We start from the raw sequence: 115343 nt of genomic DNA on the forward strand, positions 1-115343 counted from the left end.
AGCCGTTGAGAACCCCGTGCACGTGCACGACCTGCACGCGACCATTCTGCGGCTCATGGGTTTCGACCATACCAAATTGACTTACCGGTACGCGGGCCGCGATTTCCGGTTGACCGATGTCTACGGTTCGGTGGTTCAGGGGCTTATGGCCTGACCGCTGCAGCCGGTCACAGGCTCATCCTACATGTCCAGCTGCCCACTGTGCGACCAGTTGGCCACGCCTGATCCGGCCTTTCACGTGGCGCAGTTCGCCTCATCCACGCTGCTGGTTGGCGAGCACCAGTTCTATCCCGGCTATTGCGTTCTCGTGTTGAACCGACACGTTCGAGACATGGTCGATCTGGAACCCGCCGAACAGGCGCTGGTCATGGCAGATTTGATGAAGGCCGCGGAAGCGGTTCAGGCCGCCTATGAACCGTTCAAGCTCAACTATGCCTGTTTCGGAAATCAGGTGCCGCATGTTCACTGGCATATCTTTCCGCGGTTTGCCGGCGAGCACAACCTGTGTGACCAGCCGTTCTCCGCGTCCAGCCACTTCTCCGAATTTCGCACCACGCCTCAGCAGGCGGCCGAGGTAGCGAAGAAGCTCCGGCGCGCGCTATAGCGGCGTCTCGAGCGGCCGATGGTAGCGGAAGGACCCTGGCCGGCAGTCCGGATAGCCGCCGTCCAACTGAGGCCGGCTACGGTACGGATGCTGGCTAAAGACTGACGGCGGTGACTCTGCGTAGGCAGCTTACGCCTGAATGCGCGGGTTCAAGGCGCGCCAATAGTAGCGCAGCCCATCGTCCGGCCAGCCGTCGTACACCTCTTCCCAGCTCGCAACGCCAAGATGCGGCTCCAGGCTGGAAGGGTGGATAGCGTCTGCAGCCCGCTGATAGCGGTAATCCACCGACAGACGGAGTCGATCGGGCGACATATTCGGCAGCGCCTTGTGAATCGTATGGCTGTGGAAGAGTAACACGTCGCCAGTGTCGTAGTCTGCGGTGGCCCATCGCCAAGGCAGTGTGCCTGTCTCCACCGCGGCGCCACCGGCGCCGTCAGCTGCGTGGGTTGCCAGTAGTGGTTCGGCGTGCGAGCCCGGCATAACCGCCAGTCCCCCACGCTCCCGTGGGCAGGCGCCAAGCGGTATCCAGGCCGTCCAGGTATCCGCGCAGCCCCGGACATGGTAGAAGTCCTGATGCGCTGGGGTCGTGAACCGCGTGCAGGCCGGAAAGCTTACTCGCGCAATGTTGCGCGGATGGGCAAGCACTGGGCGTCCTACAATAGCCTCCACTGCGGCTAGCAACGCCGGATGCAACGCCAGCGCGTGGAACCTGCGCAGGCGTTGTATTTCGCGATAGAGCGGCCGGTACTCCGGCGATTGCTCGGTATAAGCCGTTCCAGGCGCCGCCACGCCTTCGCGCGGATCGGTACGCGGATGCAGCCAACCCGCCATTGCGCAGAGGCGCAGAACTTCCAGCCGCAAGGCTGCGATATCGTGTGCCGGCGCGAGCCCGCGCAGTAACAGAACACCTTCTGCAGCGGCGCGCTCGCGTAGAGCTGCCGGTCGGGCCAGCAACGCGGATGCGTCGCCAAGTTCGTCCATAGTCACAGTCTACCGCGTGTTGCCATCTGTCCGGCCATAGCCCGGCTAACGATCTCGCGGTAAAACGGACTTTGCTGCACGCCGTGTGGTACTATGGTTCATGTAATAGTTAACCACGGTTATTATGATGCATAAACCAGAGCTAACCGGGCAATCGCGGGCAACGCGCTCCGTCGAGGACTACATCAAGGCCATCTACCATCTGTCGGCCGAATCGACGGATGCCACCACCCGGAACCTCGCCGGCCGCCTGGCCGTCTCAGGCCCGGCCGTCAGCAAAATGCTGCGGCGTCTCACCGCAATGGGTCTTATCGAGCACGAGCGCGGCCGGCCGGTTCGGCTCAGTTCTACCGGCCGGCTCATGGCGTTGGAGATGGTGCGCCACCACCGGCTTCTGGAGCTCTACCTGGTTGAAGCTCTCGGCTATGGCTGGGATACCGTCCACGATGAGGCCGAGCGACTCGAACACCATATCAGCGAGGAGTTTGAGAATCGGATCGATGCACTGCTCGGTCACCCCACGTTTTGTCCTCATGGCGATCCAATACCCGACTCGAACCTGAGCATTGCGGCCGCTGCCGGCAGAGCGCTCAGCCAGGTGCGGCCGCCGGCGGAGCTGACGGTGATTCGTGTCAGCGACAAGAGCGCGGCGCTGCTCAAATACGTTGCCGGTTTAGGTCTGGTACCAGGCGCGGCGCTTCGTCTTGTGGAGCAGGAGCCATTCGGCGGCTCGTTTGTGGTTGAAGTTGGCGGCAAGGTCGCGCGCCTTGCGCCTTCGGTTGCCGACGCGATTACGGTATCTGCGCGATGAGCGGGGTCGATCCCTGGCGTTTTGTCCGGCCCGTACGCCACAGCCTGGAAGAGGTGTACGCCACCATTCCGATACCGGTTGGCGCTTGGTGGCGCAGGATGCTCGCCTTTGCCGGACCCGGCTTCCTGGTGGCTGTGGGCTATATGGATCCCGGTAACTGGGCAACCGATATCGCCGGCGGCGCGGCCTTTAACTACGCGTTGCTGTCGGTAATCCTTGTCGCGAACTTTGTCGCCGTGTTCCTGCAGGCAATGGCTGCGCGCCTCGGGCTGGTCACCGGTCGCGACCTGGCACAGGCCTGCAGGGAAACCTATTCCCGCCCTGTGGCTATCTTCCTGTGGCTCTGGGCCGAGGTCGGCATTGTGGCATGTGACGTGGCGGAGGTGCTTGGCGCCGCAATCGCGCTCCTACTGCTGTTCCATATTCCTCTGCTGACCGGCGTGGTACTTACCGGTCTGGACGTTTTGATCGTGCTTGCCCTGCAAAACCGGGGATTCAGAGTTATTGAAGCTATTGTAATAACCCTTATAGCCATTATTGTTGTTTTGTTTGGCGTGGAGCTGTTCTTTGCACGGCCGGAATGGGCGGCCGTTTGGCGCGGTTTCTTACCGCACCAGCAGCTTGTCACCAATCCTACTATGCTTTACATTGGGCTGGGCATCGTGGGCGCCACCGTGATGCCGCACAACCTGTTTCTGCACTCCTCTATCGTTCAGACCCGCAAGATTGGGCGCACAGACGCCGACTTGCGCTCCGCGATTCGCTTCGCGCTAGCCGACTCAGCCATTGCCCTCACGATTGCATTGTGCGTGAACGCCGCTATCCTCATCGTGGCGGCCGCGGCGTTTTTCCGCAGCGGCCACCACGAAATCGCCGACATTCAGGGCGCATATCGCATGATATCGCCGGTACTTGGCGTGGCGCTTGCCGCGCCAATCTTTGGCGTTGCGCTCCTTGCCTCAGGACAGGACTCAACCCTCACCGGAACGCTGGCCGGACAGGTGGTGTTGGAAGGCTTCATGCAACTGCGGATTCCGCCGTGGCAGCGCCGGCTGATCTCGCGCGGACTCGCGATTGTACCGGCTGTGCTCGTCATTGCATGGGCCGGACCGAATGCTACCGGCGGCCTTATGATTTTCAGTCAGGTAGTTCTCTCGGCGGCGCTCATCTTCGCCGTAGTTCCACTCGTCACTATTACGGGCGACCGGAAGCGCATGGGCAACTTTGTCAACACCCGCGCAAACACGATTGCCGGTTGGCTCATGGCCGCGGCGCTCGCCGTTACCAACGTCTGGCTGGCCGTGACCACGCTGCTGCCGATGCTGCGCCACTGAGGCTCCGTGCCGCGAGACACTGCCGTTGTTTGACTAGCTCGCCCAGCGCAACGTATAATTGCAGTTTGCGACTAACGGACTCAGGAGATGCGGGTGCGCCAGATAGAGGTAAAGCGCGATGGGTGGGACGTGGCACTTGCGGCGCTGCAGCGTCCGGCTATGCAGGCCGATACCGGCCTTGAAGATACGGTGCGTGGCATCATCCGCGACGTCCGTTTACGCGGCGATGTCGCTCTCCTCGAGTTGGGCCGCAAGTTTGACGCGCCGGACCTGAACGCACTTGTTGTTGAGCCCGAGGATCTGGATCGCGCCGAGGCCGCCGTCGATCCGGCGCTCGCCGACGCCATACGCGTGGCAGCCGCCAATATACGGGCGTTTCACGCGCGGCAGCGGGAGAACAGTTGGTCGTTCAGCAGCGGAGGCGTTACCACCGGGCAGCTGATCCGCCCGCTTCAGCGCGTTGGCGTCTATGTCCCAGGCGGCACGGCGCTCTATCCCAGCACGGTGCTTATGACGGTGATACCGGCTCGCGAAGCCGGGGTGGAAGAGGTCGTTCTATGCACGCCGGCCCAGAAGGATGGCAGTGTCTCACCCGCCGTCCTGTATGCAGCGAGTATTGCGGGCGCCAGGCTCATCATCCGTGCCGGAGGCGCGCAGGCCCTTGCCGCAATGGCGTTCGGCACAGAGAGCGTTCCGCGTGTTGACAAGGTAGTAGGACCGGGAAACCTCTACGTCAATATAGCAAAGCGCCTGTTGTACGGTCATGTGGATGTCGATATGCTGGCCGGGCCCAGCGAAGTGTGCGTTTTGGCCGATGGTAGCGCCTCTGCACGCTTCGTCGCCGCAGATATGCTGACCCAGGCCGAACACGATGGCGACGCTGCTGCTTTCCTGATTACGCCATCTGCAGCCCTGGCTTCAGCCGTGCAAGCTGCCATTGAACGGGCACTTGTTGGTCAGCCACGCCGAGCCATTCTCGAACGCGCACTCCTGGAGCATGGAGCGCTTATTGTGGGAGAGACGATGGCGCAGTGCATTGATCTGGCAAACCGCTGCGCACCCGAGCATCTGGCGCTGATGGTTGAGGACCCATGGCGTTTGCTTCCTTCGATCCGTTCGGCCGGGGCGATCCTGATGGGTCGGTACACGCCGCAGGCCCTGGGCGACTACATCGCCGGGCCGAGCCACTGCCTGCCAACCGCAGGGACGGCGCGGTTTAGCTCACCGCTCAGCGTAGAGAGCTTTCTGAAGCGGACTTCGGTGGTCGATTGCAGCATTGAGGCGCTCCGTGAACTCGCTGGCCACATCACCGCATTTGCGCGTGGCGAGGGATTCGAGGCGCACGCACAGGGCGTTGAAGTGCGCCTGGAGGAGCCGGAGACGTGAGCCGTACCGCCGAAATTGCCCGCAAAACAGCTGAAACCGACGTAACCGTCTCTCTCGACCTGGATGGCGACGGCAGCTGTGATGCATCAACAGGAATCGGCTTCTTCGACCATATGCTGACCCTCGTGGCGCACCACGGCCTCGTTGGGTTGAAAGTACGAGCGCACGGCGACGTCCATGTGGATGATCACCACACGGTGGAAGATGTTGGGATTGCCATTGGGGCCGCGCTACGCAAGGCACTCGGTAATTGCTCCGGCATCGTACGTATGGGCCATGCCTTTGCTCCGATGGACGAGGCACTGGTACTGTGCGCGATCGACGTGAGCGGACGTGGCATACTGGTCTGCGAGTTGGAGCTGCCCACGCCCCGGTTGGGAGACTACACCACCGAACTGACGCCGGAGTTCTTCCGGGCCGTAGCGCACAACGCAGGCTGGACAGTCCACCTGAAGCAGATATCCGGCTCCAACACGCACCATTTGGTGGAGGCGGCGTTCAAGGCATTCGCGCGCGCGGCTCGAATGGCCGTCGCGGTGGACCCGCGCGTGATCGGCGTGCCCAGTACCAAGGGTGTGTTGGGCGAATGATAGCGATTGTAGATTATGGAATGGCAAATCTGCGAAGCGTCGAGCGCGCTTTGCGGTACCTTGGTGCGGAGGCGTGTATCACAGCGCAGCCGGACGAGGTGGATGCCGCTGCCGCCGTGGTACTGCCGGGAGTAGGCGCATTTGCGGCCGCCATGAATAACCTGAGGGAGTCGGGATTGCAGGAGGCCGTTGCCCGAGCAGCTCGGTCGGGGAAACCGTTTCTGGGTATCTGCCTGGGTCTGCAGATGCTGTTTGATAGCAGTACTGAAATGTGCGGTTCCGAGGGCCTGGGGTTATTCCGTGGCACGGTAGTGCGCCTTGGCGATGACCCGCCCACGGAATGGCCGCTCATCAAAGTGCCGCACATTGGGTGGAACCAACTCTGCAAACCGCGTCCATCACGCCTACTGGATGGAATCTGCAGCGGGGAGGAGGTCTACTTCGTTCACTCGTACTACCCCGTTCCGACGCAGCCCGCCCTGGTGGTGGCGACTGCGGAGCACGGCCGGCCATTTTGCGCCGCCGTCGAGAGCGGCAACGTGGCCGCTACACAGTTCCACCCGGAGAAGAGCGGCGACGCAGGGCTTCGCATTTTGCGAAACTTCATCAGCTGGAACTAGGTAGTGATACTCGTGCACCCGCTTGTGCTGCAGACCGTATGATGGAGGTCTTCCCCGCCATCGATATTCAGGATGGCGTCTGCGTCCGGCTTCAGCAGGGTCGGTTCGACTCAGCTTCCACATACTCCAGCGATCCGCTTGAGATAGCGGTCCGCTGGAAGGATGCCGGCGCAACCTGGCTGCATGTGGTTGATCTGGATGGCGCTCGCCGCGGCATGCCGACGCCGGCCCTCTCGTCGGTACTCGACCGGCTGGTAGCGGTCGGCGGATTGCGAATTCAGTGGGGCGGCGGAATCCGAACGGCCGACCATATAACGCGAATCCTGAATGCCGGGGCGACACGGGTGGTTCTAGGCACCGCGGTGACGCAGGAACGTACGAGGGCGGCCAAACTGCTCGGCGAGTTTGGTGAAGCCGCCGCGGTCGCGGTCGACGCGCGCGACGGACTGGTGGCGATCAACGGCTGGCAGACCGACACCGATCACAGCGTAGCGGAGTTCACGTGCGAGATGAAGTCATTGGGAGCCGTTCGGTTTATCGCGACCGATATAGCCACCGACGGCATGCTGTCGGGTGTGAATACGGTGGCGCTCGCCGGAGTAGCGGAAGCTGCATCGCCGATGCCCGTCATCGCATCTGGGGGCGTTGCCGGGCCTGACGACATCCGGCGGCTCATGCAGTTGCAGCAAGAATCGCACAATCTGGAGGGTGTTATCGTGGGCAAGGCGCTGTATACAGGCAGCTTGCAACTCGGCGAGGCATTGGCGTTAGCGCAGGGAGGTCAGGATGGATAACGGCACTCTGGCAATCATGCTCTCGCTTGGCATCCCGCTGGCGGCCATAATCACCAATCACTTTTACAAGCTGGCCAGGCTGCGTGCGCAAAGCCGAACCGGCCTCGACTCCGGTACACGCGCGGCGATCGAGTCGCTTCGGCAGGAGGTGGCAACCTTGCGCGACACGACCATGCAGTACGACCTCAGCTTCGATACGGCGCTTCAGCGCATCGATTCCCGGGTTACTGGTTTGGAGCGGCGCCTCTCGGCTGCCGACCCGGCGCCAGTCTCGGCCCGTATCGGCGATTAGTACACGAAGGAGGCGCAGCCATGGGCTTTTGGATGGCCGTCGTACTGGGTATGATCGTGGCGGCAGTTTCGGTAATCGCCATCCCGATCGCCGGCATCTGGACGTACCACCGTCGTAAGCTATATGCTATGGAACTCGAGGCGCGGGGCCGCGAGGCTGACCAGGTGACCGCCCAGATCGAGGAGTTGCGCGATGAGCTGCGGGCGCTCCGAGACACGACGATGCAGTACGATCTGAGTTTCGACACCTCACTACAACGGCTTGAAAGCCGGATGCAGCACCTGGAAACTCGCAACCGGGTTGGCGCCGCGGTCGAGGAGCAGGCGCCACTCTCATCGCGACTCGGTAACTGAAATGGGGCGCCCGGTTTGCCTGTACAAGTGCGCAAGCCGCGGCCGACCAGATGGGTCGATCTACCGCGGCTTTTGAGGTCGGTTCAAGGGCCCTCGGGCCGGATTCAGTCCGCTGCGATCTCGACCTGCGCTGTTTCGGCCGGGTACACGCTCACTCGACGGCGATCCTTGCAGCCTTCAAACTTCACGATACCGTCGATGAGCGCAAACAACGTGTGGTCACGACCCAAGCCCACATTGGCGCCCGGATGCAGTGGCGTGCCGCGTTGGCGCACCAGCACGTATCCGGCTCGTACGGTTTCGCCACCGTACTCCTTCACGCCAAGCATCTTCGGCTTGCTGTCGCGGCCATTGCGCGAGCTGCCCATACCTTTTTTGTGTGCCATGGTTTTGTACTCTGCAAGCCGCGTTCAGCCGGCGATTTGATCGATCCGTAGACGGGTCAACTCCTGACGGTGCCCGTAGCGGCGTGAGCTATGTTTCTTCGGCTTGTAGGTGAAACCGTTGATCTTCTTGCCTCGCTCGTGGGCCAGAATCGTGGCGACCACTGTAGCCCCTTCAACAGTTGGAGCGCCGACGCGAAGGCCGTCATCGTTCGCGACCAGGAGAACCTCCTCCAGCACTACCGTGCTTTCGGCATCGCCCACCAGGCGCTCGACCAACAACTCCCCACCGGGCGAGACGCGATACTGCTTACCACCCGTTTTTACGATTGCGTACATGCGTAGCTCCAAGCGGCTGCGGACCAAATACTGTGTTCCGACGCGAGCCCAATAATCTGCGGCCGATTGCGCCGGCGAAGTATTGTACCGGCCTCACTGCCTTTCTGTCAACAGCACGCATTGCCCGTAATCCTCCAGCTACGCTGTCGGCTGTCGCGACACGCGCGTCATTGGTCGCCGTTTTCTCGGATTGGCTTCCGCGGCCGGTTTCAGGTGCCGTCTAGCGGGCGAAATATCGTGGGTTAGGGTCCGGTGTTGGCTATTGTCCCGTCCATCTGGCGCTAGATGGCGCTGTTTGCGTTGCGACTGTATACGCCTTACGTGAAAATGCGCTCCGAATCTCGCGTCGAGTTCAGTTGTCGGCTACTCTGAGGCGCGCCGGCGTCTTGTGTGGTTGCTAGGTCATGTACTGCGCAACCGCCCTTTCTCTGATGACTGCGACCAGCTGCGCAACACGGATCCCAATGTCGGAATCGCTACACGCAGCCTCTACGGTACCCAGATCCTCACCGGGTTAGCATTTTCCGTCGTGGCGGGGTCGCCCGGCATAAAGGCAGGGCCACCCAGGCTATTCTTCCCAAAGACCGATCCAAACAGAGCAATATCTGGGTACGTGACCACCGTGTACATTCCGGTGGCGAGGTCCGGGCTGTATTCGGTGACACTCTGCGACGTGCCGGGCGCGACGTCAACGCCGGACCCACCCTGGCCAGAGGTCCCCAAAGAGGGCGGGTCGATGGCCGTAACCTGGCCGTCTGCGCTAGTTGCCGTCCCTATGAAAAGCGGATCCCCGTCCCAACGCACGCTGCCTGTTGTGCCGTTGGCCACCGTGAATGTTATCGACAGCCAACTGGTCCCAGATTTCGTAGTTCTAGTGACGACCTGGCTGAACGTGATGCCGTCGACCGTCCGGGGACGTGACGTGCGAGTGACTGCGGCCGGGCCGGCTCCGCCGCCGCATCCCGAGCCGACCAGGGTGGCTGCAAAGATCGCAGCCGCAAGATAGGCGCTCTTCATGGCTTGCTTTCCTTCTGGGGGATGAATGGGGGCGTGTCAGTACCCGAAATAGAACGGATAGTTGATGGCCGGCGCGAACTGGTGTGGTTCCGGGCAACGCCGTACACGCATTCCCGCCATTATGACGACGCTGGAACTTGGCGCCGAGCGGAAATGCGGGATTCCGAACAGCAGCACGCACAGGAGGGTCAACGCAAGCTGATTAAACGGCCAAGTCGGACGGGCCGCGTTGCGTTGCGTTGCGCGGCTGCCTGAAGTGTTCCGGTTCATCGGCCCTGCTCCGCTCAATCCCAATTTCGAGTCGTCGATACCGGTCTACCACAAATATCGCCGGTTGGCATACCCAGAGCATTCCACAGATCAAGGTATGGCATAATCCCGGCAAATGCCGCCGTCATGCACCGCGTAGGGTCAACCTTAAGCTTGATCGGAATACGACGGTATTCAGGCTTCATTTACTCACCCTTTCAGTGAGTAAATTCAACGCGCGAATCGCTGGTTCCGCGTTCACAGACGGTCCCAAACTATTTCTGGTGGAGGATCACGGACGTCTCACCGAAAACCTGGGCGAAACCCCAAAAATCCTGGGGCTGTTCGGAGGATTACGTGCGCCGCCGGCGACCGGCTGCGCCGTACCAACGACTAATTGCGGCGGTTGTGCTCTCGAAAGAGTACCGTGCGGCCGTGGAGAAGATGCTCATCATGCCCAACCCGGCCGATATACAGCGACAGATACTGGCTCCAAAAGGGCGTACCGAAAGTCACGTTCCTGTCTGAGGCAAAGAACGAACGGGAGCCGCATTCCTACGTTAGGCAACACGGACCGTCGGATCCTGTTAAAGTCAGATACCAGCTCGAGGTAACGAGAGCGTCTGGTCCTCAATGGGCGCTGCAGCGTGCCCGAAGCGCCTGCTCACGCAATTTACGGTATCATCGCTCCATTGAGATTACGCAGCGTCTTGCAGACCTTGCCGCTCCCAGGACTGAGATACCCATGAACCGAACTTTGTGGCATACCGCCGCACTTGCATTACTGATTGTGTTTTTGCCGCTGAATACGGTCGCCAATGCGATAACCGTGCCACCGGCTGGCCGGCAGCGCATCCGACTCGATGCCGGCTGGCGGTTCCACTTGACGCAGCAGGGCCAACTGGCACACGGCGTTGCCATCCGTGCCTGGCGCTGGAAGGAGGACGATGCGCCACATCAGGATGTTGCCTCAATGACGGCAGCAGACCTGGATGTAACAGGCTCCGACTGGCATCCCGCCTCCACCGGGGAGGACGTTTTTCACGGGCGTGTCGGGTTTGTGTGGATGCGTACCGCGCTGCCGGCCGTTCATGGTACGCATCGAGTGCTGCGATTTGCCGGCGTGGATGACAATGCCACCGTCTACCTGAACGGGCGGAAGCTGGTCCATCATGAAGGCTGGAACGATCCGTTCGACGTGCTGCTCGACGCGGCATGGAACCCCGCTGGCCCGAATGTGCTGGCTGTACTGGTCGAAAACACGGCCGGCATGGGCGGCATCATCGGGGCGGTAACCCTGGGCGTGCCGCTGCCGGATCGGCTTGGCGAACCGCAGCTTGCCGGCTATAACGACCGGTCATGGCGCGTCGTGCATCTGCCGAACGATTACGTAGTTCAGGGCAAGTTCAGCCCGCTTGCCGATACCGGCCACGGATCGCTGCCGGTTCAGCCGGCCTGGTACCGCAAGACGTTCCAATTGCCGAGCCGTGACATAGGCAAGAGCGTCTGGATCTACTTTGAAGGCGTTTACCGCGATGCAAGGGTGTGGCTCAACGGACGGTTCCTGGGCGAGCATCCGAGTGGCTACACCGGTTTTCGCTTCGATATCAGCCATGCCGTGCACTTTGGTACGCCAAATGAGCTTGCCGTCTCGGTCGATCCTCGCCATTTCGAAGGCTGGTGGTATGAGGGCGGCGGAATCTACCGGCATGTGTGGCTCACGGTGGCCAACCCCGTTCACGTAGAGCCGTGGGGAACGTTCGTATCGACCAGCCTGCCGGAGCCAACCCTTTCCGATCCGGATCCGAACACGCGGATCATGATCCATACGGCTATTCGAAACGCGTCGCATGCCTCCGCCAGTATCCAACTGGTGAGTCGCATCGTGGATGACCGCGGCGTCGAGGTGGCTTCCATCAGCAGCGGCCAAACGGCGGTCCGTGGCCTCATCCGTGCCTCGCAACAGATACGCATCGCGCACCCCAGACTGTGGTCGCTTTCGCACCCGCGAATGTATCGCTTGATTACCGCCCTTGTCGAGAGAGGTCGGACCATCGACCAGGTGACCACACCGTTCGGCATCCGCACCATCCGATTCTCTGCGGACGATGGTTTCTTCCTGAACGGCAAGCGGGTCGAAATACAGGGCGTCTGCAACCATCAGGACTACGCCGGCGTGGGTATCGCGGTACCCGACAACCTGGAAGCGTGGCGCGTCGAACGGTTGAAATCCATCGGATGCAACGCTTGGCGAATGTCGCACAATCCGCCGAATCCCGAACTCCTGGATGCTTGTGACCGGCTTGGAATGCTGGTGATGGATGAGAACCGGCACCTTGGCGACACGTTCGAGGCAAAAACGCCATACGGCACGCCATACAGCGATATGAGCGAGCTGGATAGCATGGTGCGGCGAGACCGAAACCACCCGAGCATCATCATGTGGTCGATGTGCAACGAGGAGGGCTTGCAGACCACCCAGTTTGGCGCCCGCATCTTTGCCGCGATGCGTGCCGAGACGCTGCGGCTTGACCCAACACGCCCAGTGACGTGTGCAATGAATACCGGCGCTGCCCGGGGCATTGCACTCATCGAGGACATCCGCGGGTTCAACTATGGCCCGGGCGTGTACACCAGCTATCATGCCCGATTCCCAAACACACCGCTCTATGGCAGCGAGATCGGCAGCACCACCACCACACGAGGCATCTACAAAGACGATCGGGCAAAAGGGTACGTGAATGCGTACGACGCCTATCCACCCTGGGCGACCTCGGCGGAGGATACCTGGGCGCCAATCGGCAGCCAGCCGTTTATGGCAGGCGGGTACGTATGGACCGGCTTCGACTACAAAGGTGAACCGACCCCGTATGGTTGGCCCTGCATCAACTCACACTTTGGCCTGCTTGACATGTGCGGCTTCCGTAAGGACGATGCGTTCTACTATGAGTCGGTTTGGCAGCAGAAACCAATGGTGCACATCTTTCCGCACTGGAACTGGCAGGGCGAGAACGGGCGCCCGATTGAGGTGTGGGCATACAGCGATGCCGACTCAGTGGAACTGTTCCTTAACGGTAAGAGCCTCGGCCGCAAGAGTTATCCGCGATTTCACCACGTTCAGTGGTCCGTTCCGTACGAGCCAGGTACATTGCTGGCAAAGGCGTACACCAATGGCGTGCTGGTGGCGCAGGATCGTGTAGAAACCACGGGCCCGCCGGCGGCGCTGGTCCTCAAGACCACCCAGCCAAAGATCGCGGCGGATTCTGAAGAGGTGAGCGTGGTGTTGGTCTACGTGGTTGACAGCCGCGGCCGCGTGGTGCCAACCGCCGCCAATCGCATCACATTTCACGTTACCGGCGAAGGTCGCGTGGTGGGCGTAGGAAACGGAGATCCCAGCGATCACGAACCGGACCAGGCTGCAACCAGGCTCGCGTTTAACGGCAAGTGCATGGTGCTCGCCGGACGGGCAAGCCATGCTGGGCGCATGATCGTCACGGCGCAGTCGCCTGGCCTGAAATCGGCGCGACTGGCTCTGACCGCCGCGCCGTAGCCTCGATAGGAAGGTCGGTGACGGTATGAGGCGCCTTGTGAACCTGCTGGTGGCGATCTTTGCCGCCGCCACGATCCAGACACCGGCTGCCGCTCCGGCCGGACTGCTGGCCTCACAGCCGGAAACGCTTCGCGGGCTGCCCGGCTTACGGGTCGTTATTGAGGGACTGCAGCCCGATATCGTGAAGGATGGGCTGAACCAAAAGTCGATTCGCCGAGCGGTGTTGGCGGAGCTGGAACGCGCGCATATTCCGGTTCTCAAGCCGACCCAGGCTCATCAGTTCAAGCCCGCACCGCCGCTGCTGTACATTGCGATCTCCAGCGTTCGATCTGCTGTTCAGCCCGTATACGCCGCGTCGGTGGATGTAGCCGTCACTCAGCCCGCGAAGCTCGACTATCAGCCGGGTGCTACCGTGCTGGATGCCGTCACATGGCGGCAGCGCGCCGTTGAGATCGTAGGCGCGGCACAAGTGAAAACGCTGACGCAGCTCGTTACGATGCTGGTGGCGAAACTCGCTGCGGATTGGGGTCGGGCGCATGCGTCACAGCCGGCTGGGTAGCGCGGGGCTCCGACACAATTAGTCAGTCATCGCCGGCGATATCGAGTAGAAGCTCTACGCTCACCACGTCGCGCCTTGCGCCATCCAGCTTCCCATGCCTGTGATAGATGCCGACCTCGCGGAATCCAGGCGATTTAGGCAGCGCGCGGCCGACACCTGTTTCCGCGAACACACGCGAGACCAGCTTTCAGAACCCGGCTCACGCGGCCCGGCGTATTAGCTCCACCGAGGCCAGTGAGCCTGCGCCGGCTCGTCGTTAGATACGCCGAGACTGAGCCACTCGGGCGTAGCGCTCCGTCGTTCGATAGGTACTGATCGCGGCAAACGCCGTCACTTCGCCGCGATCTTCCACTGCGTCGAGCGGATAGCCGCCGGCATACCAGGTTTCGATATCAGCGGCGCTGCGCGATCGTGGTTCAAGCGTGGCAAGACGCACTACGATGCCCGCGTTGTAGATCGCGGCGACTCGCTCTGAATCCAGTGGTCCAGCCGGTCCCACGTTCAGAGTCGCCCTCCCTATGCAGGCGCGGGAGCGCTGGCTCATTACCGTGCGGCTAGAATCAGGAGTTTTGTGCTCCGCCGGCGAATCGTACCGCATGATTACTTTTCTCCAGTTGCATCAATGAACGTCACACCAGCTCTGGCAGTAATGATGCTCGCCGCCTGCGCCTGCTCTATGGCCGGCGCCGTACCGCCTCCCGCGCCATACGGCGCCATCCCCTCCAAACGCCAGCTGGCGCGCGAGAGGATGGATCTCACGGCTTTCCTGCACTTCAACATGAACACCTTTACGGACAAGGAGTGGGGATATGGCGACGAGAACCCAATCCTGTTCCATCCCACCGCGTTCAATCCCGACCAGATTGTCTCTACGCTGAAGCGAGCCGGGTTCAAGGGGGTTATTCTGACCTGCAAGCACCACGATGGCTTCTGCCTGTGGCCCACGAAAGCGACCGATCACAGCGTAACGCACAGCAGCTGGATGAATGGCAAAGGCAATGTTGTGAAAGCAATCAGCGATGCGTGCCACCGCTTTCACATGAAGTTCGGTGTCTACCTCTCCCCGTGGGACCGGAACAACGCTGCATATGGCACGCCGGCGTATCTGCCGATCTATCGTGAACAGTTGCGAGAACTACTTACCGAGTTCGGGCCGATTTTCGAGGTCTGGTTTGACGGAGCCAACGGCGGCGACGGATACTACGGTGGCGCGCGTGAAACGCGCCAGATCGACCGTACAACGTACTACCACTGGCCCGGAACGTGGCAGATGGTACGCAGACTGCAGCCGGGTGCGGCGATATTCAGTGATGTTGGCCCCGACCTTCGATGGGTCGGTAACGAGTCGGGCTACGCAGCCACCACCTGCTGGCAGACGTATGACCCGGTAGGACCAAATGGCGGACCCGCAGCACCGGGTGACTCGCAGTACCAGACAGCCGGTGTCGGCACGGAGAACGGCGAGCACTGGATGCCCGCCGAGTGCGATGTCTCCATCCGTCCGGGCTGGTTCTACCACGCCGACCAGGACGGTTCCGTCAAATCACCGCAGGACCTCATGAATCTCTATTTTGAGTCGGTCGGTCGAGGCGCGCTGCTCTTGCTCAATGTGCCGCCCGATCGGCAGGGTCAACTCGCGGCGCCTGATGTGATGGCGGTCACGCAGTTCGGCAAAAACCTGCGGAAGTTGTTCAAGGTCAACCTGGCGGCGTCCGCACGGTTACATGCGAGTAACGTCCGTGGAGGCGATTCTGCCGCGTATGGTCCTGATAATCTGGTGGCGCGCCAAGGCCGTAGCTATTGGGCGACCGATGACGGCATCGCTCAAGCCTCACTGACGGTCGATTTCGGGCGCAGCGTTGCGGTGGATGTGATTCGGCTTCGTGAGGCGATTTCTCTGGGGCAGCGAATTCGGGGCTTTGCTATAGACGTATGGGAGAACAGTGCGTGGCATGAGGTCGCCACCGGCGCCAGCATAGGCAACTGCCGTTTGGTACGGCTCGGCACGCCGACGGTCACGTCGCGGCTACGGCTGCGGATTACCAAATCCGACGCTTGCATCGCCCTCGCGCAATTCGGCGTGTATGCCGGCGCTGGTCTTGGGACTGGAGTGAAACCATGAAGGCTTGGTGCTTCCCCGCGGCTGTCGCGGTCGTGGCGGCCCTTGGATCGATGCTTCCTTCCGCGTGTCGTGCGGATATACGCCTGCCGGCCCTTCTTTCCGACAATATGGTGCTGCAGCGCAACACCAGAGTCACGTTGTGGGGTACCGCCAGTCCCGGCGAGCCGGTCGCTGTTTCCGCTTCGTGGGGGCCGACGGCGCATGCAGTCGCCGGCTCGGACGGAGGCTGGCTGGTCCGCATTCCAACAACGCGCGCCGGCGGCCCGTACACCATCACCTTCCGCGGAGATAACACGGTAACGCTGCACAACGTGATGCTCGGCGAGGTGTGGGTCTGTTCCGGCCAATCCAACATGGAATTCACGGTTCGTCCCAGTGCACCGTTCGCGCTGCAGGACGCGTCGCATGAAATCGCCGCGGCCAACTGGCCACTGATCCGAATGTTCAACGTGGTCAAGAACACATCGTCGGTGCCGATTCACGACTGTCGTGGCTCGTGGCAGGTCTGCTCGCCACAGACGGTAGGCGACTTCTCTGCCGTCGGCTACTTCTTCGCCCGGTCACTCTACCAGCGGCTGCTCGGCGCTGCAAAGCAGCACGTTCCGATTGGCATGATCCACTCGAGTTGGGGTGGTACGGAAATCGAGCTATGGATGAGTGAACCGGCGCTGCAGGCTGTGCCAGGCTTCGCCGCACGTATCCAACATTACCAGCAGGCTCAGGAGGAAGCAAAAAATGCTCGCGCCACAAAGCGGCGAGCGCCGTTTTTCCGGATCCACTCCACACTCTTTAACGCCATGATCGCGCCGCTGCTCCGTTACCGAATTCGAGGTGTCATCTGGTATCAAGGCGAGTCGAATGTGGGACGTGGCGCTCAGTATGCGGAGCTTTTCCCCGCCATGATTGCCGATTGGCGCTCGCAATGGGGCGAGGGCGCCTTTCCGTTTTACTACGTACAAATCGCGCCGTGGATCTACTCCGGCAACGCGGCAAACCCCTCCAGCCCGAGCGTGCGCGAAGCGCAACTCAAGACCCTCTCAGTACCGCACACCGGCATGGCGGTAACGTGGGATATATCCCCGGACTATAAAAACATCCACCCGGCCGACAAGCAGGACGTGGGTTGGCGGCTGGCGCTTTGGGCGTTTGCCGATACCTACCACTTGAAGGGCATTGTCCCGTCCGGCCCGCTCTTTCGATCGATGAAACGCGACGGCGATCGCCTGCTGTTGTCGTTTGATCATCCAAACGGCGGGCTGCACGTGGATGGCCCATCCCTGCAGGGCATTCAGATCGCCGGCGCCGACCGGGTTTTTCATCGGGCAGATGCCCGGGTCGACAACTGGCAGCTTCTGGTCTGGTCGCATGCCGTACCCGAGCCTGTGGCCGTACGGTATGGATGGTGCGATTACGGACCACTGAACCTGTTCAATGGCTCCGGACTTCCTGCGTCTCCGTTCCGCACAGACAGTTGGCCGGACCCAGCCGCAAACGGCAAGTGGTGAACCGCGTCGCTCCGTGATTTGGCACGGCGAAGTTCAAAATTATCGTCATAAAGGCTATAGGTGTTATCTGTCTGACCCCCGGCAGCGCCGTCCGGTTGTAGCGGGGCGCAAGCATGCTCATAGGGCGAGTGAGACATACGGGACATGCGAGTCGTACTGAGGTTGCGACCATATGTCAGGTAGAAGCCCGTTCTCGCGCCGGTGCAGGTGTGTAGAATCCGTTGTTCCCTACATCCGCAATTGTCACCGGCAGCGAAGAAACTGTGCGGCATATCGGGTTGCTCTCGCATCTCCCTTCGTGTGTCTCGAACCGCAGTATACTGTTACGGTTCTCCGACCCAAAATCTGGGTCTGGATTGCGAATGCCTTAGCGGATAGGTTCGCGGGGCTGCGCGTTTCGACAACCGGCCTGAATCGCCGGGAGCGGGTGGAGCGGGCATGGTTGGCCGGTTACCCGGCAGCACTTTGGGCTGGGTACGCCGGTACCGCGTCGTATCGTTCACCGTGCGCAATGGCCACGAGATTTTGCAAATAGCGAGGGGGCAGAAAATGGAGCTGCGAGAGGCGCTCAAGGAGCAGTACCACGCCGGGTTGGCGATGCTCGCGGAGTGCGTGGAGAAGTGTCCGCCGGGGTTGTGGATCGAGGGGCAGTACCCGCGCCGGTACTGGCGGATCGCCTTCCATGCTGCCTTCTTCACGCACCTCTACCTCGGCCAGAAAGAAGAAGCGTTTGAACCATGGCCCGCCAGAAAGGAGGGCGTCGACCACGGCCTCTGGCAGCAGCCACCGGACGTGGAACCGTACGAACTGCCCGAAGAAGCGCTGGTCTACACGCGTGTCGAAATCCTGGACTACATCCGGTTTGTGGATGCACTCATTGACCCCACCGTCGATCGACTCAACCTGGAAGCAGACGAGACGGGCTTTCATTGGTATCCGAATATGAGCAAGCTGTCTCACGAGCTCATGAACATCCGCCATCTGCAGGGCCATGTTGGGCAGCTGTCGGAACTCTTGATGGCGGCACAGGTCGATACCCGTTGGGTTGCCAGGTCAAGCGGCTTGTCGAACTGACGACTGATCTGGGCGCCGTTCGGGCAAGCTGCCCTGCGTACGCGTCGCCTTCGCTGCACAGCTGCAGAATTCGTGCTCGAGCGTGTTCACTTCGGTACCACTGCCTTCCCGGGCGCGGTAGACTTGCCCATGAATCTTGCGGATGACGTCAGGCTGCTGCGTCGGCGCCGACGGCAATGCCTCATCATGCTTATTGGGGGGCAGGCGGTAATCGGCTCCAGCGCGCTCATGGTCCGGGTTGGTCTGAGTGCGCACATCGATCCGGTCACGCTCTCTGCGTGGCGGCTCACACTCGCCGGACTCGCAGCACTGGCCCTGCTGCCACTATCGCCTTATCCTGAGAGCTTGCGGTTGGCGCCTGGTGAGTGGATGCGTCTTCTACTCGCCGGCGGGGCGTTGGCCGCACATTTTGCCCTGTGGATCGCCTCACTGCAGTACATCTCGGTAGCGAACAGCACGCTTCTGGTTTGTACCACACCGATTTGGGCCGGCCTGCTGTCATGGGTGGTCGGGAAGAGGCCGCCGGAGCGTTCTTTCTGGTTTGGTATGGTAGGCGCCGCTGCCGGAGCAATTCTGGTGACGCGCAGTGGCGCCGTGCACGTTTCCAACCAGCCGGCGCGTGGTGCGACGTTAGCCCTGGGCGGCGCTCTGCTCTTCGCTCTCTACCTGCTCCTGGCAGCCGGCCTGCAGCCCCGACTCGGTGTTGCGCGGCTCATCGCGGGCACATACTCGTCTGCAGCCTGTTGGCTATGGATTGTACTGCTCGCTCATCACGCTGCGCCCCTTGTACCGTATAGTGAAAGCGGCTGGGCAGCGATCATCGGAATGGCGGCGCTCCCGCAGATGGTGGGTCACACCAGTATGAACTGGAGCCTTAAGCAGCTGCCGGCCCATGGCGTTGCCGCAGCAACGCTGCTTGAACCGGTGTTTGCCTCGGTGCTGGCATGGTTGCTCCTCGGTGAGCCGCTGGTTGTGTTTCAGGTGCTGGGCGGTGTCGTGCTGCTCGTGTCGATCTGGTCCACGCTCTCAACGCCGCTAGCCGTCGTCGAACCTGACCTTTAATAGGCAAAGCAACCGGTAATCTCGCCACGTGCGGCACAACCAGCGCCGACTGGACGAGAAGTGCAAGAGGCGTTAACCTCTTGCAGTCTGTATGGCTCCGATCAGATAATGCAGACTCGCGGCAGATCCACGATCCCGCCTATCTGTGGCCCATTACCAGCTGCCCGGTCGCAGTTGGTCTGCGCTCGCCCCATTGGCGAGGCATTCTGGTCGGCGACCCGGTATCGCGAGCGGAACCGGAGGCAGGCCAGGGCGCCGGCCACGGAACCACGGCATCAGTCAGCCCCGCGACGGCTCGGACATCCGTTCGCGGGCTTCGCGCGCCAGCGCCGGTAGGTGGTCGGAGTTCGCCAAAACCTGCTCCAGATGCCGCCTCCGCGTCGGCCCGGCCGTGCGCAGCATCTCATCGCCAAACGGGCAATCCACCCAGAACCGGGCAAAAGAGGCGACGTAGTTTCGCAACTCCGGTAGAAGCGCATCCGGATAGTGTTGCGAAAGGTTGATCGTGAACATTCGCCGGCTGGTGCTGCCGCCAAAGCTCGAGTGTTTGGTATTGTGATGGAAGCACACAACATCGCCGGGTCGCGTTTCCAGCGCCACGGCCGGCAGTTCCGACCCGGCAATGCCCAATAACTCCTGCGACCTTCCAATATCTCGATGTAGGGCGTCGGCATATCGGTCGCCCTTGATGTGACTGCCGGGAATTACCCGCAGGCAGCCGGTCTCGCGCGTCAGGTCGTCCAGGTAGAACGCGATCTTGAGGTACCTCATTTCGGAGTACCAGCCGTCCGAATGCCAGGACGTATCGCCCGTGTAGTAGTTACCGTCGCTGCCCATATAGTTGAAGTCGGCGCCGAGCAGCGAGTTGCAGATTGCCAGGATGCGATGATCATCCAGAAGGGCACAGAGCCGCTCGTGTTGATCGAGGAACGGGACGATACAGGATCGGGCTGCTCCACTATGCGCGCTGCCGTTATGGCCGCCGCCGCGTTGCGACCAGATTTCCTCAAAGGCTTCCTCGATCTCGTTGATACAGTCCGCCATCAGGCCGGGTAGGCCGATGTAACCGAACGTGTCAAAGAAGCGCGTATTCGTCTCGGGAAGCATCGGCGCCTCCTCGGGATTTGTCGGAGGATAGGGCGGTTGCATTGCATTCTCCTGTCAGAACATCTGTGGATAGTGCCTATCGCTGAGTAGTCGATTGCCGCAAGGTTCGGACCGATGGCAGTTCGGCGCGGATCCCGTTGCTCCACGGGCAGGGGCGCCTACTGTGGCACAACCAGTGGCGGCGTTACTTTGGTACCGGCGTCGGTGACCGCCTGCGTCAGTTGGTCCTGCGATATTCCCGTGACCCCGGTGCTGGTTGAGAGCAGATTCGCCTCGCGAAGGTCGGCGCCAGCCATATTCGCTATAGAAAACGAGGCGCCCCGGCAATCCGCGCCAAGCAATCGCGCACGGTTGAGGTTCGCGTTGAGAAAGCTTGCGCCTCGCAGGTCGGCGCCTGTCAGATCCGCGCCGGTAAGGTTGGCGTCTGTCAGGTCGGCGTTTCTCAGGTTGATGCCGCGCATGTCGGCTTCGCGCAGATCTGCTCCTCTCAGCCGCGCGTAGCGCAGATCGGCGTCCGTCAGAATCGCTCTGCGCAGGTGCGCCCACCGCATGTTAGCCCTTACCAGAAACGCGATCCCCATATTCGCGCCACGGAGGTCCACAGACTGCAGCTGAGCTCCACGCACCAGTGCAAAGTCCGCCGGGCTTGTTCCACGCCAATCCGACGGATGCCGCGAAAGCTCGGTGTCGGCCATCTGGGCGAATGGCGCGAGCGGCCCGCGGAGTATCAGCGGTACGACGCGCTCCAGCAGGCTCCCCGAACCGGTACCCTCGGTTTGTGCTCGAATTGGTACGCCATTGATGCCTCCATAACTAGCTGCGGCTGTGATCAACGCGACTGCAACCATGGTAACTGCAGCGGAGGTAGATTGAAGGCCACGGCGGAGCGTTGTGGACGTGAGCGTCTGAACGCATCGGAGGTAGAAAGCAACGGCAACCCCGCTGAATAGTGATACGAGAGCAACATGGAGGCCGCTCACGATCCAGTTGTGCGCTCGAAGGCCGCGCAGCCAGAAAGCCGCAGCCGTTACTGGGGCCGCTCCCCAAACAAGCAGCACAACCAGCGCAACCTGTAACTTGAACACGGCAGGTTGAGACGACCGGAGTGTTGGTGACCAGGCGCGCACGATTGCTGTCAGCGCGCCGCCGCCTACGGTAATGTCCACCGGCAGTCCATCCGTGAACACGGCCGGTAGGAGGGCCAAACGCTCCCAAAGGCGCTGCATGGCCACCGCGAGATAGATCCACGATATTCCAACCAGGAGGGGACCCAACACCAGCAGCGTACTCCCCGAGACCTCCACCCCCGTCAACGGCATCGTTGCGCCATACTGCGGAACAAACAGCGTGGCATCGCGCATCGCGGTGAGCGCCAGCAGCACCCATGCCGCGCACGTAAGGTAGACCACCAGGGAGATGACCGCGCTCTTTACGCTGGCGCGTGTAGTAAAAATGGCGTCAAAGTGCAGGTTTGCCGGCAAGGTGGCGCTGCGCAAATCGGCGCCTGATAACTGCACCGTCGTGAGATCGGTGCTCTTTGACATATTGGCGCTCCAAAGCGTCGAGCGCTGTAATCGAGTGTCCCTCAGGACGGCTTCGTGGAACTCAGCGCCGCTCAGGAACGAACCCCTGAGGTCTGCACCGGTAAGGTCGGCGCCGGTGAAATCTGCGTTGGAGAGCTCCTGATCGGAGAGATCTACGTTCCGCAGCGAGCAGTGAGCAAAGTTGGCCGGTTGCGCGTCCTGCTCCTGTCGGACCCATCGCCGGTGTGCATCCAGGCGCGACGTAAGCTCGGCAGCAGTAATGGAGCGTAGTTTATTCGCCATAAAGTGGCTTTGGTGGGGATACGGTGCGGCAGCGCATTGCGTTATGTTTCGTTGCCATGGCGCCGCACTCCTGCCCTGGCGAACTCCTCGCCCACAGGCGCCATACCGGTCGGATGGCGCTTTGGTGTACAATTGTATACAACGTACGGCTCCGGCCTGTCACTGTCAACGTCACTTAAGCGTTAATTGGTGAGTAACGCCTTATCCGCGTTGCACAACTCGGGAACTGTGTGGAACTAGGTAGCGTGCGCCGATTGGCGCCAACAGGGAAAGGAGCAGGACTGTGAAACGCGAAACTCCGGTCCTCATGATATCGCTGCAGATTCCGGTGGAAGACGAGACCACACCGAACGATGTGCTGGAAGCCATCGCGTCGGAGGTCAGGGCGGCCTTTGACCGGCTCCGGAGGGAACAACAGGCCCGCGCCGATGGCAATGACATCGCTGAGATGCGCGTCACCGCCGAAACGCAGGAGCCGCTTAGCGAGGCGACGCAGCACAACCTGCTCAAGGAGATGGGCTACCCAGACGATTGATCAACCGCCGTGCACGGGCGCTCGGCACCTGGTCACGCTATAGTGGCTGGTCCTGGCATCAGCGGTAAAAGCTACAAAACGGGGCTGGATTGCAGAGCAGCAATCCAGCCCCGTTTCTATGTTGGATTGCTCCGCTTTAGAGGGAGTAGTTGGCGCGGAAATGCGGGTGGATGATCCGCTGCACTTCCGGAGCGTTGGTTGCGCGCAGGCGGCGGGCGTCCCACTCAATCTTCTTGGGACTGGCCCAAACTGCCAGGTTGCCCAGCACCACCGTCTTCGTAAGCGGTACCGCATAGTTGGGGAAGTTCGATACTGCCGGGATACCGCCCTGAATTGCGCGCACCCACTCGCGAAAATGACCCGGCGAATGTGGATAGTCAACCTGCCCAACGTCCACGCCGCCATCGATAACCTTGCCATGACCACCGTAATCGCCGGGAGCGTATACCGTACCGGAGCTGCCGATCATAAGTGAACCGCTGCTGGAGACCGGTTGGCCATGGAAAAGTTCGGTGGGTGGCAGCTTACCGCCGTCGTACCAGGTCATCGTGAGCGGGGGATGCAGGTTTGTGCGGTCGAACTTGTAGGTGATCAAGCTCCACGCCGGATACGAGTCGTGGTTGGTACCCGAGGTCTGCGCCTGAACGCTTAATGGGTCTCGCAGGTCCAGCGCCATGAATGGCAGATTCATGGTGTGACACGCCATATCGCCGAGGGCGCCACAGCCGAAATCCCACCAACCGCGCCACGAGAAGGGGTGATAACCCGGCGCATAGGGCCGTGCGGGCGCGGAACCCAGCCAGGCGTCCCAGTGCAGCGTTGAGGGAACCGGCGCCGGCGCCGGGCGCTCGATGCCCTGAGGCCAGATTGGCCTGTTCGTCCAGACGTGTACATCGGTCACCTTGCCAATTGCGCCCTTTTGAACCTGCGCAGCCATCTGTCGCAAACCGTCAGCCGCAGTGCCCTGGTTTCCCATTTCGGTGGCAACGTGCATCTGCTCCGCAATATCAGCAAGGCGCTGCGCTTCCCAAACGCTGTGAGCCAGCGGCTTCTGGCAGAAGCAGTGTTTGCCCATCTTCATGGCCATCCCGGCGGCTACGGCATGGTTGCAATCGGGGATGCTCACGGTTACGGCATCAATATGCTTTCCGTACTGCTCCAGCATCGTGCGGAAATCGAAGAACTGCTCCGCCTTCGGAAACCGTGCGGCGCCACGAGCCCGCGTGTTGTCGTCCACATCACAAATCGCCACCATGTTTCCGTGGCTGGCGGCATCATCGCTATCGCTTTCGCCCTTGCCGCCAACGCCGATGCTGGCAAACGAAATCTGCGAATTGGGTGACTGTTTGGCCGCGCGCGCCGCCGTGTCGCCCACCCAAACCGAAAAGCTGGTAAACGCGGCCTGCGTAATAAACTGACGCCGTGATCGCCGGTTGCTCATAGATGGAATCCTCCTGGAGCCGCGGCCCGCACCATGCAGGCTCGACGTGCATCCGTGCCTGCATTCGCGCGCCGAGTTCAAAACTCCTGCATCATACGTACGCCGTCGGCCGGTCGTGGCAGGAGGCGGGGTTGAGAGCGTCGAACCGCTTTTGAGTTACGGGCAAACTGAACCTAAACGACTCGCGCAGAGGAGCTTGATGAATACAGACACCGCGCTGAAATACCGGCGCCAGCTCACGGACGACGGCTTTTGCGTGATTGAGAACGTAGTGCCGGAATCGCTTCTCGAAGAACTGCGGGTCGAAACCGACCGGCTGCTCGATTCTGTGGAGCATCCGGAGCACTGGAAATACCAGGGATCCGACCTTCACGTCCGTGGTAGCGAAAACGACGTCATCGACCGGCTCGACAAGTTACCGGCGGCGCGCCAGGCGCTCGATGCCATGGGGCTTGTGGACTTCAAGTCGCGCGGCGGCTTTATCATCCTCAGCAAGCCGCCCGGGGGGCCGGCGCTGTACTGGCACCAGGACTGGACGCAGTGGAACGATCCGATCAGCGCCGCACCATGGCCGCAGTATCTATTTCTATCGTACTACCTGGTAGATACCAGTGTGGAGAACGGTTGCTTCCAGGCGATTCCTGGTACACATCGCCAACGCATTCCGCTCCACGACAAGCTGGCCGTGGCCCATACCGACGCCAGTTATTTCGCTCCGGAGTCGGAGCAGCATCTGTTCGGCGAGCCTGACGGCGCGGTCGATGTGCCGGTGAAGGCCGGCTCGCTGGTTATTGGTGAAGGCCGGATGCTGCACGCGGCACGTGCCAATCAGAGCCTGAACAGGCGTACGCTGCTGCTTGGATGGTACGACCGGCCGGCAACCATACCGGACTACTGGACCGGGTCGGTACCGGAAGAGATTCTAAGCCGCCGGCCGGATACAACCTGGCCGAGCACGCGCGAGCCGGGCGTCTACCTCAAGCCGCACGGCTAGGGGGTTACGGTGGCCCCAGGAGCCGCCGGTGGGCTGACGGCCGCGTCCGGCTTGCGCAGGAGACTCCCGTCGACGCGACCCATGTTAAGTCGTGATGAGATGCCAATCACCACAATCCCGAGCAGAACCAGAATGAGCATACCCACGGCACGCTTCTGCTGCAAGGGAGCAAATATCTTGACCGGGTGCAGCATTGCAACCGACAGCACCAGCATCAGCATCACGATGCCGATCTTCATGCCCACAAGCATGTGATATGTCGCGGCAACATGGGGCGACACAACATAGTAGTTGTAGAACCCGGTGACCAGCACCACTACCCAAAGACCCATCAAAGCCATACCTGCCTTGCGCCACTGCGCCTTGATGAGATCCGCCGCGGGAGATTCCGGGGCTACGGTTATCGTGCACAGTAACAGCCACATAAAGAAGCTGCCGCCCAGAACGCCAATAATGCTCATCACGTGCAGCCACTTACTGATGAAAGCCATGGGAATCCTCCGGAGCCACTACCGTGGCCGACCGACCTGTTACCTGGGCAGGAGGCCCGCAAGGTCGCTCGGCGGATACCGACGGGCCCTAACGCTGAACGGCTCACCGTAGTGGACCGGCGGCCGCTTTATGAACCCGCCTGTCGCCAGATAAAAGCGATTGCCGCTCACGCCGCCGCCATAGTCCTTGCGCTCGGTTTTACCGGTGCCATCGTGGCTGAAGCTTGCTTCGGTTAGCGGCAGCCACTTGCCATCTGTTGTATGCAGCCAGCCGCCACCAAAGCGCGCAAGCCGCGGTAAGTTGCCGTTGTCACCGCCAAAGTCCTCATCGAAAGAGTACAGACCGCGCAGCCAGTGGCCATCATGTGGCGCGCTGAATCGGGCGATCAACCGCCATTGCCCGGGATCCGGAAACCAGAACCAGGCGGTATAAATCGTGCTATCGCCCTCAACCTTTGCCGTAACCGCCAATCGGTAGGTCTTTCCGGCCAGCCACGGAAACACGAGGTGACTGTGACCGCCCGTACCTTCATTACCGAAGCTGCCGGCATACACGCCATCACCCTTTGCCAACAGTGTAACGCGGTTTGACTGTGCCACCTTGCTGCGGCTTACGGCCTCATTACCCGCATCCCACACCGAGAAGATAATGCGCCGTTCGGTTGGACTGTTCACCTGAATGCCAAAGTAGCCGCGGTCGAATCCGCAGGCCATGTAATAGGTCCATAACGGATCGGCAACCGGCGTCACCTCGTTGTAGAAAAGGTCAACGCCGGCGCCGGCCGGAGTTGGATAGAAGAGGTGAACCGAGGCGCTGTTCCGCCGCTCAGCGGTGTTGAAGTGCGCGCCATCCGAGGCGTCACCGGATATCGTCAGGCTGCCAATGCGTCCGAAAGACGGGCCGGACTTTGCGAGACCGCTCAAGACGATCGGTACATAGCCGGGCCGTGTGATCTGGAACTCGCCAAAATCGGCATTGACCGGAGCCGCGATTCCGCGACCGGTTACCGTATTCTGCGATTTGCGGTGTAAGCATTGAACCTGCAGCGTCGCGGATGAGCCTACAGCCAGGGCAACCGAAATCTGCACGTGCAGGCGGCCTGTGTTCTCAAAGTGACCGTACCACACCACATGATTCGAGCCATCGCGCCAGCCGGTGACGCCGTCGGCGGAAATCTGCAGCCCCAATGGGTTGGGAACGGAGTAGGCCGTGTAGGCCGGAATAGTCAACTCGGGCTTCTGATGAACCATACCATTCAACCACAACGCGCTAGAGCCAAGGATGAGAGCCAGGAGTTTTAATGGGGTCGTTTTCGGCATGGCGAGCTAGGTCCTGCTGATTAGTATAGCCGCCGCGGCACAACGTGCGACTGCTGCCGGGCCATCGGTCCAAGGCGGCGAATAGCAGCCGGACGCCAGCCCGCCCCGTGGCGCAGCGGTATCCGGATGCTGCCAACAAGGAATGAAGGCGGCTCCCGCAGAATATGCGCGTGTTGGGGCATGCGGCGAGCCAGCTGGTACCAGGAGCCCGCTCTGCCTTGCAGGAGCCGTTTTTGGCAGTCTCTCCGGAATCCAGCCGGCATTCTCCCCCAGTCGCCGACACTGTTACTCCTCAAGAACCGATCCGGGCACGGTGGCTCAGCCCTCGTGCCATGGCGCTTGCGTTTCTCCTTGCCCCGCTGACGGCGTACTGGACGGCCGATCAGGGCATGGATGTGATCTTCTCACTGATGGTGCCGCCTCTGGCGATGACGCTGGTGATCGCCTGCATCAACCTGGTTGTACGCAGGCTCGCCCCAAAGGCTGCGTTGCGAGAAGGCGAGCTCATCATTTTTTATGCCATGCACACGGTGGTCTGCACCATGTGCGCCGAGTGGATGAGCGTTGTCAATCCCGCAATCCAGTCATTTGCTCTGCAGCACAAGCAGAACACCGCCTTCGATACCTACATCAATCCATATACGAGCAAGTGGTTTTTTATTCCGGTAAAGGACGCGAAGCTCTATAAGGACTATGGGTACGGTGGCTACAACTTCGCCTGGTTCTGGGCGCATCTCCATCTTTGGTGGCGATACATCCTGTCGTGGACCACACTGATTGTCTGCATCTGCGGCGGCATGCTCTGCATCAATAGTCTGATGCGCGATGAGTGGACCAATCGCGAAAAGCTCAGTTTTCCTATCATCCAAGTTCCAATGGCTGTTATCGCTGTTGGTGCCGGTCGATCGAATGTATGGCGGAGCAAGTACTGCTACGTCGCGTTTTTTGCGATGTTTGCTATCGACATGCTCAATGGCTTCCACTTCATGTTTCCCAGTGTGCCGCAGATCAATGTGCGGTTTATTGGCGATCTATCCCAGTTCCTGCCGAATCCGCCGTTTAGCGCCATTGGTTGGACGCCGATCGGTATCTTTCCATACATGGCGGCCATCGGATTCTTTATGCCCACCGATCTGCTCTTCTCCTGCATCTTCTTCTTCTTTTTTCGTAAGGCCATGCAGGTATTTACTTACGCCATTGGCTATACCGACAGCGCCGGCGTTTTCGGAGGAGGCAGTTTGGTACCCGGTCCGCCGTACTTCAGCGAGCAGAGTTGGGGCGCCTTTCTCGCTCTGTTTGTAGGCGCCATCTGGGTTGCGCGAAGCTACCTGAAGGATGTATGGCGACAGATCTGGACCGGACGAGATGAGAACGGCACCGGCGTGCCGCACCGCATCGCGTTTATCGGCCTCATCCTGTCACTGGGAGCAATCGCCTGGATAAGCAGCAAAATCGGGATTCCGCTATGGATGGTCGCCTTTGAGGTCTTTCTGTTCCTCATGTTCAGTGTTGCTCTCACGCGCCTGCGCGCTCAAATCGGCGCTCCCTCCCACGAGATGGCCTTCATGGGCCCAAATCAGATGCTCGTGGACTTTGTCGGCAGCAGTTCACTGCCGGTCGCAGGGCTCAGCCGCACCGTAACCACGTTCTACGTGTTCAATCGTATTCACCGTACGCATCCCATGCCCTCACAGCTTGAGTCGATGAAAATGGGTGAGACGGCCCAATTCAACCAGCGCGCGATCTTTGTGGCCGTCCTCCTGGCAACAGTGGTTGGCTGTCTCCTCGGGCATCTTGTTTATATCTATCGCGGCTACCATTTCGGCGCCCAACAGGCCGGTGGTGGGAGGGCGGACATCGTTTCGCAAATCACGAACCAGCACAAGGGACCCAATGTGGTTGCGATCGTGTTCGTCGTAGTTGGTTTTGCGATTGTGGCTCTGCTCGACCTGATCCGTTTCCAGTTCCCGGGTTTCCCGCTGCACCCGGTCGGCTACGCGCTGGCCATGAACTTCGGCCTGGACTACTTCTGGTTCGGCCTGGTGATCGTTCTCATTGTCAAGGTCTTCGTAGAGCGCATCTATGGCTTGAAAGGGCACGATAAACTGCACCAGGTCGCTATCGGTATCATCGTTGCCGAGTTCGCAGCCGAAACGATATGGTCGCTTTATGCCATCACGCACCACCAGGCTACCTACAGCATCTCGATCAACGGCCGGCTCAGTTGGGATCAGTAAAACGCAAATGCGACGCTCTCAACTGAGAGGGCGTCGCATTTGCTGAATGTGTGAGCCGCATGGCGCGCGCTGATAGAGCGCTACAGGTACTTCTCGTCCAACCATGCTCCCTGGGCCACACGGCGAAGCGAACAGTGGGTGGCCAGGACGTAGTTGGCATGCGCCGCCCGCAGCCTGGCCAGTTGACTCAAGCGGCTCCGGCAGCCGGATGCCGATTTCATTCGCCGCCGTGTCGTCGCACGGCTCTCCAGTAGGCCGATCAACTGTTCCAGCCGGTAAAGCTCACGCTGCTGGGCGGTTTGTCCCATCAATCGCCGGGCAGCTGCGCGACACCGCTCCCGAGATTCAGCTGCTGGTCGCAGCGGTATCAATGGCGCCGCTGCTGCCCTCAGTGCAACGCGAACGCGCGTTCGCCGGTTGCCAACTCGGTCAAGCCGCAGCTCAATATCTGTCTGTTCTGCGGTCAATGGTGTCATGAGAACATCCTTCTGCCAATGTCAGTATTCCAAACTGGTGGAGCGAGTCGCCGGCCGTATCGCGGGCGCCCTGCTGCCGCGCTCGCTTAGCTTGGTCGGCCACCGGTTTAGACCGCGGCGTGTTCCCGGGGGTTTCGATTCTGTGATAAAGATAACAGAAGTCCGTCTGCTTCTTTTACGAACTGGGGATTGCTTGACGCCCGCTGCGCCTGTGAAGTATCTTCACAGGCATTCCACACGGGGACTGGTGGCCGGTATGCCGAGCAGGTGCGATTGGTGTCGTCATAATATAAGCATGCGAGCTTCGGCAACTGTTGCAGCCGTCGTCGCCGTTTGGGCCTGCTCCGCTGGATTTGCGAACGCTCAAAAGCCCCCGCCCGCTGTGCCGCCTGCTCTCTCGCCGGCCATGCGTCGAGCCGGAGCTCTTCTTCAAACAGCGCTGACGCTGCAGAAACAGAACCATAACTCGGAAGCGATCTCAGCGTGGCAGAAGTTTCAGGTGGCTGCTGTTGCGGCGCATCTGCCGCCGGCTCAACTAGCTGGTTCGTGGCAAAACCTCGCGATTCTCTACAGCAAGACCGCCGATACGACGCACGAGCTCGACGCGTTGAGCCACCTGGTGCAGCTTGAGCCGGCCAATCCAGCGATTCTCGTGGAGCTTGCCAATCTCGACAGCGGCCAGCACCGGACCGACGAGGCCGCCACGCTGGCCGAAAAGGCGCTCAAGCTGCATCCTGCGCCGGGGGTGGCGGCCGCGGCCCACTTTATCCTCGGCGTGAACTTTGTCAATCACAAGAATCTGGCCGCTGCTGCACCGCAGTTTGCAGCCGCGGAGCATCTGGCGCCCGATAATCCCCGTGCACAGCTGGACTACGCAGCGATTCTGGATGCTGCCGGCAAATACGCCGAGGCGTTGGTACATGCCGAAAAAGCCAGCGCACTTTCCCACGGATCCCTTCAGGCGGAGCTGCTTGTTGCCGGCATTCAATATCACCAGAAGGATTTCAACGGCGCCCTGAAGGTGTACGACGGCATCGTAAAGCAGGATCCGCGCAACGCGAACGCGATGTTCAATCGGGCACTCATACTTCAACGGCTGGGCCGCGTGCAGGAGGCAATAACCGCCTACATCAACGTGTTGGAGGTGGCGCCAAACCTCGATGCCGCTCACCTCAACATGGGCCAGCTCTACAGTGCAATCGGCAACGGTGCTGCGGCGCGCCAGCAGTTTCTACTGGTTTATAAACATAACAAGGCGCCAAAAGTCGCCGCGGGCCTGGCGGATGCCGAAGCTCAGGACGCCTTTTCGCTGCACGACCCGGCACAACGCGCCGCGGAGCTGGCGTCGGCGGAACGGCATTTCCAGGCGGCGCTGGCCGCCAGCCCGAACGACCTCTCGATCAACGTCGACCTGGCCGATCTCGATGAGAAGATGCTGCGATATAATGATGCGATTGCTATCTACAGGAAGCTGCTAACGCAGAAACCGGGCGACTACGACCTCTACAGCCACATAGCACGCGTCTATGGGATGCAGCGGAACGTCGACCAGGTTGCCGCAACGTGGCATGAATACAGCCAATTGAAGCCCAATGACCCGAATGGCTACGCGGAGCCGGCCGGCGCATTGGAGGCTGCAGGTAGGTTCGCAGCCGCAGCGGATGAGTGGCGCGCTCTGCTGAAGCACCAGCCGCAGAGCGGCAGCGTCATGGTGTCACTGGCAAAGGATGAGCTCAAGTTGAAGCAGACCGCTGCGGCCACGGCGCAGCTGCACCAGGTGCTTCAGCTGGATCCCAGTGGCGCGACAGCGCCAACACCCGCCATGCGCGGTCAGGTGGCGGCAGCCGTTCAGGCCGAGCAACTGGATGCGCTGCGCGGCCTCGCCAATATTCACCACGACGCTGGTGATACAGAAGGCGAACTCAAGTGGCTGCGAGAGCTGAAAAAGCGTGATATGGCAATGGCAAACGCCAACCACATCGCCGTAAATACGGAAGCGTGGGATGGTATCGCTGCCATCTATCTCAAACAGAAGAACCTGGCGATGGCGGCGCAGCAGTACGAACAACTCGCGGCGAAAGCGCCGGGAATGGCAGAGCCGTGGGAACATCTGGCCGCTATTTACGAGCAGCAGAATCTGATCGACAAGTCAGCCGCGGCATGGCAGAGCGCTGCTGCGCGCTCGGTAGATCCGCTGCCCGATGCGATGAAGGCCGGCGACCTGTACCAGCGCAAAAACCAGCTGCCGAAAGCGCTGGCCGTGTATGAAGCGCTGACGCCAAAGTACGGTAAAGATCCGCGACTTAACTCAGTGCTGGCGCAGCTCTACGAACTGGTCGGCCGGGATGCAGACGCGGTAACTACGTACGACCGGCTCCTCAAGCAGAACCCGCAGGCGTACTGGGCGGAGGATCGTCGTGCGGTAGCGTTGATGCGGCTGGGAAGGTATCCGCAGGCGCAAGCGGCATTTGAGACGGAGTTGAACCGCATCCCCGAGCAGGATCAAACGTATGCGGAGCTCGCGCTGCTCTATGCCAAACAGGGCAAACAGGATCAGTATCTCGCATGGCTTAAAGCGCGGTTAACCCAGTTCCCAGACAGGCGGACGGCCATGCAGGCGATCGTAAATGCCTATGCAGCCCGCAAAGACGAGAATGCAGGCTGGTCGTGGCTCTCGGCCTTTGCCAAACAGCACGATTCCAACCAGAAGGTGCTCCTTGCCTGGGCTCAACTGCTCGACAGCCAGAACAGGCCGGAGCAGGCGCTAGCTGTGTATCAGGAGATCGCCGCCAGGAATCCTGCGGACCTCAATGCCCAGACCGAGCTGGCGGACCGGCTCGATGAAGCCAAACAGACCTCGGCGGCCGACCTCGTTTACACGACTCTCATTGCGAACACTACGTTGACGCCCGATGAGCGCGACTCAGTACGCGCACTACTGGCGCAGCGGTACGTTCGCCAGGCCCGGTACGCATTGGCACTGCAAGTGTATCAAACGGTACTGAAGGACCGTCCGAACGATTTGAGCACATTGGGACAGATGGCCGAGATCTATGTGCTGCAGGGTCAAACCGGCAGCGCGCTGCCCATCTACCGCCAGATTGCCGCCGACGCCGGAGCTGACCGCGTAACGCAGGCTATGGCGCACTTCCGCATTGGTGACATTGAGCAAAAACTCGGAGACAATTCGGAAGCCATCACCCAGTACAAGCAGGCGCTGATGCTGAACCCCGAGCTCACTCCCGCCGAGCAGGCGCTGAACAGCCTGGTGCACCAGCCCTGACGCCGCGATACCGGGCTGCCGGGCCAACAGGTATATGGGCAGGTGCTGCCGTATCTATATCGTAATATTGGCAGATGACACAAACTGAGACACAACTCCAGCCTCCCGCGCTCGAAATGCGCGGAATCACGAAACAGTATCCCGGCGTGCTGGCGCTGGATAATGTGTCCCTTACCGTGATGCCCGGCGAAGTGCATGCGCTTCTGGGCGAAAATGGCGCCGGCAAATCCACGCTGGTCAAAATCCTGGCCGGCGCAGTGCGGGCCAATGCCGGAGAGATTCTCCTGAATGGCGCGCATGTTTCCGCCGACACGCCGCAGAAAGCGATGGAACTCGGCATCGCGATCATCTACCAGGAGTTCAACCTGGTTCCCTACTTGTCAGCCGGGGAGAACATTTTCCTCGGTCAGGAGCCACGGTCGCGCATACCCGGATTTGTAGACTATGCCCGATTGTACGGAGAATCGCAGCGAATCCTCGATAGCCTGGGTGTTAAGCTCTCGGCGCGAACGCCGGTCAATCGACTTAGCGTTGCGCAGCAGCAGATGGTGGAGATTGCGAAGGCAACGAGCCGCAAGTCGCGCATCATCGTCATGGATGAACCGAGCGCCACGCTTACGCAGCACGAGTTGGAAGCCCTGTTCACTCTGGTACGGCAGCTGCGCGCCTCCGCGGTAAGCGTCATCTACATCTCGCACCGACTGGAGGAGGTTTTTGAAGTATGTGATCGGGCAACGGTTATGCGCGATGGCAAGGTGATCGATACGCGGCCTGTAAACGAGCTCTCCCGCGATGAGATTATCCGGCTGATGGTCGGACGTGAGCTGAAAGAGGCTATCCCTAAGAAGGCCGCGGTGCCCGGGGAAGCCGCGCTGGAAGTTCGCGGGCTGAACCGCAAGGGCATTCTCCACAACGTCTCGCTATCCGTCCGAAAAGGCGAAATCCTGGGTATGGCCGGGCTGGTTGGCGCAGGGCGCACAGAAACGGCACGAGCACTATTTGGCGCCGATCCAATCGATAGCGGCGAGATACGGATCGATGGCAAGCCGGTCGTCATAAGGTCACCACGAGATGCGATACGTTTCGGAATCGGCCTGGTCACCGAGGACCGGAAGGAACAGGGCCTCGTTCTGCCGATGGCTGTCCGAGAAAACACGACGCTTGCCAACCTGCAATCGCTGTGCTGGATGGGCTTCGTGAAGCGTCCCCAGGAGCGCGCAGTCGCAGAGGAGTACCGAGCGAGCCTCGACATCCGTACTCCCAGCATTGAACAGACCGTGCGCAATCTCTCGGGAGGCAACCAGCAGAAAGTGGTGTTGGCAAAGTGGCTATTTACCGGCTCGCGCGTGCTAATCTTTGACGAGCCGACACGCGGTATCGACGTTGGGGCTAAGAGCGAGATTTATAAGCTGATGAACCAACTTGCCGCGCAGGGCTGTGCCATCATCATGATATCGTCGGAGTTGCCCGAGGTTTTGGGGATGAGCGACCGTATACTGGTGATGCACGAAGGATCGGTCGCCGGGGAGCTGAGCCGCGATCAGGCGACGCAGGAGGCTGTTATGCACCTCGCCACCGGAGGATCTGCCTGAGATGATGCCAACCGCCCCTCCGCCTATGCCGAATGTGACTCCGCCTGTGCCCGTCCGACGTCGCGGCGGCAGTGGATGTCTGGTACCGGGAATCCTGGGATGTGGAGCGCTGGTTGTCATCCTGGTCGTTATAGGCATAATTGGCGTCAGCAACCTGAACAAGCACGGGGGATTCGGAAATATCGTGCGAAGCGCGGAGGCTACTACGCCCGCTGCCCGCAAACTCTGGTACCTCCGCGAAGGGATGGACCTGTATCGTCGCGCGCACAAGGGGGCGTATCCCAAAACACTGGACGCGGTACTGCCATTCATTCCGCCTGCCGATGAGGATCCGACAACCTGCACGGAATGCAGTCAGCCTCAAGCAATCTATATTCGGCCCGGCCCTGCAACCAATCCTCACGCGCCAATCGTTCAGTTCTTTGCCGGTGAAGGCGACCTGACCATTGGACCCGTTACGCAGCGCCATCTCACCTATATTTCGTTGCTTGCCAATGGCGAGATTACACAGGATCAAAACGTCCAGCAGGTGCTCTATCCGGCTGCCGACACGTCGGCTCCAATACCTCCAGCGCCGCTACGCACAACCGGCAGCGGTGCAAAGTAGCATTCATCCTCATACGGTACCAATATGTCACGACCGCTGAATAGCTGCCTGGTTACCGGCGGGGCCGGGTTCATCGGATCGCACCTGGTGCATGCGCTTCTAGAGCACGGCGCGCGCGTCCGCATTCTCGATAACTTCACCAGCGGCAATCGGCACAACCTTCACGGAATCGAAAACCGGATAGAGGTGATGGAGGGTGACGTGCGGGATGCCGCCACTTGCCACGAGGCATGCAGCGGGATGCAAACCGTGTTTCACCTTGCCGCGTTGGTTTCAGTGCCCGAGTCGGTGGAACAGCCGCATAGGGCCCACGAAGTCAATATCAACGGCACACTGAACATCCTGATGGCCGCCCGCGAGACGGGTGCGGAGCGCGTGGTATTCTCCAGTTCTTCGGCGGTTTATGGCGATACCATAGTATTGCCGACTCCGGAGGATACCTTGCCGGTACCGACCTCGCCCTATGGGCTGCAAAAGCTGTGCGGTGAGCACTACTGCCGCCTGTTTTTCCAATTGTACGGCCTGGAAACCGTTAGCCTGCGCTACTTCAACGTGTACGGGGCGCGACAAGATCCAAACTCCGCGTACGCTGCGGTCATACCCCGGTTCCTCACTCGCCTCGCTTCCGGCCAACATCCGGTGGTGTACGGTAACGGCGAGCAGACGCGTGATTTCCTGCACGCCTCCGATGTGGCGCGCGCCAACGTTCTTGCCGCCACGGTAGTGCAGGAAGCAGCTATTGGCAACGTGTTCAATATTGCAGGCGGCGGAGCGACGTCGATCAACCAGCTGCTCAATCTGATGCGCGAAGTGCTCGGGGTTAACATCGATGCGGTCTATGAGCCGGCCCGGATTGGCGATATCCATGACTCCGTCGCAAACACGTCTCGAGCCGCTACTCTGCTTGAATTCCATCCTCACCTTACACTGAGTGATGGCCTTGCCATTACGGCCCAGGGCTATCGCCACTAGTAAGCTTCCGGGCCGCCAATCCTTGACTTGCCGAATTAGGCGCGAATATAATGGTGGTATGCAATCACTGAGCCAGCCGGCGCCCAGGCTTCACCATGAGTGAACTGGACGCACGGAAAGGGGTGGTTCTCAAGGCAGTCGTCCGGGATTTTGTCAACACGAACCGGCCCGTCGGGTCGGACCGTCTGATTGATGCCTTCAGCATCACATGGAAATCGGCAACCGTTCGCAACGAGTTGTCCGACCTCGACGACCTGGGCTTCCTCCGCCAACCACACGTTTCGGCAGGTCGCGTCCCAACGGAGCGGGGATACCGCTACTATGTGGACCAGCTCATGGACATTCCAGACGCTGTGCCGGCCTCGGAAGCACAGACCGCTCAGCGCGCATGCCGGCGCGCAAAGGCGGAAGTCGATGCGATCCTCCTCGAAACCTGCCGAATTCTGACTCGGCTCACATCGTATCCGGCGGTTGCAAGCAATCCCGATACCAACTCCACCTATCTTCGCCAGGTGTTCCTTTCGCTGGTTCCACCCCGCAGCGTGCTTCTAGTTGCCGTATTCTCGAACGGTAAGGTGGAGCATAGCATGTTGGAGCAGAGCGGGCCGACTACGGCCCAGTGCGTCGAGCTTGCTGCCAGGCAGGTGAATGCTGTCGTGGCCGGCAAGGCGCTTCGACAACTCGGCTTGGTGCACCTCCAGGCGAACAGCGCTAACACGCCCTCGGCCGTCGTGGCACAGCGCGCTCTGGAAGCCCTGCAGGGCGTGGCAGCCTCGCTAAGTCGCCAGCGTGTCTGGCTGGAAGGCACCAATCAACTGCTCCACCAGCCTGAATTCCGCGATGCCGAGCGGCTGGAAGCTCTCCTGCGGATCCTCGATCAGCATAACGCGCTTTACCGCATCCTCGCCGCAACCGCTCGCCCCGGCAGGCTCATGGTTTCCATCGGTAAGGAGAACAGTCACGAGGCGATGCAGGCGTGCAGCGTGGTTTGCACCACCTACCAGATCGGCGGGCGCACAGCGGGTTACCTGGGCGTGTTTGGACCGACGCGCCTCCATTACGACCGGGCTGCAGCGGCCGTTAATTTGATGGCGAACTCATTATCGCAAGCGTTGACGCAGGTGAGCAAGTCCTGGGATTAGGCGGTCAAGTCGCCCTCCGGCGCCTGCACGGCCCACGATTCACGCTTAGCCGTTCCCGCGCTGTGTAGTGACCGCTCACGATGAACGTTCGGCGGCAGTGTCGCGACACCTGCCGGCGGTTCGGCGCCACGGGCATGGGCGCCTCGCAGCGCTACCCGTCGGAGTTGGTTGAAGCAAGGAGCAGAAGGCAGGATGCGTAGGAACATACCGGGTGACGACGGCGAACCTCTGAAGCGACCATCAGAGGTTGGATCCGCCGATGATATCGCGCCTCTGGCCGACCCGGCCGATGCCGACCCGCCGGGTCCATCGGAAACGGCAGCCGCGGTAGCTCAACTTCAGGTCGAACTTGCTGCGGCGCAGGCAGCCGCGGAATCCGCAAAATCCGACCTGCTGTACGAGCGCGCCAGCTTTCAGAACTTTCGCCGGCGCAAAGAGGAAGAGGCGCGCGAACAGGCGCGCTTCGGCGGTCGCGAGGTCGTCGCTCTGCTTCTACCTGTGCTCGATAACTTTGAGCGGGCGCTGGCGGCCGCAGAGCAATCGGCCAACTTCGACGCGTTGGTCACCGGAGTTCGGGCGACGATGAAGCTTTTGACCGGCGTTCTGGAGAAGTCCGGCGTTACGCCGATTGAGGCGGTTGGGATGCCGTTCGATACCGCGCTTCATGAGGCCGTTGGGCAAACCCACCGTCCTGACCTGCCGGTGAATACGGTTGCTGAGGAAGTTCAGCGCGGGTATCGGATGCACGATCAGGTGCTTCGGCATGCCCTTGTGAAGGTCTCGGAACGGTGACGGAGACGCGCCTATTTGGTACGGATGGAGTGCGCGGCGTCGCCAATCAGGACCTCACCGGCGAGCTGGCGATGGCCCTCGGCATGGCGGCTGGCGTAGTTCTACAGCGCCACAGCACCGCGAAAAACGTGATCGTTGGGCGTGATACGCGCATCAGTGGCGAGATGCTGGAGGCCGCGTTGTGCAGCGGTTTTGCCGCTGTTGGTGTCTCAAGCGTCTGCGTTGGCGTTCTACCGACGCCCGGCGTCGCGCGTCTAGTCCTTGCCGAACGTGCTCTGGCCGGCGCGGTGATTTCGGCCTCGCATAATCCCTATTGTGACAACGGCATCAAGCTCTTTGGTGCGGACGGCCATAAACTGGCAGATGACGTTGAAGACGAGATAGGAGCGCTGGCCCAACGGCTAGTTGACGCGCCAAGGGCGGTGGCCCACGCGGTTGGGCGAATACGGCATATGCCGGAAAAACGCGAGCAGTATGTAGATGCGGTGCTTCGCGTCGCGGAGACACAAGACGCGTTGAAGGGCCTACGTATCGTCCTCGATTGCGCAAACGGCGCGGCCAGTGAACTAGCGCCCGATATCTTTCGCGCGCTCGGCGCCGAGGTGATCGTAGAACATGCCGAGCCCGATGGCATTAACATCAACGCGGATTGCGGTTCCACGCATCCGAAATCCATGGCGGCCGTTGTGGCGGCGGCAGACGCGCAGGCTGGCGTGGCGTTTGATGGCGATGCCGATCGGGCGATACTCGCAGACGAGGTGGGATCGATCGTCAACGGCGATCACATCATGGCGATTATCGCGCAGGATTTGGCGGCGCGTGGTGGCCTGACTAACAATGTTGTTGTTGCAACTATCATGAGTAATGTCGGGCTCGAAGAGGCACTTGCCGAGTTTGGCGCGCACCTGCACCGGACCAACGTCGGCGATCGATACGTGGCCGAAGCGATGAAAACGCAGGAAGCGGCCGTTGGAGGCGAACAGAGCGGCCACATTCTGCTGCCGCACCTGACACCCACGGGCGATGGCATTGTTACCGCGATCCAGACGCTCTCAGTAATGCTCCGGACCGGCAAGAAGCTCTCGCAGCTCGCTGCCACAGTCAAAGAGCGGCCCCAGATGCTCACAAGCATCGAAGTCCGCAGTAAGGAGGGGCTTACAACCAACGAGCGCATCGCATCCGCCATCAAGGCGGCGGCCTGCAAAGTCGGCAATCCAGCGTGGGTTTCGGTACGCGCGTCCGGTACGGAACCGCTAATCCGGATTATGGTTCAGGGCGCGGATGACAATGCGGTCCGGGAATCGTTCGAGTCTCTCTGCTCCACCGTCGTGGAAGCCCTCGGTCAGCCGGAAGCCTGATGTTGTGGCGGAGCCGGAATCGGGCGGACTCAGTATAATGATCCGGTGAAGAGAGCGCACATCGCGGGTAACCAGCCTGCAATTGCTTCGCTCCATCTAACCTGTATACTGCGGCAGACTTGTATAACGTAATAGCAGCTACAAGTGTGCGCCGGGAGGCGCCGCGTTGATGACTCAACCGTTCCCACGAAGGTTTGCGCTCTGTTGCGCCGGCATGTTTGCACTCATGAGTGCTGCCCTCATCGGCCCGGCTGCCGGCGAGCAGCAGGGGCTCGGCGCCCTCGCCTCCAGCCTGCGCGCACAGCCGCTCGGCGTCGTCCCCGCCACACTTACCTTCGCCAGTCTCGGCGGGCGTCGTTACTCAGGCACCTCACTCCGACGGTATCGCGCCAGTGTATTCTTCTTCGTTTCGGGTCAGTGCCCCATATCCACGACGTACGCGCCGCGCATCGCGGAGTTCGCAAAGCAGGCGATGCAGAAGGGCGTGCAGGTTTTCGCAGACTATCCGGACCGGCAGGAGACCCGAGCGGCCATCCGCGCCGACGCTGCGGCGCATGGCTACCATTTTGCCGTCGTCGCCGATCCGCGGGCGCGCGTTGCGACGGCGGTCGGCGCTATCGCAACACCGGAAGCCGTGATTGTGGACGCCAACGGCGCCATACGGTACCGGGGACGGATCGATGACAACGTGGTAACCACGCTCGTTACCCATCACGATCTTGAGGATGCGCTGGATGCGGTGTTGAGCGGTAAGCCGGTCCCGCACCCAGAGACGCTTGCCATGGGCTGCGCCATCCGCCAGCCTGCCGTGGCGCCTGCACCGGCCGCCGGCGTGCCAACATGGTCCGGTCAGATTGCCTCGATCATCCTCGACAAATGCGCCAGCTGCCATCGCTCGGGGCAGGTCGCGCCATTTTCTCTGACGACATGGCGCCAGGCCAATGCGTGGGCGCCCGATATCGAGCGCTATACGCAGACCGGCGCCATGCCGCCCTGGAAGCCGGCAGAAGGCTTCGGCTGCCGTTTTGTCAATGCTTCGCAGCGAACGCTGACATCCAACGAGCTTGCTGCGATTCGCAAGTGGGCTGAAAACGGGGCGCCGGAGGGCGATCCCGCTGTGGCGCCACACATGCCCAACTACCCGCGCGGCTGGCAAATCGGCAAGCCCGACATGATCCTTCAAGCGAGCGCTCCGTTCCATGTCCCGGCCGATGGCGCCGACATCTACCGCAACTTCGTGGTGCATACCAACTTTACTCAGGATCGGTACCTTTCGGCGGTGGAGGTCCATCCGGGAAATCGCGCCGTTGTCCACCATATCATCGTCTACATCGATGGCAACCGCGTTTCGGATCGGTTGGATGGCCGGGACCACGATGGCCAACCCGGCTATACAAGCTTCGGCGGCCCGGGCTTCATTCCCACGGGAATGTTGGCCGGTTGGGCGCCCGGCAACGAGCCGGTGCACCTGCCGCAAGGCATCGGAATCTTCGTACCGAAGCATGCCAACCTTGTTATTCAGGTTCACTACCACAAGAACGGTGAGGCTCAAACGGACCTGTCGCAGATTGGTCTGCGCTTCGCGCGCCACACCATCCAGCAGACGATCAACAGCATCTGGCTGATCAACTTCTTCTTCAAGATCCCGCCGGGCGACGCCAACTATACCTGCACCGCCCAGACCACGGTTACGCGGAATATGCACCTGCGAGCCGTTACACCACACATGCACCTGCTTGGTCGTCAGATGAAGATCTGGGCAGACCTGCCAAACGGCACGCGTAAGGACATCATCTGGATAAAGGACTGGGATTTCAACTGGCAGATGAGCTACGGACTGCGCCAACCCATCGAGCTGCCGAAAGGCACGGTACTGCACTTGTGGGCCAGCTATGATAACTCCAACGATAATCCGCGAAATCCAAACCTGGGACACCTGAAACCCGTTGGTTGGGGTGAGAACACCACGGACGAAATGTGCATCGCGTTTCTCAGCGTCACCAGCGACAGCCAGCACCTCGCGGTCCGCGATCCGATTGCAGATACTGTGCGGAGCGCCGGCGCGGGCGCCGAAACGCCCGCAGTTCGCAGCGGCACGCGGTAAGGCAGAACTCTATCCGGCAGCCTCCATTCTCACCGAGTCGACCGTGGGGTATACTCACACGGTTTCGGGGGGCTGTGGCTCAGCTGGGAGAGCGCCTCGTTCGCAACGAGGAGGTCGGGGGTTCGAATCCCCCCAGCTCCACTCTACGTGGAAGCCTTTGCATTCCGTGCGGCAATTGCCACCTCGTTCGGTTCCGTGCTCGACTCGTCGCTCATGAATGGCTTGCCGTGTGGTCGGCCGGAGTCGGCAGCGTGGCGTTGGTCGGCCATCGCGTGCTCCACAAGCTCGGCGGCGTAAGCATCGGCTCCGCCCTCCCGCCACCAGGCCGACAGGAGCTTCCGGAGAGCTGAACAACTTCTGGGATCCAGGACGCGGTAGGCCTCGCGCCGAACCGCACGCTGGTGAGTCGCCAGCTTATGGTCGTGGTGCATTTCGCTACTCCCAGGGGCATTGGCTGCAGCTGGCTCACTGCCGGGTCCAAGCGTTCGCAATTCGTCAGCGGTCACCCCTTCATTTGCATCATACGTTCCGGGGGTCGCTGGGCGGCGGTCCGCGAGTTCCGCTGGAGCTACAAATGGCCGGACGATTTGATCTCGTAGCGCGCGGCGCTAATGAGACGGCGGATGAAGTCCGCCGGCGCTACGATGGAAGGTCCCGCCGGTCCCGGGAGGTATCCGATTGAAGGTTCACATACTTTCCCGCCGGCTACTGCCCGCCGAGCCGGTTCCGGGCATCCGATTTGGACGATCGACTGAGTTTGAGCGCGAGACCCAGGGCGCTTGCCGCGCCCGAATTCACAACAGCGATGCGCACAATCAAATCCGCTGCCCTGTCCGGCAGTCGCTTTCTCCTCGCACCGCCGTCACACGGTAGCTGGTAGCGCCCGCGAGAGCGCGATGCCGGCGCCAAGCCGTCTCACACGATCAACTGCTTGATCACATTGCCGTACACATCCGTCAGGCGATAGTTGCGCCCCTGGAACTTGTAGGTAAGGCGAGTGTGATCGATGCCCATCTGGTTCAAGATGGTTGCATGCAGATCATGTACATCCACAGGATCCTCAACCACGTTGTAACCCAGATCGTCGGTTGCGCCCATGTTGAACCCCGGCTTGATGCCGCCGCCTGCCATCCACACCGTAAACGCGTGGGGATGATGGTCCCGACCTAGAAACTTGGATCCGTCGCGGCCTTCATTCATCGGGGTGCGACCAAACTCACCGCCCCAAACGATCAACGTCTCGTCGAGCAAGCCGCGCTGCTTCAGGTCCGTAACCAGCGCCGCAGCTGCTTGATCGGTGGCTTTGCAGATGTTCGGAAGCGCATGCATCAAGTCATCCGACTCGCTGGTTCCGTGAGTGTCCCACCCACGATGGTACAACTGCACGAATCGCACACCACGCTCTACCAAGCGGCGCGCGAGCAGACAGTTATTGCTGAATGCCGATTTGCCGGGTTCTGTTCCGTACATCGTCTGAATGGCTGGCGGCTCTTTGCTGATGTCCATTAGTTCGGGAACGCTCGTCTGCATCCGGTATGCCAGTTCGTACGCCGCGATGCGGGTAGCGATCTCCGGGTCATCCTCCTTGTGGAGGTGATCTTCGTTCAATGAGCGGAGCGCATCCAGGGAGTCGCGTCGTACTGCGCCACTCATGCCGGACGGGTCCTCTACAAACAGTACCGGTTCGCCCTGCGAGCGGAACTCCACGCCCTGGAACTCGGTCGGCAAGAATCCGCTGCTCCAAAGCGCTTTACCGCCGTCCGGCTCGTTGAGACCGGATACAAGAACAACGAAGCCCGGCAGGTCGGCATTCTCACTGCCAAGGCCGTAGGTAAGCCACGATCCCATGCTCGGCCGGCCGGCGATCTGAAAGCCCGACTGCATGAAGATTTGCGCCGGTGCGTGGTTGAATTGCGTGGTACTTACGCCGCGAACGATGGCAATATCGTCGGCGATCTTTCCTGTAAAAGGCAGGAGGTTCGATATCTCCTGGCCCGACTTGCCGAACTTAGAGAAGCTGTACGGCGATGCGAGTATCTTCGGGTCTCCCTTGATAAACGCAAATCGCTCGCCTTTGATGATCGATTCGGGAATCTTCTGGCCGTTGTACTGGGCCAACTTGGGCTTGTAATCGAACAGGTCCACCTGCGATGGTGCGCCAACCATGAAGAGAAAGATCACATTCTTCGCTTTTGGCGCGAACATCGGCGGCCGCGGCGCCAAAGGATTCTTCGCCGGGCCGGGAGCAGCCATCGCTGCCTCTGCGAACAACGCCTCATTCAGCAGACTGCCAAGCGCCAGCGTGCCGATTCCGTATCCGGCCCGCCCAAAGAACTGCCTGCGAGTAACCTGCTTCAGCGCTTCAAGCTGTAACTTCTGGAGCCTGTCGTGTTCCATCGTTCTTACTCCCGCGTAATGGTCTCATCCATGTTCAGCAACACGTTGGCCACCACGGTCCACGCAGCACGCTCCGCATCATCCGGCGTTGGCGACTTCTCCGCAAGAAGGGCCGTGGCGGCAGTGCGGTCGGCTAAGTAATGCAAACGTTCTCGCTTAAACAGGGCCGTAAGAGTGCTCGATTCCCTTGTGTTGGGCGGCCGCGCTGTGCAGAGCAGAAACCCAAACCGGACTCTCGAAGCCGGGGTGGCGCCACCCTCCAGCATCATCCGGCTCGCCAGGGCGCGAGCGCACTCAAAGAACTCCTTCTCGTTGAGCGTTGTCAGAGCCTGCAGCGGAGTGTTTGTCCGCATCCGGAGCGCGGTGCAGAACTCGTGGCTGGTTCCGTCGAAGTTCACGAAAACCGGGTAGGGCGCTGAGCGCCTCAGGAACGTGTAGATACCGCGACGATACTGGTCTCCGCCCTTGCTCTCCACCCACTTGTCGCCGCTGTACGGAACGTTCCATACGCCGGCCGGCTGGTACGGATATACGCTCGGGCCACCGATCTTGGGGTCGAGCAGGCCGCTGATGGCCAGCGCTTCGTCGCGAATCAGTTCGGCGCCGAGCCGAAATCGCGCGCCGCGAGCCAGGAGCGCATTATCCGGATCGCGTTCGATCATCTTCGGCGGGATTTCGGAGCGCTGCATATATGTGGCACTGGTAACTATCAACCGGATCATGGCCTTCATGTCCCATGGCTGTACCGATATGGCGTGGCCGTTTGCGTCGCGCCGCCAGGCAGCATTCGGGGTCGGGTGCTGGAACTCTACAGCGAGCCAGTCCAACAGCCTTCGGTGCGAAGGCGGCGAACCCTGCGTACCGAAGTCGTAACTCGTCTTGACGATACCAATGCCGAATAGATCCTCCCAGAAACGGTTGACCGCAACTCGAGCCGTCAGCGGGTTAGCCGGGCTTACGAGCCACTGAGCCAGCCCCAACCGGTTATGCGGGAGGCCGGCGGGAAATGGATTGAGTGAGGCGGGAGTATTTGCGGTTACCTTCGCGGCACGGCTCAGGTATGCGCCCTTAACACGGATATGCGTAGATGGCGTTTTGCCATCTGCGTCCTCATGGAACACCATCGTGGTGGGACCGGTTATCGCCGCCAGCTGCCCCTGGAGCGATGCCAGCCGCATCGTTGCCTTTGGCAGCGCAGCCGCGTCTCCGCCCGGTTTCGCGTCGGCGGCCTTGGCAGCCGATGCCTGCATTATCCATGCACCGATCCGCTCCCGGTCGGCCTTCTGGTCTGGAGTCAAAATCTCGAGATCGGGCTCTGTGCAGTGATTCCAGAAGGCCAGCATGCTGTAGAAGTCCTTCTGGGTAAATGGATCAAACTTGTGGTCGTGACACTGTGCGCACATCAGCGTTGTGCCGAGGAAGACGGTGCCCAGAGTGCCGACGCGGTCCACATTCGTCAGCCACCGCTGCTCGTCCGGGTCAACACCGCCTTCCTGGTTCAGCATCGTGTTGCGCTGAAAACCGGAGGCGATCCTGTCGTTTACCGTCGCGTTCGGCAGCATGTCGCCCGCAATCTGCTTGACAACGAACTGATCGAACGGCATATCCTTGTTGTAAGCGTTGATCACCCAGTCTCGGTATGGCCACATTGAACGCGGCAGGTCCTTCTCATAACCGTTGGAATCGGCATAGCGGGCCAGGTCGAGCCAGCGGATGGCCCATTTTTCTCCAAAGTGCGGCGAAGCCAACAGCCGGTCTACCACCTTTGACCAGGCGTTTGGTGAGCGATCCTTCAGGAATGCGGCTATCTCCGCGGGCGTCGGCGGGAGGCCGATGAGATCCAGGCTGACACGTCGGATCAGGGTGCGTCTGGAAGCCTGTGCCGCGGGACTCAAACCGTTTGCCTGCAGCTTGGCAAGTACAAAGACATCAATGGGATTCCTGGCCCACGCTCTATCCTGAACCTTTGGCAGCATCGGCCGCTTTGGCGCAACATACGCCCAATGTGTCGGCGCCGGCGCTCCTTTCCATACGGCGCCGCCGTCAATCCACGCGCGGATCTTTGCAATGTCGGTGGCCTTGAGCGGGCCGAAGCCCATCGGCATACGTGGCTTTCCAAGCTGGCCCAGTAAGCGCTCGACCAACAGGCTGTGAGCGCTGTCACCAGGCGCCACAATCGGCCCACTGCTCCCACCCTTGAAGAAGTCAGGGCTGTTGTCCATCCGCAGGCCGCCCATCTTCTGGGGGCCGTGGCACTCAAAGCAGTGGGCTTTCAGGATCGGCAAAACCACACGTACAAAGTTGACTGGCGGGGCGGTGGGCTGCGCGGGCGATGGAGGTGCAAACGCCGCCGCAGCGATCAGCGCCAGCACGGTTCCGCCCACGTGCCACGCCCTCCGCAGCGTGCAGTGGAATAATCGCGCCTGCGTTCTTGTGGCGATTCCGTACAGCTCTGGTTCACCGAGTTTCATCAACAATCAGTGTTCTGCACGCGCACTGCGTCGTCCTGCCAGTTCGTCAGCAGGGTGGCCGCGTTACGGATTGGGACGCGTCGAGTCCACTGCACGGCGCACTTCCTGCAGGTGGCATCACCAAGTTGTTCGCGCTCGCTGTTACTTCTTCGTTGCCAGATAGGCTCCAAGCGCCTGCAAATTGCTGTCGCTGATGTTTCCGCCGCCCATTGGTGGCATCCGCGAACTGGAGTCTACCGACTGCGGATTCTTGACGTACGATGCGATCCACTGGGCGGTGTGCTGGGGGTTGGCGCCCACATGCGTCAGATCTGGCGCACGACGCCCGCCCTGACCATCCATCGAGTGGCAGCGGGTACAGCCGGATGAGGCAAACAGGGCTGCGCCACCGGTGGTTGCCGACCCTGCGCCGGCTGCCGGACCTGCGCCCGGAGCGCTTCCTGCGGCTTGCGGGCTCTTCGAGCATCCGGCGACGGCGATCAGTGTTACATATGCCGCGACGGCCAACACCGCCGTCAGAGCTACCGAAAGTCTACCGTTACGCATCGTTATGGCTCCTCACCCAGTCACGCGGGCCAACGGGCGCGTCAGACCGCAACCGTCAAGACAACTGCGAACAAGTATGGCACAAGCGGACAATTGGCGCGCGGCAAGCCAACACGAGCGTGAAGGATTAACCGGTTCATGTCGCTAACCGAACCGGACGATGCTGCCCACAAAGTCCCGGCAAAGGCAATGACCGTTACACACCGCGACAGTTCGATCACGACCGACTTCCGGCGGGATGGATTCGCGTTCGCTCGGTCGATGTTTTCACCGGACGAGGCGGCGGCCATGAAGGCGGAGATTCGCTCGATACTCGCCGACCACTCGCACGTTGGCGGCGTCTATGTAGGTCTGGCGGCAGTGAGCCAGCTGTTCCGCCGCGCCGCCCGCAACTCTGCCATGCTGGATGCGCTGGAGCACGTGATCGGTCCGGACATTGAGTTCCTGAGCGACAAGGTCGCGCTCAAATCCGGCGACGTTCAGTTCGGCTCGCCATGGCACCAGGATTGGCCCTATTGGAAGGGCGCTCACAAGGTTTCGGTATGGATCGCGCTGGATCCGGCGGATCGCTCAAACGGCTGCCTGCGCCTGCTGCCGGGCAGCCACCATCATCCCGTTGAACATTCCGGTGTTGCCCCCGAAGGCGAAGGCTTCGGCAACCGGCTTGCACCGGGCTCTGTGGATGAATCGCGAGCCGTCGACGCGGTGTGTGCGGTGGGTGATGCAGTGCTGTTTCACGATCTTACGCTGCATGCGTCGTATCCAAATAGATCGGGCAACGACCGGTACTCGCTGATTAGCACCTACCGGAGCGCGGCGGAACCCGACATCCGGTACGATTGGGCCGTGGCGGCCGAGGTGGTGCGGGGCAGGGCGCAGGCATGACGACCGACTTAACTCGGTGTCCATGGTCGGAATGCAATCCGGCTATGCAGCGCTATCACGATGAAGAGTGGGCTGCACCGGTGCACGACGACAAAAGGCTGTTTGAGTTTATCATCCTTGAGGGAGCACAGGCTGGCCTCAGTTGGAACACCATCCTGAACCGGCGTGACGGCTATCGCGAGGCGTTCGCCGGATTCGATCCGGTCGCCGTGGCGTCGTTTACCGATAGTCGGGCCGCGGCGCTCATGGAGAACCCGGCCATTATCCGAAATCGGGCCAAAATCATGTCGGCGATCTCCAACGCGCAGGCATTCCTTGCCATACAGGAAGAGTTCGGCTCGTTCGCCATCTGGATGTGGGATTTCGTTGGCGGCCGCCCAATCCAGCATCGCTTCAAGGAGCAAAGCGAGATTCCTGCCGTAACCGCGGAAGCGGAGGCGTGGAGCAAAGCGCTTCGAGAGCGTGGTTTCCGCTTCATGGGGCCAACGATCTGCTACGCCCATATGCAGGCCGTCGGCATGGTCAATGACCATCTGATCAGCTGCCATCGTTTCGAACCCTGTGCACAGCTTGGCGCCTCCATCGCCGGATCTGCCGGCGGCTAGCGGGCCAAAGCGCCGCCGGCTCAATCCGGGTCGACAAAAATGCACGACGGCTGGACGTGTTCCGACATGACAGCTACCGCTTCAAGGTATCCAGGCGCCGTAGCGGTTGTCCTGGATAGAAAACGAAAGGCGATGCTGGGCCGGCGACGGCCTGACTTCCAGCGTTCCGCGCTCTTCAAGTGCAACTGAACGGACCGGCCGCGCCGGCAGCCGGCACGAGCCGGTCCACGGCATCCGCACTGCCGGAAACCACCGACGACTTCATCTCATATTCGCGCAAGGGTCACCAGTCCACGCCTATGACAACGAATTCACGGCGCATGCCCACAGCGGTCTGTTTCGATGTGGAAGATATCATCTCACCAGCTGCCAACGATGCGGAACTGTGGATGGCGTCGGATCTTGCCGATTCCGGCCTCACGGGCACGATGCTGGTTATGGGCGAATCGGCCCGCCTTTGGGAACGACGCGGACGGCTTGACGTCATTGAGGCCATGAAGCGCCATGATACCGGCTACCACTCCACCTGGCATTCTGTCCACCCGGTTACAGCCGAGATATGCCTGGAGACCGACTTCCGGGAAGGAATGGACGCGCTGTGGGCATGGGATGGCGATGGTTGGCAGGATACAGAGCGGATTATGCAGCGCCCGCTGCTCGGCTGGGGCCGCACCGGCTCGAGTTGGGCGCCCTCCATCCAGGGGTTGATGGCTCGCCTGGGACGGGCGTACATCTACAGCCCGGTCCGCCTTCCGGGCCATAACGTCTGCTGGTATGCCGGATGCCTGGGATTCCACGATGATGGTATCCGGGCTTTCGACTGGGCTCTGGCCGACGATGCGGCATTTGCCGGCCACCTTGCAGCGCAAACCGCGCGGCTTAGAGCCCATCTTGGCGAACAGCGCAGCGGCGCCCGGTGGCTCTGCTGGTTCATGGGGCACCCGACGCGCGCTGTCCATTCAGACTTTTGGGATGCCGACAACTTCAGCGCCGGAGCCAATCCGCCACGGTCACAATGGAAGGCGCCGCCTGTATTGGGAGAGGACCAGATTGCGACGGCGCGGCGCAACTATTTGCGCCTTTGCCGGATGCTGGCTGACGATGACCGGCTGGAGATCGTGGGATGGTCGGAGCTTATTCGTCGTTATAGTGGGCAAGCTGCCGGCGCCACACAGCAAGAGCTGCTACAGGCTGCGCAATGCGTGATTGACGCCGGCCGGCCCGTGCTCACCGATCGTTTCTCCGCCGGCGAGCTGCTGGTTATGTTCTGCCGTGCTGTCACGCACCCCAGTGCCTGCTACGCGCGTCCCGAAGTGCTTGGCCCTCTGACGATACCGCAGTCAATCGGATCGATTGCCAACCGGGCAGAAGCGGCTGCGGCGGCTGAACGGCTGTTCAGGTCGCTTCAGCCAGTCAGTGCGCCGCGCTGTCCGCATCCCGGCGCACCGTACAATCCGGATACCGGCAGCCCGATGATTCTGCCTTCAGAGATTACGACCGCGAATGGCAGTGTGGGCATCGACAGCCTGATGGTAAGTCTGGCTCATCTGTTACTCGGCCGGTTCGAAGCCGGGCTGACGAGCAGCGCGCCCTGGCCCGCAGAGGCGGATGACATTGCGCGCTATGTCGGCGAGGAGGTCCCAGGCTGGATCATTCACCCACCCCAGATGGATCTTTCCAGGGTGCTGGAGCAGACGCGCTTACAGTGCTGGGCGCTCAAACCGGCGTGGGACCGCGCCGACCTGGTTGTGCCACAGGATGGCGGCGGGCTGGTAAGATAGCGGCAGCAAACAGGCGGCCCGACCGGTAATCGACTTGCGATGATCCTCTACCTTCTGCTCATGCTCGGCCTGCGCCACGCGTCGGTCATCAAGGTAGGAGACGGGTGCGAGTACCCGCGGATAGAACAGGCCGTGGCGGCTGCAGCGCCGGGCGACACGATTCAGGTATATGGCGCCACAGCCGGATATCATCGTGTGGCCGTAAAGGTAGACGTGGCAGGCATCACGATTCAGGGAATGGGCCCGACGCGCATTGTACTGGACGGCGTCGGCTTCGACTACAGCGGCGCGGGCAAAGTACCTCGCGCGGTTTTTCAGGTCGATCCTTCCGCCGCCGGAACTACGATTGAGAACTTTGAGATTTCCGGCGCACATAACTCAACATTCAACGGCGCCGGAATCCGCATCAACGCGGCAGATGGTGTAACCGTTCGCGACTGCGATATTCATGACTGCGATATGGGCATCATGTCCAACGGGTCAAGCGCTGCCACCGGCGGTTCCGACCAGGTCATCACGCGCTGCCGCATTCATGGCAACGGCAGCCTGAAAGACCCGGGGTTCAACCATAACCTCTACCTGGCCGGGCAGAGTGTCACGGTGCGCTTCTGCGATATCTTCGGCTCTCTTACCGGGCACAACCTGAAAAGTCGCGCGCACTTTATCAAGGTGGAGTACTGCTTCATTCACGATGCGGCGAACCGCGAGCTCGATCTGGTTGAAGATAACGCCACTGCGCGGCCGAATTCGAACGCTCTCCTGCTGGGCAACCTTATTGTGAAGGATCCTGCCTGCAGCGGCAACCGGGTCGTCATCCAGTTTGGCCGTGAGACCGGTATGCGCACCGGCACAGTCTATCTCATCAATAACACCATTATCACGCCTTTTGTGTCTGCAGTCGTCAGCATTACGTCGCCCGGCTGCACGGCGCGCCTTTACAACAACATCATCTGCAACCAGACCTCATCGCGTCCTCGGCTTCTGGAAGGCGCGAATGGCGGAAGCTGCCTGAGTGCCGCCGGATCCGGCAACTGGTTCAGCGATGGCTATTCGCTCCAGGGTACGAACCTGCTCCGATCGAGTCAGACGTTTGGGCGCCGCCGCGGTGAGTCTCCGTTTTTGGGCAGCAGACGTGTCTGCGCACTGCGCGTGGCTCCTGGCGTGGCTCATTGGCGGGATGGCAGCGGTCTGGTCCACGATGCGGTCGTGCGGTATCGGTATGCCGGCGCCGGCAAATGGCGCCGATCTGACGGCAGTCATATCGGTGCCTGAGCGCGCGTCGCCGGCCGCGGTGGAATCCTCGCCCTCCGTCGTGGCGTCGGTCGCAGCGGGCCCTCCGGCAGCCAGATCTGGTTCACCGACCTCAGGGAGCTCGATGAGGTCGATCGTTCGCCTCTGGCTTCCACTTGCCATCAGCTACGAAATGATGATGATGGAAGGCCCGACCGTTCAGGCGGCGATGGGACGCCTTCCCGCGGCACAACTCAACCTGGCGGCATTCGGTCTGGCGTTTTCGCTGTCGCTTCTCGTGGAGAGCCCTGTGATCATGATGCTGCCCACGACGATTGCCCTGGTCAGCGACAAACAGTCGTGGGAAGCGATGCGCCGGTTCACGCTGTCGCTCTGCGCGTTCTGTACCGCGCTTACCGCTTTGGTGGCATTCACGCCGCTGTTTGGCTTTATCGCACAGCGCCTGATGGGCCAGCCGGTGGCGATCGTTTCCGCGGCACAGCCGGTTATGCGGATTATGCTGTTCTGGAGCGCGGTCATCTGCTGGAGGCGATTCTGCCAGGGCACTCTGGTAAAGCACGGAATCACCCGGTACATCTCTGTTGGTACCGCGATTCGCATTCTGACGACTATCGCGGTTGCGGGAGCGCTTGTTGTCTCTCGGCGACTGCCGGGCGCTGAGGTCGGCGGTTGCGCGGTTGTGGCTGCAGTCACCGTGGAGGCGTTCGTTATCACGCTGTTCGCGTGGCCGGTGATCCGTGACGATATCCCGCATGCGCACGCCTCGGCCGCACCGCTGACGCAGCGCGCCATCATCAAGTTTCACGCACCGCTAGCCGCCACAACCGTGCTCAACCTCCTGGGACTGCCGTTGACGGCCGCGGCTCTGGGCCGACTTGCTCACAGTACGGTTACGCTCGCGGCCTGGCCGGTGGTCGCGGGGATGATGCTCGTGGTTCGAGGCTGGGGTATCGCTTTGCAGGAGATTTCCGTGGCAGTCGCTCCCGATCCGGACCGACGCCCGGACCTCCGACGTTTTGCCTGGCTCGTGGCATGGATCAGTTTCGGCGGCGCCGCCGTGTTCCTCTTCTCGCCGTTGGTTCAGCTCTACCTGGTCCATGTGGTACACGTGCCCCTGGCCGTGCTGCCTTATGCCAAAACAGGCGCGTATGCGTGTATCCTGCTGCCGGTAATCACGGCCGTGGATGCGTGGCGCCGTGGAATGCATATGGCGGTTCATCGTTCTCGTACCATCTACCAGGGTATGGCCGTCAGCGTGGTGGCCCAGATAGCTGTTCTCGTGCTGGGTGTTGCCGTGCGTGCTCCGGGTATGCTTTTGGCTGCCGCCGCATTCACGTCCGCCATTGCCGCCGAGTACCTGTACCTCACATGGCGATGGCAGGTTTACGAGATGGAATCGCTGTAGAGGCCAATAAGCTGGTCTGGAACAGAAACGTGCTGCGGTTCGTCAGGTTAACATAACGGCTGCCGTTGAAGCCGCTACGCTGGAGGAAAGAATATGTTGAAACCCATTCGAACGACATTGCTCGGTGTTATGGCCATTACAATCTCTGCGGCTAGCCTGGCCGGCCAGATCACCGTAACCGTAAACTCGGTTCCAGTTCACTTTTTGGATGTGCAGCCGCAAATGGTAAATGGCCACGTGCTGGTCCCACTTCGCGGAGTGTTGGAGAGTATGGGAGCGAAAGTCGATTGGAATGCCGCCACACAGACCGTAGTCGCCGTTCGACAGGGTACTGAGATCGATCTTCCGATCGGCAGCCACGCCGGCACCGTGAATGGCCGCCAGGTGGATGTGGCCGTTCCGGCTACCACAATAGGCGGGCGAACGATGGTGCCGCTCCGCTTCATGAGTGAGGCGCTGGGCGCCAATGTTGGATGGTCCGACTATACGCAGACGGTCTCGATCACGACGAGTGGAGGCGCCGAACGCGTCGGGGCTGGCGGTGGACCGCGCAGCCGTCCGAACGGCGGCCGTCCCGCCGCGCACCACGCGCCAATGGCCTATGTAGCGGCTGGGACCGTGGTCCCGCTCACGCTGGATGAGGCGCTGAGCAGCCGGAACAGCCAGCCTGGCGATCGATTCACCGCGTCCGTCGAGAACGGATCAGCGTCGGCTGGGCTGCCAAACGGCACGCGCTTCCACGGAACCGTGAGAAGCGTTGTACCGGCGTCGAATGGCCGACCGGGCGTGCTCGATCTGGCGTTCCAAAGCGTTGAACTGCCCAATGGTGACATTCGTCCGGTTTCCGGTTCTGCGTACAGCACCGATGCGAAATACGTATCTCGCCGGGCCGATGGAGTACTGGTGGCGAAAAACACCTCCAGCAACGATACGCTGAAGTGGGTGGGTATCGGCGCCGGAGCTGGTCTGGTTGTCGGCACGCTGTTGAAGGGAAACAAGCTCGTTGATACCGTGCTCGGCGGCGGTGCCGGATACCTTTTCAGCAAGGTACAGGGCAAGAAGGCATCCGACGTCAACCTTGCGGCAGGAACAAGAATGGGCGTACGGTTCGACAAACGGTTCGCCTACTCCACCGAGGGCCTGAGCCAGTACCACAACTGAAGGTAAGGGTCAGGGCTCGTCGCTAATTCAGCCCCTTGCCGCCGGCCGGCGGCAAGGGGCTGATATGCGTTGGCGCCGCCCGAACCACCGGTTCGCGGAATACGTGTGTCACATAGGTAGTCTCGGCACAAAACCAACAGGCAGCAAGTGACAACAGGCGCCAGTCTACCGCCAGGCAGCGCCGTGCGCGGACACGGTGGTATCCCCGCTTCGGTCAAACCGGGCGGTTTCGTTTCCGGCCGGAGCCATCAGCCATCTACGGCTCAGCGACCCTTGATCCCGGCGCGCCGCTTTGGGTATTATTCCTTGCGTCCAGCCGTATGCCGAGGTAGCTCAGCTGGTAGAGCAGCGGACTGAAAATCCGCGTGTCGTCGGTTCAAGTCCGACCCTTGGCACCACTTTCGTCACGTTCTCCCACGTGGTTCCGCTTTGCCAGGCTGCCTTCAGCAGCGCCGCGCGATGCCAACGCGAAACGTTATGCAAGGCGGTGGCGCCCAACTGGCGCCTTTCGGCGCACGCCGGTGACCGGCGCCGCCCAACCGCCGCCGACTTCCAAAGCGCGTGCGGCACGCCTTTCCGCCGGCATCAACGCCACGCTGGCGGTCCTCAAGTTTGCAGCGGCACTGGCTACCGGGTCAATCTCGGTACTCTCGGACGCGGTGCACTCCACCACCGATGTGATCGCTGCCACCGTCACATGGTATTCGGTAGTCCGGTCCGAAGCGCCGCCCGACGCTGATCACCCGTTCGGCCACGGCAAATACGAAAGCATCTCCGGGCTCGTTGAAGGCTGTATTGTGCTGGCAGCGGCCGGGTTTATGCTGCTGGACGCGGTGACTCACCTGCTTGCGCTGCATCGCGGCGCTGCCCTGCCGCTGCTGCACCCGGGATTCGCGACCGGCGTGATGACCGTTTCGCTGTGCAGCAGCCTTTGGCTCAACCGGGCCCTGTACGGCGCGGCAAGCTCCACCGATTCCCCGGCCCTGATGGCCGAGGCGCGCCACATGCTCACCGATGTACTGACCTCGGCCGCCGTGATTGTCGGCTTGATCGTATCGCAGATATCCGGCGCGGCCGGCGCAGATGCCGTCGCAGCCCTTGTCGTAGTAGCGGTAATCGCACAAATCGGCGTCCGAATACTGCGCGACGCAACCCAGCCACTGCTCGATTCCAGCCTCCCGCAGGAGGAGGAAGCAAAGATAATTCAGATTCTTAACGCACATCCGGCGGTTCTCGGGTATCACAAGTTACGTACCCGGCGCGCAGGTTCGGAACGGCACGCAGATGTGCACGTGCAATTGGATGACGACTGCACTCTGGTGCAGGCGCATACATTGACCGAGGAGTTGGAAGACAGTATACGGGCGGCGCTGCCGGCTATGCGTATAACGATCCACACGGAGCCGTTTCGCGCTGAATTGGAACACCAGGCGGCCGAACGCCGCCACGACAGCGACCCGTAGGCTTGCTTCATCAGCGTGATGCAAGCATTGGATGTTCTCTGGATTCAGGCGCCTATGATCTTCCATTATCTGCTGCGACACCTCGGTCCGGTAAACGCTCTTCTTGCAGCGTCAGCATTCGCCGCGTGGGCGTCAGGCATCACCCTGCTGATCCTGCATCGCGGCCGATACCCATCGTTGGACCGCGTGGATCTCTCGCAGTCGGAAATGGCGAACTTGCCGCCACTCTCAATTCTGGTGCCGGCGTGCGACGAAGAGGCAACTATCGAGCGCGCCATGCGCAGTCTGATTGACCTGGACTACCCGGGTTACGAAATTGTGGCCGTCAACGACCGCTCCACCGACAGCACGGGAAGTATCCTGGAGGCGATGGCGCGCGACTGTCCGCGACTGAAGGTAATACATATCGACCATCTTCCGTCCGGATGGCTGGGCAAGAACCACGCCCTGCACGTCGCATCGCAGCACGCTTCCGGAGATTGGCTCCTCTTCACGGACGCAGACGTGATCCACAACGCCGACACGCTCAGTAGAGCGGTTGCCTGGGCGCGCAAACGAAGTCTCGGCCATCTGGTGCTCTGCCCGCGCGTAGAGACGCACGGCTTCTGGGAGAAGCTGTTTGTCAGCTACTTCGGCTTGATGTTCAGCTTTCGGGTTAGGCCGTGGGCGGTGCCGGATGCAAGCAAGAGCGCCTACATCGGAGTCGGGGCCTTCAATCTCGTACGGGCCGATGCGTACCGTTCATTTGGAGGCCACACTGCGCTGCCGATGGAGGTGTGCGACGATACGAAACTGGGAAAGCTCATCAAGCAGCACGGCTTCCAGCAGCAGGTGCTGAACGGACCCGGTCTCCTCTCCGTGCGTTGGGTGGTGGGTCTGCGTGGCGCTATTGATGGTTTGAGCAAGAATGCATTTGCCGGCTTTGAGTTTCGGCCAACCGAGATGCTTGCCTCGGTCGGCTGCCTTGCCGTGTCCGGTGTCTATCCCGTTATCGCGCTGGCCACGCACAGCAATGCGATTCGCCTGCTTGGCCTCGCCTCTCTGCTCCTGATGGTGGTGGGCGGGGCGTGTATGCGGCGGATCGCAGATGCCCGGTTGTGGATCGGCGCCGCGTATCCGCTTGCTGCGCTCCTCCTCATCTTCATCATTCTTCGATCCACGTACCGCGTCTATCAGTGCGGTGGAATCGTCTGGCGTGGAACGCACTATGCTTTGGATGAACTTCGCCGTGGCGTGGTGTAGCGCGTAGTAAGCGATAACAACGCTGAACCGGTGGTGAACTACCCTACCGTCATCGTGGAGTAGACCGCGGTGAAGACCTCGCGCGGGGTGGTCAGCCCGCTGGATATCTTGTCGTAGCCGTCATCCAGCATCGTGCGCATCCCCTGTTTCGCAGTCATCGCGGTTTTCAGTTCTGTGATGGTTGCGCGGCGCGCGATCATCTCACGCAGCTCCGGCGTGCTGATAAAGATCTCAAAGATACCAAGTCGCCCTTTGAAGCCCGTGTTGCGGCACAACTCACACCCCGTTCCGCGCTTGAACTTCCAGTTTTGCACCTGGTCGGGCTCCAGCCCGATCTCAAGGAGCTCATCGTTCTCGGGCTTGTAGTCGGTTTTACAGCTGGTGCACACGGTGCGAACAAGGCGCTGAGCCATTACAGCCTGTACCGTGCTGGCGATCAGATACGCTTCGGCTTCCATGTCGATCATACGGCCGATCGTCTCCACGGCGTTGTTGGTGTGCAATGAACTGAGCACAAGGTGGCCGGTAAGGCTGGCCTGAATGCCGATGCCGAGTGACTCCGGGTCACGCATCTCTCCCACCATCATCACGTCTGGATCCTGGCGCAGAAACGAACGCATGACGCGCGGAAACGTCATCTTGTCGGTGACGCCTACCTGCGTGATGTGGTCGCTGAATTCGTACTCGATCGGGTCCTCCACCGTGACGATGTTCCGCTTGGTGCGATCCAGCTTGTTCAGAGACGCGTAGAGCGTGGAGGTTTTGCCCGAACCGGTTGGACCGGTGACCAGCACCATTCCATACGAGCTCTGGATGGCATTCGACCATTTGCCTTTTACGTCTTGCGGCATGCCCAGCTTGTCCAGCTCCACACGCGCAGAAGCTGGGTCCAGCAGGCGCATCACCACCTTCTCACCGTTCAACATCGGCAGGCAGCTCATTCTGGCGCTCAGTTTGCGAGCGCCATACTCCATATCCACACGGCCATCCTGTGGTTCGCGACGTTCGTCGATATGCATTCCCGCGCTCAGTTTGAGGCGGGCGAGGATGTTTGGCACGATGTCCGGGCTGTACTGGCCCACGTCGTGCATCACGCCATCGATGCGATAGCGTACGAGGAGGCGGCTGCGCTCCGGCTGCAGATGGACGTCGGATGCGCCAAGATCAAGCGCCTTGCGGAGCAGGAAGTCCACCGCAGTCACCGCCTCGGTTAAATCGCCGCCCATCTCGCGCGAAACACCCGATTCGCGGATAATCAATCGGAACTGGGCCGGCGCTCCGGTGCGGGACGTTACCTGGGTCATTGTATCTGCTCCTCTATTCGACCGTTCTGCGGTACGTGGCTACGGGCTCGATGGTTGTAGAAACTGGCCGACGTTCGCCTTTGTTACGATAACACATGGCGTCTCCACCACCTTCGGCGCCTTCTTCTCCTGGAAGTAGAGGTTCATGGTGTCGATAATCGCCTGACCCATCTTGCGTGGCTGTGTAGCGAGCGTGGCTGTCATTTTGCCCTGGCTGATGTCTTTCAGCGAGTCGCTGTTTCCATCGATCCCAACCGTTAATAGCGTTCGGCCCGAGTCGCGGGCTGCCTGTGCCGCGCCTTGCGCCATGGCGTCGCTGCAGCCGAAAACCAGGTCCAGCCCGGGGAAACGCTGCAGCCAGTCTCGCGTTATCGATGTGCCCGGCGCCCGCAGCCACTGGCCGTTCTGCTCAGCCACCACCTTGATGCCGGGGTATTTCGCTAGCGCCTGCTTAAAGCCGCCGGCTCGGGCATCTGTATGGTCACCGGGCTCACCGTCCAGGATAGCCACCTCGCCCTTGTAGGCGCCGTTTTTCTGTTTCAGCAGGCTGGCGGCCTCGGCGCCGCACATCTCGCCGCCCTTCAATTCGTCGTAGCCGATATATGAAACGACGTTGCCTTTCACCGGTGTGATCTGGTTGTGTACAAAAATCGGTACTCCGGCAGCGTTGGCCTTCTGAATGATGGTGTTGAGTGCATCGGGATTAATGCCGCAAACGCTGATCGCGGCCGGCTGCTTCTGAATAATGTCCTGCGCCAGCGCCACCTGGCCGGCGTAGTCGCTCTCCTTTTGCGGGGCCTGGTCAATGATCGGCGGCCAGCCGAGCTTCTGTGCTTCAGCCGCGGCTCCCTTGGGCAGCTCCACATGGAACTCGCTCGTTTTGGCCGGCGAGATAATCGCAACGAGACGGCTGTTTGCCCCGGAGCCGGTTGAGGCTGCTCCACCTCCGTGACAGCCACTGAGCAGGATCGCGGAAATCACCACGCCAAGCAGAGCCGCCCGTTCCGACCGGTGAATGTGTCTGCCGCTCATGTCCTCGATCTCCTTCGCTTCTGAAACTCATCAAATGCTACCGCAAGAATGATGACGCTGCCGATTGTGACACGCTGCCAGTTCGAATCGACATTGGTCAGGTTAAGGCCGTTTCTGATGGTGCGCATCAGCAGCGCTCCTGCAAACGTGCCTGCCAGACTGCCCTGCCCGCCAAAGAGGCTTGTGCCGCCAATCACAACTGCGGCGATGGCGTTCAATTCAAGATCGGTTCCGGCATCCGGAACCGCAGCGCCTACGGTCGCCGCCTCGATAATGCCGCCAACGGCAGCCAGCACCCCGGCTGAAATGTAAACGCCAATCAGGATGCGGTCTACGGGCAAGCCCGAGAGGCGCGCAGCGGACTCGTTGCCACCGATGGCATAGATCGACCGTCCCACCGCGGTCCGCGTCAAAACGATATAGCCGATGGCATATATAACAGCCATCACTAGAATTGCCAGGGTGAGATTCGTCTCAAAGCCGTTGGATGAGCGGATGCTGATGAGGTTGCGCGCCGTAACTTCAAACAGCGGCGGGATGCCGGAGGATATTCCGGTGCCGTGCGATGCGATATATACCAGCCCCCGCAGCATCGTCATGGCGCCCAGGGTCACGATGAATGGCGGCACGCGCAGGCGCGTCACAGCCAGGCCGTTGCACAGGCCGGCGGCCGCTCCGGTTGCCAGGGCGATCACAAACCCGGCCAGGGCCGTTCCGGCGAGCCCGCCCAGTGCGTGCGCCTCGTGCGTCATCACCCACGCCGCGAGAAATGCGGACAGGGCGGCGATGCTGCCGACCGAGAGATCGATGCCGGCCGTGAGAATCACCGCCGTCATGCCGACAGCCACGATGCTGATTTCAACCGATTGGTCGAGGATGTTGAGCAGATTGGACGGTTGGCGAAACTGCGGCTGGAGTACGGCAAAAACTACTATTACAACAGCAAGGGCTATATAGGCGCCAGCGTTTCGCCAGGCGGTTCGCATGGCGAAAGTATAACACAACCCGTGGCTCGCCGCGGCGGCCATGCCTCGTGCCGGCATCCAGTGTGGATGCCTCGTGGCAGGGCTGGAGGGGTCGGTTCCACCGGCCATTTTCTAAGGTGTGCGTTTGTCGGCGCCGCACATCAGGTGCAGGGGCTCAAGCGCCGGCGCCTCCGGCGGCGTTCCGGCTCTGCCCTGGTCTCAACTCACGGCTCCCGCCAGCCACAAGCAGCGATACTTGCGCACCGACAGCCTCAGCACGTCGCTCCGTTACCCAACCCGCCGCATAGTCTCGCGGGCGTGATACGCCCTATATGTCGCGTACGTCTCATTTGTCCCATTCTCGGTACACACCAGGGTGAACCGCTCAAACGTGAGACGCAGGAACCGACTTCAGGTTCGATTGCCGCCGGGCGGTCTCAGCGGGCATCGAATGTAGTGCCTGGTGATGACGAGCACCAGTCGTCACCACAACTGTCCGCCCGGCCGTCATCCCATACGTCTGCACGAAACGGCATCCCAAGCAGCGCCGAAGGATAGGCAGTTGATGGCGCCGGTTCCCGCCACCGCGCTCACCACTGCATAGTTCAACTCTTAAACGTCAAAACGAATTGAATAAGGTCGCTCGGATGGAACTTTCCGGCCCGAAAAACTCGCTTTACCTTTTGAGTGCAGGATGCGTGCGAACATTTTCAGATAAAGGTCGTATACTCCTTGACAGGCTTTGTCTGGTAGATTATGATCACTTTGGTTTCGATTTCCTATACCGTGGATCCGGTTGGAAACCGCACCGGCGAAACGGTGGGAAGCACCTCTACAAGCTTCACGATGGATAACGACGATGAGCTTACGGCGACCAGCGGCGGATTCGCGAACAGCTATTCGTACAACGCCAACGCCGAGCAGTCCGGCCGCACGCTGGCCGGCACGGCGTACACCCTCGCCTTCGATTACGACGGCCAGCTCAAGTCGATCACCCAAGGTACGGCGGTGACCGGTTTCGGCTACGACGCCCTGGGCCGCCGCGTGAGCCGCACCGCTTCAGGCACCACCACCTCCACGCAGTATGCCGGCGGCGCGCCGGTGACGGAGATGCAGGGTTCAAGCTTCACCGCCGCGTACACCGTTGGTAACGACCTGCTGCGCCGCAACGGCGAGTATCCGGCATTCGATGGCCTCGGCTCCGCCCGCGCGGAAACCAACAGCTCCGGCACGGCCACCGCGACGCAGGATTTCGATGCCTTTGGAAACAGCATCGCGAGCAGCGGCTCGACTTCGAGCCCGTACAACTTCGCCGGCGATTGGGCGTACCAGAGCAACGGCGACGCCGGGCTGCAGCACGTAGGAGCACGCTACTACGACCCGCAGGTCGGGCGATTCGCCAGCCGCGACAGCATGCTGGATCAGATGCCGTATGCGTATTGCGGTGGTGAGCCGAACGATTTCGTGGATCCGGAAGGGGACAAGCCGAGCTGGTGGCAGAAGCTGAAGGCGGCCGTCGGCATCGCCATAGGAATCGGGAGTGGTCGCCTACCGGGCGTGCCGGTTAACCTGGGCGGCGACCAACTCCCACCAGCGGTATCGATCGATCCGAAAAGGGAGGCCGGTAGCGGCCAAGGCTCTGGCGGCGATGGCGACGGGGATCCGCCGAGCGGCGGCGTGCCCTGGGCCGAGATCGGCGAGGGCGCTCTAGCGATTGGAGCTCTTGCTGTATTAGCGATCGTCATAGTCGGCAGCGGCGGCGCCGCCACGCCCGTACTGCTCTTGGCAGCCGGGTAGACGCGGTTGGCTCGTCGTGAGAGGGCGGGTAGCGTGGTCGCGGAAGACGGTCAGATGCGGGCGATCGCCGCCGAGGCATATCAACAATGCACGCGCTTGTTTGGCGCGCCGCGAGATGCGGGATGGGACATGGTCGTGGTCCCGGACCGACGCCGCGGGGCCACGGACTGGCAGCCACCAGATGTAAGGCGGAGGCCTTGGCGCCGCGACTACCTGCTCATCATGCCGGTGCCATCTCCTCCCGACAGCGACGCGCGTACCTTGGTCGTGGAGCTTGTAGCGCAACGCGTGATGCTGATGAGGCTGCTGTGGCTTACCCGTGCGGACCTGCTTTGGACGCTTAGCGCGGCGGCCACGACGCTGGATTATTGCCGTCGGGGGGAGGGGATTTCGGCCGCCGAGATCGGCGCCTCGTGCCGCCTGATGATAATTGCACGCCGCGGCGTCGCGGTGCGAAAGGCACCGTCGGATCTCTGTACCTTCATCCCAGGCCGGCGACCCAGCCGGGAAGACGCGCTTGCGGCCCAAGTCGTGGGCGCAAGCTCGAGATGCGCTGCGTTGGCGCTACTCGCGCTAGTTGGACCGAAGCACACCTGCCGCCTTGCGCAGGAACGCGATGTTCGGCGGTGGCTGGACCCGCTGCCGTTATGGAAGCAGTCGCTTGCGTTAGAAGTGATCGCCACCGTCACTGCTGATTTCGCACGCCTTGGCGCTGGCCCGCCGGCCGGCATCCTTCCAACCGAGGATGCAGGTCCGGGCGCGTGGGCACGAGCGGCCACCGCGCTGGCCCTCGCTGCGGAGCATGCGCGCGCGCTGGCAGTGTGCCGGACTGCGCTCGAACTCTATCCGGACTGCCCAGCGCCGTGGCGGGTTATGGCAACTGTGTTTGACGACATCGGCCCCGTTGACGAGGCCATCGCGTGTTCGCGCCGATACCTTGAAGCGCGCCCAACGAGTTGGCGCGTCCGCGCGCAGTTCGCGTACCAGCTTCTCCGTGCTTCGGAACCCGCCGCGGCGGCCGCCGAATTTCGCCGCACACTTACTCTACGCAACGACGCCTACGCGCGATACGGACTCGGCAAGGCCCTCTGGCAGTTGTCCGATCCCGACGGTGCGCTGGCGCAGTGGCGGATCGCTGCGGCCAGCCCACAACACCGACCTGCCGCCGCCGCGCGCGGTGAGCTCGCGGCATACTCACGGGCCTGACCGGAGCCCATGTGAGAATGGTGAGTCGCTACGGGTCCCTTGCATTGGCGAGCACCGGACCGCATCGACGGCCGCACGACGCAGGTTACCGACGCCAACAGCAACGTGGTAAAATTCGGATATGACTGGGGCAGCCGCCTCACGTCGGAAACGCGAACCGGCTCGAACCCGTACTCCATTTCGTATACGGTGGATCCGGTAGGAAACCGCACCGGCGAAACGGTGGGAAGCACCTCTACAAGCTTCACGATGGATAACGACGATGAGCTTACATCGACTAGCGGCGGATTCTCGAACAGCGATTCGTACAACGCCAACGGCGAGCAGACCGGCCGCACGCTGGCCGGCACGGCATACACCCTCGCCTTCGATTACGACGGCCAGCTCAAGTCGATCACACAGGGTACGGCGGTGACCGGTTTCGGCTATGACGCCCTGGGCCGCCGTGTGAGCCGCACCGCTTCAGGCACCACCACCTCCACGCAATACGCTGGCGGCGTGCCGGTGACCGAAATGCAGGGAAGCGCCTTCACGGCGGCTTACACCCTCGGCAACGACCTGCTCCGCCTAACGGCGCGTACCCCGCATTCGATGGCGTGGGATCGGCACGCGCCGAAACCAACAGTTCCGGCACAGCCACGGTCACGCAGGATTTCGACGCGTTTGGAAACACGATCGCGAGCAGCGGATCTACCTCCAGCCCATACAACTTCGCCGGCGACTGGGCGTACCAGAGCGACGGGGACGCCGGGCTGCAGCACCTAGGAGCACGCTATTACGACCCGCAGGTCGGGCGGTTCGCCGGCCGCGACGGCATGCTGGACCAGATTCCGTACGCATATTGCGGAGGCGAGTCGAACGATTTGATGGATCCGAGCGGGTGTTGGCCTAAATGGCCGTTCTGGCGCGGAGTGATCGCCGGCGGAGCGGCCCTAATCTTGGTTGGCGTCGGTGGAGCGATCGTTGTACTAGCCCTCGGCGGCGGACTGATCGTAGGGACAATCGTCGGGGCTGTGGGCGGGGCTACGGTTGGGGTGATTGGCTGGGGATGGGGTCTGGCCCGGACGGATCCCGACGGCGTCACTCCGGGGGGCCTTGAAGAGGCGGCGTTAAAGGGGGGCATCCTCGGCGCCTTGCGTGGCCTGCCATATGGCAGCTTTACCGCCCGCCTCGATCCGCCTCCGGTGCGATTGCCGTACGGGATACAAGGGCCGTTCTGATGCGAGCGCACGGCCAAATCCGCGCATGTTGCTGGCCCCGAAGCTGTGCGCAACCTGGTTGCGGTGGGGTGCTGCCCGGCTGGATCGGAGGGTTCCGATGACGAGCGCCGTCGCACCGGCGGCATGTTCGGACATGATAGAGCATATCATCATCGCGTTCGGATTAGCCGCGCTCGGGTTATTGTATACGATCATCGTCGGGCCGCCGTTAGCCGCTATCATGCGCCGGTCGCCCGACGGCGTTGACCGCGTGGTGCGGGGATTGATCGTCGGTCCCAGCTTCGCTCCCGGGCCGCTCGGGTTCATGGTACTCATCGGCACTTTCGACGACCGCGCCGCGTCACCGGAACGCTGGCTTGCCGCTGTGGGCTATCTCGTCATATGGGGTATCACCGTTCGGTCCATTGCACGCCGTCGGCAACTCTGGTGCGAAATAATCGGCGTGCCGATCGGCGACACGGCGCCGGGTAGCGCGAGTCGGTCGCACGACGCAGGTCACGGATGCCAATAACAACGTGATAAAATTCGGCTACGACTGGGGCAGCCGCCTCACGTCGGAAACGCGGACCGGCTCAAACCCGTACTCGATTTCGTATACGGTGGATCCGGTTGGAAACCGCACCGGCGAAACGGTGGGAACCGCCGCTACGAGTTTCACGATGGATAACGACGATGAGCTTACGTCGACCAGCGGTGGATTCGCGAACAGCTATTCGTACAACGTCAACGCCGAGCAGTCCGGCCGCACGCTGGCCGGTACGGCGTACAGCCTCGCCTTCGATTACGATGGCCCCGGCTCGGCACGCGCCGAAACCAATAGTTCCGGCACGGCCACGGTCACGCAGGATTTCAACGCGTTTCGAAGCACCATCGCCAGCAGCGGCTCGACGTCGAGCACGTACAACTTCGCCGGCGACTGGGCCTACCAGAGCAATGGCGACGCCGGGCTGCAGCACCTAGGAGCACGCTATTACGACCCGCAGGTCGGTCGGTTCACCAGCCGCGACAGCATGCTCGACCAGATACCGTACGCGTATTGCGGGGGCGAACCGAACGATTTCGTGAATCCGAGCGGGTGCGGTGTGCTGGCGGCCAGGCGGCATCGGCGCCAGCGGCCGGTGGTCACGACGTTTAATCGATGCTCGGCGCCTTCGGGACAGCTATCCACAAGAGTCCCGGCCCTCGACGCACACGTTTTGGGTTCAGGCAGCGGTCCGCAGCGGCGCTTGCGTTGCCATAACGACGGAATACCGCTCCGCATTCCAAACTCCAGGATCGTCGTGCCCGGGTTAGCTTCGGCCTACGCCGCGGTTTGTAAGTCCGCCTTGCCTCGGCCGCGCATCTCATCCCAGCGGCGGCAGGTACACTCTCTAGCTGCTGCACGCTGCCACGAGCCATGCTCACCTCAACCCTTCCTCAAAAGCCTCAAAAGCAGCCACCACGCGCTCCGGTTATACAGAACCGTCGGGCGCGCCATGAGTACCATATCCACGACACGCTGGTTGCGGGCATCGTGCTGGCCGGCGTCGAGGTGAAGTCGCTGCGTGCCGGCCGCGCCAATCTCTCGGACGCCTTCGCTCGCGTCGAGCACGGCGAGGTATGGCTCTACAATTTGCACATCTCTCCGTGGGCGCAGGGCAGCCAGTGGAATGGCGAGCCCACGCGTCGGCGCAAACTGCTCCTACATCGCGCGCAGATCGAGCAGATCCGCGTTCAGAGTGAGCAGAAGGGACGGTCGATCGTGCCGCTCAAGATATTCTTTGACCGCGGCTTCGCAAAGCTGGAGATCGCCATCGCAGAGGGAAAGAAGCTCCACGACAAGCGTGAGTCGATTGCAGAGAAGGACCGGCTGCGGGAGAGCGCGCGCGAGGCGGCACGCGGAGGGCGCGATGGGTAGCCGCGGTGGATGACGCGGCGCTGGCGGAGTTGGTTGTCGAGGAGCATCGCCGCCAGTTTCGATGCTCGCCACAGCTTATTGCCCGGGCGCCGGGCCGCGTCAATCTGATCGGTGAGCACACCGATTACAACGATGGGTTTGTTTTTCCAGCCGCGATTGAGCGCAGCGTAATGATCGGCGCGTCACCACGCGATGATCGCACCGTTCTTGCCTGGTCCGCCCAGTTTCAGCGCCCGACGCGCTTCAACCTCGACACGATCCAGCATGCCCGCACGCACGCCAGTGCCTGGAGCAACTACCTCCGGGCGATGGCGGCGCTCCTTCCGGATACCGGAATACCACTCTGCGGCCTCAACTGTACGATTGCGGGTTCCGTACCTCTCGGCGCCGGCCTCAGCTCCAGCGCCGCCATGCTGGTGGCATGCGGGCTATGCCTCAGCACGGCAGCCGGTGTGCCGCTCTCCGGGGTAGCTCTGGCGCTCCTGGCCCAGCGCGCCGAGCGTGAGTTCGTAGGCGTCAACGTCGGCATTATGGATCAGTACATCTCCGCGCTCGGCCAGCGCGGGCACGCTCTGCTGATAGATACACGTTCACTCGAGTTCAAGCCGGCGCCGCTGCCGGAAGCCGGCCTCTCCATCGTGATCGCAGATACGCTGAAACCGCGTGGGCTTGTCAAATCGGCGTACAACACACGGCGACGCGAGTGCGAACTCGCCGTCCAGCTTCTAAAGCCGGTGCTGCCCGGCATAACCGCGCTGCGCGACGTTTCGCTGCTGCAATTGGAGCAGCACGAGCAGCTACTGCCGCAGCCGGTCCGAAACCGTGCTCGCCACGTAGTTACGGAGGATGAGCGCACTCTGCAGGCATTCGACGCGCTCCAACGCGGTGAGTTTGAGTTGTTCGGATCTTTGATGAACCAATCGCACAGCAGCCTTCGTGACTGGTACGAAGTCAGCTGCCCGGAGCTCGATGCGCTCACCGAGGCCGCGCTCACTATTCCCGGTGTGCTTGGATCGCGCATGACGGGCGCCGGCTTCGGCGGTTGTACGGTGAGCCTTGTGCGTGATGAGTCGGTTGAACTGTTCCGGCAAGAGGTGCCCAGGCTGTACCATATAGCCACCGGCGGGCAGACCGAAATACTGGTAACCCGCGCGGCCAGCGGCGCCTGCCTGCTGTAACCGGTACGGAGCAAGCTGCCCGCTTTCCGGACCGATTGTCCCCCCGTTCTAATCCGGAATTGTGTTGGATACTGCATAGCCGGCGAACAAACGGGCCGACCAGTCAATCATACTTTTCCGTCAGGCGCCACAGCCCCGGTGCATAAGTCCCTAATCGGGTCGGCAGTGCCTGCACAAAAGTCCCTGTGCCGGCACACTTTTGGGTGTCTGCAATTCCAGTTTCGGTCCTGAGCAATCATGATATCCACCACCCTCAAGCCAGTCCGGCCACTTATCGTTGATCCGCCCCGCAACCTTGACGTCTGGGTGCTTTCACGGCGGATGACAGAATCCACGGGAGACGACCGGGCGCAGCGTCTCGGCGCCAAGCCATCGTACCGATCCCAGAGTCCCGTTCGTGAGTTTGCGCAGATTGTGTTCCGTCCACTGCGTATGGGTTTCGTCCGAGGATGACCGATGCTGCCGGTAGAGCGGCAACATCACTTCATCACGATCCGGTTCCGGTTCCCGACGCCTGGGTGCTTGCGCGGCGACTGACAGACTCGCCGCGCGAGCAGCCGGCCCACCCGGACGCTTTGTCCGGCCGGAGCCCTGGACCACGGGCTTCCCAGGCCCTTCTTCTTGGGGCGTTCGGCGGCTTGATGGCGCTGGCCTTCCTTCTGGCATTCCTACCATTTGCACCGGTCTGGAAGTCAGACCCGAATCTCACATTTGGGCCGGCAGTGGTAGCAGCTGCGATTGTTGTGGCAATCATCCGGCGTCGCAGCATCGCAGCGGTCACCCAGCCGCATGGCGCGGGTCTGGTGGTTGCGGGCGGGGCAGCGCTCCTGTTCGTAATCGGATCGCTGACGGATGTGGATCCGGCCTGCGCCCTCGGTGCGGCGCTGCTTGCAATTGGAGGCTGCCTCTGGCTGTTTGGATGGCGATCGGCGGCCGCGGCATCCGGTCCAGCAGCCGTTGCGATGTTCGCCGTACCGTGGCCATCCACTCTGGTGGCTCTGCTGGCCAATCCGCTCCGAGGCGCCAGTGTAACCGGCGCGCTGCTCATGACACGTCTGGTCGGCGTCAAGGTGCTGCCGGCCGGCATCCTTCTCACGGTGCTGCCTGCACATGCGGGCGGCGAGCCATTTCGCCTTATCGTTGCCGATGCCTGCGATGGTTACGGCTCCCTGCTGGTTCTTGGCGCCATCGCCACAATGGTTGCATGTTTTACGCCCGGGTCGTGGTTCAACCGCGGCTTACTGATCGCGCTGGCGCTGCCGCTCGCCGTCATCACCAACGCCGTGCGGCTGGCCAATGTATTGGTGATGTCTGCTTATGCCGGGCGGGCCGCCGCTATGCGCGTTCACGAACTTGAGCATCCGTTCCTGCTCCTGCTGGTCTGCCTCGTCCTGATGGGTGCTCGATCGCTTTTGATCCGAGCGGATCGACGCCGAAGTGGCGGCCCGGAATGACCACACGGCTCCTTGTCATCAATAGCCTTGCCGCCGTGATGCTGCTTGCCGCGTGGGCGATTCGACCTGGTAAGGGCCCTGTGGCTACCCGGCATCTCGCGTCACTGCATCTCGCGCTTCCCGGTTGGACAACGGCCACGGAAACGCTGCCGCCGTCGGAAGACGCCATGCTGCAGGCGCAAGACGTTCTGTTACAGGACTACACGCTGCCCGGCGATGGCTGGCTGGACTTCGCACTCATCGTTGGCAGCCGGCGCCAGTCGCTGCACCGTCCCGAGGCTTGCCTGGCCGGCGACGGCTGGGTGACGCTTCAAACCGAGCCGGTCACGCTCAAGCTGGACGGCCTCGACATTCACGCCGAGCGCTCGCTGCTCAACCGCGAAGGCCATCTGGCCCTGGTTACCTGGTTCTTCACCGATGGCTCGGTTACTACTCCGGGTCAGGTGCAGTTGCTGTTACGCCAGGTGCAGGCGCGGCTGGCAGGAGGCCGCGGTGATGCCGCTCTCGTGCGGGTGATGACGGCGGTTACCGGTAAATCGGGAGAGGCCGATGCGGTAACGCGAGCATTCCTGGCCCGCAACATACTCACCATTCTGCGCGCCGCCGGACCGCCGGCCGCCAACACCGCAGGAGCGAATCAATGAGCCTGGCGCTGATCGTTATCTTTTGGCTGATGTGGGGCCTTGCTGCCTTCACGTACGTGGTATTCCCGGTTTCGCTGTGGCTCGCCGCCAAAACCCGGCGTGCCGCAGCCGAGCCGGCGCTGCTGGACGACGCGGATTTGCCCACCGTGGTGATGGTGGTTGCGGCGCATAATGAAGAGCGACACATTGCGGCCAAGCTGGCCAACAGCTGGGCGCTGGACTATCCGCAGAGCAAGTTCACCCTCACGATCGGCTCGGATGGTTCCTCCGATGGCACCAACCATTTGCTGGCATCCTGCACGCGGCCCAACTTCCGGGCACGCCTTTTCACGCAGCGCCGCGGCAAGCCTTCGGTACTGAACGACCTGGTTGCCGAGGTGGATGCCGACATTATCGTGATGTCCGACGCGAACACTCGGTATGCACCGGACGCCCTCCGGCGGCTGGTCCGCCACTTCCGCGATGCGAACGTGGGCTGTGTCAGCGGCGAGTTAAAGCTGGGGCAGAACGGCGGCGTCTCAGGCGAGGGGCTCTACTGGAAGTACGAGGGCTGGATCAAGCGGTGCGAGAGCCGGCTGGGCTTTCTGATGGGCTGCAACGGCGGGATCTATGCGATGCGCCGCTCGCTCTACCAGCCGCTCCCGGCGGGTACCATCGTGGACGACTATGTGCAGAGCCTGAGCGTACTCCGCGGCGGGAAGCAGGTAAAGTTCGATCCCACAGCTGTGGCCGTCGAGCCGCCCTGCGAATCGGCGCGCGACGAAATGGTTCGGAAGTCTCGCATCGGCGCCGGCGCGTTCCAGTCCATCGGCCTCACCGCCGATCTGCTGCACCCGCGCCATGGGCTGAAAGCCTATGCGTTCCTCGGGCACAAGGTGATGCGTTGGTTCGTTCCGTGGTACCTGCTAATAGGTTTTGTAGCGAATATGCTTCTGGTGACGCATCCGTTCTACCAGGCGCTGATGCTGCTGCAGATGTCCGGCGTATTCACCGCCTGGCTGGCTTACCGCAATCTGCTGCCCCGATTCGCACCGCGACTGGCGCGCCCTGTCAGCTACTTCTACCTGATGAACTATGCTCTCTTCTGCGGATTCTGGCGGTTCGTGTGCCGCACGCAGAAGGTCACATGGGAGCGTGCCGCCACGGTGGTTCAGCCGGCAAACGCTTAAGAAGTGGCGCCGGCGGCATCCATTCCCGCCGGGTGCGCGTGCCATGATCGAGCCACCCACGGATGACGGCGCGGCCGGTCCTGACCACCTCCGCATCCTCCATCTTGCCAGCAGCCTCCGGATCGGCGGGCTCGAGCAGTTTGTTGTGCGCCTTGCCGCGTATCAACGGAGTCAGGCCCAGACATCTGAGATCCTCACGTTTCGTGACGGGTCGCTGCGTGACGCCGCGCGAAGCGCCGGATTGAACCCGGTGGTGGTACAGGCACGTAGCCGCGCGGTTCGCGTGGTCGCAGCGGCAGTGAAGATGCGCCGCTTCCGACCGTCGATTATCCACGCGCACAACCCAACGACGCTTCACTACGCACGGATCGGGGCTCGTGTTGCCGGCGCGGCGCTGGTGCTAACCGATCACGGCCAGGGCGTTACGCCCGGTCGCACAGCCTCCGAATCCGAGTGGCGCTCGGTGCAGGCGATCGCGGCCGTATCCAGCGCCGTGGCGGAGCGCCATGCCGGGCGCCGCGGTTCGCTCGTGCGTGTCATACCCAACGGAGTGGCCTCTTCGGGCTCCAGTCTGAGCCGCGAAGCAGCGCGCGAACGGCTGGGACTGGGTGAAGAATTAGCCGCCATTATTGTCGCGCGGATCGACGGCGCAAAGGGACACGACACACTGCTCCGCGCGCTCGCCCTGCTGCCGCCGGAGAGCCGCGTTCTGGCGATAGCGGCCGGCGACGGCGCTCGGCGCGCCGAAATGGAGCAACTGGCAGCGGAACTGGCGCTGAACGGCGGCCGCATTCGGTTCCTCGGCGCCCGTACCGACGTTCCCGAGCTGCTGGCCGCTGGCGATATCTTCGTGCTTCCGTCGCTGTCCGAGGGCATGCCACTATCGGTACTCGAGGCCATGGCAGCCGGCCTGCCGGTTTTGGCCTCCCGCGTTGGCGGCCTGCCGGACCTGGTAGCCGATGGCGAAACGGGGCGTCTCCTGGAGCCGGGTGATGCCACCCAGCTGGCAGCGGCGCTGCAAAGTCTGGAAGCCTCGCCGGCGCTGCGCATGCAGTGGGGTTGCAATGGCCGGCACAGGGTGGAGAGGCAGTTTTCATTCAGCGCAATGGCGGATGCCTATGGGAGGCTCTACCGTGAAGCGCTGGCGATGCGGTCGCGAGTGGCATGAGGGTGCTTCTTGTTACAAACCTGTTTCCATCAGAACAGGAGCCGACGCGTGGGACATTCACGCTTAACGCTCTAAAGGCTCTCTGTGCTATCGACGACGTGCAGGTGGTCTCGCCGCTGCCCTGGTGGGATACCTGGAAGAGGCCCTCACAGCTTTTCACCACACCGGTGCAGCTGCATGGAGGCGTACGGTCGCACTACCCCACGATGTGGGCCGTGCCGCGGATGCCGGTCGCAAGCGCGGCGGGGTGCGCCGCGTCGATCCGGCCGCTCTGCCGACGAATTCACCGCAGCTTTCCGTTTGAAGTGGTTCTGGGAGTTTGGGCCTGGCCGGACGCAGCCGCCGCGGGCGCCGTTGCACGCGACTTCAACGTACCCGTGGTGGTCAAGGTGGTGGGATCCGACATTAACAGGCTGGCGCAGCGCCCGGACCTGCGGCCGCGCATCGGCAGGGCGCTGAACAAGGCGGCCGCGGTGATAGCCGTGAGCGAACCTTTGCGCCACGCACTCATCGAACTCGAGATACCCGGCGACCGCATTACGGTGGTTCCCGGCGGTGTGAATGGCCAGATGTTCGCCATTGGAGATAGAGCGGTGGCGCGTGACCGCCTGGGGCTGCCTCACGGCGAGCAGATTCTGCTCTACGTGGGCAATTACCGAACAGAAAAGGGTGTGGATCTGTTGCTTGAGGCGATGCGGCTCATGAACACGGAGGGCGAGTGCCCACTGCTGCTGATGGTAGGCGGCGGCGAACTGGAGGCCGTACTGCGATCCCGCGCTGAAGAGTGGGGTATCACCGGGCGAGTGCGATTCTGTGGGCGTCAGCTCCAGAACGACCTGCCGACCTGGTTCGCTGCGGCCGACGCTTTTTGCCTGGCGAGCCGCAGCGAGGGCTGCCCCAACGTGCTGCTGGAAGCCATGTCATGCGGCAGGCCGGTGGTTGCCGCGGCGGTGGGTGGCATCCCCAACATGGTGACGCAGGATACCGGCATTCTGGTCTCACCGGAAAAGCCCGACGAGTTTGCTGCGGCAATACGAAAGGCGCTTGCCGCGGAGTGGACGCCGGAGCGTATACGTGCGGCCGGCGCCGGACGCACGTGGGAGGAAGTTGGCGGTGAGATTCACGGGGTCCTCCAGCGGGCCGTTGCCCAGATGCGCGGATAAAGGCCGGGCCGGGAACTCCGACGGACTGCGGCCGCCGCACTCTGCTTTTGCTGCGGGACTCGGATCATCCCTGCGCTGCGGCGTTTTCGCCTTTCTGGCGCTGTGGCGGCGCCATATCGCGAACTTCACTTTCGATCGACGGGCGACGCGCTGCCTCGAGCGTGGGTGACGGGGTAGGAGACGCTTGCGGCAGGCGCGATCCCATAGGCCCACCAGACCGCCCCGGCCAGCCGGGACGTGGCGCGGTCGGCGCCGATTGACCTGGCGTTACCCGGCAAACGCCGGCCTCTGCAGCACGGCATCCCGCAGCGATTCCACTGGTCCCGGCAGGTCCAGTTCCGTGGCGCGAATGACGTTGAACATCTGCCGGGCGGTCACATAGTGGATGCGATAGCCGCTTCCCGGAGCAGTCAACTCCCCCGCAGCGGTGTAAAGCGCGTCCAGGTCGCTGCCAAGCAGCATCTCGCGATTGGCATCCGGTGCACCGTGGCAGTGCAGCTTGATGAATAGACGGTCCGGGCGGCCCATCACGTGAATGCCGGCTCCAAGCCATCTCGAAATGCGGTCGCGCTTGAAGCGGAATGTTGCAGCCAGGTCGCCGTCATCCATGCCCAGCTTGAGCCTTCCGGAGTTGGCATCAGCGTATGGCGTCAGCGGTCCGCTAACGATCATCAGTCCCGGGGGCGGCGCATGGCCACGCCTTGCACGGACGCCACGATCATGCGGCTTTCCCGGACGGGCGCCGGCATGCGCATAGAAGATGCTGTTGACCTGGCGCGGCTGCGAGGTCTTTTTCCAGGCCGGGAAGGTGAAATCTGCGTAGCAGCCTTCCTCCCACAGCACATCGGTTTCGTTCTGAACACCGCAGTAGTTCCGGCCGGCCTCGATCCGCGAGTTGTTTAACGCCCAGTTGCCGTGGATAAAGGCGAATGCCGGCTTGCCGTCGGGCCAGCGCGCCAGCGCACCGCCTGCGGTGTAGTGGCCGATTGCCTGCTGCAGCTTCTGCCGCAGACCGGCTTCGGTATCGTTCTCGTGGTGGAGATGGATCTCCACCTCGGCGTTCCCAGCGCGGCAGAAGTCACAGATCTGTTCAAAAGCGCCCGGTTCAAACTCATCCCATGGATAGAAGAGGGTATGAGCCGGCATGCAGCCGGCTGAGTCACGATGGGCTTTGCGTATGCGCGGAAACCGCTCCAACCAATCTGCGGTGCGCCGGTACGCAATATCGTCGCTCGCGCCGCCCATGTGCGGTTCAAAGTGGTCAACCGTACACAGAAGCAGGTCCGTCGGAGGCGCAGGACGGCGGCGGCAAATGGAAAGAGCGGCCCGGAACGCCGTTTCCAGCGGATAGAGTGCGGCAGACAACTGACAAACCCTTTCGTTCGGCGGCCCAATCCTTTCGGCGTCGGCGCATCATAATGCGTCCTCTGTTTACGCACGGACGTGCACGCAGGGCCGCAGCGAAGCACGTTTCATTTTAGCGTATTGCCTGCAAATGCGGCTGCGGCGCATAATGGTGCACGCCGCAGCACTTGCCGGCGATGCCTCCCACTATGCTTTCACTTATTCGCAACGATCTCCGTCGCAAAGCGCAGATCTTCGGCCTGCGTCCGGGACCGCTAGCTTTGGTGCGCATGCTTTTCTCCGACGGCACAACCGCCCAGGTGCTGTACCGCATGACGCAGTACTGCCATAATCACCATCTCAAGCCGGTTGCGTTCCTCCTCTACCGCATCAATCATCTGGTGGGGCACTGCGTCATCGGGCGCGGCGCAGATTTTGGTCCGGGCCTTGCGATTATGCACAGCGTGGGACTTGTGGTGAACACACGCGTGCGTGCCGGAGCCAATATCATTCTGGAGCACGGCGTTACCATCGGTGATGCCAAGGGGCGCGTGCCGGAACTCGGGGACAATGTGTTTGTAGGCGCCGGCGCCAAGGTCATCGGCGGCGTGCACGTCGGCAGCGACGTGAAGATCGGAGCCAACGCCGTGGTTGTACATGACGTTCCGGATGGCGCCACCGTGGTCGGCATTCCTGGCCGCGTGGTCCGCATGTACGGCAAACGGCTGGCCGACGCGATGCCATCTGCGCCAAACGATGCGGATGTCGGCATTCCGGCGGTGACCGATGAACGATAAGCCTCCCTGCCGGGATATTGTCTGCTTTGCCAAGGATTGGTTCGAGGATCCAACTAGCTGCAACCATGTGATGCAGGAGCTGGCCAAAACGCGGCGCGTCCTGTGGATCAACAGTATCTCCACGCGTGCGCCGAGCCTGACCAGCGGACGCGATGTTCGCAAGATATTCCGCAAGCTCGGCAGCTTCCTCAAAGGTCCGACGCGCGTGAGCGACAACCTTCTGGTGGCAACTCCAATCGTGATACCCATGCACGGCAGCGCGCTGGCGAAACGCATCAACCATTGGCTGCTGGCGGGAATGGTGCGCCGCCTGTCACGCAGAATGCACATGCGCGAGTACGAGGTTTGGACCTTTGTGCCCACATTTGCCGAGTATCTCGACCTGGCGGCCGGCAGGCCGTTGATCTACTACTGCACCGACAACTGGAAGGCCTTCAGCTCGATGGATGGCATCTCGATTGCCGGCATGATGGAGCGCACGGCGCGCAAGGCCGATGTGGTGTTCGGCACCTCCAGTGCAATTGTCAGGATGCTCAGCCAGCTTCATCCGGATGCAAGGCTAGCCCCACACGGCGTGGACTACGCGCAGTTCTCGGCTGCTCTCAGCCCCAGTACCGTTGCGCCAGCCGACGTGGCCCAACTCAGCCATCCGGTCCTGGGTTTTTACGGTTTGATTGAGGATTGGATGGATCAGGAACTGCTTGTCTGGCTCGCTGAACGTCATCCGGAGTGGAACATCGCGCTGATTGGGCGCGTTTGCGTGGACGTTTCTCGTATGGAGTCGCTTTCCAACATACACCTGCTTGGGCGCAAGCCGCATTCAGAGCTGCCGGCCTACTGCAAAGCCATCGACGTTGGCCTCATCCCCCACATCGTCAACGAATTGACCACGCACATGAACCCGATCAAACTGCGCGAGTATCTCTGCGCGGGTCTGCCCGTAGTCGCCACAGACCTACCGGAAGTCAAGGCGTATGGTGAACACTGCGCCACGGCGGCGGATTACGAGGCATTCGAGCGCGCCGTGGTCAGCGCGCTCAGCAAGGGATCGCCGGCTGAGCGTGCCGCTCGCAGCAGGGCCATGGCCGACGAAACCTGGCCGCACAAGGTTGCGGACCTGCGGCGGATAATCGACGAGCGCTGCCCACCACCGGCGCCCGGAGAGTCCGGCGGCGCTGCCGGGCGCGGTAGAGCAGCAGCCGGCGCCCGCTAGCGCTCTACCAGTCTCCTACAGCGCCGTCGGCGTAAAACACCCTCTGCGGCAGCTCCTGCTCAAAAGGATGCTTCGCTACTTCAGCCTCATTGATCTCGACTCCCAAACCCGGACGATTACCGGGAGCAACGGTGCGGCCCCGCGTTTCCACAACGAAGCCCTCGCTCACGACATCGGCGCGCCACGGCACGTCCAGGTGGACAGCCTCGCAGATAATGTATCCGGGTGTGGCAAACCCAAACTCCAGGGATGCCGCCGTACTGACCGGACCTTGCGGGTTGTGCGGCGCCAGCGAGATGCGGTACGCCTCGGCCATGGCTGCGATCCTGCGCGCCTCACTCAGGCCGCCGCAATGAGTGATGTCCGGCTGAATGACGGCGCACGCGCGCTTCTCAAATAGCTCACGGAACTGGTGCTGCGTAATCAGCCGCTCGCCCGTTGCAATCGGTGTGCTGACCGCACGAGAAATCAGGGCGATGTCATCCATCGTCTCAGGCCAGCATGGCTCCTCAAACCAGTAGAGGCCGTACGGCTCCAGTGCCCTGGCGAAGAGCAGACCCATCTGCGGGGAGGGCCTTGCGTGGCAATCCACCATCACGTCGATGTCTGGCCCAACGGCGTCACGCATCGCCTTCACGCACGCCTCGGCGTATCGAACCGGCCGCTGCCCTTCCAGCGGCATCGTCCACGGCACCGCCATCGACTTGAACGCGGTAAATCCATCCTCGACAGCCCTGGCGGCCAGCTCGCCAAAACGGGCGGCATCCGCGTTGGATGTCTCGTAAAAGTCCTCCATGCGGCCGCCACCCAGGTGGCAATAGGTGCGAACAGTATCGCGGACGGGCCCGCCCCAGAGCTTGTGGCAGGGGCAGCCGTGAACCTTGCCCATGATATCCCAGAGGGCGATGTCGATGCCGCTGATCGCCGTGCCGCGCACGATGCCGTTTCCGTGCCAGAAATGCTGCCGGTACATCATCTGCCACAGGTACTCGACGCGGGTAGGATCTTCACCGATCAGCAGCGGTTCGAGGTCCTTGATGGCGCCGACCACCGCCCGTGTGTGCCACTCCAGGGTCGCTTCGCCCCAGCCGTAAAGCCCGGGCTGATCCGTGAGGACCTTGACGAAAATCCAGTTGCGCATTCGCGCATTGCAGACAAGAGCCTCGATGCCTGTAATCTTCATGAACTCCGCTCTCCGGGCGACCCGCCGAGCTGTGCCTGGCGTCGGCCACAAGTTACTACTTTCGGCAGGTTACGCGAGGAATCCCCTGCCGCTCGCTGGGTCGCGGCGCGCGGCGGCGTCGCGGGCATGGCGCAAAGCAGGTTCGGTTGATGGAAACCGCGCGCGCCCGCGAACCTGTGCCTCAGTTCGGCAGCACTTCCACGGCGTTGACGATCGGCGTGCCGTCGGGCACGTTGGTACCGTTCGAAAACGTGATGGTGATATTGCCGGTGCTGTCGGCCGTTGCGAAGAACTCCGGCGCTACGGCACGAAGCGGTCCGCCGGCAGCCGCTATCACATCGTAGTTGTTCAAAACGCTGCTGCCGTTGATCGCCACGCTGAAGAGCCGGATGCCGCTTACCGTGTAGTAGAGTTCGGCAAAGTGCAGCCGCACGGTGTAGAGAGCGCCAGGCGTGAGGTTAGGCAGCGTATACGTGATGTCGCCATACGACTGCGTCTGGTAAACCGCCTCGGGCGCCGCGTTAGACACGCCGCCGGTATCGACGCTGCTGGAGGTGGAGGTGGGCGTTCCGCCCGTGGAGTCCTCGTCGGCAGAGTAGGGAGCGACCGCTCCGCCGCCGGAGTTGATCTGGTAGGCGGCCGGGTGCCGGTTCAGCAGGAACTTTGCGCGGGCAGTTTCGCTTGTACTCGACCCAACAAAGGCACGCGCACGCACGGTACGGGTTGCCGTGAGCGTAAACGGGCTGGAGTAGATTGTGGACTTGATGGTCGGCACCGTACCATCGGTGGTGTAATGGATTGTCGCGCCGGGCGTCTCCTCCGTCATCGAAACCTGTACGGACGGATCAAAGCTGCCGCCCGGCGGACCGATCACCGGCGTATCGACGTGCAGTGAGAAGAGCTGACTCTGAGGAACCGGCGCCATGGGGTCCGCGGCATCCGCCCAGGAAAACTGCATCAGCGAGCCGCCGCCATCCTGGTAGTACTCAATGGTTACCGGATACTGGGTGCCGGCGTGGACGTAGACACTGGCCGTATCCACCGTGGGACCATGATCATTCCAGTCGTTGATCACTTCGTTGTGGTTCCAGAAGAGCCGCACGCCGTCGTCGGAGAGCGTTTGCAGCGTTATGGTTCCGGTTACCTCGGCCTCAACTCGGCCGTACCAGCGCGCCGACCACTGCGTCTGCCCAACGCCGGGCGCCGGTGAGTTGCCGTTCCAGTTGAAGTTCACTTGCGGATCGACGCGAGCGAGCACGGGGGTGGTCAGCGTCATGTCGCTGAAGTAGGTTGCCCACAGGCCGTCGCCGTTTGCCGGGCCGATGCCGATCCGGATTGGGGCTTCGGTGATTCCGCTCGGAACCAGCCCGCTTGCGAACGCCCGCGCCTTTACCAGTTTCGTGGAGCTTACCGTGAAGGCGCCAACGTAACGGTGTGACACGGATGTTGGTGTACTGCCATCGGTGGTGTACCGGATAGTTGCGCTGGGAGTTGCATCCGTAATGCTCACGCTCACCGGTCCGGTAAAGTTTCCGCTTCCGGGGGTGATCACCGGCGCGATGGCAAAGCGGGCAGGCCCGTATACCCCTACGGCGAATTGGGCCGGTACATATACCTTTCCGTTTGCAACCGTAGGCACCGCAAACTTCACATAACCGCCGGGATCGTCGCGGCCGCTTGTGGCGCCGGAGTTGTACAGTTCGTTAGTCAGATTCGTGGCATCATACGCGTGCAGGTTGACGTCGCCATTGCTGCCGTTTTCCAGCGCCCACACGATGCCATTGGTGTTGCCCCATGCCGACACAACGGGTGTCGCGCCGGGATACTGGTACGCCTCGGGCGAATAGGACGTGGGTGTGGCGCTGATCTGCGCTGCGCTCAGGCTGAACGCCTTCACCAGGTCGCCTGCGCCGCAGTAGTACAGGTTGCCGTTCCAGTAACTCGGGCCGCTCCAGGTTCCGGCAATCTGATACGGGACGGTTTGCACAATCTGGCTGTCGCTGCCGCCGGTGTTGTAGTGGCCCATCGCATCCCGATTCACCAGGTAGATCTTGCCTTCCTTACCGCAGCCGACCATCAGGTGTGGGTAGGTGGCGCTTCCGGCGGCATCCGGAAGCACCAGGCAGCCGCCCGATCCAAGGTCCGAATCGGAGCGGTTCAGGCCGTCCTGGTCGTACGGAGTGAAGTAGTCCGTGGCGGATAGGATGCCGGCGCCGGGTGTCAGCTTGACCATGCTGTCGCCGTAGTCGATGCCGCTTCCCAGCGAACTGTCCACATCAAACGTCCCGTTCCCGGTGAGGAAGTAGATACTCCCGTGGGGTCCGGACGCCAGGCCGTCGCCGCTCTGCCAGATTCCGCCGCCGCCGATCGGATACCCGCTGGGATCGGTCAGGCCGTTTGGTGTGGTGCAGAAGATCGACGTTTGCGCCAGCGTCGATTCGTTGTAACCCACCACCCAACCATGGTACGGCGTGTTGTCTCCGTGCGAAGCGAAGCCGATGTACACCACGCCGTTATCCAGCAGCAGCGCGGGCCGGTTGTGGTGGCGCAGCGGGTCGAGGCTCACCATCCCTCCGCTGCTGCCGTCGCCGATGCCGGGAACCTGGGCAGTGATGACCACTGGGCTCCCGGGCCGCTCCTGGCCCGTCAGAATGTTCAGGGCGTGCAGCCGCTGCACGTAGGTGGTGACGCCGCCGCTGGTCTCTTTGGTCTTCGCCTCAACATAGATCGTACCGGTGCTTGTGTCGATCACCGGCGTGCTGGTTATACCGATCTCGGGAACCAGATCGCCACTGCCGGTATCGCCACTGGGAACGGTTGTGACATTGGGCGGATTGATGAAACTTGTGCTCCAGAGGGGCTGTGAGTTCGATCCGATCCGCTTGTCGGCATCGAAGCAGTAGACGCTGTCGTGCTCGGTCGCAACGAAAATACAATTGTGATAAGCCCCATTTACAGTGAGGCCCGACATATAGAGTGGTTGGGCATAGACATACCCATCCACCGGCAATGTGAACACCAGACCAAAGCTGTTCGCCGTGACGTTTGCCGGCGTCAGCTTCTTCTCGTGGGTGTTGGCGCCGGTGCGCTGGTTGTTGCCCATTCCGGTCGAGACGTAGATCTGGGCCCGCGCGCTGCGCGGCACAGCCGATAAAGCGCAGATGGCGGCGAACACGATCGCCGATTGCGCAAGCGCGCAAATAGGCCCGCGGTGGATTTGACTCATAGTTGTCGCTCCAGAATCAGGCGGCGCCTTTGTGGGGGTGAGCGCGCGCCGGCCGCCCTGGGAGGCCGCCCCGCGGTCGCCCACAATCGCCGGCAGCTGCCGGGTCAGGCAGCTGCCACTCCTACGGTATGGACGTGGTGAAAAGCACGAAGCGCACAGGCAATATCGGTATACGCTTCAGGCGCCGCGCACTTACGACGCGCCCGATACCAGTTCCTCACCGGGCCTCTTCAACGATGCGGATCACGGCCGCTTCAACCGCCTGTGCGGTCTCCTCGATCCCCGCGCGTGGAAACAGCGACGTCAGTGCCGAGGGCAGCATCGTGCCGATGTGCGTCCGGCCGTTCTCCGCGTAGATGCTGATGGGGCAAGGAAGCATTAGCGCAAGGCGCACATCTTTTGCCAGTACTTCACTGGCGTACTTCGCGTTGCAGATTTCCACGACAGTAAGCGGCTCACGTGGGAATCCCTTTTCGGCAAGCGTGGCGGCAAAGTCGTGCGTGTGCAGAACCCGAAAGCCGTTTGCTGCCGCTGCGCGCTCCACCGACGCTACCGCATCGTCGAAGCCCCTGTCCGTCGGCACGGTGTAGTCCAGTGCATCCATGGTTTCGCATCCCTTCAACGGTCACTCTATCAGCAACGGCGTTGTCAACCTACAGACGGTCATTTCAATCTACGGCTGAGCCAGCGAGGACGTTGCCGTCGGCGCCCCTTATTCGCCAACATACCCTCACGGCTCCATTCTGCCACGCGCCGTATCGACCCGGTACGTGAAGCGGACCGCCTAAGCGCCGGCGGGCACCGCGCATGGCCGGTGCCGGTACACTGATTGCGGGCCACTGTGGCCGGGCCGGCAGCTCGTCGCCGGCGCCAGCCGCGCCCCGGCGCGCGCACGCTCTGAAAGGCTCATGCGATGCAAACCCTGCGCAAACTCTCGCTGTTGGCGCTCTTCATCGTCCTTCTTCTCCCGTCGCAGAGCCCGCCCGCGGCGAACAAAGGGAATCTGAGCACCGAACCTCACCCGCGGTCCGGAATGCTGCAACCGTTCCGATATCCGGATGTCATGCTCACCGGCGGCCCACTGGATGGGCAGGCAAGCGGGGCAAAAAGTCTCTATCTCGGCCTGTCGAACGACAGCCTGCTGAAAGGCTTCCGCCAAAGGGCCGGATTACCTGCACCGGGACGCAACATGGGCGGCTGGTACGACCCTGGTGGCTTCGCCGCGGGCCACTCGTTCGGACAGTACCTCTCCGCGCTGGCGCGGTACTACGCCAATACCCATGACAGCAGATTCAAGGCGAAGGTGACGGAACTGGTTCACGGCTTCGACCAGACGATAGCACCGGACGGCTTCTTTTACGCAACACAGCAGGTGGCGCGCGACTGGCCGGACTACGTGTACGATAAGAACTGCACCGGGATGCGCGACGCCTGGAACCTCACCGGCGATGGCGAGGCGCTGGTGGTGCTGAAGAAGATGACCGATTGGGCGTGGACGAACCTGCCGCGCCGGCACGATGAGTGGTATACGCTACCGGAAAACCTGTACAAGTGCTATGCGCTGACCAGAGATCCGCGGTACCTCACCATGGCGCGCCAGTTTGACTACAGTGCCGATTTCTACCAGCCGCTTGCCAACGGCATCAACGCGTTTACACCCAACCGGCACGCCTACAGCCACGTGAACACGCTGGCTTCCGCCGCCCGGGCGTACCAGGTTACGGGCGACGAGACCTACTTCAGGGCGATTCAGAACGCGTGGACTTTCCTCACCACAACCCAGATGGTTGCATCCGGTGGATGGGGACCCAACGAGCGGTTCGTAACTCCCGGCGCGGGCAAGCTGGCCGCATCGGTCACCGCGACCGGCGCCGCTTTCGAAACGCCGTGTGGCTCGTACGCCACGGTGAACCTCGATCGGTACCTGCTGCGCTTTACCGGCGATGCAAAGTACGGCGACAACATGGAGCGCGTGCTCCTCAACGGAATGCTTGCCGCGCTGCCGGAACAGCCGAGCGGACGAACCTTCTACTACTCCGATTACCGACCCGGCACAAAGAAGGCCTACTACCGCGACGCGTGGCCGTGCTGTTCCGGCACGTACGCCGAAATCACCGCCGACTATCCGCTGGATGTCTACTTTCACACCGCCGCCGGCCTCACCGTAAACCTGTTCACGCCGTCAACGGTTCAGTGGCGTGTGCGGGGATCCAGTGTGTCCGTATCCCAGGCCACGAGTTTTCCCACGTCCAACCGTGCCGGCTTTACCGTTCGGTGCCGGCGACCCACCCGGTTCGCCCTGCAGATCCGGGTGCCGCAGTGGGTTTCCGGCCCGGTCACAGCGAGATTGAACAGCCGCCTGATCCATCCAAAGGCAGTTCCAGGAGCCTTTCTGGAGGTTAACCGCCTATGGCACGACCGTGATACGCTCACAGTTACCCTCCCGATGGCGCTTCGACTGGAACCCATCGCGCCCGAAACTCCACAGCTCGCTGCCCTGATGTACGGACCGGTGCTGCTGGTTGCTATCTCGCGCGGCGCGGTTGTTCTGCCGGTTTCCGGTGCCGGGTCTGTTACCATGTTGAAGCGCGTGCCTGCCGCGCCGCTAACATTCCAGACGGCAGATGGTTCACTCACCTTCCGTCCCTTGTACCAGGTGCGCAGCGCGCACTACACCACGTACCTGAACGTTCAGCCCGGCCAGCGTGTGCGGCTCCGTCCGAAGTCATCTTGACGGCCGCCGTCGACCTGTAGGCCACCCGGCGGTCACACCTAACAAATCCCCAGAATGCGCACGTCTAACGCTGTAGTACGCTTACGGCGCCCAATGGAAACCACCTTACAAACCCCGGCCCGGGTAACACGGATGCACGAAACCTCGGATGTACCGAAGTCGGAATCCGGCGAAATCGAACGGGCGCGAAATGGCGATGAGCTCGCCATAGCCGTGCTGGTGGACCGCTATAGAGCCAGGGCGCTTCGGTTGGCCGCTGCAATCCTGCGCTCCAATGATGAGGCGCAGGATGTGGTGCAGGTTGCCTTTCTGCGGGCATTCGGCACGTTAGGCACATACCGTGGCGATGGCGCCTTCTTTACGTGGCTCTACCCGATAATCGTACGCACTGCGCTGGATCGGCGGCGGACAGCGTGGTGGCGTCGCCGGGCGGCGCCGCTTCAGGAACGCGACGCAGCCGCGAGTTTCGAGAATGCTTCCGATGCGCGAATTCTCGTGGAACAACTGCTCGACGCCCTTGACGCACCGATGCGCGCGGTATTGGTTCTGCGAGAACTGGAAGGGCTGGAGTACGAGGAGATCGCCATCGCGCTCCGGATCCCGGTTGGTCGTGTAAAGTGGCGCCTGCACCGGGCTCGAGCGCTATTCCGCGAGCTCTATATGAAGGAAGTGGGTGGACCGGCATGAATCAACAGGAAGAAGAGCAGAATCTGCTCAGGATGCTGCGGGAGGGTTTGCGCGAAGTCCCTCCGCCCGATGTCGGCCGCAGAATGGCGGCGGATGTCGTCGCGGCCCTGGCAGCACAATCATCACGCCATCGGAGCGTCGACCGGCGAACGCTCCGACCGGTTCTTCAGTCGGGCCTGATCGCCGCAGCGCTCAGCCTGGCGGTGACCCGTGCGTGTATCCCCGGACTCCTTGCTGCGCCGCCTATCGCGCTGCCACCGATATCGGTCGGATCCGGTGGCTTGACCGGAACTGCGATTGCCGAGCAGGAACGCCTGCCGGGTGAGGCGTTCCAGGTAAACAGCTTTGTGTACGCGACGAGCCTCTTTCCAGAATCGGCCCAGGCTGCCGGCCCCGTGCTGACTTTACAATCGCCGGCGCGCAAGTCGCCGTCTGGCCAGCCGGCGCCGGAGCCGCCGCACATGAAGAACCACCGGCGTGGCTATGGCATGACCGTGCCGCATGCAAGCGGCGAACCGCAAAGGGAGAGCTGAAATGAACCTGGATACTGAAACCACCGCACGCAGCCGCCGACGCCGCGCCATTCTGCCCGGCATCACCGCCGGCGTGCTGCTTGCAATCGTCAGCTATCCTGCCGGCAGGACGGTCATTACGGAGCAGCTCTTGAGCCTCACGCCCTGGACTGCGTGCTATTCGCAGTGGAGCAGTGTCCCGGGCCACGGCTCGGCAGGTCTGGACCGGGCGCTCGAGCAGACGGCTGCGCGCCATCCGTCGGATGCACGGCTGCAGGTCGGTGCGCTGCTCGCCGCGCACCAGATGTCGTTCCCGAGCCTTGTGCCGGCATTGCGCGTATTGGAAGCTGCGCACCCCGGCAGCGTCCTTGCCACAGCCGCGGCACTTAACTATGAAGTAGGCGCGCTCAACGCCACGCGGACCACAAACGCTGCCGTCACTGCGGACGAGTCTGCGCCAGCGCACGCCGGCCGAGCACCGGCTGTTGCTCCTGAAACGCTCCTGGCAGACGCCACCCGCGGAGCTGCTCTCGAGCCGGATAACGGCTACTTCCCATTTGTACAGGCGATCGCCCTGTTGCAGATGTATCGTGATGCCGACGCCTTCCGGGCGCTGGCGACTGCCGCTGCGGCGCCTAACTTCAATGACCACCTTCTGGACGCGATCGCGGCCACGGACGCGGCTGCCCTCCGCGCCGAGCCTGACTTACTTGGAATCTCGCGCGCCGTTATCGCGGAAGCAGCTCTGTTCCCCCAGTTTGCCCAGTGGCGTGGCGCGGCAAGGCTCATCCGCGTACGCATTAACCAACTCGACTCTCACGGAGATTTCGTCCACGCCATGGCGCTGCGTATGGAGCTGCTGCATCTCGCGGCAGCGATGCGCATCCACTCGACCACGATGATCGGTGGATTGGTGGCCATAGCGATTTCAGGTATCACAGAGCAGGCGCCAACGGCGTACTTGCCGCCCAACTATCACCAGCTTGACACCAAAGCCCGACTGGAGGCTCAAACTTCCGCCATCAGGAAGTATTTCGGCCTGCACGCAACTCCGGCCGATGCGGCGTGGATCGCGCAAGACCGCGCAGACTGCACGGCATACCGGTTGGCGTGCCAGAAAACACTTGAGCCGGGAAGCGTTACTCAGCGCGAGGAGACCCAGGTGCTGACGTTACTGGTCATTGGTGATCTGCTGATGCTGGCGGCCCTGCTGCTGGCTGGAGCAGCCGCCCTCGCCGCCGCTTTGTTACCCGCCGTCAACCGGGGCGCGCGTTGGGGTCTTGGTCCGGTAACGAGGTACGCGCTTACCGGCGGCTTCAGCCTGGGCGCGCTAGTCGCGCTCGCCTCGCAAGCCGGCAGCTACCAGGTTTTCTGGTGGGCGGCAGTCGCCACCGTGCTTGCCGCCGCGCTGGCGCTTCCAGTGATGTCGTTCCGGAATCGGCTGAGTGCGCTGAAGGTGGCGTTAATCCCTGGGATCGCTACGGCGCTGGTTGGCACGTTCCTGGCCAACATTGCCGGACGCGGTTCCCTGCTGGCCGGTTTCGCCGACATTTACGGCAGCGATGGGCAAGCGGCAGCCCATTGGACCGCCATCGAGGTCGCAGTTGCGGCTGGCCCGCTCCTCCTGGTGCTCGCCGTGGTTGCGGCGGTCACGTTCTGGTGCCGCGTGCCGCTCACTCTCGGCGTCGTTCGCGGCGTGCGCGGTGTCGCGCCCGTGGTCTGCTGCGCCACGCTGCTGCTGTTCGCAGTCGAGACGGTGATGACGCTGCAGAGTAATCAGAGACTGAATCAGTCGATCAGCCATAACCTCTATCATCCCACTACCATCGCGCAGCTCCGGGCCAAAGGCATCCGACCGGGTACGGTTCCAAGAGACCCGTATCTCTAACGGGCCGTGCGAATAGCCGCGGCCGGCATGGATCGGCCGCGGAATAACGAGCGAGCCGGGTCGGGAATGGGGCAGGAGTAACCGACGGCAGTATCGCAACTACCGATCGTGAACACCCCGTGTTCACTGCCGGGGGTACCTTCAAGAAGTGTCCGAATCGATCGTTCCCGTCCTTCTGGATACCGACATCGGCAGCGACATTGACGATGCGCTGGCGCTCAGCCTGCTGCTCAAAGAGCCTTGCTGCCGCCTGCTTGGCATCACCACGGTAACGGGGGAACCGCACCATCGCGCCTCGCTGGCCTCTGCAATAAGCCGCGCCTTCGGCCGTGGAGATATTCCCGTGCACGTAGGTGCGGCCGAACCATGGCTCATTCCGCAGCGGCAGCCGCATGTCCCCCAATTCGCCGCGCTCCGAAAGGGCGCAAGCTATGCCACGTATCACACGCGCAACACCGCGGTGGAGTTTTTGCAGAGCACGATCCGGGCGCATCCGCACGAGATCACGCTGATCGCTATAGGGCCTCTGACCAACATCGGCCTCCTGTTTGCCACGGATCCCGAAATACCGCCGCTCCTGAACCGCCTTGTTCTGATGGGCGGCTGCTGGTTTCAATCTCCCGGAGCGCCACCTACGGTTGAGTGGAACATTCTGTGCGATCCGCACGCGGCGGCGCGCGTTTTCGCGGCGCCGGGTCTGCGCATCGAAGCGGCCGGGCTGGACGTAACCACACAGGTCAAGCTGGCAGGCGACACCTGCACCGAGCGCCTTCGCGGTCTGGGTCATCACCTCGAGCTGGTCGCCGATATGACCGATATATGGTGCGGCGGCAGCCGGCTGGAGGTGACGTTTCACGATCCGCTGGCAGCGGCTCTGCCGTTCCATAACGGGCTTTGCACCATGGAGACCGGTTCAGCAGTAGTTGAACTCTGCGGCGCATTTCCCGGCAAGACCGACCTCCGCGCAGATCAAGCCGGCACGTGCAGCGTTGCCAGAACGGTAGATGCTCAGCGGTTTCTCGACCTGTACTGGAAGGCGCTGGCGGCGTGAGGCGTACCCTCCTGGTTCGGAGCCATGCGGCATGACCTCTGCTGCGGCCGGCGCCGCGGCGCGCGCTGGTGAACTTCGCCGTCTGATCGGCGAGCACAACCACCGGTACTACGTGCTCGATGATCCCTCCGTCTCCGATGCGGCATTCGACGCGCTGATGACGGAGCTGCAGCAGCTGGAAGCGGAGTACCCCGAACTGGTTGTGCCGGAGTCACCAACACAGCGGGTAGCTGCCGGTGTTTCAACCGGCTTCGCCACCGTTGCGCACCGCGCTCCGATGCTCTCGCTGGATAACGCCTTTGGCGAGGCTCCGCTGCGCGCGTGGGAAGCCCGCAACCGCACCTACCTGGGCATGCCCGGCGACGCGCCATTTGAGTATGTGGCCGAGTTAAAGATCGACGGCGCCTCGATATCGCTCCACTATGAGCACGGCAAGCTGGTTCGCGCCCTAACGCGTGGAAATGGTGAGGAGGGCGAAGAGATTACGGCCAATGCCCGCGCTATCGCCACGATCCCGCTGCAACTGCTGGAGAGCAGCGTGCCTCCTCCGGAGTTCATTGAAGTTCGCGGCGAGGTCTACCTCACGTTTGAGGAGTTCGCACGCATCAACGCCGGGCTGGAAGAGGGCGGCGGAAAAACCTTCGCCAACCCGCGCAACGCCGCGGCCGGCAGCCTGCGGCAAAGGGATCCTGCGCTGACGGCGCACCGGCGCCTCAATACTTTTATGTATACACTGGGCGCTGTGGATGGCATGGCTTTTGATGCGCAGTGGCAGCTGCTGGAGACCTATCGCGAGTGGGGCCTCAGAACCAATCCCAACGTGCGCTTGTGCCGCGGTATCGACGAGGTTCTGGCTTTCTGTGACGAGTGGGCCGTAAGGAAAGAGTCGCTCAACTACGATATCGATGGCGTGGTCGTCAAGGTGAATGCGTTTGCGGTACAGGCCGAGCTCGGCGCGGCCAGCCGGAGCCCTCGCTGGGCCATCGCCTATAAGGGATACACACCGAACCAGGCACGGACCGTGGTCGAAGAGATCGCCGTCCAGGTAGGTCGACTTGGCACGCTGACGCCCGTCGCGCATCTCCGCCCGGTGAACGTTGGCGGCGTCACCGTGTCGCGGGCGACCCTGCACAACGAGGACGAGATCCGGCGAAAGGATGTGCGGATTGGCGACACGGTGGTGGTTCAGCGCGCCGGTGAGGTGATTCCTGAGGTCGTGGAGGTGGTTGTCGACGCGCGAACCGGCGCCGAGCGGGAGTTCCGCATGCCGGAGGAGTGTCCGGTCTGCCGGGGAGAGGTGGAGCGAGCGGCCGGCGAAGCGGTTTCGCGCTGCATCAATGTCAGCTGCCCCGCCCAAATCCGGGAGCGCATCCGTCACTTTGTATCGCGCAACGCGATGGATATTGAGGGCCTGGGCGACAAACACATCGACCAACTGGTTACTCGGGGCATAATCGCCAGCGCTGCCGACATTTACAGCCTCACGCTGGAGAAGCTCGGTCCGCTGGAACGGATGGGCGATCGCCTTGCCGCCAGTATTCTCGCCGCCATCCAGGCCGGCAAACGCCGGCCACTTCAACGCCTCCTGTTTGCTGTTGGCATTCGCCACGTGGGAGAAGGCGGCGCCCGGGCGCTGGCGAGGGCGTTCGGTTCACTTGAGGCGGTGCGAGATGCTTCCGAAGAGCAGCTTGCCGCGGTGCCCGACATTGGCCCCACAACGGCCGCCAGTATCCGCCACTTTTTTCACGACCCGCACAACCAGCAACTCATCGCGGCGCTGGAGGAGGCCGGTGTTGTACCGGAAGCCCAGCAGCGCGCGCCGGAATCCAACCGTTTCGCTGGAAAGACGTTTGTCTTTACAGGTACGCTGCAGCAGTTGAAGCGCGAGGATGCGGAAGAGATTGTTCGGCAGCACGGCGGCAATGCTTCGGGAAGCGTGAGCAAGCAGACGAGTTGTGTGGTGGCCGGCGAAAAGGCCGGCTCGAAACTCGATAAAGCCCGCTCTTTGGGCGTGGAGGTCATCACCGAGGCAGAGTTCCTGGAGCGTGTTCAGCGTGACGACGCCTCGTGAACGGGCGGAAGCGGTTCTGCGGCTCGAACAGTTTGTTTGGATTTCACGTCAGGCTCCGGTCTGCTGCTGCCGCGCAGCCGGACTGAACGCGCGTCGGGCCGCTAATCGCAAAAGCGTAGCGAGTCAGCCGTCATCCGGCGTGTACCAGACCAATCCGGCAAACCGGCTTGGTCTGGTACGTGCGCATGGCAGCAGGACGAACCCCGATCCGCTGTCGCCTTACGGCAGTACGCGAATGGTGATCGGATTGGCGTACAGCGTGGTCTGCAGAGCGGCCGCGGGTGGGTTCAGCCCCGGCACATCCGTCGAGGTTGCCGTCGACCACGCACTGAGAGTGTAGGTGCCGGGCGCCGGCGCCGTGGCGTCGTTTTCGAACCCATGGGTAGCGCCCTCAATTATCAGGAACGAAGTAATATCTGGCGGACAATAACCTGGCGGTCCGTCGGGACCGCCTTCGCCGATTCCCGGCGGAGTCGGTGGTACCAACGTCTGCCCGCCCCGAGTGTCTGTCAACACCCACCGTACAGGCTGGTAATCAAACCCGTTCTCGAACGTAACGGCAATACTGGCGTTGGCGGCTTGCGACTGGGCAAGGTAGTAGACGAACCGCAGATGCATCACCTGGCCGGTCCGGTACGTGGCATGATCGGCCTCCTGAAGGAACGTCACACCGAATACCGACCTCGGCGTCGATTCCACCATCATATTCTGCGCCGTCTGGACGGCGCCCGAACCTCCGCCGTTCCCGCCGCATCCCGAGCCGAACAACATGGCTGCAAGGATCGCAGCCGCAAGATAGGGCCTCTTCATCGCTTTCTTTCCTTTTGGGGGATGAGTGGGGGTTTGTCAGTATCCGAAGTGGAATGGATAGAAGATGGCAGCCGCAGACGCATGAAGTGCAGGTCCGGGATTCGCATGTCGATGCGGCCCACTGCCGAGAGGCGCACAACCTCGGAGTCGGTGTCATGCGCGGCGTCTACAAGAACGAGCGCGGTATCGGGGGAGTAATCTGCGGTCACCTGCGCGTGGCAGATGCGTCCGGACGCGGAAAAGCCTATGAGGGGAAACGCAATGCAGAGGTGCGACCACAAACGCACCGAACAGGCGCGGATTCAGTCAGAGAGAGAGCTGAATTGCCCGCCCGGTTGGTTACGCCGTTCACGATCGATCGCTCACTGTCTGCGCATGGCTGTCACTGGGCGTCTTGATTCCATTCTACCACGTTTTGCCGGCGTTTGCCGCATGGCCGGCGCTCGACCTGCGCACATTCGGCCCGCCGACGTAACGCACACGGGCCAACTTATGCAACCACTTGATTTCGGTGCACGTACTTGGTATAATTAGCGAACAAGCTTCTGGTTGACGAGAGCAAGGGGCCGCCCCGCGGTCCGGTGCATTTGTAGGCCAGCATCCTGCGGAACCGCGCGAGCGCGTTCGGCATCGATGCTGGCTTATATGCGTTTGAGGCGCAAGAATGAACCGCCAGACCAAGGGCAGCATCGAGGCAGAGGTCGGCAATGCCGTGGTGAAGTTCCAGCGTGAGCAGCAGGGCCGCGGTCCCGCGCAGGTTGAGGTGCATCTGCATCGTGATCTGCTGCTGGTGCGCTGCAGCGGCGTCTTCACAGCCACGGAGACACGCCTTGCATCAACGCCGGAGGGAAAAAAGCTGATACGCAGCGCGAGACACGAGCTCCGCGTGATCAGTCGCGCTGAGATCGAGGCAGAGATCGCCGGCATTGTGGGCTGCCCGGTGCTTCGCAGTTACGGTGAGATCGATACGGATGTGGCCGAACTCATCGAGGTCTATGTGCTCGATGAGGATGTGGAGAAGCGCCTGGCTTAGGTCGGCAGAGCGGGAGCAACACGTTATCGGGGTGTGAACCGACGGGATAGAGGTTGCCATGCAGAGGGGCCGACGCAAGTCGGCCAGTCTGCAGGGAGGCCGCACGGTTTGGGGCCGCGCCGGGTAAGGAACCCGGCGCAGCGCCGAATCATGCGGCCTTTTGTCGTTTGCCGGGCGCCGCGGCCCTGGCTGAGGAGGCATGTGATGGCCGATTTGCTCTGCATTCTTCTAACACTACTCTTCTTTGCGATCTGCGTCGCCTACGTGGGCGCGTGCAACCGGCTGTAAGGAGTTCGCTGTGGACCTTGAGCTGATATCGGCGGCGATCGCCGCGCTGCTGCTGATGATCTGGCTGGTCTATGCGCTGCTCCGTCCGGAACGCTTTTAGGGGGACCCCGGAATGACCGTGAATGCCGTTTTTCAAATCGTCCTGTTTCTGGCCGTGGTGCTGCTCTGCGCGCGCCCAATGGGCAGTTACATGGCCCGCGCCTGCTCCGGTGAACGAACCCTCCTTTCACCGCTGCTCGGTCGGTTTGAACAGGTTGTCTATCGCGCATGCGGCGTCGATCCCAACCACGACATGGTCTGGCACGAGTACGCGTTCGCACTCCTGGCCTTCAGCGCAGTTGGCATGATTCTGACCTATGTGATGCTTCGCCTGCAGGGTTTGCTGCCGTTCAATCCGCAGCGCCTTGGTGCCGCGCAAATGCCGCCGGACCTTGCCTTCAACACAGCCGCATCGTTTACCACTAATACAAACTGGCAGGCGTATGTTCCGGAGACATCCGTCTCACAATTCTCCAACATGGCCGGACTGGCTGTGCATAACTGGACCTCGGCCGCCTCAGGCGTGGCTGTGGCCCTGGCGCTCATTCGTGGCATCTGCCGCCGTCGCGCGCAAACTGCAAATGGTGTGCCCGAAACCTCGGCTCCAGGCAGCTCAACGGCATCGGCCGCCGGCGGGATCGGAAACTTCTGGGCCGATATTGTGCGCGTGTCAATCTACGTGCTTCTGCCGACATGTGCCGTCTACGCTTTCGTATTGGTGTGGCAGGGTGTACCGCAAAACCTGTCTCCCTACACGCAGGCAACCACGCTGCAGGGCGCGCGCCAGGTGATCGCGCAAGGGCCGGTGGCGTCGCAGGAAGCCATCAAAATGCTGGGCACCAATGGCGGCGGATTCTTCAACGCCAACAGCTCGCACCCGTACGAAAACCCAACACCCCTGACGAACGCCCTCCAGTTGGTCAGCATTTTCCTGATTCCGGCCGGTCTGCCGCTCACGTTCGGCAAAATGGCAGGTTCGCTCCGGCAGGGTTGGGCGATCCTGGCGGCCATGTCGGTACTGTTCCTGATAGGCGCTTTTGCCTGCTGCGCCGCCGAGCAGTCCGGCAATCCGAATCTGGCGAAACTTGGCGTGATGACGCGGGCCTCCGGCGCGCAGCCGGGAGGAAACATGGAGGGCAAGGAGACGCGATTTGGCATAACCGGTTCGGCCCTCTTCGCGGTTGTAACCACAGATGCCAGTTGTGGCGCGGTGAATGCCATGCACGACAGCTTCACGCCGCTCGGCGGTCTTGTGCTACTCGCCAACATCCTCTCCGGCGAGGTGATCTTCGGCGGCGTTGGCGCCGGCCTCTACGGCATGCTCATGTTTGCCATCCTGGCTGTGTTTATCGGCGGCCTGATGGTGGGCCGCACGCCCGAGTACATCGGCAAGAAGATCGAGCAGTTCGAGGTCAAGATGGCTATGCTGGCCGTCCTGGTTCCGGCCGCGTCGATTCTGGGGTTTACAGCCATCTCGGCAAACCTCAAACTTCCGGCGGCGTCCGGCCGTGCTCCTGCCTCGTGGAACCGCGCGGATGGCGGCGGTGCGCGTCTGGGAGCGACCTGGAACAATGCTGCCAACGCCGGGCCGCACGGCTTTACCGAAATCCTGTACGCATACGCCTCTGCCACGGGCAACAATGGCTCCGCCTTTGCCGGCCTTACGGCGAACACGCCCTGGTACAACGGCACCATCGCGCTGGCCGCGCTGATCGGCAGGTTCCTGATGATCATTCCGCTGCTTGCGATCGCAGGCAGCCTGGCTCGCAAAACGCGGGTGCCCGCAACCGCAGGAACATTTCCAACCGACAGCCTGACATTTGTGGCGCTGTTGGTTGGCGTGGTGGTGCTCGTCGGAGCATTGACGTTTTTCCCCGCCGTGGCGCTTGGCCCGATCGTTGAGCATCTCCAGATGACCGGCGGACGACTGTGGTAGGGAAGCGAAGGGAGACGGAATTGCCCGCAGCTGAACCAGGTATTCCGGAGCGGATTGAGCAGCCCGGCCAGGGCATTCCGCCACGGCCGCACCACGCGCCGCGATCTCTGCTCGATCCCGAAATCGTTCGGCGCGCCGTTGGCGACGCCATACGTAAGCTCGATCCCCGTGCCGTGGCCAAAAACCCGGTAATGATGGTTGTAGAGGTCGGGAGCGCACTGACAGCCTCGTACTGGCTGTACGACCTGTTCAGCAGGAATCCGGACGCCCTGTTCACCGGTCAGATTACGTTGTGGCTCTGGTTCACGGTTCTCTTCGCCAACTTTGCTGAGGCGATGGCGGAGGGACGCGGAAAGGCACAGGCCGACTCTTTGCGCCGGACCCGTACCGAAACGACGGCCCGCAAACTGGTGAACGGAAGCGAACTCGCAGCCCCGGCCAGCGACCTGCGCAAGGGAGACCTGGTGGTGTGCGAGGCGGGCGACGTGATACCCGGTGACGGCGAAGTTGTTGAAGGCATCGCCAGCGTAGACGAGTCGGCTATCACCGGTGAGTCGGCGCCGGTGATTCGCGAGAGCGGAGGCGACCGCAGCGCCGTAACCGGAGGCACGCGGGTGCTCTCAGATCGCATCGTCATCAAAATCACCTCCAACCCGGGCAGCACGTTCATCGACAGGATGATTGCGCTGGTCGAGGGCGCCAGCCGGCAGAAAACACCCAACGAGATAGCGCTCTCCATCCTGCTCGCCGGACTGACGATCGTCTTCATGCTGGCGGTGATCACCCTGCTGCCGTTTGCTGAGTACAGCGTCCGCGCCGCCCGGGCCGGTACGGCGCCGTCCGTTACCGTGCTGGTCGCGCTGTTGGTTTGTCTCATCCCCACCACCATCGGCGGCCTGTTGTCGGCGATCGGTATCGCGGGCATGGACCGCGTGATGCAGCACAACGTCCTGGCCACTTCCGGCAAGGCTGTGGAAGCAGCCGGCGACGTCACGACGCTGCTGCTGGATAAGACCGGAACCATCACTCTCGGTAACCGGCAGGCCGTGGCATTGATCCCACTTGCAGGAGTGGACGAGGCGGAGTTGGCGGACGCTGCGCAGCTCGCATCGCTAGCCGATGAGACGCCGGAAGGGCGCAGCATTGTGGTGCTGGCAAAGGAGCAGTACGGCCTCCGGGAGCGCGAACTCAGCGACGACGTGGAGTTTGTACGGTTTACAGCCCAAACCAGGATGAGCGGTGTGAATATCGGCGGCCACCGCGTACGAAAGGGCGCGGCCGCCAGTATCAAGGCCTTCGCAGGAGAACCTGCGTCCGACCTACCGACCGAACTGGATGCCATCGCAAACCGCATTTCGCAAATGGGCGGCACACCGCTTGCCGTCGCGCGCGACCAGCGCATCCTGGGAGTGATCCACCTCAAGGATGTTGTGAAAGGCGGCATGCGGGAACGCTTTGCCGCGCTGCGACGAATGGGCATCAAAACCGTGATGATCACCGGCGACAATCCGCTGACTGCCCAGGCAATTGCGGACGAAGCCGGAGTGGACGATTTTCTGGCTGAGGCAACGCCGGAACAGAAGATGGCGCTGATACGGCGCGAGCAGGCTGGTGGCAAGCTGGTCGCGATGACCGGTGACGGGACCAACGACGCACCGGCGCTGGCGCAGGCGGACGTCGGGGTCGCGATGAACACCGGAACCCAAGCTGCGCGGGAAGCCGGAAACATGGTCGATCTCGACAGTAACCCAACCAAGCTGATTGAAGTGGTGGAGATCGGAAAGCAGCTGCTGATCACGCGCGGCGCGCTCACTACATTCAGCATAGCGAATGATGTGAGCAAATACTTCGCCATCATTCCGGCCATGTTCGCCAGAACGTGGCCCGCGCTTGCGGCTCTCAGCTTCCTGAAGCTTTCCAACCCACAATCGACGCCGGAGTCCGCCATACTTGCGTGCGTCATCTTCAATGCGGTCATTATCATCGCGCTCATTCCGATGGCGCTGCGCGGCGTTGCGTACCGGCCAATGAGCGCTGCAGCGGTTCTGCGCCGAAACATGCTCAAGTTCGGCCTCGCCGGCATACTCCTGCCGTTTCCCTGCATCATGGCGTTGGACTGGCTGCTGACCCACCTCCGCCTGGCCTAGCGCCTTCGGCCGAGTGTCCCAACTGCGAGAGGAGACCCAAAATGCTCAAACAGATCCGACCAGCCGTTATGTCGGTGGTGCTCTTCACCGTTTTCGCGGGCCTGCTCTTTCCGCTGGCGATCACGCTCGCAGCGCAGGCGCTCTTTCGGTGGCAGGCAAACGGAAGCCTCATCCGGCGCGGCGGTACCGTCATCGGCTCGCGGCTCATCGGCCAGCAGTTCGACTTGCCAGGTTATTTCCATCCCCGGCCATCCTCTGCCGGCGCCGGTTATGATGCCACCGACTCGGGAGGATCCAACCTTGGACCCACCAGTGCAAAGCTGATCAACGGCGTCCATTCCAGCGCGAATCGATCGGATAGTTTTGCCGGTGTGGCCGATCTCGCGGCTGCATATCGGCGTGAAAATGGCCTCGCGCCGAACGTACCGATTCCGGCCGATGCCGTTACGCGATCGGCCAGCGGACTGGATCCCGACATCAGCCCTGCCAACGCCAACCTTCAGGCCGCGCGCGTAGCGCAGGCGCGTCGGCTGCCGCTGGGCGAGGTACGCTCGATCATCGCTGCCTGCAGCAGCGGCCGCACCCTCGGTTTTCTAGGTGAGCCGCGGGTGAATGTACTGGAGATGAATCTGCGGCTGGATCGCGCCGGCCACCGTGGCGGGTAAATCGGGCAAACATCATGCGCAACCTCCGAACGCGGCTCCTCACCAGTCATCTCGTGCTTGTGGCCATTATGGGCGTGGTTATGACGGGCGCGGTCGTCAACTTCTTCCGGCTCGGGAGGTCCATCGACCGCATTCTGCGCAACAACTACAAGTCGGTGGTCGCCGCGCAGGATATGAAACAGGCACTCGAGCGGCAGGACAGCGCCGCAACCTTTCTTCTTGCAGGGCAGCCGGCGCAGGCGCGCCTGCAGTTTCAGACGTACGCTGCCCGGTTCGAAGCGGCATATCAGGTCGAGGCGCATAACATCACGGAGCCTGGCGAGCAGCAGATGGCCGATGACATCCAGAGGCAGTTCGCCACCTACCACCGCGAACTTGCCGCCTTTCTTTACGCGGCGCCGCCGCTGCCGGCAGTGACCGCTCGGGCCATCTACTTCTCGCGGCTTGAGCCGGGGTTTGTCCGTTTGACGCAGAGGGCACAGGATGTACTGGATCTGAATCAAGCCGCGATTGTGCGCGCCGACGAACGGGCGAAGCGTGATGCGCGAAGCGTATCGCTTACCGCCGTAGCCGTGACGCTGGCCGCGTTCACCCTGGCGCTCTGCCTGGCAGCGGTAACGGTGCGCGCCTCGCTGGCGCCATTGCGCTCGCTGGCGCTGCAGGCCGAGGAGATCGGCGCGGGCCGGCTGAACCAGCGAATCGAACTGCAGCGGACCGATGAAATCGGCGCGCTCGCGGAGTCTTTCAACCACATGGCGGAACGGCTGCGGCAAGCCCGGAAGCTGGAAGGCGAGCGCCTGCGGCGAGCCGAGCGCATGTCGGACGCGGCGCTTGAGAGCCTGTACGACCCGGTGCTGGTTACCGATTCCGAGGCGCAGATCGTCTACCTGAATCCCGCGGCGGAGGGCCTGTTTGGCTCAGCGGATGCGCTCAAGACCCAGGAGCCGGCCCGCGCGCTCGGCGATCCTCGGATCTCTGAGGCTATCGCTCGTGCGATTCACCAGGAGCACGTTACGGCGGCCGAGGATGAAGCCGGATTGGTCACTTTCCGAGCCGGTGAGGCCACGCGCACGTACCGCCTCCGCGTGAGCCCAATGCGCGATGAGGAGGGGGGCATTCTGGGCGCCGCGGCCGTACTCGAGGATATCACACACCTCCGCGAACTGGATAGATTGAAGACCGAGTTCATTGCCGTGGCGTCGCACGAGCTGCGAACGCCGGTGACCAGCCTGCTGCTCTCGGTTCAGCTCATGGAGGCGGGAGCGGTCGGCCGGTTGACGCCGGAGCAGGCTGAGCTGGTGCGCGTTCAACGGGACGACGTTGAGCGCCTGGATCGGATGATGCGTGAACTGCTGGAGATGACGCGTCTTGAAGCGGGTGTGACGCCGCCACGGTTCGAGATCACGAAACCGGCAGCGCTGGTATCCGCGGCAATTGCTGCCCTGGGTGCCGAGCGAGCTGGTTGCGGCGTGCCCCTGCTGACCGCCGTGCCGGACGATCTCCCGATGGTACGAGCCGATCCCGAGCAGGCCGAGCGCGTGCTGGTGAATCTGCTTACCAATGCCCTGAGGCATACCCCGGCGAGTGGGCGCGTGGAGGTAACCGCGGTCACCCAGCCCGGCTGCGTCAGGTTTGAGGTTCGCGACACCGGCGCGGGGATACCACCGGAATACCTGGCGCGCATCTTCGAGCGGTTTGTGCAGGTTCCCGGCGCCACACGCGGTGGCACGGGCTTGGGGCTCTCCATCGCACGGATGATCGTCCGCGCGCATCACGGAGAAATCAGCGCCACCAGCACGCCTGGTGAAGGCTCGGTGTTCAGCTTCACACTGCCGGTTGCCGAGACGAAGGGAGTGAATGATGGCCCGTATACTGCTGGTTGATGACGAGACCAACATCCGGACGATGGTCCGGCTGGCCCTGATCCACGCCGGCCACATGGTAGAGACCGCGGCGGACGGAGACGAAGGTCTCAAGCGGTTTGGAGATGGTTCCGGCGTCGATCTGGTCCTCCTGGATCAGCGGATGCCGGGCATGAATGGGCTGGAGGTACTGCGCGAAATGCGGCGCCGCAATCCCGCCGCGCGCGTGATCATGGCTACGGCGTTCGGCACCATCGATCTCGCCGTGGATGCCATGAAGGCCGGAGCAACCGACTTTGTCCGCAAACCGTTCACCAACGAAACCCTGCAGAGTGCCGTTTCGGCCGCCCTTACCAGCTCACCGCAGCCGGGCGGCGGCGGAGTGACCTTTGGCTCAACCACGATCAACGGCTTCCGTATCCAGTTCGACCCCTCCACTTCACGGCACGATACCACCGGCTACCGGCAGCAGTTTCAGGTACGCTCCCCGGATGGCGTCGATGCCGGGTGTCTGGTGGTGCTGCCGTCGTATTTGATCGAGTTGGTCAAGGCCCGTACCGATCGCGAGACGCTGCCTGGTGGCGATCGATTCTGGCAGGCGCTGTGCGAGGAGGCGTTGGCCAACTACATCTGGCAGCATGCCGAGCCACCGGTCGGCGGCCGGCTCCGCGTGGAGGAGCTTAGCTCCGGCTTGCGGCGCTTTGTTGACGCAGTACTGGCGCCATGAACGGGCCGTCAGGGCCAACCGGCGAAACAGACGGCGAAAAACGGTCCCCGATGGAATCCGGAGCCGGCCGCTCGCGCGGTCGCTTGAAGGTGTTTCTGGGCTTTGCGGCCGGGGTTGGCAAAACCTTTGAGATGCTGAATGAAGCCAACCGGCGGGTTCAGCGTGGACAGGACGTGGTGATCGGCTTCGTCGAGACGCACGCCCGCGCCGGAACTGCGGCGCAGATCGGCGACCTGGAAACCGTGCCCAGGCGTCGCATAGAATACCGGGGCGCAACGTTTGAAGAAATGGATGCCTTAGCGCTGCTGCAGCGCCGTCCACAATGGGCGCTGGTAGACGAGTTGGCGCACACAAATGCACCGGGCAGCCTGCGCGAAAAGCGCTGGCAGGACGTGGGAGCGCTGCTGCAGGCGGGCATCAATGTGGCGACCACGTTGAACGTTCAACACCTGGAGAGTTTGAATGACACGGTTTTTGATATAACGGGCATCCGTGTTCGGGAAACCGTGCCCGACGACGTGGTGCGCCAGGCCACCGAGATCAAATTGGTGGACATCACCCCACGAGCGCTAATTCACCGGCTGGAGCGAGGTGACATCTACGCCGGCGACAGGGTGCATAACGCGCTGAATAACTGGTTCCGCGAGGGAAACCTGAACGCACTGCGCGAAATTGCGCTCCGCGAGGTTGCACACGAGGTGGATGATGAGGTGGAGGCGTGGCGACACGCCAGGAACCTCACGGAAACCTGGGCGACGCACGACCGCGTCCTGGTCTGTATCGATCCCGATCGACCCTCGCTGCGGCTGCTGCGGCGGGGCTGGAAGATCGCGCAGCGGCTGCACGGCGAGATCACGGCGGTTTTCGTTGAGCGTACCCAGCCCTCGACACGCCAGCTGGAGATACTGAAGAGCGATTTCGCTTTGGCCGACAGGCTCAACGTGCCGGTGGTGACCCTGTACGGTGATGTGGCCGCCGAAATTGTCCGTTATGCGCGAGAGCACCAGATTACGCAGGTGGTTCTCGGCCAACCCGAGCCTCAACGCTTTACACTGCGTGCACACGGAACGGTTGCCGCCAGAGTCGCACGGGACCTCCAGGGCGTGGATATTCTGCTGGTGGGGTCTGCCGAAACCGGCGCCTAAACCTGGGCAAGCACCTCCATGATCGGCTTGCCGGTCCCATCCTTGGTGATGAAGAACGGTCGCTTTTCAATGGTATAGGCGGTTGTGGGCGCTATGCCCAGAGTGTGGTAGATGGTTGCCTGCAGGTCGGGAATCTGGAACGGCTTGTCGACCGCAACGCATGGACGCTCGTCGTTGGTGGCGCCGTAGATTGAGCCGGCGCGAACGCCGCCCCCGAACAGCAGCACCGATCCGGCGGCCGTAAAGTGCCGGTGCATACCGTAGTATTTGGTTTCGTGGATGAACGGCGGCACTACCACCTGATCTTTCACTCTATTGTCGGGCTTGCCTTCGCACAGCATATCCCTGCTGAACTCACTGGCCACAACAACCAGCGTGCGATCGAGCAGGCCACGCTCATGCAAATCACGAATCAACTGCGCTACCGGCGAGTCGATCTGCTGCTTCAGCACGGCCGTACGGGTGTTGCCGTTGTCGTGAGTATCCCAGTACTTGAACGGTATGTACTCGGTTGTAACTTCTATGAATCTTGCGCCCGCTTCCAGCAGGCGGCGAGCAAGCAGGCAGCCGTGCCCGAAGCGGCCGGTGTCGTACTTCGCAAACGACGCGGCCGGCTCAAGGCTCAAATCAAACGCCTTTGCCGCCGGTGAGTGGAGCAGCCGGTAGGCGCTGTCCATCGAGCGCAGCATCGACTCTTTCTGAAAGTCGCTGCCATGCATGGTGATCGGACTGTCGGCCACCAGCTGCCTGTAAAACCGCTCGCGGTTTGCAAACCGCGACGGGCTCATTCCTTGCGGCGGGCGTACGGCCCCCATAGCGGCATCCGGCAGTGGAATAATGAACGGACCGTACTCGCTGCCGAGGAAACCGGCAGTATGGAACGCTTTCAGCTCTTCGCCTTCGCCGACGTCAAACCGCTGGCCAATATCAACAAATGCCGGAACCGCGTCGTTCTTTGGTCCAAGCGCGCGCGCTACTACCGCCCCGATGTGAGGCGCGGCCACGGTTTGCGGCGGAGCATAACCGGTGTGCCACTGGTACTGGTGGCGAGAGTGCAGGATGAAGCCCAGATCGCCGGCCACGTACGAGCGCATCGCCACACCACGATCCATCACGGAGCCGATCTGCTCCAGCCCCTTTGAAAAGTGCAGTCCGTCCACTACGGTCGGGCTGGATGGAAATGTACTGAGGATCCCCTGCGACGACATGCCGGGGGTGTACGGTGTGTATCGCTTCGGGTCGAACGTCTCGGTGTGCGCCATTCCTCCGGCCATCCAGAGCAGTATGACCGCATCCGCCGTCGGCTTGATGACCGGGGGCGCGGCAGCGTGTGCACACACTTCCGGAGCGCCGGCAGACAGGGCGCCGAGCGTTGCGGCCGATGCCGTCTTCAGGAAATCCCTGCGCGAATACTCAGCCTGCTTCGACATTTCTCAATACTCCAGTTGAAACTCGGGCAGCATCATCACCGCCCATAACAGATCCTGTACGCCAGCGGGCGAAGCCGGGTTGCCCGTCATTCCCAGCGCAGCAGCGCCTTCCCGGGCGGTTGGCCGACGGCCAAGCGCCACCTCCCATAACCGGTTCACCAGGTCGTGGGGGTTTGGGTAAGCGGCCATCATGCGCCGCGCTCCCTGCTCTATCATCCCATTCAGCGTTTCGCCGTTGGTCAACTCCATCGCCTGAAGGGTACTCGCATCGGCCGCCCGTGCGGTGACCACCTGGTCGCGATTTGGCCTGCCCAGGGCCGTCGTCAGTGGGTCTGCGGCGGCAAGCGCAGCGCGAACGCCGCTCAAGCGCGAGCCTCCAACCGCAATGAACAGCCGTATGGCCGTTACGCCCTTGCCTTGCGCAACGCCTGCTGCATCCGGCCCAGCGGTTACCAGAAGCTCGGTTGCATGCGCCGGCAGCCTATAAAGAATGATCGAATCCGCATGCGTTCCGATTCCGTTCGTCCAGGTTTTTCCGCCCAGGTTTAGCGGACCATTGACGATGTTTGACCCGGTATGCGCCTCTCCATAGCCGGAGCTGGCGTAACTCCATCGCAGGCTGGTGAGCGGCACCGACCCGGCGGTCGTCTCCACGGTCGGTTCTACCCAGTCGGCCCAGTCGTCTGTTACGGTCGGTCCGGTTGCGGTCGCGATCAGCGCCACTGTGGCGGCGCCGGTCAACGGCACACGGATGGCGACCGAGCCGGAACGCAGTACGGGCGAGGCATAGGCCAGCCGCGCGCCGGCCGGCAAAACCGGCGCACCGCCCTGTATGGCGAATGGAGCGTCTGCCGGACTGGACCAGACCCCCGTGATGGTGGAGACGCCATCTACAAACTGCTCCGCCGTCATCCGCTTCACCTGCGGCCCGTGGAACACGTATGCCGGCGATACATCCGGCGCGCCTCCGACCGATGCCGAGGCATACGCCCTTGAAGTGGCAATCTGGGTGAGCAGGCGCCGCACGTTGTAGCCATGCGCGGCAAAGTCGGTGGCGAGCCAGTCGAGGAGGTCCGCGTCCCACGGCTGCTGATCCATATCGTCCTGTGGTTCCACCAGCGCCCGGCCCATCAGGCGGCCCCAGATGCGATTCACAAAGGTCCGCGTCAGTCTGCCATCACGCGGCGACGTGATGATCGCGGCTAGCTGCCGCATACGCTCCGCTTTGGAAGCATGCGCATCGATAGACCCGAGCTGCGGATACATGAACCGGACGGGCGCCACCACGCCCAGCGGTCTGTCGCACCGGTACATCTCCAGTGGTCCATCGGCGTAGATACCGGCCATACCGTACGAATCGGTGAGCTTCCAGGTACTGATGAAACTGTCGTGGCACGACGCGCACTTGAGGTTTACGCCCAGAAACACTTGCGCGATGTTCTGTGCCGCCTGCATCTGCGGCGTTTGACTGGCATTAACCACGCCGCGCCACTCAATGCCCTTGATAAATCCACTGCTGGCCGGTATCGGATTGACCAGCTGCGCTACAAACTGGTTGTACGGCATGTTGCCGGCCAGCGCATCGTAGAGCCAGCCCGTAATCTGCGTCCGTCCGCCATCGATGTAACCCGTACCGGTGTAGTCGTTCCGCAGCATGTCGTTCCAGAAGCTGATCCAGTGCGTGGCGTAATCTGCGTTGTCACTCAGCAGGCTTTGAACCAGCATCGCTCGCTTATCGGGAACGCGGCTGCGGAGAAACGCCTTCAGCGCTGCCGGCGGCGGCAGCAGCCCGATGAGGTCCAGCCAGACACGACGGGCGTAGACCCGATCGCTCACCAGAGTCGACGCCGCGATGTGGTGGCTGATATCGTAGGCGCGAACAAGCCGGTCGATTGGGTTGGTCAAGCCGGGCGCAGCCGGTGGCAGCTTCACGTTCCGTGGAAACAGCAGCGGCGTCCAGTCGGCGCCGCTGCCGGCCTTGTCGAACGGAGCGCCTTCGTCGATCCACACCTTGAGCACGCCGATATCGTGGACCGAGAGGCGTGGACCGCGGGCCGGCATCACCATGCCGGGTACCAGGCCGGAGACCAGCTGGATCAGCTTGCTCTTGTTCGGGTGGCCGAGCACCACAGCCGCACCGTCGACTCCACCGTGGAGCAGACCCGCACGGGTTGCCAGCGAAAGCCCTCCCAGGCGCATACCATCGGCATGGCAGCCGTAGCAGCTGCGGACCAGAATCGGCTTCACATCGGTGGCATAGTCCAGCCGGCGCCCGGCCGCGGTCTTGATCCCAACCGAACTCCCGGCCGAACTATGTTTCGCCTGCCTGGGCCAGGCGGTTTTCCCGGGGTGTTGTGGCCACGCCATGGCTGCAGCCGCCAAAAGCAGCAGCATTGAGGCGGGATACCATTTCAAAATGCACATCACCCGGGTATTCGCGGTCGGCTGCCGCGGAACCTGCCCCGCCTGCTCTCCGCGCTTCAAAGCGGCGCCATGACCAGCGCGATCGCCGCCATGTCCTGCGCTCGATCACCGAGCCCGGCCGGCACGATTTCGCAGCCGGTGGCCGCGCGCGCCCAGGCGTGCGCGAAGACCGAAGCGCGAATCGGATCGAGTATCAGTTCCTGGGCGTGGACGGCAATCGTGCCCAGGATGATTCGCTCGGGATTGAGCGCCTGAATCGCGTTCGCCAGGCCGATGCCCATGTAGTGACCCGCTTCGCTCAAGACGTCCTGGGAGAAGGCGTCGTCGCTCCGCGCCGCCTCAATTACGTGCTGAGCCGTAATAGCGGCCGCCACGCCGCCCGCACGCTGCAGCAAGAGCCGGCCGCGGCCGTACGCCAGTCGATCCACGGCAAGCCTCGCAATCGCCGGTCCCGAAGCCAGCGCCTCCAGACAGCCGCGTTTGCCGCATCGGCAGAGCGGGCCATCCGGGAGGATGGTGGTATGGCCAAGTTCACCGGCCATGCCGCTCACGCCGCGCAGCAGCTTGCCATCCACGATAATGCCGGCTCCGATACCCGTGCCCATGGTGACATAGATCAACTGCCGGCAGCCCCGACCGGCGCCAAGCCGAAACTCGGCCAGGGCGGCGGCGTTTGCGTCACGTTCTACCACCACCGGAGCATCGAACGCTTCTTCCAGGAGCCGTTTTACCGGTACTGCCGTCCATGAGGGTAGGTTCGGCGGAGCCATGATGATGCCTGAGTCTGCGTCCAACGGCCCTCCGCACGAAACGCCAATGCCTGCCGGCCGCGCTCCGGCGCCGGCCGCATTCAGCAGGCCTTTGCCTGCCGTTGCAAGTGCGGCCAGCGTTTGCCCCGGCGAGCGGATACCTTCCTCTGTCGGTTCCTCGTGGCGGCCGATGATCGTTCCATCCGGCTCGGCCAGCGAAACGGCGCACTTGGTACCACCGATATCAACACCCAACAGCAAGCCACTCGTGGTCATTCATCCTCCATCGTCGCCAGAAGCCGGTTAAAGCCGCGCGCGGGCACAGTATAATGCCACCTATGCAGATGACCCCGCCCGACTCCTCCGACCCAAAGGGCAGCGGATCCGCAACAGGCAGGCCGCTCGTGCGCCGCAGCATCGCCGGGGCAACGGCGATTATGATGGCCGGCATCCTGGGAAGCCGGATCCTGGCGCTGATCCGCGATAGGGTTATTGCACATCAGTTTGGCCAGGGCTTTGCCACCGATACGTACAACGGCGCCTTCACGGTGCCGGACCTCATCTTCTTCCTGATTGCCGGTGGGGCATTCTCCAGCGCGTTCATACCGGTGTTTTCCGAGTACGTGGAGAAGGGCAAAGAGCGCGAGGCGTGGCAGATATTCAGCGTCGTCGCCTCCATCATGGGCATTGTTGTAGCGGGCTTTATTGTACTGGGTGAGGTGTACGCGCGTCGGCTCGTGATATTGACCAACCCGGGCTACGTGGCCGTCCCCGGCAAGGTTGAGGCCACCGTAGCATTAACACGTATCCTGCTGCCGGCGCAAATCTGCTTCTTCCTGGGCGGCCTGATGATGGGCACGCTGCAGGTAAAGCATCGGTTTGGGCCTACGGTGCTGGGCCCCCTCATCTACAACACCGGCATCATCTGCGGCGGCCTGTTCCTGGCTCACCGGTTTGGCGTGGCGGGCCTCTGTATCGGCGCCGTTACGGGCGCCGTGCTGGGGAACCTGCTGCTCCAATGGCTCATGGTGCGGCGCATGGGCGGCTACTTTCTGTTTGGCGCGCTTCGCCGGCACTGGCGTCACCCGGGCGTGCGGCAAGTGGGAATCCTGATGCTGCCGGTGATCTTCGGCCTGGCGCTGCCGCAGGTGAGCACCATCATCGGCAAGATATTCGCCAGCCGGCTCGGTGATGGCCCGCAGTCCGCTCTGATGAACGCCAACCGCCTCATGCACATGCCGCTTGGCATTTTCGCGCAGTCCACGGCTCAGGCGGCATTCCCCACGATGGCCGCACAGGCTGCGCGCGGCGAGCTCTCCGCGCTCCGGGGCACCGTGAACTATGCCCTCAGGCGGGTGCTGTTCCTCACCGTTCCTTCGTCGGTTCTTCTCTATGTACTGGCTCTGCCGGCCGTACAGACGATCTTGCAAACCGGCGCATTCGGGCTGCAGAACTCACAGATGGCTGCTGCATGTCTTCGCTTGTTTGCCGTTGGGCTGTTCGCCTGGTCGGGTCATGCAATCGTGACGCGCGGATTCTACGCGCTCAAAGACAGTGTCACGCCGGTGGTGGTGGGCACGGTGGTTACCGCCATTTTCATACCCATGAACTTCGTGGTTCTGGCGGTAATCGGCACCGCCGCCGGCAAACACACGCAGGCGGTTGCCGCGCTCGCCGGCGTTACGTCGATTGCCGCGATGCTCCACATGCTTACCATGTTGGCGCTTCTTCGCCGCCGGCTTGGCGGCATCGAAGGTGGCCGGCTGCTGGCATCCGTTAGCCGGATCGTTTTGGCCTCTGCCGGCGCCGGCCTTGTCTGCACCGGGATACGGAATGCGCTGCAGCGCCCGCTGATGGCCGGCCGCGGCAGCGTGACGCTGCATGCGCTGGCGCTGCTCGTCGCCTGCAGCGGCGCCGCCATCGCCGTATATGCAGGCCTGGCATTCGCGTTCAGGATGGAGGAGACGGAAGTCATTCGCCGGATTGGCGCGAAGCTGCTGCGGCGCAGGCCGGCGGACTAACCCGCGCCTTCGTATTCCGGAAGCATCGGCTCCATCGTTCGACCCATGGCGGACGCGATCGGCTGCAGGCTGCGCGCCAGATCCCGGAAGTCGGCCGGGAACATCGACTGCGCGCCGTCCTTGAGCGCTCGGTCGGGATGCGGATGCACCTCTACCAGCAGCCCGTCGGCCCCCGCGGCCAGGGCGGCCCGGCACATCGCGGGAACCAGCGCGCGGCGGCCGGTTCCCTGGCTGGGATCGACGATCACGGGCAGGTGCGACAGCTCTTTGACCGCCGGCACGGCCGAGACATCGAGCGTGTTCCGTGTGTAAGTTTCAAAAGTTCGGATACCGCGCTCGCAGAGCATCACGTTGGGATTGCCGCCCAAAAGGAGATACTCGGCGGCCTGCAGCCACTCGTCCAGTTTCGCCCACATGCCGCGCTTCAGCATCACCGGCGTCGAGCATCGTCCTGCCTCCCGCAGCAGGTCGTAGTTCTGCATGTTCCTTGTGCCGATCTGCAGGATGTCAGCATATCGCGCCACCAGCTCAACATTGCGCGGATCCATCACTTCCGTAATGGCCCGCATACCTACCTCATCGGCCACGTCACGCAGGATCTTCAGCCCATCTTCGCCGTGCCCCTGAAAAGAGTAGGGCGACGTGCTGGGCTTGTAGGCGCCGCCGCGCAGTATCCGCGCGCCGGCTGCGTAACAGGCGCGCGCCGATGCCAGCGTCTGCTCATGCGTTTCAACGGTGCACGGGCCGGCCATCAGGCAAAACTGCTCACCGCCAACCTGAACGCCCTTTATATCCACCACCGTGCCGTCGGGATGAAACTCGCGGCTTGCAAACTTGTAAGGCCGGAGAATGGCGATCACGCGCTCAATACACGAGAGCGCCTCAAGGCTCTCGGAATAGCGCGCCTTGTCGTCCTCCGGCACGCCGACGGCTCCGATCACGGTTCGCTCCGCGCCGTATATTGGGTGGGTTTCGTAGCCCCAATCGCGGATGCGCTGCTCCACGTCGCGCACTTCTTCCGGCGTGGCGTGGGCTTTCATTACAACAATCATGCGGTTTCCAACATCCTTTCAAGCTCCGAAAAGTTCTCGTTATCTCCAACGAGTCTACCAGAGCGGATGTGGCCGAACCGACCGCGATAGCGCGGAACGGAGGGTAAAAGCCCGGCGAATGCGGTAAACCAGAGATAGCCGGCGTGCAGGTCCGCCCGGGCGCCGGCGCCGAAAAGGGAGGAAGTTGCGATGACGGTTGATTTGCCGGCGGATGTGGCCGCTGCGTGCGCGCCGCTGTTCGAGCTACTGCCGATCACGCGGGCCATGGGGACATTGCTATCCGGCGCCGAGCAGTGTACCGACGTGGTGCGGCAGGTTATTGCCGAGCCGGCGGTCGCGCCCAATCCGGCGCTCGTCGCAGGATTATGGCTGTTCGTGGATGACCTCACACGGAGCCACACGGTGAGTCAGGGAATCGAGGGACCAACCGGCGCGTGGTGGCATGGCATCATGCACCGCCGGGAAGGCGATTTCAACAACAGTCTCTACTGGATGGCCCGGGCGTCAGGTCACCCACTGCTGGCTGAGCAGCCGCAGCTGGCGCCCGCGGCCCTTGTTACAGCCGCAGGGGCCACCGGCGCCGCCAATCCGCCCGATCTTGTGAGGCGCCAGCGGGAAGAGTGGGTGGCGCTCTTCAGCTGGTGTGCGCGGAACAGGGCCTGAGTTTCAACGGCGAGCGGCGGCGGCGCCGCGCGTGGGCTTCGCAGGCAGTTCAACCGCAAACCGCCCGCTCAGCGCAGATTCTCCCGATCATATTGGCCGAGCGCAGTCTTTATCTTATGGAAGAGCCGGAGCAGGCCCGGAACCTGCCTGTAGTGGTACAATCGCGCACGATACCGACTATGAAACCTTTTACCAAAGTATTCGCCTTGATCGCGCTGGCGGCAGTCGGTTCCGCGCCGGCGGCCGCTTCCGGCCATCGCTGGGCGCTGGTGGTTGGCGTGGAGCACTACAAGAACTCCGATATCGAGCCCCTCCGCTACGCGGAGGCGGATGCCACTTCGGTGGCCTCCGCCCTGGAGAAGAGCCTCGGTTTCAACGCCAGGCGCGTGCGGGTGATGACCAGCGCGGTGTCGGACACCACCCAGCCGGATTGTCCTACCAACGTGCACGTCATCGACGCGCTCAACGCCATGGCAAACAGCGTCGGGCCGGACGATACGTTTGTATTCTACTTGTCCGGCCATGGCTTCAGCCGCGGTGACGAAAGCTTTCTGGGCACCATAGAGACGGACGCCACATCCATCGATACGCTGCGGCTCAGTACAATCCCGCTCTCGATGCTGCAGAATGTGATGAAGCGGGTAAAGGCCCGGCAGGTGGTCTTCATGATCGATGCCTGCCGCAATGATCCGGAGCGCGACAAGGGCGGCGGCGAGAACGTTCGCACGGCCGGCTTCAGCAAGAGCCTGGAAGTAGCGGCCCGGCCCGCTGCCGCGCTGGGGGGCGGCAGCGCGGTGTTGTTTGCCTGCGCGGATGGGCAGCGCGGTTACGAGGATCCATCGCTGGCCCACGGCGCGTTCACCTACTACCTGGTCAGCGCGCTTAAGGGGGCCGCCGCGCTGGCGGGAGAGCCGCTTTCCGCGGCGCAGGTGGCCGGTTACGTGCTCGAAAAGGTGACCGCCTGGGCCCGACAGCACAGCCGACAGCCATCCTACTGGCCAACAGCGTGGCCGGCACGCAGCTGCCCCAGGGCTGCGCAGTGAAGCAGATGGATACGAGCGTGCGCGTCTCGGTAGTCACCGAGCCGCCCGGGGCTGCCGTCTCGTTGGATGGCGTGCCCGCAGGCGTGACTCCGGCAGAGATTCCCGTGGAGCTCGGGCTGCACGCAACGTGGCAGGCGCAGGTGGCCGTCACGCTTTTCGGATTCCAGCCCGTTCTCTACCGTGTTACGCTGGCGCGCGGTCACTCTACGATCATTCCGCCGGATGTGCTGCACGAAGAGACCGGCGCGCAGCCCGGGTTGCCAGCGGGCCGCGCCGGTGGGCCGCCAGTCGAGGACAGCGGCCTGGCGGCAGGCGCGGTCCGGACCAACCCGAAAGACGGCGCGGAGATGGTCTGGATACCGCCGGGTCCCTTCCAGATGGGTGACAGCGATCAATATGGCAACCAGCCACATACGGTGACGCTCAGCGGTTTCTGGATGTACAGAAACAATGTGACGGTCACGGAGTACCGCACCTTCTGCGATGCTGCGGGCCGGCGGATGCCGCCCGCGCCGCAGTTCGACCCGACCTGGAGCCAGGGCGATCACCCGATCGTCAACGTGACGTGGGACGACGCTGCAGCTTACGCGAAGTGGGCAGGCTGCGAGCTGCCGACGGAGGCGCAGGGGGAAAAGGCCGCGCGCGGCACGGACGGGCGGAAATACCCGTGGGGCAGCGATTGGGACAGCTCGAAACTCTGGTGCAGCAAGTCCCGGTTTGGCGACGCGGGCGGCACGACGGCCGTTGGCCATTACGGCGTGAGCCCCTACGGCTGCAGCGACATGGCCGGCAACGTGTTTGACTGGTGCCGGGACTGGTACCACGAAGCTTTCTGGAGCGGTCGTGCCGGCGAGCAGCCGGACCCCGTGGACCTTGCGCCGGGGCAGGAGCGGGTTATTCGCGGCGGCACGTGGAAGATGAACGATCCGGTGGGCTTCCGCGCGTCGTACCGGTACATCAGCGCCCCGGCGCTCAGCTTCGACTACATCGGTTTTCGTTGTGCTTTGCGCGCCGGCTCGCCCTTGGATACGGGCGTGCGCCTCTCGGTAGTCACCGAGCCGCCTGGGGCTGCCATCTCGTTGGATGACGTGCATGCCGGCGTGACTCCGGCAGAGATTCCCGTGGACCTCGCGGTGCAGGCAACGCGGCAGGCGCAGGTGGCCATAACGCTTCCCGGATTCCAGCGCGTGCTATACCGTGTCACGCTGGAGCGCGGCCACTCCACGATCATTCCGCCGGTTGCGCTGCGCCGAGAGACCGGCGCGCAGCCCGGGTCGCCGGCGGCCGGCGGCGGTTCGCCATCCGTCGAGGTCCACGGCCTGGCGAAAGGCGCGGTCCGGTCCAACCCGAAAGACGGCGCGGAGATGGTCTGGATACCGCCGGGGCCCTTCCAGATGGGTGACAGCGATATTGCTGACAACTCGCCGCATTCGGTGACGCTCAGCGGTTTCTGGATGTACAAAAACGACGTGACGGTGCAGGAGTACCGCGGCTTCTGCCGGGCAACCGGTCGGCAGATGCCGCCCGCACCGTCCTTCGACCCGAACTGGAGCCAGGGCGATCACCCGATCGTCAACCTGACGTGGGACGACGCCGCAGCTTACGCGATGTGGGCAGGCTGCGAACTGCCGACGGAGGCGCAGTGGGAGAAGGCCGTGCGCGGCACAGATGGGCGGAGATACCCCTGGGGCAACGATTGGGACATCTCGAAACTCTGGTGCAGCAAGTTCCAGGGTGGCGACGCGGGCGGCACGACCGCCGTGGGGGACTACGGCGTGAGCCCCTACGGCTGCAGCGACATGGCCGGCAACGTATTGGACTGGTGCCGGGACTGGTACCACGAAGCCTTCTGGAGCGGTCGCGCCGGCAAGGAGCCGGACCCCGTGGACCTTGCGCCGGGGCAGTACCGGGTTCTGCGCGGCGGCTCGTGGGACCTCAACGAACGAGTGAGCTTCCGCGCCTCGGTCCGGAACGGCAATTGCCCGGCGAACGGAAACAACTGCACTGGCTTCCGTTGTGCTTTGCGCGCGGGCTCGCCTTTGGATACGAGCGTGCGCCTCTCGGCAGTCACCGAGCCGCCCGGGGCTGCCGTCTCGTTGGATCGCGTGCCCACCGGAGTGACGCCGGCAGAGATTCCCGTGGACCTCGGGCGGCAGGCAACTCGGCAGGCGCAGGTGGCCATCAATCTTACCGGATTCCAGCCCGTTCTCTACCCTGTGACGCTGGAGCGCGGCCACTCTACGATCATTCCGCCGGTTATGCTGCGCGATGAGGCCCGGGCGCGACCCGGGTCGCCGACGGGCGGCGGCGGTGGGCCGCCAGTCGAGGGCAGTGGCCTGGCGGCGGGCAAGGTCCGGACCAACCCGAAAGACGGCGCGGAGATGGTCTGGATACCGGCTGGGCCCTTCCAGATGGGTGACAGCGGCCAGCGTGACAACCCGCCGCATACGGTGACGCTCAGCGGTTTCTGGATGTACAGAAACGATGTGACGGTGACGGAGTACCGCACCTTCTGCGATGCTGCGGGCCGGCGGATGCCGCCCGCGCCGTACTTCGACCCGACCTGGAGCCAGGGCGATCACCCGATCGTGAACGTGACGTGGGACGACGCCGCAGCTTATGCCAGGTGGGCAGGCTGCGAACTGCCGACGGAGGCGCAGTGGGAGAAGGCCGCTCGCGGCACGGACGGGCGGAAATACCCGTGGGGCAGCGATTTTGACAGCTCGAAACTCTGGTGTTCCAGGCGCGGCACGACCGCCGTGGGCCACTACGGCATGAGCCCGTACGGCTGCAGCGACATGGCCGGCAACGTGGCTGACTGGTGCCGGGACTGGTACCACCAAGCTTTCTGGAGCGGTCGCGCCGGCGAGCAGCCGGACCCCGTGGACCTTGCGCCGGGGTGGGGCCGGGTTGTGCGCGGCGGCTCGTGGGGCAGCGGCGCACCATTGTACTTCCGCGCGGCGCACCGGAACGGCAACGGCCCGGCGTACAGCAACGCCAGCATCGGCTTCCGTTGTGCTTTGCGCGCGGGCTCGCCTTGACTCTGCACTTTGACTCCTTTCCGTTTTACCGGTGCCGGAGGGCGGTTCATCAGCATCGCGATTTGCCGAGAAACGGCCGACGAGGAGCGCAACATGGAATGGCTATCTGCGAGCAGAGTAAGATCGATGAGCGCCGGAGCGCCACCCCGCCGGCGAGGCGCTCGCGTGCGCGTGTCGCTGCGTAGATGGGCCGCACGACGGTGCGTAGGGCCGGCCGCAACGGCTGCGGCGCTCTGCTGCGCCGCAGGGTCCTGGACCGTGGTCGGCGGTACTGCGCGGCCGCAGAAGCGGCCGGGCACGCGGGTGACCTATGCCGTGCGTGGCACTGCGGATGCAGGCGGCAGCCCGGCGCCGGTCGTACTGCGCACGAAGCAGCGGCGCAACCCGAAAGACGGCGCGGAGATGGTCTGGATACCGCCAGGCTCCTTCCAGATGGGTGACAGCGACCAGTCTGACAACCCGCCGCATCGGGTGACGCTGAGCGGGTACTGGATGTACAGGAACGACGTGACGGTGCAGGAGTATCGCAGCTTCTGCCGGGCAACCGGTCGGCGGATGCCGCCCGCGCCGTCCTTCGACCCGACCTGGAGCCAGGGCGATCACCCGATCGTCGACGTGACATGGGACGACGCCGCAGCTTACGCGAAGTGGGCAGGCTGCGACCTGCCGACGGAGGCGCAGTGGGAGAAGGCCGCCCGCGGCACCGACGGGCGGAAATACCCGTGGGGCAGCGATTGGGACATCTCGAAACTCTGGTGCAGCAAGTCCTTGTATGGCGATGCGGGCGGCACGACCGCCGTTGGCCATTATGGCGTGAGCCCGTACGGCTGCAGCGACATGGCCGGCAATGTGTGGGACTGGTGCCGGGACTGGTACCACAAAGCCTTCTGGAGCGGTCGCGCCGGCGAGCAGCCAGACCCCGTGGACCTTGCGCCGGGGCAGAACCGGGTTGTGCGCGGCGGCTCGTGGAAGCTCTACCTACCAGTGAACTTCCGCACGTCGAACCGGGGCAGCGGCAATCCGGCGAACTACAACTACGACGGCGGCTTCCGTTGTGCTTTGCGCGCGGGCTCGCCTTAACTCTGCACTTTGACTCTTTTCCCTTTTCCCGCCGCCGGAGGGCAATTCATTGGCATCGCGATTTGCCGAGAAACGGCCGACGAGGAGCGCAACATGGAATGGCTATCTGCTGGCGGAGTAAGAGGGATGAGATCCGGCGCGCCAACCCGCTGGCCAGGCGCTCACGTGCGCCCGCCCCTGGGTAGCTGGACCGCAGCGGCTGCGGCGCTCTGCTGTGCCGCAGGGTCCTGGGCGGCGGTCGGCGGTACTGCGCAGCCGCAGAAGCGGCCGGGCAAGTCGGTGACATACACCGTGCGCGGCACTGCGGATGCAGCCGGCAGCCGGGCGCCAGTCGTACTGCACGCGAAGCAGCGGACCAACCCGAAAGACGGCGCGGAGATGGTCTGGATACCGCCGGGGCCGTTCCAGATGGGTGACAGCGACCAGTCTGACAACCCGCCGCGTCGGGTGACGCTGAGCGGATTCTGGATGTACAAAAACGATGTGACGGTGACGGAGTATCGCCGGTTCTGCGATGCTACGGGTTGGCGGATGCCGCCCGCGCCGTCCTTCGACCCGACCTGGAGCCAGAGCGATCACCCGATCGTCTGGGTGACATGGGACGACGCTGCCGCTTACGCGAAGTGGGCAGGCTGCGAACTGCCGACGGAGGCGCAGTGGGAAAAGGCCGCTCGCGGCACGGACGGGCGGAAATACCCCTGGGGCAGCGATTGGGACATCTCCAAACTCTGGTGCAGCAACTCCCAGTATGGCGACGCTGGTGGCACGACCGCCGTTGGCCATTACGGCATGAGCCCCTACGGCTGCAGCGACATGGCCGGCAATGTGTGGGACTGGTGCCGCGACTGGTACCACAGAGCTTTCTGGAGCGGCCGCGCCGGCGAGCAGCCGGACCCCGTGGACCTTGCGCCGGGGCTGTACCGGGTTGTGCGCGGCGGGTCGTGGCTCTACGACTTACCGACGGCCTTCAGCGCGTCGTACCGGTACTACGATAGCCCGGCGAACTGCGACGGCTACAACGGTTTCCGTTGTGCTTTGCGCGCGCGTCCCGTTCCGGCTCTGGCCGCGCCGACCACAGCTGTTGCCGTCGCGGCGCCGCCGAGCGAAGCCGGGATCGGCGTACAGCCGCCCCGGCCGGCAGCGCAGGCGGACGTTCCCGCGAAAGGCGCGGTCCGA

General features: G+C 62.4%; 98 protein-coding genes and 2 tRNA genes (2 of these 100 only partly in view). 72 read left to right on the forward strand and 28 right to left on the reverse strand.

Going from position 1 to position 115343, the window contains the following annotated elements; translation table 11 throughout:
- Positions 1–154: the end of a DUF1501 domain-containing protein gene (locus KGJ62_03885; GenBank protein ID MDE2125708.1), read on the forward strand. 1292 nt of this gene lie to the left of the window's left edge; 154 of the gene's 1446 nt are visible here — the last part of the coding sequence; the start codon falls outside the window, past its left edge; it ends in the stop codon at positions 152–154.
- A 30-nt stretch (positions 155–184) separates the two neighbouring features.
- A complete protein-coding gene (locus tag KGJ62_03890) occupies positions 185–604 on the forward strand; it encodes an HIT family protein (protein ID MDE2125709.1) in 420 nt (139 codons plus the stop codon).
- Between the two features lie 129 nt (positions 605–733).
- Here KGJ62_03890 and KGJ62_03895 read toward each other — a convergent pair whose 3' ends face one another.
- The gene (locus tag KGJ62_03895; protein ID MDE2125710.1) at positions 734–1585 is read right to left on the reverse strand and encodes a phytanoyl-CoA dioxygenase family protein; all 852 of its coding nucleotides are present in this window, start codon (positions 1583–1585) and stop codon (positions 734–736) included.
- Positions 1586–1712: 127 nt separating this feature from the next.
- Between KGJ62_03895 and KGJ62_03900 the strand changes: the two genes are divergently transcribed.
- The 8 genes from KGJ62_03900 (at position 1713) to KGJ62_03935 (ending at position 7765) form a co-directional block, all read left to right on the forward strand.
- Positions 1713–2396: a metal-dependent transcriptional regulator gene (locus tag KGJ62_03900; protein MDE2125711.1), complete on the forward strand. Its 684-nt coding sequence runs from the start codon at positions 1713–1715 to the stop codon at positions 2394–2396.
- Positions 2393–3730 carry an Nramp family divalent metal transporter gene (locus KGJ62_03905; protein ID MDE2125712.1) on the forward strand — a complete coding sequence of 446 codons (1338 nt, stop codon included), beginning with the start codon at positions 2393–2395 and terminating at the stop codon, positions 3728–3730. Before KGJ62_03900 ends, KGJ62_03905 begins: the two co-directional genes overlap by 4 nt.
- Before the next feature lie 87 nt (positions 3731–3817).
- Positions 3818–5116 carry a histidinol dehydrogenase gene (gene hisD, locus KGJ62_03910; protein ID MDE2125713.1) on the forward strand — a complete coding sequence of 433 codons (1299 nt, stop codon included), beginning with the start codon at positions 3818–3820 and terminating at the stop codon, positions 5114–5116.
- Positions 5113–5706: an imidazoleglycerol-phosphate dehydratase HisB gene (gene hisB / locus KGJ62_03915; protein ID MDE2125714.1), complete on the forward strand. Its 594-nt coding sequence runs from the start codon at positions 5113–5115 to the stop codon at positions 5704–5706. Before hisD ends, hisB begins: the two co-directional genes overlap by 4 nt.
- Positions 5703–6326: an imidazole glycerol phosphate synthase subunit HisH gene (hisH, locus tag KGJ62_03920; GenBank protein MDE2125715.1), complete on the forward strand. Its 624-nt coding sequence runs from the start codon at positions 5703–5705 to the stop codon at positions 6324–6326. Before hisB ends, hisH begins: the two co-directional genes overlap by 4 nt.
- A gap of 38 nt (positions 6327–6364) precedes the next feature.
- Entirely contained in the window at positions 6365–7120 is a 756-nt protein-coding gene (locus KGJ62_03925; GenBank protein ID MDE2125716.1) for a 1-(5-phosphoribosyl)-5-((5-phosphoribosylamino)methylideneamino)imidazole-4-carboxamide isomerase, read from the forward strand.
- Positions 7113–7412, forward strand: a complete 300-nt coding sequence (locus tag KGJ62_03930) for a hypothetical protein (GenBank protein ID MDE2125717.1) — start codon at positions 7113–7115, stop codon at positions 7410–7412. Before KGJ62_03925 ends, KGJ62_03930 begins: the two co-directional genes overlap by 8 nt.
- Positions 7413–7432: 20 nt before the next feature.
- Entirely contained in the window at positions 7433–7765 is a 333-nt protein-coding gene (locus tag KGJ62_03935) for a hypothetical protein (GenBank protein ID MDE2125718.1), read from the forward strand.
- Positions 7766–7869: 104 nt separating this feature from the next.
- On the opposite strand, the gene rpmA is transcribed toward KGJ62_03935, so the two are convergent.
- From rpmA to KGJ62_03950, 3 genes are all read right to left on the reverse strand, one after another.
- A complete protein-coding gene (gene rpmA, locus KGJ62_03940; protein ID MDE2125719.1) occupies positions 7870–8151 on the reverse strand; it encodes a 50S ribosomal protein L27 in 282 nt (93 codons plus the stop codon).
- 24 nt (positions 8152–8175) lie between these two features.
- Positions 8176–8487, reverse strand: coding sequence for a 50S ribosomal protein L21 (gene rplU, locus KGJ62_03945; protein ID MDE2125720.1), 312 nt, complete (start codon positions 8485–8487; stop codon positions 8176–8178).
- 489 nt (positions 8488–8976) lie between these two features.
- Positions 8977–9504 (reverse strand): hypothetical protein, encoded by a 528-nt coding sequence (locus KGJ62_03950; protein ID MDE2125721.1) that lies wholly within the window; start codon positions 9502–9504, stop codon positions 8977–8979.
- Positions 9505–10498: 994 nt separating this feature from the next.
- On the opposite strand from KGJ62_03950, the gene KGJ62_03955 reads away from it, so the two are divergent.
- On the forward strand, positions 10499–13303 hold the full coding sequence (locus KGJ62_03955; protein ID MDE2125722.1) for a DUF4982 domain-containing protein: 2805 nt from the start codon (positions 10499–10501) through the stop codon (positions 13301–13303).
- Positions 13304–13328: 25 nt separating this feature from the next.
- Entirely contained in the window at positions 13329–13862 is a 534-nt protein-coding gene (locus KGJ62_03960) for a hypothetical protein (protein MDE2125723.1), read from the forward strand.
- Between the two features lie 22 nt (positions 13863–13884).
- On the opposite strand, the gene KGJ62_03965 is transcribed toward KGJ62_03960, so the two are convergent.
- Together KGJ62_03965 and KGJ62_03970 are read right to left on the reverse strand one after the other, a co-directional pair.
- A complete protein-coding gene (locus KGJ62_03965) occupies positions 13885–14034 on the reverse strand; it encodes a hypothetical protein (GenBank protein ID MDE2125724.1) in 150 nt (49 codons plus the stop codon).
- Between the two features lie 84 nt (positions 14035–14118).
- On the reverse strand, positions 14119–14361 hold the full coding sequence (locus KGJ62_03970) for a hypothetical protein (GenBank protein ID MDE2125725.1): 243 nt from the start codon (positions 14359–14361) through the stop codon (positions 14119–14121).
- Between the two features lie 150 nt (positions 14362–14511).
- Between KGJ62_03970 and KGJ62_03975 the strand changes: the two genes are divergently transcribed.
- The 4 genes from KGJ62_03975 (at position 14512) to KGJ62_03990 (ending at position 19625) form a co-directional block, all read left to right on the forward strand.
- On the forward strand, positions 14512–15984 hold the full coding sequence (locus KGJ62_03975) for an alpha-L-fucosidase (protein MDE2125726.1): 1473 nt from the start codon (positions 14512–14514) through the stop codon (positions 15982–15984).
- Positions 15981–17489 carry a sialate O-acetylesterase gene (locus KGJ62_03980; GenBank protein ID MDE2125727.1) on the forward strand — a complete coding sequence of 503 codons (1509 nt, stop codon included), beginning with the start codon at positions 15981–15983 and terminating at the stop codon, positions 17487–17489. The genes KGJ62_03975 and KGJ62_03980 overlap by 4 nt, the downstream gene beginning before the upstream one ends.
- A gap of 438 nt (positions 17490–17927) precedes the next feature.
- Positions 17928–18563, forward strand: coding sequence for a hypothetical protein (locus tag KGJ62_03985; protein MDE2125728.1), 636 nt, complete (start codon positions 17928–17930; stop codon positions 18561–18563).
- 129 nt (positions 18564–18692) lie between these two features.
- Complete coding sequence (locus KGJ62_03990) at positions 18693–19625, forward strand: DMT family transporter (GenBank protein ID MDE2125729.1); 933 nt, start codon at positions 18693–18695, stop codon at positions 19623–19625.
- Positions 19626–19904: 279 nt separating this feature from the next.
- Here the strand turns inward: KGJ62_03990 and KGJ62_03995 are convergent, their stop codons facing one another.
- A complete protein-coding gene (locus tag KGJ62_03995; GenBank protein ID MDE2125730.1) occupies positions 19905–20774 on the reverse strand; it encodes a phytanoyl-CoA dioxygenase family protein in 870 nt (289 codons plus the stop codon).
- A gap of 116 nt (positions 20775–20890) precedes the next feature.
- Positions 20891–22558 carry a pentapeptide repeat-containing protein gene (locus KGJ62_04000; protein MDE2125731.1) on the reverse strand — a complete coding sequence of 556 codons (1668 nt, stop codon included), beginning with the start codon at positions 22556–22558 and terminating at the stop codon, positions 20891–20893.
- 283 nt (positions 22559–22841) lie between these two features.
- On the opposite strand from KGJ62_04000, the gene KGJ62_04005 reads away from it, so the two are divergent.
- A complete protein-coding gene (locus tag KGJ62_04005) occupies positions 22842–23093 on the forward strand; it encodes a hypothetical protein (protein ID MDE2125732.1) in 252 nt (83 codons plus the stop codon).
- Positions 23094–23229: 136 nt separating this feature from the next.
- Here the strand turns inward: KGJ62_04005 and KGJ62_04010 are convergent, their stop codons facing one another.
- Positions 23230–24534, reverse strand: a complete 1305-nt coding sequence (locus KGJ62_04010; protein ID MDE2125733.1) for a Gfo/Idh/MocA family oxidoreductase — start codon at positions 24532–24534, stop codon at positions 23230–23232.
- 199 nt (positions 24535–24733) lie between these two features.
- On the opposite strand from KGJ62_04010, the gene KGJ62_04015 reads away from it, so the two are divergent.
- Positions 24734–25528 (forward strand): phytanoyl-CoA dioxygenase family protein, encoded by a 795-nt coding sequence (locus KGJ62_04015; protein MDE2125734.1) that lies wholly within the window; start codon positions 24734–24736, stop codon positions 25526–25528.
- On the opposite strand, the gene KGJ62_04020 is transcribed toward KGJ62_04015, so the two are convergent.
- Positions 25525–26019 (reverse strand): hypothetical protein, encoded by a 495-nt coding sequence (locus tag KGJ62_04020; GenBank protein ID MDE2125735.1) that lies wholly within the window; start codon positions 26017–26019, stop codon positions 25525–25527. The two genes, KGJ62_04015 and KGJ62_04020, sit on opposite strands and share 4 nt — an antisense overlap.
- Positions 26020–26058: 39 nt before the next feature.
- The gene (locus tag KGJ62_04025) at positions 26059–27270 is read right to left on the reverse strand and encodes a DUF3472 domain-containing protein (protein ID MDE2125736.1); all 1212 of its coding nucleotides are present in this window, start codon (positions 27268–27270) and stop codon (positions 26059–26061) included.
- 401 nt (positions 27271–27671) lie between these two features.
- Here KGJ62_04025 and KGJ62_04030 point away from each other — a divergent pair, with 401 nt between their 5' ends.
- Positions 27672–29576, forward strand: a complete 1905-nt coding sequence (locus KGJ62_04030; protein ID MDE2125737.1) for a hypothetical protein — start codon at positions 27672–27674, stop codon at positions 29574–29576.
- Between the two features lie 80 nt (positions 29577–29656).
- Here the strand turns inward: KGJ62_04030 and KGJ62_04035 are convergent, their stop codons facing one another.
- Positions 29657–30052, reverse strand: a complete 396-nt coding sequence (locus KGJ62_04035) for a hypothetical protein (protein MDE2125738.1) — start codon at positions 30050–30052, stop codon at positions 29657–29659.
- A gap of 295 nt (positions 30053–30347) precedes the next feature.
- On the opposite strand from KGJ62_04035, the gene KGJ62_04040 reads away from it, so the two are divergent.
- The 9 genes from KGJ62_04040 (at position 30348) to KGJ62_04080 (ending at position 42043) form a co-directional block, all read left to right on the forward strand.
- Complete coding sequence (locus KGJ62_04040) at positions 30348–33335, forward strand: tetratricopeptide repeat protein (GenBank protein MDE2125739.1); 2988 nt, start codon at positions 30348–30350, stop codon at positions 33333–33335.
- Between the two features lie 74 nt (positions 33336–33409).
- Positions 33410–34927: a sugar ABC transporter ATP-binding protein gene (locus KGJ62_04045; protein MDE2125740.1), complete on the forward strand. Its 1518-nt coding sequence runs from the start codon at positions 33410–33412 to the stop codon at positions 34925–34927.
- A 1-nt stretch (position 34928) separates the two neighbouring features.
- Complete coding sequence (locus KGJ62_04050; GenBank protein ID MDE2125741.1) at positions 34929–35534, forward strand: hypothetical protein; 606 nt, start codon at positions 34929–34931, stop codon at positions 35532–35534.
- Positions 35535–35558: 24 nt separating this feature from the next.
- On the forward strand, positions 35559–36506 hold the full coding sequence (locus KGJ62_04055) for an SDR family oxidoreductase (protein ID MDE2125742.1): 948 nt from the start codon (positions 35559–35561) through the stop codon (positions 36504–36506).
- A 95-nt stretch (positions 36507–36601) separates the two neighbouring features.
- The gene (gene hrcA / locus KGJ62_04060) at positions 36602–37648 is read left to right on the forward strand and encodes a heat-inducible transcription repressor HrcA (GenBank protein ID MDE2125743.1); all 1047 of its coding nucleotides are present in this window, start codon (positions 36602–36604) and stop codon (positions 37646–37648) included.
- Positions 37649–37840: 192 nt separating this feature from the next.
- A complete protein-coding gene (locus tag KGJ62_04065; protein MDE2125744.1) occupies positions 37841–38440 on the forward strand; it encodes a nucleotide exchange factor GrpE in 600 nt (199 codons plus the stop codon).
- Complete coding sequence (gene glmM / locus KGJ62_04070) at positions 38437–39798, forward strand: phosphoglucosamine mutase (protein MDE2125745.1); 1362 nt, start codon at positions 38437–38439, stop codon at positions 39796–39798. The genes KGJ62_04065 and glmM overlap by 4 nt, the downstream gene beginning before the upstream one ends.
- A 169-nt stretch (positions 39799–39967) precedes the next feature.
- The gene (locus KGJ62_04075) at positions 39968–41902 is read left to right on the forward strand and encodes a redoxin domain-containing protein (protein ID MDE2125746.1); all 1935 of its coding nucleotides are present in this window, start codon (positions 39968–39970) and stop codon (positions 41900–41902) included.
- Positions 41903–41970: 68 nt separating this feature from the next.
- Positions 41971–42043 (forward strand) — tRNA-Ala (locus tag KGJ62_04080).
- Positions 42044–42045: 2 nt separating this feature from the next.
- On the opposite strand, the gene KGJ62_04085 is transcribed toward KGJ62_04080, so the two are convergent.
- The 4 genes from KGJ62_04085 to KGJ62_04100 all read right to left on the reverse strand — a co-directional run bounded on the left by KGJ62_04085 (position 42046) and on the right by KGJ62_04100 (position 47316).
- Positions 42046–42333, reverse strand: coding sequence for a hypothetical protein (locus KGJ62_04085; GenBank protein MDE2125747.1), 288 nt, complete (start codon positions 42331–42333; stop codon positions 42046–42048).
- 484 nt (positions 42334–42817) lie between these two features.
- Entirely contained in the window at positions 42818–44299 is a 1482-nt protein-coding gene (locus KGJ62_04090; GenBank protein MDE2125748.1) for a DUF1501 domain-containing protein, read from the reverse strand.
- A gap of 5 nt (positions 44300–44304) precedes the next feature.
- Positions 44305–46770: a PSD1 domain-containing protein gene (locus tag KGJ62_04095; protein ID MDE2125749.1), complete on the reverse strand. Its 2466-nt coding sequence runs from the start codon at positions 46768–46770 to the stop codon at positions 44305–44307.
- Between the two features lie 141 nt (positions 46771–46911).
- Positions 46912–47316, reverse strand: coding sequence for a cytochrome c (locus KGJ62_04100; protein MDE2125750.1), 405 nt, complete (start codon positions 47314–47316; stop codon positions 46912–46914).
- 138 nt (positions 47317–47454) lie between these two features.
- Between KGJ62_04100 and KGJ62_04105 the strand changes: the two genes are divergently transcribed.
- The 9 genes from KGJ62_04105 (at position 47455) to KGJ62_04145 (ending at position 57109) form a co-directional block, all read left to right on the forward strand.
- On the forward strand, positions 47455–48201 hold the full coding sequence (locus KGJ62_04105) for a phytanoyl-CoA dioxygenase family protein (GenBank protein MDE2125751.1): 747 nt from the start codon (positions 47455–47457) through the stop codon (positions 48199–48201).
- On the forward strand, positions 48198–48806 hold the full coding sequence (locus KGJ62_04110; protein MDE2125752.1) for a DNA-3-methyladenine glycosylase I: 609 nt from the start codon (positions 48198–48200) through the stop codon (positions 48804–48806). The genes KGJ62_04105 and KGJ62_04110 overlap by 4 nt, the downstream gene beginning before the upstream one ends.
- A gap of 320 nt (positions 48807–49126) precedes the next feature.
- Positions 49127–50587 (forward strand): hypothetical protein, encoded by a 1461-nt coding sequence (locus KGJ62_04115; protein ID MDE2125753.1) that lies wholly within the window; start codon positions 49127–49129, stop codon positions 50585–50587.
- Between the two features lie 39 nt (positions 50588–50626).
- Entirely contained in the window at positions 50627–51859 is a 1233-nt protein-coding gene (locus KGJ62_04120) for a right-handed parallel beta-helix repeat-containing protein (GenBank protein ID MDE2125754.1), read from the forward strand.
- 103 nt (positions 51860–51962) lie between these two features.
- Positions 51963–53243 carry a hypothetical protein gene (locus tag KGJ62_04125; GenBank protein ID MDE2125755.1) on the forward strand — a complete coding sequence of 427 codons (1281 nt, stop codon included), beginning with the start codon at positions 51963–51965 and terminating at the stop codon, positions 53241–53243.
- A 93-nt stretch (positions 53244–53336) separates the two neighbouring features.
- Positions 53337–54404 (forward strand): copper amine oxidase N-terminal domain-containing protein, encoded by a 1068-nt coding sequence (locus KGJ62_04130; GenBank protein ID MDE2125756.1) that lies wholly within the window; start codon positions 53337–53339, stop codon positions 54402–54404.
- A gap of 322 nt (positions 54405–54726) precedes the next feature.
- Positions 54727–54802 (forward strand) — tRNA-Phe (locus tag KGJ62_04135).
- A gap of 123 nt (positions 54803–54925) precedes the next feature.
- Positions 54926–55867: a cation transporter gene (locus KGJ62_04140; GenBank protein MDE2125757.1), complete on the forward strand. Its 942-nt coding sequence runs from the start codon at positions 54926–54928 to the stop codon at positions 55865–55867.
- Positions 55868–55921: 54 nt separating this feature from the next.
- Positions 55922–57109, forward strand: a complete 1188-nt coding sequence (locus KGJ62_04145) for a glycosyltransferase (protein ID MDE2125758.1) — start codon at positions 55922–55924, stop codon at positions 57107–57109.
- 38 nt (positions 57110–57147) lie between these two features.
- On the opposite strand, the gene KGJ62_04150 is transcribed toward KGJ62_04145, so the two are convergent.
- From KGJ62_04150 to KGJ62_04160, 3 genes are read right to left on the reverse strand one after another with little or no spacing between them, the layout of a single operon-like run.
- On the reverse strand, positions 57148–58413 hold the full coding sequence (locus KGJ62_04150) for a type II/IV secretion system protein (GenBank protein MDE2125759.1): 1266 nt from the start codon (positions 58411–58413) through the stop codon (positions 57148–57150).
- Positions 58414–58452: 39 nt separating this feature from the next.
- On the reverse strand, positions 58453–59445 hold the full coding sequence (locus KGJ62_04155) for a sugar ABC transporter substrate-binding protein (protein ID MDE2125760.1): 993 nt from the start codon (positions 59443–59445) through the stop codon (positions 58453–58455).
- A complete protein-coding gene (locus KGJ62_04160) occupies positions 59442–60488 on the reverse strand; it encodes an ABC transporter permease (protein ID MDE2125761.1) in 1047 nt (348 codons plus the stop codon). The genes KGJ62_04155 and KGJ62_04160 overlap by 4 nt, the downstream gene beginning before the upstream one ends.
- A 678-nt stretch (positions 60489–61166) precedes the next feature.
- On the opposite strand from KGJ62_04160, the gene KGJ62_04165 reads away from it, so the two are divergent.
- From KGJ62_04165 to KGJ62_04225, 13 genes are all read left to right on the forward strand, one after another.
- Positions 61167–62207, forward strand: a complete 1041-nt coding sequence (locus KGJ62_04165) for a hypothetical protein (GenBank protein MDE2125762.1) — start codon at positions 61167–61169, stop codon at positions 62205–62207.
- Positions 62208–62468: 261 nt separating this feature from the next.
- The gene (locus KGJ62_04170; protein MDE2125763.1) at positions 62469–63413 is read left to right on the forward strand and encodes a hypothetical protein; all 945 of its coding nucleotides are present in this window, start codon (positions 62469–62471) and stop codon (positions 63411–63413) included.
- A gap of 39 nt (positions 63414–63452) precedes the next feature.
- Positions 63453–64178 carry a hypothetical protein gene (locus KGJ62_04175; GenBank protein MDE2125764.1) on the forward strand — a complete coding sequence of 242 codons (726 nt, stop codon included), beginning with the start codon at positions 63453–63455 and terminating at the stop codon, positions 64176–64178.
- Positions 64179–64351: 173 nt separating this feature from the next.
- On the forward strand, positions 64352–64633 hold the full coding sequence (locus KGJ62_04180) for a hypothetical protein (protein MDE2125765.1): 282 nt from the start codon (positions 64352–64354) through the stop codon (positions 64631–64633).
- Between the two features lie 97 nt (positions 64634–64730).
- Positions 64731–65144, forward strand: a complete 414-nt coding sequence (locus tag KGJ62_04185; protein MDE2125766.1) for a hypothetical protein — start codon at positions 64731–64733, stop codon at positions 65142–65144.
- A gap of 885 nt (positions 65145–66029) precedes the next feature.
- Complete coding sequence (gene smpB, locus KGJ62_04190) at positions 66030–66530, forward strand: SsrA-binding protein SmpB (protein MDE2125767.1); 501 nt, start codon at positions 66030–66032, stop codon at positions 66528–66530.
- 5 nt (positions 66531–66535) lie between these two features.
- On the forward strand, positions 66536–67708 hold the full coding sequence (gene galK, locus KGJ62_04195; protein ID MDE2125768.1) for a galactokinase: 1173 nt from the start codon (positions 66536–66538) through the stop codon (positions 67706–67708).
- A gap of 237 nt (positions 67709–67945) precedes the next feature.
- Positions 67946–68161 carry a hypothetical protein gene (locus KGJ62_04200; protein MDE2125769.1) on the forward strand — a complete coding sequence of 72 codons (216 nt, stop codon included), beginning with the start codon at positions 67946–67948 and terminating at the stop codon, positions 68159–68161.
- Entirely contained in the window at positions 68158–69162 is a 1005-nt protein-coding gene (locus KGJ62_04205; protein ID MDE2125770.1) for an exosortase/archaeosortase family protein, read from the forward strand. Before KGJ62_04200 ends, KGJ62_04205 begins: the two co-directional genes overlap by 4 nt.
- Positions 69159–69806, forward strand: a complete 648-nt coding sequence (locus tag KGJ62_04210) for an EpsI family protein (GenBank protein ID MDE2125771.1) — start codon at positions 69159–69161, stop codon at positions 69804–69806. The genes KGJ62_04205 and KGJ62_04210 overlap by 4 nt, the downstream gene beginning before the upstream one ends.
- Positions 69803–70975, forward strand: a complete 1173-nt coding sequence (locus KGJ62_04215) for a glycosyltransferase family 2 protein (protein MDE2125772.1) — start codon at positions 69803–69805, stop codon at positions 70973–70975. Before KGJ62_04210 ends, KGJ62_04215 begins: the two co-directional genes overlap by 4 nt.
- A gap of 43 nt (positions 70976–71018) precedes the next feature.
- On the forward strand, positions 71019–72143 hold the full coding sequence (locus KGJ62_04220; protein ID MDE2125773.1) for a glycosyltransferase family 4 protein: 1125 nt from the start codon (positions 71019–71021) through the stop codon (positions 72141–72143).
- On the forward strand, positions 72140–73306 hold the full coding sequence (locus KGJ62_04225; GenBank protein ID MDE2125774.1) for a glycosyltransferase: 1167 nt from the start codon (positions 72140–72142) through the stop codon (positions 73304–73306). Before KGJ62_04220 ends, KGJ62_04225 begins: the two co-directional genes overlap by 4 nt.
- A 267-nt stretch (positions 73307–73573) precedes the next feature.
- Here the strand turns inward: KGJ62_04225 and KGJ62_04230 are convergent, their stop codons facing one another.
- Entirely contained in the window at positions 73574–74671 is a 1098-nt protein-coding gene (locus KGJ62_04230; protein ID MDE2125775.1) for a hypothetical protein, read from the reverse strand.
- A 176-nt stretch (positions 74672–74847) separates the two neighbouring features.
- Here KGJ62_04230 and KGJ62_04235 point away from each other — a divergent pair, with 176 nt between their 5' ends.
- The gene (locus KGJ62_04235) at positions 74848–75447 is read left to right on the forward strand and encodes a serine acetyltransferase (GenBank protein ID MDE2125776.1); all 600 of its coding nucleotides are present in this window, start codon (positions 74848–74850) and stop codon (positions 75445–75447) included.
- Positions 75437–76660, forward strand: a complete 1224-nt coding sequence (locus KGJ62_04240) for a glycosyltransferase (GenBank protein MDE2125777.1) — start codon at positions 75437–75439, stop codon at positions 76658–76660. The genes KGJ62_04235 and KGJ62_04240 overlap by 11 nt, the downstream gene beginning before the upstream one ends.
- 4 nt (positions 76661–76664) lie before the next feature.
- On the opposite strand, the gene dgoD is transcribed toward KGJ62_04240, so the two are convergent.
- The 3 genes from dgoD to KGJ62_04255 all read right to left on the reverse strand — a co-directional run bounded on the left by dgoD (position 76665) and on the right by KGJ62_04255 (position 81673).
- Positions 76665–77843, reverse strand: a complete 1179-nt coding sequence (dgoD, locus tag KGJ62_04245) for a galactonate dehydratase (protein ID MDE2125778.1) — start codon at positions 77841–77843, stop codon at positions 76665–76667.
- Between the two features lie 181 nt (positions 77844–78024).
- Positions 78025–81069, reverse strand: coding sequence for a chitobiase/beta-hexosaminidase C-terminal domain-containing protein (locus KGJ62_04250; GenBank protein MDE2125779.1), 3045 nt, complete (start codon positions 81067–81069; stop codon positions 78025–78027).
- 217 nt (positions 81070–81286) lie between these two features.
- On the reverse strand, positions 81287–81673 hold the full coding sequence (locus tag KGJ62_04255; protein MDE2125780.1) for a DUF302 domain-containing protein: 387 nt from the start codon (positions 81671–81673) through the stop codon (positions 81287–81289).
- Positions 81674–81982: 309 nt separating this feature from the next.
- Here KGJ62_04255 and KGJ62_04260 point away from each other — a divergent pair, with 309 nt between their 5' ends.
- The 6 genes from KGJ62_04260 (at position 81983) to ligA (ending at position 90012) form a co-directional block, all read left to right on the forward strand.
- Positions 81983–83803 (forward strand): glycoside hydrolase family 127 protein, encoded by a 1821-nt coding sequence (locus KGJ62_04260; protein ID MDE2125781.1) that lies wholly within the window; start codon positions 81983–81985, stop codon positions 83801–83803.
- A 93-nt stretch (positions 83804–83896) separates the two neighbouring features.
- Positions 83897–84490, forward strand: a complete 594-nt coding sequence (locus tag KGJ62_04265; GenBank protein MDE2125782.1) for a sigma-70 family RNA polymerase sigma factor — start codon at positions 83897–83899, stop codon at positions 84488–84490.
- Positions 84487–85023 carry a hypothetical protein gene (locus KGJ62_04270; GenBank protein MDE2125783.1) on the forward strand — a complete coding sequence of 179 codons (537 nt, stop codon included), beginning with the start codon at positions 84487–84489 and terminating at the stop codon, positions 85021–85023. Before KGJ62_04265 ends, KGJ62_04270 begins: the two co-directional genes overlap by 4 nt.
- 1 nt (position 85024) lies before the next feature.
- Positions 85025–86890 (forward strand): hypothetical protein, encoded by a 1866-nt coding sequence (locus KGJ62_04275; protein ID MDE2125784.1) that lies wholly within the window; start codon positions 85025–85027, stop codon positions 86888–86890.
- 160 nt (positions 86891–87050) lie between these two features.
- Positions 87051–87941: a nucleoside hydrolase gene (locus KGJ62_04280; GenBank protein MDE2125785.1), complete on the forward strand. Its 891-nt coding sequence runs from the start codon at positions 87051–87053 to the stop codon at positions 87939–87941.
- A 31-nt stretch (positions 87942–87972) separates the two neighbouring features.
- Complete coding sequence (gene ligA / locus KGJ62_04285) at positions 87973–90012, forward strand: NAD-dependent DNA ligase LigA (protein MDE2125786.1); 2040 nt, start codon at positions 87973–87975, stop codon at positions 90010–90012.
- A gap of 219 nt (positions 90013–90231) precedes the next feature.
- Here ligA and KGJ62_04290 read toward each other — a convergent pair whose 3' ends face one another.
- On the reverse strand, positions 90232–90822 hold the full coding sequence (locus KGJ62_04290; protein ID MDE2125787.1) for a hypothetical protein: 591 nt from the start codon (positions 90820–90822) through the stop codon (positions 90232–90234).
- Positions 90823–91486: 664 nt separating this feature from the next.
- On the opposite strand from KGJ62_04290, the gene KGJ62_04295 reads away from it, so the two are divergent.
- The 8 genes from KGJ62_04295 (at position 91487) to KGJ62_04330 (ending at position 100664) form a co-directional block, all read left to right on the forward strand.
- On the forward strand, positions 91487–91855 hold the full coding sequence (locus tag KGJ62_04295; GenBank protein ID MDE2125788.1) for a DUF2294 domain-containing protein: 369 nt from the start codon (positions 91487–91489) through the stop codon (positions 91853–91855).
- Between the two features lie 298 nt (positions 91856–92153).
- The gene (kdpF, locus tag KGJ62_04300; protein ID MDE2125789.1) at positions 92154–92243 is read left to right on the forward strand and encodes a K(+)-transporting ATPase subunit F; all 90 of its coding nucleotides are present in this window, start codon (positions 92154–92156) and stop codon (positions 92241–92243) included.
- Positions 92244–92255: 12 nt separating this feature from the next.
- Entirely contained in the window at positions 92256–94118 is a 1863-nt protein-coding gene (gene kdpA, locus KGJ62_04305) for a potassium-transporting ATPase subunit KdpA (protein ID MDE2125790.1), read from the forward strand.
- A 41-nt stretch (positions 94119–94159) separates the two neighbouring features.
- Complete coding sequence (kdpB, locus tag KGJ62_04310) at positions 94160–96265, forward strand: potassium-transporting ATPase subunit KdpB (GenBank protein ID MDE2125791.1); 2106 nt, start codon at positions 94160–94162, stop codon at positions 96263–96265.
- 41 nt (positions 96266–96306) lie between these two features.
- Positions 96307–96930: a K(+)-transporting ATPase subunit C gene (kdpC, locus tag KGJ62_04315; GenBank protein ID MDE2125792.1), complete on the forward strand. Its 624-nt coding sequence runs from the start codon at positions 96307–96309 to the stop codon at positions 96928–96930.
- Between the two features lie 14 nt (positions 96931–96944).
- The gene (locus KGJ62_04320) at positions 96945–98813 is read left to right on the forward strand and encodes a HAMP domain-containing protein (GenBank protein ID MDE2125793.1); all 1869 of its coding nucleotides are present in this window, start codon (positions 96945–96947) and stop codon (positions 98811–98813) included.
- Complete coding sequence (locus KGJ62_04325; GenBank protein ID MDE2125794.1) at positions 98788–99519, forward strand: response regulator; 732 nt, start codon at positions 98788–98790, stop codon at positions 99517–99519. The genes KGJ62_04320 and KGJ62_04325 overlap by 26 nt, the downstream gene beginning before the upstream one ends.
- Positions 99516–100664, forward strand: coding sequence for a universal stress protein (locus KGJ62_04330; GenBank protein ID MDE2125795.1), 1149 nt, complete (start codon positions 99516–99518; stop codon positions 100662–100664). The genes KGJ62_04325 and KGJ62_04330 overlap by 4 nt, the downstream gene beginning before the upstream one ends.
- Here KGJ62_04330 and KGJ62_04335 read toward each other — a convergent pair.
- The 3 genes from KGJ62_04335 to KGJ62_04345 form a co-directional block, all read right to left on the reverse strand.
- The gene (locus tag KGJ62_04335; GenBank protein ID MDE2125796.1) at positions 100661–102094 is read right to left on the reverse strand and encodes a DUF1501 domain-containing protein; all 1434 of its coding nucleotides are present in this window, start codon (positions 102092–102094) and stop codon (positions 100661–100663) included. The genes KGJ62_04330 and KGJ62_04335 overlap by 4 nt on opposite strands.
- Positions 102095–102097: 3 nt before the next feature.
- The gene (locus KGJ62_04340) at positions 102098–104509 is read right to left on the reverse strand and encodes a DUF1549 domain-containing protein (protein ID MDE2125797.1); all 2412 of its coding nucleotides are present in this window, start codon (positions 104507–104509) and stop codon (positions 102098–102100) included.
- 65 nt (positions 104510–104574) lie between these two features.
- The gene (locus tag KGJ62_04345; GenBank protein ID MDE2125798.1) at positions 104575–105543 is read right to left on the reverse strand and encodes an ROK family protein; all 969 of its coding nucleotides are present in this window, start codon (positions 105541–105543) and stop codon (positions 104575–104577) included.
- 53 nt (positions 105544–105596) lie between these two features.
- Here KGJ62_04345 and murJ point away from each other — a divergent pair, with 53 nt between their 5' ends.
- On the forward strand, positions 105597–107288 hold the full coding sequence (gene murJ, locus KGJ62_04350; GenBank protein ID MDE2125799.1) for a murein biosynthesis integral membrane protein MurJ: 1692 nt from the start codon (positions 105597–105599) through the stop codon (positions 107286–107288).
- Here murJ and aroF read toward each other — a convergent pair.
- Positions 107285–108340, reverse strand: a complete 1056-nt coding sequence (gene aroF / locus KGJ62_04355; protein ID MDE2125800.1) for a 3-deoxy-7-phosphoheptulonate synthase — start codon at positions 108338–108340, stop codon at positions 107285–107287. The genes murJ and aroF overlap by 4 nt on opposite strands.
- A 189-nt stretch (positions 108341–108529) precedes the next feature.
- Here aroF and KGJ62_04360 point away from each other — a divergent pair, with 189 nt between their 5' ends.
- The 5 genes from KGJ62_04360 to KGJ62_04380 all read left to right on the forward strand — a co-directional run.
- Positions 108530–109003: a hypothetical protein gene (locus KGJ62_04360; protein MDE2125801.1), complete on the forward strand. Its 474-nt coding sequence runs from the start codon at positions 108530–108532 to the stop codon at positions 109001–109003.
- Positions 109004–109182: 179 nt separating this feature from the next.
- A complete protein-coding gene (locus KGJ62_04365; protein ID MDE2125802.1) occupies positions 109183–110046 on the forward strand; it encodes a caspase family protein in 864 nt (287 codons plus the stop codon).
- Positions 110043–113087: an SUMF1/EgtB/PvdO family nonheme iron enzyme gene (locus KGJ62_04370; protein ID MDE2125803.1), complete on the forward strand. Its 3045-nt coding sequence runs from the start codon at positions 110043–110045 to the stop codon at positions 113085–113087. The genes KGJ62_04365 and KGJ62_04370 overlap by 4 nt, the downstream gene beginning before the upstream one ends.
- Positions 113088–113258: 171 nt before the next feature.
- A complete protein-coding gene (locus KGJ62_04375) occupies positions 113259–114167 on the forward strand; it encodes an SUMF1/EgtB/PvdO family nonheme iron enzyme (GenBank protein MDE2125804.1) in 909 nt (302 codons plus the stop codon).
- 126 nt (positions 114168–114293) lie between these two features.
- A protein-coding gene (locus tag KGJ62_04380) for an SUMF1/EgtB/PvdO family nonheme iron enzyme (protein MDE2125805.1) crosses the window boundary here: on the forward strand, positions 114294–115343 show its 5' portion. It continues 702 nt past the right edge of the window; the window shows 1050 of its 1752 coding nt (coding positions 1–1050); the start codon lies at positions 114294–114296; the stop codon falls past the right edge of the window.

Source organism: Armatimonadota bacterium (assembly GCA_028871815.1).
In the GTDB taxonomy this organism is placed as follows: Bacteria; Armatimonadota; Chthonomonadetes; order Chthonomonadales; family Chthonomonadaceae; genus REEB205.

Coding starts and splice junctions, on each gene's coding strand:
- smpB (MDE2125767.1), top strand. CDS start 66,030: ATGCTCACCTCAACCCTTCCTCAAAAGCCTCAAAAGCAGCCACCACGC.
- KGJ62_04325 (MDE2125794.1), top strand. CDS start 98,788: ATGATGGCCCGTATACTGCTGGTTGATGACGAGACCAACATCCGGACG.
- kdpC (MDE2125792.1), top strand. CDS start 96,307: ATGCTCAAACAGATCCGACCAGCCGTTATGTCGGTGGTGCTCTTCACC.
- KGJ62_04270 (MDE2125783.1), top strand. CDS start 84,487: ATGAATCAACAGGAAGAAGAGCAGAATCTGCTCAGGATGCTGCGGGAG.
- KGJ62_04010 (MDE2125733.1), bottom strand. CDS start 24,534: ATGAGCAACCGGCGATCACGGCGTCAGTTTATTACGCAGGCCGCGTTT.
- KGJ62_04040 (MDE2125739.1), top strand. CDS start 30,348: ATGCGAGCTTCGGCAACTGTTGCAGCCGTCGTCGCCGTTTGGGCCTGC.
- KGJ62_04215 (MDE2125772.1), top strand. CDS start 69,803: ATGAGCCTGGCGCTGATCGTTATCTTTTGGCTGATGTGGGGCCTTGCT.
- KGJ62_04125 (MDE2125755.1), top strand. CDS start 51,963: ATGAGGTCGATCGTTCGCCTCTGGCTTCCACTTGCCATCAGCTACGAA.
- KGJ62_04160 (MDE2125761.1), bottom strand. CDS start 60,488: ATGCCGGCACGAGGCATGGCCGCCGCGGCGAGCCACGGGTTGTGTTAT.
- KGJ62_04095 (MDE2125749.1), bottom strand. CDS start 46,770: ATGAAACTCGGTGAACCAGAGCTGTACGGAATCGCCACAAGAACGCAG.
- KGJ62_03905 (MDE2125712.1), top strand. CDS start 2,393: ATGAGCGGGGTCGATCCCTGGCGTTTTGTCCGGCCCGTACGCCACAGC.
- KGJ62_03985 (MDE2125728.1), top strand. CDS start 17,928: ATGGTTGGCCGGTTACCCGGCAGCACTTTGGGCTGGGTACGCCGGTAC.
- KGJ62_03950 (MDE2125721.1), bottom strand. CDS start 9,504: ATGAAGAGCGCCTATCTTGCGGCTGCGATCTTTGCAGCCACCCTGGTC.
- KGJ62_04025 (MDE2125736.1), bottom strand. CDS start 27,270: ATGGTTCATCAGAAGCCCGAGTTGACTATTCCGGCCTACACGGCCTAC.
- KGJ62_04050 (MDE2125741.1), top strand. CDS start 34,929: ATGATGCCAACCGCCCCTCCGCCTATGCCGAATGTGACTCCGCCTGTG.
- KGJ62_03925 (MDE2125716.1), top strand. CDS start 6,365: ATGATGGAGGTCTTCCCCGCCATCGATATTCAGGATGGCGTCTGCGTC.
- KGJ62_04255 (MDE2125780.1), bottom strand. CDS start 81,673: ATGGATGCACTGGACTACACCGTGCCGACGGACAGGGGCTTCGACGAT.
- KGJ62_04145 (MDE2125758.1), top strand. CDS start 55,922: ATGATCTTCCATTATCTGCTGCGACACCTCGGTCCGGTAAACGCTCTT.
- ligA (MDE2125786.1), top strand. CDS start 87,973: ATGACCTCTGCTGCGGCCGGCGCCGCGGCGCGCGCTGGTGAACTTCGC.
- KGJ62_04100 (MDE2125750.1), bottom strand. CDS start 47,316: ATGCGTAACGGTAGACTTTCGGTAGCTCTGACGGCGGTGTTGGCCGTC.
- KGJ62_04065 (MDE2125744.1), top strand. CDS start 37,841: ATGCGTAGGAACATACCGGGTGACGACGGCGAACCTCTGAAGCGACCA.
- KGJ62_04295 (MDE2125788.1), top strand. CDS start 91,487: ATGAACCGCCAGACCAAGGGCAGCATCGAGGCAGAGGTCGGCAATGCC.
- hisH (MDE2125715.1), top strand. CDS start 5,703: ATGATAGCGATTGTAGATTATGGAATGGCAAATCTGCGAAGCGTCGAG.
- KGJ62_04045 (MDE2125740.1), top strand. CDS start 33,410: ATGACACAAACTGAGACACAACTCCAGCCTCCCGCGCTCGAAATGCGC.
- rpmA (MDE2125719.1), bottom strand. CDS start 8,151: ATGGCACACAAAAAAGGTATGGGCAGCTCGCGCAATGGCCGCGACAGC.
- KGJ62_04000 (MDE2125731.1), bottom strand. CDS start 22,558: ATGGCGAATAAACTACGCTCCATTACTGCTGCCGAGCTTACGTCGCGC.
- KGJ62_04090 (MDE2125748.1), bottom strand. CDS start 44,299: ATGGAACACGACAGGCTCCAGAAGTTACAGCTTGAAGCGCTGAAGCAG.
- KGJ62_04030 (MDE2125737.1), top strand. CDS start 27,672: ATGGCGCTTGCGTTTCTCCTTGCCCCGCTGACGGCGTACTGGACGGCC.
- KGJ62_04225 (MDE2125774.1), top strand. CDS start 72,140: ATGAGGGTGCTTCTTGTTACAAACCTGTTTCCATCAGAACAGGAGCCG.
- dgoD (MDE2125778.1), bottom strand. CDS start 77,843: ATGAAGATTACAGGCATCGAGGCTCTTGTCTGCAATGCGCGAATGCGC.
- KGJ62_04210 (MDE2125771.1), top strand. CDS start 69,159: ATGACCACACGGCTCCTTGTCATCAATAGCCTTGCCGCCGTGATGCTG.
- KGJ62_04260 (MDE2125781.1), top strand. CDS start 81,983: ATGCAAACCCTGCGCAAACTCTCGCTGTTGGCGCTCTTCATCGTCCTT.
- KGJ62_03995 (MDE2125730.1), bottom strand. CDS start 20,774: ATGCAACCGCCCTATCCTCCGACAAATCCCGAGGAGGCGCCGATGCTT.
- KGJ62_04035 (MDE2125738.1), bottom strand. CDS start 30,052: ATGACACCATTGACCGCAGAACAGACAGATATTGAGCTGCGGCTTGAC.
- KGJ62_04120 (MDE2125754.1), top strand. CDS start 50,627: ATGATCCTCTACCTTCTGCTCATGCTCGGCCTGCGCCACGCGTCGGTC.
- KGJ62_04075 (MDE2125746.1), top strand. CDS start 39,968: ATGACTCAACCGTTCCCACGAAGGTTTGCGCTCTGTTGCGCCGGCATG.
- KGJ62_04240 (MDE2125777.1), top strand. CDS start 75,437: ATGAACGATAAGCCTCCCTGCCGGGATATTGTCTGCTTTGCCAAGGAT.
- KGJ62_04320 (MDE2125793.1), top strand. CDS start 96,945: ATGCGCAACCTCCGAACGCGGCTCCTCACCAGTCATCTCGTGCTTGTG.
- hrcA (MDE2125743.1), top strand. CDS start 36,602: ATGAGTGAACTGGACGCACGGAAAGGGGTGGTTCTCAAGGCAGTCGTC.
- KGJ62_04085 (MDE2125747.1), bottom strand. CDS start 42,333: ATGCACCACGACCATAAGCTGGCGACTCACCAGCGTGCGGTTCGGCGC.
- KGJ62_04205 (MDE2125770.1), top strand. CDS start 68,158: ATGACCGATGCTGCCGGTAGAGCGGCAACATCACTTCATCACGATCCG.
- KGJ62_04290 (MDE2125787.1), bottom strand. CDS start 90,822: ATGAAGAGGCCCTATCTTGCGGCTGCGATCCTTGCAGCCATGTTGTTC.
- KGJ62_03890 (MDE2125709.1), top strand. CDS start 185: ATGTCCAGCTGCCCACTGTGCGACCAGTTGGCCACGCCTGATCCGGCC.
- KGJ62_04360 (MDE2125801.1), top strand. CDS start 108,530: ATGACGGTTGATTTGCCGGCGGATGTGGCCGCTGCGTGCGCGCCGCTG.
- KGJ62_04330 (MDE2125795.1), top strand. CDS start 99,516: ATGAACGGGCCGTCAGGGCCAACCGGCGAAACAGACGGCGAAAAACGG.
- KGJ62_04365 (MDE2125802.1), top strand. CDS start 109,183: ATGAAACCTTTTACCAAAGTATTCGCCTTGATCGCGCTGGCGGCAGTC.
- rplU (MDE2125720.1), bottom strand. CDS start 8,487: ATGTACGCAATCGTAAAAACGGGTGGTAAGCAGTATCGCGTCTCGCCC.
- KGJ62_03895 (MDE2125710.1), bottom strand. CDS start 1,585: ATGGACGAACTTGGCGACGCATCCGCGTTGCTGGCCCGACCGGCAGCT.
- KGJ62_04115 (MDE2125753.1), top strand. CDS start 49,127: ATGCCCACAGCGGTCTGTTTCGATGTGGAAGATATCATCTCACCAGCT.
- KGJ62_04105 (MDE2125751.1), top strand. CDS start 47,455: ATGTCGCTAACCGAACCGGACGATGCTGCCCACAAAGTCCCGGCAAAG.
- KGJ62_03935 (MDE2125718.1), top strand. CDS start 7,433: ATGGGCTTTTGGATGGCCGTCGTACTGGGTATGATCGTGGCGGCAGTT.
- KGJ62_04265 (MDE2125782.1), top strand. CDS start 83,897: ATGGAAACCACCTTACAAACCCCGGCCCGGGTAACACGGATGCACGAA.
- KGJ62_04185 (MDE2125766.1), top strand. CDS start 64,731: ATGACGAGCGCCGTCGCACCGGCGGCATGTTCGGACATGATAGAGCAT.
- KGJ62_04055 (MDE2125742.1), top strand. CDS start 35,559: ATGTCACGACCGCTGAATAGCTGCCTGGTTACCGGCGGGGCCGGGTTC.
- KGJ62_04250 (MDE2125779.1), bottom strand. CDS start 81,069: ATGAGTCAAATCCACCGCGGGCCTATTTGCGCGCTTGCGCAATCGGCG.
- KGJ62_04220 (MDE2125773.1), top strand. CDS start 71,019: ATGATCGAGCCACCCACGGATGACGGCGCGGCCGGTCCTGACCACCTC.
- murJ (MDE2125799.1), top strand. CDS start 105,597: ATGCCACCTATGCAGATGACCCCGCCCGACTCCTCCGACCCAAAGGGC.
- KGJ62_03975 (MDE2125726.1), top strand. CDS start 14,512: ATGATGCTCGCCGCCTGCGCCTGCTCTATGGCCGGCGCCGTACCGCCT.
- hisD (MDE2125713.1), top strand. CDS start 3,818: ATGCGGGTGCGCCAGATAGAGGTAAAGCGCGATGGGTGGGACGTGGCA.
- KGJ62_04130 (MDE2125756.1), top strand. CDS start 53,337: ATGTTGAAACCCATTCGAACGACATTGCTCGGTGTTATGGCCATTACA.
- aroF (MDE2125800.1), bottom strand. CDS start 108,340: ATGATTGTTGTAATGAAAGCCCACGCCACGCCGGAAGAAGTGCGCGAC.
- KGJ62_03930 (MDE2125717.1), top strand. CDS start 7,113: ATGGATAACGGCACTCTGGCAATCATGCTCTCGCTTGGCATCCCGCTG.
- KGJ62_03900 (MDE2125711.1), top strand. CDS start 1,713: ATGCATAAACCAGAGCTAACCGGGCAATCGCGGGCAACGCGCTCCGTC.
- KGJ62_04165 (MDE2125762.1), top strand. CDS start 61,167: ATGATCACTTTGGTTTCGATTTCCTATACCGTGGATCCGGTTGGAAAC.
- KGJ62_04015 (MDE2125734.1), top strand. CDS start 24,734: ATGAATACAGACACCGCGCTGAAATACCGGCGCCAGCTCACGGACGAC.
- KGJ62_04235 (MDE2125776.1), top strand. CDS start 74,848: ATGCCTCCCACTATGCTTTCACTTATTCGCAACGATCTCCGTCGCAAA.
- KGJ62_04200 (MDE2125769.1), top strand. CDS start 67,946: ATGATATCCACCACCCTCAAGCCAGTCCGGCCACTTATCGTTGATCCG.
- KGJ62_03980 (MDE2125727.1), top strand. CDS start 15,981: ATGAAGGCTTGGTGCTTCCCCGCGGCTGTCGCGGTCGTGGCGGCCCTT.
- KGJ62_04275 (MDE2125784.1), top strand. CDS start 85,025: ATGAACCTGGATACTGAAACCACCGCACGCAGCCGCCGACGCCGCGCC.
- KGJ62_03960 (MDE2125723.1), top strand. CDS start 13,329: ATGAGGCGCCTTGTGAACCTGCTGGTGGCGATCTTTGCCGCCGCCACG.
- KGJ62_03990 (MDE2125729.1), top strand. CDS start 18,693: ATGAATCTTGCGGATGACGTCAGGCTGCTGCGTCGGCGCCGACGGCAA.
- KGJ62_04150 (MDE2125759.1), bottom strand. CDS start 58,413: ATGACCCAGGTAACGTCCCGCACCGGAGCGCCGGCCCAGTTCCGATTG.
- KGJ62_04020 (MDE2125735.1), bottom strand. CDS start 26,019: ATGGCTTTCATCAGTAAGTGGCTGCACGTGATGAGCATTATTGGCGTT.
- KGJ62_03955 (MDE2125722.1), top strand. CDS start 10,499: ATGAACCGAACTTTGTGGCATACCGCCGCACTTGCATTACTGATTGTG.
- KGJ62_04110 (MDE2125752.1), top strand. CDS start 48,198: ATGACGACCGACTTAACTCGGTGTCCATGGTCGGAATGCAATCCGGCT.
- kdpA (MDE2125790.1), top strand. CDS start 92,256: ATGACCGTGAATGCCGTTTTTCAAATCGTCCTGTTTCTGGCCGTGGTG.
- KGJ62_04335 (MDE2125796.1), bottom strand. CDS start 102,094: ATGTCGAAGCAGGCTGAGTATTCGCGCAGGGATTTCCTGAAGACGGCA.
- KGJ62_04155 (MDE2125760.1), bottom strand. CDS start 59,445: ATGAGCGGCAGACACATTCACCGGTCGGAACGGGCGGCTCTGCTTGGC.
- KGJ62_04345 (MDE2125798.1), bottom strand. CDS start 105,543: ATGACCACGAGTGGCTTGCTGTTGGGTGTTGATATCGGTGGTACCAAG.